The 115,343-nt window shown below is 73.0% G+C and carries 90 protein-coding genes and 2 pseudogenes (2 of these 92 running past the window's edge); 30 read left to right on the forward strand and 62 right to left on the reverse strand.

The genetic code is table 11. The annotated features are described in order from the left end of the window. The 4 genes in view from ACZ7FF_RS06320 to ACZ7FF_RS06335 are tightly spaced (at most 35 nt apart) and all read right to left on the reverse strand, a layout consistent with a single transcriptional unit that may run on beyond the window. Positions 1 to 237, reverse strand: partial view of a glycoside hydrolase 5 family protein gene (locus ACZ7FF_RS06320; RefSeq protein ID WP_470809950.1) — the 5' end (the start) only. The gene continues 1,020 nt to the left of window position 1, outside the view; only the first 237 of its 1,257 coding nucleotides appear in the window; it begins with the start codon at positions 235 to 237; its stop codon lies beyond the left edge, outside the window. Positions 238 to 272: 35 nt separating this feature from the next. Then, complete coding sequence (locus ACZ7FF_RS06325; RefSeq protein ID WP_470809952.1) at positions 273 to 1,181, reverse strand: carbohydrate ABC transporter permease; 909 nt, start codon at positions 1,179 to 1,181, stop codon at positions 273 to 275. Beyond that, complete coding sequence (locus ACZ7FF_RS06330; protein WP_470809954.1) at positions 1,178 to 2,074, reverse strand: carbohydrate ABC transporter permease; 897 nt, start codon at positions 2,072 to 2,074, stop codon at positions 1,178 to 1,180. The genes ACZ7FF_RS06325 and ACZ7FF_RS06330 overlap by 4 nt, the downstream gene beginning before the upstream one ends. Before the next feature lie 6 nt (positions 2,075 to 2,080). Further along, positions 2,081 to 3,367 (reverse strand): ABC transporter substrate-binding protein, encoded by a 1,287-nt coding sequence (locus ACZ7FF_RS06335; RefSeq protein ID WP_470809955.1) that lies wholly within the window; start codon positions 3,365 to 3,367, stop codon positions 2,081 to 2,083. 219 nt (positions 3,368 to 3,586) lie between these two features. Here ACZ7FF_RS06335 and ACZ7FF_RS06340 point away from each other — a divergent pair, with 219 nt between their 5' ends. Next, on the forward strand, positions 3,587 to 4,636 hold the full coding sequence (locus ACZ7FF_RS06340; RefSeq protein WP_470809957.1) for a LacI family DNA-binding transcriptional regulator: 1,050 nt from the start codon (positions 3,587 to 3,589) through the stop codon (positions 4,634 to 4,636). 120 nt (positions 4,637 to 4,756) lie between these two features. Further along, positions 4,757 to 6,109 (forward strand): amidase, encoded by a 1,353-nt coding sequence (locus ACZ7FF_RS06345; protein ID WP_470809962.1) that lies wholly within the window; start codon positions 4,757 to 4,759, stop codon positions 6,107 to 6,109. Positions 6,110 to 6,183: 74 nt separating this feature from the next. On the opposite strand, the gene ACZ7FF_RS06350 is transcribed toward ACZ7FF_RS06345, so the two are convergent. Both ACZ7FF_RS06350 and ACZ7FF_RS06355 read right to left on the reverse strand, forming a co-directional pair. Further along, positions 6,184 to 6,693 (reverse strand): GNAT family N-acetyltransferase, encoded by a 510-nt coding sequence (locus tag ACZ7FF_RS06350; protein ID WP_470809963.1) that lies wholly within the window; start codon positions 6,691 to 6,693, stop codon positions 6,184 to 6,186. Between the two features lie 62 nt (positions 6,694 to 6,755). Continuing rightward, a complete protein-coding gene (locus tag ACZ7FF_RS06355) occupies positions 6,756 to 6,929 on the reverse strand; it encodes a hypothetical protein (protein WP_470809964.1) in 174 nt (57 codons plus the stop codon). Between the two features lie 495 nt (positions 6,930 to 7,424). On the opposite strand from ACZ7FF_RS06355, the gene ACZ7FF_RS06360 reads away from it, so the two are divergent. Continuing rightward, a complete protein-coding gene (locus ACZ7FF_RS06360; RefSeq protein WP_470809966.1) occupies positions 7,425 to 7,820 on the forward strand; it encodes a hypothetical protein in 396 nt (131 codons plus the stop codon). Positions 7,821 to 7,876: 56 nt separating this feature from the next. Next, on the forward strand, positions 7,877 to 8,677 hold the full coding sequence (locus tag ACZ7FF_RS06365; protein ID WP_470809967.1) for an SDR family oxidoreductase: 801 nt from the start codon (positions 7,877 to 7,879) through the stop codon (positions 8,675 to 8,677). Between the two features lie 43 nt (positions 8,678 to 8,720). Here ACZ7FF_RS06365 and ACZ7FF_RS06370 read toward each other — a convergent pair whose 3' ends face one another. From ACZ7FF_RS06370 to ACZ7FF_RS06400, 7 genes are all read right to left on the reverse strand, one after another. Further along, the gene (locus tag ACZ7FF_RS06370; RefSeq protein ID WP_470809969.1) at positions 8,721 to 10,214 is read right to left on the reverse strand and encodes an SDR family NAD(P)-dependent oxidoreductase; all 1,494 of its coding nucleotides are present in this window, start codon (positions 10,212 to 10,214) and stop codon (positions 8,721 to 8,723) included. 193 nt (positions 10,215 to 10,407) lie between these two features. Further along, complete coding sequence (locus ACZ7FF_RS06375) at positions 10,408 to 11,739, reverse strand: wax ester/triacylglycerol synthase family O-acyltransferase (protein WP_470809971.1); 1,332 nt, start codon at positions 11,737 to 11,739, stop codon at positions 10,408 to 10,410. Positions 11,740 to 11,897: 158 nt separating this feature from the next. Continuing rightward, positions 11,898 to 14,219: a GH92 family glycosyl hydrolase gene (locus tag ACZ7FF_RS06380; protein WP_470809972.1), complete on the reverse strand. Its 2,322-nt coding sequence runs from the start codon at positions 14,217 to 14,219 to the stop codon at positions 11,898 to 11,900. A gap of 195 nt (positions 14,220 to 14,414) precedes the next feature. Then, positions 14,415 to 14,705, reverse strand: coding sequence for a hypothetical protein (locus tag ACZ7FF_RS06385; protein WP_470809974.1), 291 nt, complete (start codon positions 14,703 to 14,705; stop codon positions 14,415 to 14,417). 16 nt (positions 14,706 to 14,721) lie between these two features. After that, positions 14,722 to 15,942, reverse strand: coding sequence for a glucose-1-phosphate adenylyltransferase (gene glgC, locus ACZ7FF_RS06390; protein ID WP_470809976.1), 1,221 nt, complete (start codon positions 15,940 to 15,942; stop codon positions 14,722 to 14,724). A 49-nt stretch (positions 15,943 to 15,991) separates the two neighbouring features. Further along, positions 15,992 to 17,179, reverse strand: a complete 1,188-nt coding sequence (glgA, locus tag ACZ7FF_RS06395) for a glycogen synthase (RefSeq protein WP_470809977.1) — start codon at positions 17,177 to 17,179, stop codon at positions 15,992 to 15,994. 40 nt (positions 17,180 to 17,219) lie between these two features. Beyond that, complete coding sequence (locus ACZ7FF_RS06400) at positions 17,220 to 17,966, reverse strand: (2Fe-2S)-binding protein (RefSeq protein WP_470809978.1); 747 nt, start codon at positions 17,964 to 17,966, stop codon at positions 17,220 to 17,222. Between the two features lie 229 nt (positions 17,967 to 18,195). Between ACZ7FF_RS06400 and ACZ7FF_RS06405 the strand changes: the two genes are divergently transcribed. Further along, entirely contained in the window at positions 18,196 to 19,560 is a 1,365-nt protein-coding gene (locus ACZ7FF_RS06405) for a DMT family transporter (protein WP_470809980.1), read from the forward strand. Here ACZ7FF_RS06405 and ACZ7FF_RS06410 read toward each other — a convergent pair. Further along, a complete protein-coding gene (locus ACZ7FF_RS06410; RefSeq protein ID WP_470809981.1) occupies positions 19,550 to 20,725 on the reverse strand; it encodes a transglycosylase family protein in 1,176 nt (391 codons plus the stop codon). The genes ACZ7FF_RS06405 and ACZ7FF_RS06410 overlap by 11 nt on opposite strands. A gap of 271 nt (positions 20,726 to 20,996) precedes the next feature. On the opposite strand from ACZ7FF_RS06410, the gene gndA reads away from it, so the two are divergent. Continuing rightward, positions 20,997 to 22,436 (forward strand): NADP-dependent phosphogluconate dehydrogenase, encoded by a 1,440-nt coding sequence (gndA, locus tag ACZ7FF_RS06415; RefSeq protein ID WP_470809982.1) that lies wholly within the window; start codon positions 20,997 to 20,999, stop codon positions 22,434 to 22,436. Positions 22,437 to 23,181: 745 nt separating this feature from the next. Here the strand turns inward: gndA and panD are convergent. From panD to dnaK, 11 genes are all read right to left on the reverse strand, one after another. Continuing rightward, positions 23,182 to 23,601, reverse strand: a complete 420-nt coding sequence (gene panD, locus ACZ7FF_RS06420; RefSeq protein ID WP_470809983.1) for an aspartate 1-decarboxylase — start codon at positions 23,599 to 23,601, stop codon at positions 23,182 to 23,184. A 637-nt stretch (positions 23,602 to 24,238) separates the two neighbouring features. Beyond that, positions 24,239 to 24,373 (reverse strand): hypothetical protein, encoded by a 135-nt coding sequence (locus ACZ7FF_RS06425; RefSeq protein WP_470809985.1) that lies wholly within the window; start codon positions 24,371 to 24,373, stop codon positions 24,239 to 24,241. A 90-nt stretch (positions 24,374 to 24,463) separates the two neighbouring features. Beyond that, positions 24,464 to 24,964, reverse strand: a complete 501-nt coding sequence (locus ACZ7FF_RS06430; protein WP_470809987.1) for an Hsp20/alpha crystallin family protein — start codon at positions 24,962 to 24,964, stop codon at positions 24,464 to 24,466. Positions 24,965 to 25,012: 48 nt separating this feature from the next. Then, positions 25,013 to 26,827 carry an FAD-dependent oxidoreductase gene (locus ACZ7FF_RS06435; protein WP_470809988.1) on the reverse strand — a complete coding sequence of 605 codons (1,815 nt, stop codon included), beginning with the start codon at positions 26,825 to 26,827 and terminating at the stop codon, positions 25,013 to 25,015. Beyond that, positions 26,827 to 27,090 carry a UBP-type zinc finger domain-containing protein gene (locus ACZ7FF_RS06440; protein WP_470809990.1) on the reverse strand — a complete coding sequence of 88 codons (264 nt, stop codon included), beginning with the start codon at positions 27,088 to 27,090 and terminating at the stop codon, positions 26,827 to 26,829. The genes ACZ7FF_RS06435 and ACZ7FF_RS06440 overlap by 1 nt, the downstream gene beginning before the upstream one ends. Positions 27,091 to 27,095: 5 nt before the next feature. Further along, positions 27,096 to 27,542 carry a thioredoxin gene (trxA, locus tag ACZ7FF_RS06445; protein WP_470809992.1) on the reverse strand — a complete coding sequence of 149 codons (447 nt, stop codon included), beginning with the start codon at positions 27,540 to 27,542 and terminating at the stop codon, positions 27,096 to 27,098. Then, positions 27,539 to 30,178 carry an ATP-dependent chaperone ClpB gene (clpB, locus tag ACZ7FF_RS06450; RefSeq protein ID WP_470809994.1) on the reverse strand — a complete coding sequence of 880 codons (2,640 nt, stop codon included), beginning with the start codon at positions 30,176 to 30,178 and terminating at the stop codon, positions 27,539 to 27,541. Before clpB ends, trxA begins: the two co-directional genes overlap by 4 nt. After that, complete coding sequence (locus ACZ7FF_RS06455; RefSeq protein WP_470809995.1) at positions 30,169 to 30,576, reverse strand: chaperone modulator CbpM; 408 nt, start codon at positions 30,574 to 30,576, stop codon at positions 30,169 to 30,171. The genes clpB and ACZ7FF_RS06455 overlap by 10 nt, the downstream gene beginning before the upstream one ends. Beyond that, positions 30,573 to 31,526 (reverse strand): DnaJ C-terminal domain-containing protein, encoded by a 954-nt coding sequence (locus ACZ7FF_RS06460; RefSeq protein ID WP_397655744.1) that lies wholly within the window; start codon positions 31,524 to 31,526, stop codon positions 30,573 to 30,575. Before ACZ7FF_RS06460 ends, ACZ7FF_RS06455 begins: the two co-directional genes overlap by 4 nt. 6 nt (positions 31,527 to 31,532) lie before the next feature. Then, on the reverse strand, positions 31,533 to 32,135 hold the full coding sequence (locus ACZ7FF_RS06465) for a nucleotide exchange factor GrpE (RefSeq protein ID WP_470809997.1): 603 nt from the start codon (positions 32,133 to 32,135) through the stop codon (positions 31,533 to 31,535). Between the two features lie 8 nt (positions 32,136 to 32,143). Further along, a complete protein-coding gene (gene dnaK / locus ACZ7FF_RS06470; protein WP_470809998.1) occupies positions 32,144 to 34,042 on the reverse strand; it encodes a molecular chaperone DnaK in 1,899 nt (632 codons plus the stop codon). Positions 34,043 to 34,317: 275 nt separating this feature from the next. On the opposite strand from dnaK, the gene ACZ7FF_RS06475 reads away from it, so the two are divergent. Next, positions 34,318 to 36,099, forward strand: a complete 1,782-nt coding sequence (locus ACZ7FF_RS06475; RefSeq protein ID WP_470809999.1) for a PucR family transcriptional regulator — start codon at positions 34,318 to 34,320, stop codon at positions 36,097 to 36,099. 153 nt (positions 36,100 to 36,252) lie between these two features. Here the strand turns inward: ACZ7FF_RS06475 and ACZ7FF_RS06480 are convergent, their stop codons facing one another. Beyond that, positions 36,253 to 37,143, reverse strand: coding sequence for a LysR family transcriptional regulator (locus ACZ7FF_RS06480; protein ID WP_470810001.1), 891 nt, complete (start codon positions 37,141 to 37,143; stop codon positions 36,253 to 36,255). 134 nt (positions 37,144 to 37,277) lie between these two features. Between ACZ7FF_RS06480 and ACZ7FF_RS06485 the strand changes: the two genes are divergently transcribed. After that, the gene (locus ACZ7FF_RS06485) at positions 37,278 to 38,597 is read left to right on the forward strand and encodes an MFS transporter (RefSeq protein WP_470810582.1); all 1,320 of its coding nucleotides are present in this window, start codon (positions 37,278 to 37,280) and stop codon (positions 38,595 to 38,597) included. Between the two features lie 102 nt (positions 38,598 to 38,699). After that, entirely contained in the window at positions 38,700 to 39,545 is an 846-nt protein-coding gene (locus ACZ7FF_RS06490; protein WP_470810003.1) for an aldo/keto reductase, read from the forward strand. A 20-nt stretch (positions 39,546 to 39,565) separates the two neighbouring features. Here ACZ7FF_RS06490 and ACZ7FF_RS06495 read toward each other — a convergent pair. Next, positions 39,566 to 39,751 (reverse strand): annotated as a pseudogene (locus ACZ7FF_RS06495) (transposase); the annotation flags it as partial. A gap of 386 nt (positions 39,752 to 40,137) precedes the next feature. Here ACZ7FF_RS06495 and ACZ7FF_RS06500 point away from each other — a divergent pair. Both ACZ7FF_RS06500 and ACZ7FF_RS06505 read left to right on the forward strand, forming a co-directional pair. Then, entirely contained in the window at positions 40,138 to 40,587 is a 450-nt protein-coding gene (locus tag ACZ7FF_RS06500) for a DUF1931 family protein (protein WP_356356670.1), read from the forward strand. Between the two features lie 35 nt (positions 40,588 to 40,622). Beyond that, positions 40,623 to 41,021 (forward strand): annotated as a pseudogene (locus ACZ7FF_RS06505) (type 1 glutamine amidotransferase domain-containing protein); the annotation flags it as partial. 312 nt (positions 41,022 to 41,333) lie between these two features. Here the strand turns inward: ACZ7FF_RS06505 and uvrA are convergent. Further along, complete coding sequence (gene uvrA / locus ACZ7FF_RS06510) at positions 41,334 to 43,802, reverse strand: excinuclease ABC subunit UvrA (protein ID WP_470810004.1); 2,469 nt, start codon at positions 43,800 to 43,802, stop codon at positions 41,334 to 41,336. A 269-nt stretch (positions 43,803 to 44,071) separates the two neighbouring features. Here uvrA and ACZ7FF_RS06515 point away from each other — a divergent pair, with 269 nt between their 5' ends. The 3 genes from ACZ7FF_RS06515 (at position 44,072) to ACZ7FF_RS06525 (ending at position 49,155) form a co-directional block, all read left to right on the forward strand. Next, positions 44,072 to 45,193: a hypothetical protein gene (locus tag ACZ7FF_RS06515; protein ID WP_470810584.1), complete on the forward strand. Its 1,122-nt coding sequence runs from the start codon at positions 44,072 to 44,074 to the stop codon at positions 45,191 to 45,193. Positions 45,194 to 45,490: 297 nt separating this feature from the next. Further along, positions 45,491 to 46,666, forward strand: a complete 1,176-nt coding sequence (locus ACZ7FF_RS06520) for a glutathione-independent formaldehyde dehydrogenase (protein ID WP_470810006.1) — start codon at positions 45,491 to 45,493, stop codon at positions 46,664 to 46,666. A gap of 311 nt (positions 46,667 to 46,977) precedes the next feature. After that, on the forward strand, positions 46,978 to 49,155 hold the full coding sequence (locus ACZ7FF_RS06525) for an FUSC family protein (protein WP_470810008.1): 2,178 nt from the start codon (positions 46,978 to 46,980) through the stop codon (positions 49,153 to 49,155). Positions 49,156 to 49,649: 494 nt separating this feature from the next. Here ACZ7FF_RS06525 and ACZ7FF_RS06530 read toward each other — a convergent pair whose 3' ends face one another. Beyond that, on the reverse strand, positions 49,650 to 49,895 hold the full coding sequence (locus ACZ7FF_RS06530) for a hypothetical protein (protein ID WP_470810009.1): 246 nt from the start codon (positions 49,893 to 49,895) through the stop codon (positions 49,650 to 49,652). 85 nt (positions 49,896 to 49,980) lie between these two features. On the opposite strand from ACZ7FF_RS06530, the gene ACZ7FF_RS06535 reads away from it, so the two are divergent. After that, positions 49,981 to 50,520, forward strand: coding sequence for a manganese efflux pump MntP (locus ACZ7FF_RS06535; protein ID WP_470810010.1), 540 nt, complete (start codon positions 49,981 to 49,983; stop codon positions 50,518 to 50,520). A gap of 62 nt (positions 50,521 to 50,582) precedes the next feature. Here ACZ7FF_RS06535 and pqqE read toward each other — a convergent pair whose 3' ends face one another. The 13 genes from pqqE to ACZ7FF_RS06600 form a co-directional block, all read right to left on the reverse strand. Beyond that, positions 50,583 to 51,725 (reverse strand): pyrroloquinoline quinone biosynthesis protein PqqE, encoded by a 1,143-nt coding sequence (gene pqqE, locus ACZ7FF_RS06540; protein ID WP_470810012.1) that lies wholly within the window; start codon positions 51,723 to 51,725, stop codon positions 50,583 to 50,585. After that, positions 51,718 to 52,047: a pyrroloquinoline quinone biosynthesis peptide chaperone PqqD gene (gene pqqD, locus ACZ7FF_RS06545; protein WP_470810014.1), complete on the reverse strand. Its 330-nt coding sequence runs from the start codon at positions 52,045 to 52,047 to the stop codon at positions 51,718 to 51,720. Before pqqD ends, pqqE begins: the two co-directional genes overlap by 8 nt. 5 nt (positions 52,048 to 52,052) lie before the next feature. Continuing rightward, positions 52,053 to 52,751, reverse strand: a complete 699-nt coding sequence (gene pqqC / locus ACZ7FF_RS06550) for a pyrroloquinoline-quinone synthase PqqC (protein WP_470810015.1) — start codon at positions 52,749 to 52,751, stop codon at positions 52,053 to 52,055. Between the two features lie 4 nt (positions 52,752 to 52,755). Continuing rightward, positions 52,756 to 53,643, reverse strand: a complete 888-nt coding sequence (gene pqqB / locus ACZ7FF_RS06555) for a pyrroloquinoline quinone biosynthesis protein PqqB (RefSeq protein WP_470810017.1) — start codon at positions 53,641 to 53,643, stop codon at positions 52,756 to 52,758. A gap of 116 nt (positions 53,644 to 53,759) precedes the next feature. Then, positions 53,760 to 53,855: a pyrroloquinoline quinone precursor peptide PqqA gene (gene pqqA, locus ACZ7FF_RS06560; RefSeq protein ID WP_470810018.1), complete on the reverse strand. Its 96-nt coding sequence runs from the start codon at positions 53,853 to 53,855 to the stop codon at positions 53,760 to 53,762. Positions 53,856 to 53,902: 47 nt separating this feature from the next. Continuing rightward, the gene (locus ACZ7FF_RS06565) at positions 53,903 to 55,612 is read right to left on the reverse strand and encodes a PQQ-dependent dehydrogenase, methanol/ethanol family (RefSeq protein ID WP_470810019.1); all 1,710 of its coding nucleotides are present in this window, start codon (positions 55,610 to 55,612) and stop codon (positions 53,903 to 53,905) included. 22 nt (positions 55,613 to 55,634) lie between these two features. After that, the gene (locus ACZ7FF_RS06570; RefSeq protein WP_470810020.1) at positions 55,635 to 56,096 is read right to left on the reverse strand and encodes an MSMEG_3727 family PQQ-associated protein; all 462 of its coding nucleotides are present in this window, start codon (positions 56,094 to 56,096) and stop codon (positions 55,635 to 55,637) included. A gap of 202 nt (positions 56,097 to 56,298) precedes the next feature. Then, complete coding sequence (gene katG / locus ACZ7FF_RS06575) at positions 56,299 to 58,530, reverse strand: catalase/peroxidase HPI (protein ID WP_470810022.1); 2,232 nt, start codon at positions 58,528 to 58,530, stop codon at positions 56,299 to 56,301. Positions 58,531 to 58,570: 40 nt separating this feature from the next. After that, entirely contained in the window at positions 58,571 to 59,965 is a 1,395-nt protein-coding gene (locus ACZ7FF_RS06580; RefSeq protein WP_470810023.1) for a LytTR family transcriptional regulator DNA-binding domain-containing protein, read from the reverse strand. Between the two features lie 261 nt (positions 59,966 to 60,226). Beyond that, positions 60,227 to 61,132, reverse strand: a complete 906-nt coding sequence (locus ACZ7FF_RS06585) for a universal stress protein (RefSeq protein ID WP_470810024.1) — start codon at positions 61,130 to 61,132, stop codon at positions 60,227 to 60,229. Positions 61,133 to 61,232: 100 nt separating this feature from the next. Then, entirely contained in the window at positions 61,233 to 61,676 is a 444-nt protein-coding gene (locus tag ACZ7FF_RS06590; protein WP_470810026.1) for a universal stress protein, read from the reverse strand. 159 nt (positions 61,677 to 61,835) lie between these two features. Beyond that, the gene (locus ACZ7FF_RS06595) at positions 61,836 to 63,014 is read right to left on the reverse strand and encodes a PP2C family protein-serine/threonine phosphatase (protein WP_470810027.1); all 1,179 of its coding nucleotides are present in this window, start codon (positions 63,012 to 63,014) and stop codon (positions 61,836 to 61,838) included. Beyond that, positions 63,011 to 64,597: a sensor histidine kinase gene (locus ACZ7FF_RS06600; protein WP_470810029.1), complete on the reverse strand. Its 1,587-nt coding sequence runs from the start codon at positions 64,595 to 64,597 to the stop codon at positions 63,011 to 63,013. Before ACZ7FF_RS06600 ends, ACZ7FF_RS06595 begins: the two co-directional genes overlap by 4 nt. A gap of 106 nt (positions 64,598 to 64,703) precedes the next feature. On the opposite strand from ACZ7FF_RS06600, the gene ACZ7FF_RS06605 reads away from it, so the two are divergent. Continuing rightward, positions 64,704 to 65,069: a hypothetical protein gene (locus ACZ7FF_RS06605; protein ID WP_470810031.1), complete on the forward strand. Its 366-nt coding sequence runs from the start codon at positions 64,704 to 64,706 to the stop codon at positions 65,067 to 65,069. Continuing rightward, positions 65,069 to 65,500: a response regulator gene (locus ACZ7FF_RS06610; protein ID WP_470810033.1), complete on the forward strand. Its 432-nt coding sequence runs from the start codon at positions 65,069 to 65,071 to the stop codon at positions 65,498 to 65,500. Before ACZ7FF_RS06605 ends, ACZ7FF_RS06610 begins: the two co-directional genes overlap by 1 nt. A gap of 1 nt (position 65,501) precedes the next feature. Here the strand turns inward: ACZ7FF_RS06610 and ACZ7FF_RS06615 are convergent, their stop codons facing one another. After that, positions 65,502 to 66,344 (reverse strand): RNA polymerase sigma factor SigF, encoded by an 843-nt coding sequence (locus tag ACZ7FF_RS06615; protein WP_470810035.1) that lies wholly within the window; start codon positions 66,342 to 66,344, stop codon positions 65,502 to 65,504. A gap of 181 nt (positions 66,345 to 66,525) precedes the next feature. Then, positions 66,526 to 67,026, reverse strand: coding sequence for an ATP-binding protein (locus ACZ7FF_RS06620; protein WP_470810036.1), 501 nt, complete (start codon positions 67,024 to 67,026; stop codon positions 66,526 to 66,528). Positions 67,027 to 67,233: 207 nt separating this feature from the next. Between ACZ7FF_RS06620 and ACZ7FF_RS06625 the strand changes: the two genes are divergently transcribed. The 3 genes from ACZ7FF_RS06625 to ACZ7FF_RS06635 all read left to right on the forward strand — a co-directional run bounded on the left by ACZ7FF_RS06625 (position 67,234) and on the right by ACZ7FF_RS06635 (position 69,788). Continuing rightward, positions 67,234 to 67,797 (forward strand): Dps family protein, encoded by a 564-nt coding sequence (locus tag ACZ7FF_RS06625; protein ID WP_470810037.1) that lies wholly within the window; start codon positions 67,234 to 67,236, stop codon positions 67,795 to 67,797. A gap of 99 nt (positions 67,798 to 67,896) precedes the next feature. Further along, on the forward strand, positions 67,897 to 69,105 hold the full coding sequence (locus ACZ7FF_RS06630) for a phospholipase D-like domain-containing protein (RefSeq protein ID WP_470810038.1): 1,209 nt from the start codon (positions 67,897 to 67,899) through the stop codon (positions 69,103 to 69,105). Between the two features lie 182 nt (positions 69,106 to 69,287). Continuing rightward, positions 69,288 to 69,788, forward strand: coding sequence for a MarR family winged helix-turn-helix transcriptional regulator (locus tag ACZ7FF_RS06635; protein WP_470810039.1), 501 nt, complete (start codon positions 69,288 to 69,290; stop codon positions 69,786 to 69,788). Positions 69,789 to 69,798: 10 nt separating this feature from the next. On the opposite strand, the gene ACZ7FF_RS06640 is transcribed toward ACZ7FF_RS06635, so the two are convergent. Further along, positions 69,799 to 70,977, reverse strand: coding sequence for a PP2C family protein-serine/threonine phosphatase (locus tag ACZ7FF_RS06640; RefSeq protein WP_470810041.1), 1,179 nt, complete (start codon positions 70,975 to 70,977; stop codon positions 69,799 to 69,801). 138 nt (positions 70,978 to 71,115) lie between these two features. After that, complete coding sequence (locus ACZ7FF_RS06645) at positions 71,116 to 72,291, reverse strand: PP2C family protein-serine/threonine phosphatase (RefSeq protein ID WP_470810042.1); 1,176 nt, start codon at positions 72,289 to 72,291, stop codon at positions 71,116 to 71,118. Between the two features lie 197 nt (positions 72,292 to 72,488). Between ACZ7FF_RS06645 and ACZ7FF_RS06650 the strand changes: the two genes are divergently transcribed. From ACZ7FF_RS06650 to ACZ7FF_RS06660, 3 genes are all read left to right on the forward strand, one after another. Then, a complete protein-coding gene (locus ACZ7FF_RS06650; protein WP_470810586.1) occupies positions 72,489 to 72,923 on the forward strand; it encodes a MarR family transcriptional regulator in 435 nt (144 codons plus the stop codon). Between the two features lie 585 nt (positions 72,924 to 73,508). Next, positions 73,509 to 73,838, forward strand: a complete 330-nt coding sequence (locus ACZ7FF_RS06655; protein WP_470810043.1) for an STAS domain-containing protein — start codon at positions 73,509 to 73,511, stop codon at positions 73,836 to 73,838. A gap of 87 nt (positions 73,839 to 73,925) precedes the next feature. Then, on the forward strand, positions 73,926 to 74,375 hold the full coding sequence (locus ACZ7FF_RS06660) for an ATP-binding protein (protein WP_470810045.1): 450 nt from the start codon (positions 73,926 to 73,928) through the stop codon (positions 74,373 to 74,375). Positions 74,376 to 74,415: 40 nt separating this feature from the next. Here the strand turns inward: ACZ7FF_RS06660 and ACZ7FF_RS06665 are convergent, their stop codons facing one another. The 4 genes from ACZ7FF_RS06665 to ACZ7FF_RS06680 form a co-directional block, all read right to left on the reverse strand. Beyond that, positions 74,416 to 74,796 (reverse strand): STAS domain-containing protein, encoded by a 381-nt coding sequence (locus ACZ7FF_RS06665; RefSeq protein WP_470810047.1) that lies wholly within the window; start codon positions 74,794 to 74,796, stop codon positions 74,416 to 74,418. Next, entirely contained in the window at positions 74,793 to 75,875 is a 1,083-nt protein-coding gene (locus tag ACZ7FF_RS06670) for a cobalamin B12-binding domain-containing protein (protein ID WP_470810048.1), read from the reverse strand. Before ACZ7FF_RS06670 ends, ACZ7FF_RS06665 begins: the two co-directional genes overlap by 4 nt. Then, entirely contained in the window at positions 75,872 to 77,542 is a 1,671-nt protein-coding gene (locus tag ACZ7FF_RS06675) for a PP2C family protein-serine/threonine phosphatase (RefSeq protein ID WP_470810587.1), read from the reverse strand. Before ACZ7FF_RS06675 ends, ACZ7FF_RS06670 begins: the two co-directional genes overlap by 4 nt. Positions 77,543 to 77,697: 155 nt before the next feature. Beyond that, positions 77,698 to 79,161, reverse strand: a complete 1,464-nt coding sequence (locus tag ACZ7FF_RS06680) for an extracellular catalytic domain type 1 short-chain-length polyhydroxyalkanoate depolymerase (protein ID WP_470810050.1) — start codon at positions 79,159 to 79,161, stop codon at positions 77,698 to 77,700. A 425-nt stretch (positions 79,162 to 79,586) separates the two neighbouring features. On the opposite strand from ACZ7FF_RS06680, the gene ACZ7FF_RS06685 reads away from it, so the two are divergent. Continuing rightward, a complete protein-coding gene (locus tag ACZ7FF_RS06685) occupies positions 79,587 to 80,414 on the forward strand; it encodes a 3-hydroxybutyrate dehydrogenase (protein ID WP_470810051.1) in 828 nt (275 codons plus the stop codon). Positions 80,415 to 80,566: 152 nt separating this feature from the next. On the opposite strand, the gene ACZ7FF_RS06690 is transcribed toward ACZ7FF_RS06685, so the two are convergent. From ACZ7FF_RS06690 to ACZ7FF_RS06715, 6 genes are all read right to left on the reverse strand, one after another. Further along, positions 80,567 to 81,121, reverse strand: a complete 555-nt coding sequence (locus tag ACZ7FF_RS06690; RefSeq protein ID WP_470810052.1) for an HD domain-containing protein — start codon at positions 81,119 to 81,121, stop codon at positions 80,567 to 80,569. 159 nt (positions 81,122 to 81,280) lie between these two features. Then, entirely contained in the window at positions 81,281 to 83,569 is a 2,289-nt protein-coding gene (locus tag ACZ7FF_RS06695) for a lantibiotic dehydratase (RefSeq protein WP_470810053.1), read from the reverse strand. Positions 83,570 to 83,647: 78 nt separating this feature from the next. Continuing rightward, positions 83,648 to 83,911 (reverse strand): acyl carrier protein, encoded by a 264-nt coding sequence (locus tag ACZ7FF_RS06700; protein WP_470810054.1) that lies wholly within the window; start codon positions 83,909 to 83,911, stop codon positions 83,648 to 83,650. Positions 83,912 to 83,942: 31 nt separating this feature from the next. Continuing rightward, positions 83,943 to 85,058, reverse strand: coding sequence for a threonine ammonia-lyase (locus tag ACZ7FF_RS06705; protein ID WP_470810055.1), 1,116 nt, complete (start codon positions 85,056 to 85,058; stop codon positions 83,943 to 83,945). Beyond that, positions 85,055 to 86,542 carry an amino acid adenylation domain-containing protein gene (locus ACZ7FF_RS06710; RefSeq protein ID WP_470810056.1) on the reverse strand — a complete coding sequence of 496 codons (1,488 nt, stop codon included), beginning with the start codon at positions 86,540 to 86,542 and terminating at the stop codon, positions 85,055 to 85,057. Before ACZ7FF_RS06710 ends, ACZ7FF_RS06705 begins: the two co-directional genes overlap by 4 nt. Beyond that, positions 86,542 to 88,866 (reverse strand): lantibiotic dehydratase, encoded by a 2,325-nt coding sequence (locus ACZ7FF_RS06715; protein ID WP_470810058.1) that lies wholly within the window; start codon positions 88,864 to 88,866, stop codon positions 86,542 to 86,544. Before ACZ7FF_RS06715 ends, ACZ7FF_RS06710 begins: the two co-directional genes overlap by 1 nt. Before the next feature lie 258 nt (positions 88,867 to 89,124). Between ACZ7FF_RS06715 and ACZ7FF_RS06720 the strand changes: the two genes are divergently transcribed. The 3 genes from ACZ7FF_RS06720 (at position 89,125) to ACZ7FF_RS06730 (ending at position 91,025) form a co-directional block, all read left to right on the forward strand. Continuing rightward, positions 89,125 to 89,376: an MbtH family protein gene (locus tag ACZ7FF_RS06720; protein WP_470810059.1), complete on the forward strand. Its 252-nt coding sequence runs from the start codon at positions 89,125 to 89,127 to the stop codon at positions 89,374 to 89,376. Beyond that, positions 89,369 to 90,148 carry a 4'-phosphopantetheinyl transferase family protein gene (locus ACZ7FF_RS06725; RefSeq protein ID WP_470810061.1) on the forward strand — a complete coding sequence of 260 codons (780 nt, stop codon included), beginning with the start codon at positions 89,369 to 89,371 and terminating at the stop codon, positions 90,146 to 90,148. The genes ACZ7FF_RS06720 and ACZ7FF_RS06725 overlap by 8 nt, the downstream gene beginning before the upstream one ends. A gap of 136 nt (positions 90,149 to 90,284) precedes the next feature. Further along, positions 90,285 to 91,025: a Type 1 glutamine amidotransferase-like domain-containing protein gene (locus ACZ7FF_RS06730; RefSeq protein WP_470810063.1), complete on the forward strand. Its 741-nt coding sequence runs from the start codon at positions 90,285 to 90,287 to the stop codon at positions 91,023 to 91,025. Positions 91,026 to 91,116: 91 nt separating this feature from the next. Here ACZ7FF_RS06730 and ACZ7FF_RS06735 read toward each other — a convergent pair whose 3' ends face one another. Then, positions 91,117 to 91,854, reverse strand: a complete 738-nt coding sequence (locus ACZ7FF_RS06735; RefSeq protein ID WP_470810064.1) for a helix-turn-helix transcriptional regulator — start codon at positions 91,852 to 91,854, stop codon at positions 91,117 to 91,119. A gap of 122 nt (positions 91,855 to 91,976) precedes the next feature. Continuing rightward, a complete protein-coding gene (locus ACZ7FF_RS06740) occupies positions 91,977 to 92,585 on the reverse strand; it encodes a helix-turn-helix transcriptional regulator (protein ID WP_470810066.1) in 609 nt (202 codons plus the stop codon). A 598-nt stretch (positions 92,586 to 93,183) separates the two neighbouring features. On the opposite strand from ACZ7FF_RS06740, the gene ACZ7FF_RS06745 reads away from it, so the two are divergent. The 3 genes from ACZ7FF_RS06745 (at position 93,184) to ACZ7FF_RS06755 (ending at position 99,725) form a co-directional block, all read left to right on the forward strand. Then, the gene (locus ACZ7FF_RS06745; RefSeq protein WP_470810068.1) at positions 93,184 to 96,351 is read left to right on the forward strand and encodes a type 2 lanthipeptide synthetase LanM family protein; all 3,168 of its coding nucleotides are present in this window, start codon (positions 93,184 to 93,186) and stop codon (positions 96,349 to 96,351) included. A 100-nt stretch (positions 96,352 to 96,451) separates the two neighbouring features. Continuing rightward, positions 96,452 to 96,655, forward strand: a complete 204-nt coding sequence (locus tag ACZ7FF_RS06750; protein ID WP_470810070.1) for a hypothetical protein — start codon at positions 96,452 to 96,454, stop codon at positions 96,653 to 96,655. A 154-nt stretch (positions 96,656 to 96,809) separates the two neighbouring features. Next, the gene (locus tag ACZ7FF_RS06755; protein ID WP_470810072.1) at positions 96,810 to 99,725 is read left to right on the forward strand and encodes a helix-turn-helix transcriptional regulator; all 2,916 of its coding nucleotides are present in this window, start codon (positions 96,810 to 96,812) and stop codon (positions 99,723 to 99,725) included. A gap of 21 nt (positions 99,726 to 99,746) precedes the next feature. Here the strand turns inward: ACZ7FF_RS06755 and ACZ7FF_RS06760 are convergent, their stop codons facing one another. The 4 genes in view from ACZ7FF_RS06760 to ACZ7FF_RS06775 are tightly spaced (at most 59 nt apart) and all read right to left on the reverse strand, a layout consistent with a single transcriptional unit that may run on beyond the window. After that, a complete protein-coding gene (locus ACZ7FF_RS06760) occupies positions 99,747 to 101,003 on the reverse strand; it encodes an MFS transporter (RefSeq protein WP_470810074.1) in 1,257 nt (418 codons plus the stop codon). A gap of 38 nt (positions 101,004 to 101,041) precedes the next feature. Further along, a complete protein-coding gene (locus tag ACZ7FF_RS06765; RefSeq protein WP_470810075.1) occupies positions 101,042 to 102,277 on the reverse strand; it encodes a cytochrome P450 in 1,236 nt (411 codons plus the stop codon). After that, positions 102,274 to 109,545: an amino acid adenylation domain-containing protein gene (locus ACZ7FF_RS06770; protein WP_470810077.1), complete on the reverse strand. Its 7,272-nt coding sequence runs from the start codon at positions 109,543 to 109,545 to the stop codon at positions 102,274 to 102,276. Before ACZ7FF_RS06770 ends, ACZ7FF_RS06765 begins: the two co-directional genes overlap by 4 nt. A 59-nt stretch (positions 109,546 to 109,604) precedes the next feature. Next, positions 109,605 to 115,343, reverse strand: partial view of an amino acid adenylation domain-containing protein gene (locus tag ACZ7FF_RS06775; RefSeq protein ID WP_470810078.1) — the 3' portion only. Its footprint extends 555 nt past the window's final position; the window shows 5,739 of its 6,294 coding nt (coding positions 556-6,294); its start codon lies beyond the right edge, outside the window; it ends in the stop codon at positions 109,605 to 109,607.

A 115,343-nucleotide genomic window follows, 5' to 3' on the forward strand; every position in this document is an offset into this window, starting at 1 on the left:
GTCGCGTTCGGCGGCCGCGTCGGCGAGGGCCACGAGCTGCTCGACGGCGCGGGGGCGGATGAGCGTGCGGTTGGGCTGGAAGTACGGCCACAGCGGGAAGACGCGGATGTGGTCGAGGCCGAGCGCGGCGATCGCGTCGAGGTCGGCGCGCACGGAGTCGAGGTCGAAGTCGAGCCAGTGGTGGAACCACCCTTCGCTGGGGGTGTAGTTGACGCCGAGGCGCACGGCAGGAGACATGGCGATCCTGGTTCTGTCGTACCTGTGCGGGAGGGTCAGCCCTTGACCGCGCCCTCGCCGACGCCGCGGAAGAAGTACCGCTGGAGACAGGCGAAGAGGGCGATGAGCGGCGCGACGGCGATCACGGTGCCGGCGGCGACGAGGCGTTCGTCGTCGGCGAAGGTGCCGTGCAGGTAGTTGAGGCCGATGGTGAGGGTGAACCTGGACGGGTCGCTGAGCACGATCAGCGGCCACAGGAAGTCGTCCCAGGCGCCCATGAAGGCGAAGATCGCCACGACGGCGAGGGTGCCCCTGACGGAGGGCAGGGCGATGCGCAGGAACCGCTGCCAGACGTCGGCGCCGTCGACGTAGGCGGCCTCCTCGATCTCGTACGGCAGGTTGCGGAACGCGTTGCGCATCAGCAGGACGTTCATCGCGCCGATCGCGCCGGGCAGGACGACCCCGACGAGGGTGTTGTTCAGGCCGAGTTCGCGCATGGTGGTGAACTGGGCGATGACGATGCCCTCGACCGGCACCAGCATCGCCAGCACGAAGGCGAGCGTGGCCACGCGCCGGCCGCGGTAGCGCAGCCGGGCGAGCGCGTACCCGGCGAGCGCGGAACCGACGCAGTTCGTCACGACGTTGGCGGTGGCGACCTTCAGGGAGTTCAGCGCGTAGTCCCAGACGGGGATGGTGTCGGCGACCCGTGCGTAGTTGTGCAGGGTGGGACGGCCCGGCAGGAACGACGGCGGTGAGCCGTAGATGTCCTCGGTGGGTCCCTTGAGGGAGGTGGACAGCTGCCAGAGGAACGGACCGACGGTGAGGGCGAGTACGGCGAGGAGCAGCAGGTAGCGCCAGATCAGTTCGCCGGTCGGGATGCGGCGGCCGTGCTCGTCGGTGACGCGCGGCTCCCGGGCGGCGGCCACCACCGGGCGCTCGGGCCGCACCCTCTCCAGGACGCTCACGACTCCTCCCCGCGGTCGGCGCGCAGCACCAGCAGCATCAGCGCGACGGTGACGGCGAACACGACCACGGAGAGGGCGGAGGCGTAGCCGACGCGGCCGGTGAGACCGGTGCCGGTGCGCTGCACCAGCATGACGAGGGTGGTGTCCTCGCCGGCCGGTCCGCCGGTCGGGCCCGCCATCAGGTACACCTCGGAGAACACCTTGAAGGCGGCGACGGAGGAGAGCGCGGCGACCAGCACCATGGTGGAGCGCACGGCGGGCACGGTGACCGACAGGAACCGGCGCACCGGTCCCGCGCCGTCCACGGAGGCGGCCTCGTGCAGTTCGCGCGGTACGGTCGCCAGCGCCGCCAGATAGATGATCATGTAGTAGCCGAGGCCCTTCCACACCGTGACGGCCATCGCGCTCAGCAGGAGCAGCCACTGGTCGCTGAGGAACCCGATCCGGCCGATCCCCACCGCCTCCAGCAGGGAGTTGACCAGGCCGCGTTCGTCCAGCAGCCACACCCAGATCAGCCCGACGACCACGATCGAGGCGACGACCGGGGTGTAGAAGGCGGAGCGGAAGAAGGTGATGCCGGGGATGTTCTTCTGCACCAGCAGGGCGAGCAGCAGCGGCAGCACCACCAGGGCCGGTACGACACCCAGGATGTACAGCGTGCTGTTGCGCAGACCGGTCCAGAACATGTCGTCGTGCAGCAGCTCGCGGAAGTTGGCGAGGCCCACGAAGCGGCCCGGGAGCAGGGTGCGGCGGTCGGTGAAGGAGTTCACCAGCGTGGAGACGAACGGGTAGAGCACGAAGGCGCCGGTGACGAGCAGTCCGGGTGCCGCGAACAGCCAGGGGCTGGTCGGGAGCTGGCGCCGTATCCGGGTGGGGGCGGTGGGGGTGGCCATGGCAGGTCAGCTCTGCTTCAGGAGGTCGTCGGCGGCCCTGACAGCGTTGTCGAGGGCTGCCTTGGGGCTCTCCTTGCCCTGGAGCGCCTTGGCGACCTCGTTGCGCAGGGCGGTCTTCATCTGGTCGCTGAACAGGACGGGTGTGTAGTTGACCGCGCTCTTCAGGGACTTGGCGGCGGCGATGCGCACCCGGGTCTCGTCGGTGCCGTCCTCCTTGGTGAAGTACGGGTCGTCCAGGGAGCCGGCGGTGCTCGGGAAGATGGCGACCTTCTTGGCGAAGGCCATCTGGTTCCGCGCGTCGGTGACGAAGTGGGCGAAGGCGACCGCGGCCGGGGTGTGCCTGGTGCGCGAGTTGACCATCACGCCCATCACGTACATGTTGGCGTGCCCGGTGCTGGTGATCTGGTCGGTGATGCCGATGTTCCGGTACAGGCTCGGCGCGTTCTTCTTGAAGTTGTCGAGGTCGAGGGCGCTTCCGGGGTTCATGGCGACCGCGCCGGTGAGGAACTTCTTGCCGGAGGACTCCGGGGTCGCGGTCAGGGCCTGCGGGTCGAGCGCCTTGGCGTCGTACAACTGCTTGTACTTGGCGAGGAGTTCGACACCCCTGGCGTCGTTGAAGGCGAACGCGGTCCCTTCCTTGTTCATCAGCGGGACGCCGTAGCGGCCGAAGTCCTCGATGGTGGGCACGTTGGCGAGGGTGGCCACCTTGCCGCCGCTCCTGTCCGCCATCTGGAGTGCGTCGGCGAAGAGTTCGCCGTAGGTCGTCGGCGGCTTGTCGGGGTCGAGCCCGGCCTTGCGGAACAGGGCCTTGTCGTAGAAGAGCGGGCCGGTGTTCAGGTACCAGGGGAAGGCGTACGTGCCGTTCATGCCCGGCACCTGGTGGCCGGCCCAGGCGCCGGCCAGGTACTCGGGCCTGTACTGGGCGGCGCTCTTGCCGAGGTCGAGGGCGAGTCCGGCCCTGGCGAGCGGGGCGACCAGGTCCGGGGAGACGTTGACGACGTCGGGCAGGGTGCCGCCGGCCGCGTCGGCGCTGAGCTTGTCGGCATAGCCCTCGGCGGGCTGGTCGATCCACTTCACATGGGTGCCGGGGTACTTGTTCTCGAAGTCCGCGATCAGGCCGTCGAAGTACTGCTTGAAGTTGGCGCGCAGGTTCCACGTCTGGAAGGTGATGTCTCCCTCGACCTTGCCGGATGCGTCGGTGGAGCCGCCGCCGTCTCCGCCCGAACCGCAGGCGCTCAGCGGCAGGACGAGGGCGACGGCAGCGGCGGCGAGGGCTCTGCGGGACTTGGGCACGGGGACACGACTCCCTTGCTGGGTCTGGTGGTTGGGGGCGCCAGAGACCTTGCCCGGGGCCTTCCGGGAAAGTCAATGGATTCGTCCCAGCTAAAGAAATCACGCCTTCATCAGTGCAGGTCAGAAGGTTTTGGCCGAGACCTTGCCATCAATTGCTAATGCGCTTTAGGGTCTTGACACTCAAGCGCATTAGCGCGCACTGTCAGGAAGGGGACAGACGTGCCGACCAGACGGTCCCCCGCACGCCGGCCCACGATGAAGGACATCGCCCGCCGGGCCGGGGTCTCCGAGAGCGCCGTCTCCTTCGCGCTCAACGACCGCCCCGGTGTCTCCGAGGCCACCCGGGCGCGCGTCCGCCGGGTCGCCGAGCAGCTCGGCTGGCGGCCCAGCACGGCGGCCCGCGCCCTGTCCGGCGAGGGCGTGGCCACGGTCGGCTTCGTGCTGGCCCGCCCCGCGCACACCCTGGGCGTCGACTCGTTCTTCCTCCAGCTGGTCTCCGGCGTCCAGGAGGTGCTCGCCGAGCGCCATCTGGGCCTGCTCTTCCAGATGGCCGAGGACGTGGCCGACGAGTGCGCGGCGTACCGGCGCTGGTGGGCGGAGCACCGGGTGGACGGCGTCCTGGTGGCCGACCCCCGCGTCGGTGACCCGCGGCCCGGCCTGCTGGACGAACTCGGCCTGCCGGGCGTGGTGATCGGCGGGGCGCCCGAGGTGCGCCAGCCCGGCCTGTCCACGGTCTGGGCGGACGACGCCGGCGCGATGGCCTCGGTCGTGGACGAGCTGACGGCCCTCGGGCACCGGCGCATCGTCCACATCGCCGGCCTGCCCGAACTCGCCCACACCCAGCGGCGTGTGGCCACCCTGCGCGCGGAGGCGGAGCGGCGGGGGCTCACCGAGGTCCGGTCGGTGACCACGGACTACTCCGACGCCGAGGGCGCCGCGGTGACCCGCCGGGTGCTCGGTGCCTCGCCCGCCCCGACGGCACTCGTCTACGACAACGACGTGATGGCCGTGGCCGGCGTGGCCGCCGCCGGCGACCTCGGCTTCCGCGTCCCGCGGGACGTCTCGGTGGTCTCCTGGGAGGACTCGGCCCTGTGCCGGATGGTGACGCCCCGGCTGTCCGCTCTCTCCCGGGACAGCGCGGAGTTCGGGCGGACGGCGGCCCGTGAGCTGCTGGCGCTGCTGGACGGCGGGCAGGCGCGGGCCGTGGGGGTCCCGGTGCCCCGGCTGACCGGCCGGGGCAGCACGGTCCTCGCGCCGCACCGCCCCTGACCCTCGCGTCGTACGCCGCCTCGGCGCCCGCTCTCGACGTGCGATCGCCCCACGGTGCAGAGTTCTCCCTGCGCCTTGTTCCATACCGACGAGTAGCCGACGACTGACCGAGGAGTGCCCGTGGGCAACTGGGCCGGGCGGACCGCCGCCGAGATCGCCGCCGCCGTACGTGAGAAGCGGGTGACGCCACGGGAGGTGGCGGCCCAGCACCTGGCCCGCATCGAGCGGCTGGACCCACGGATCGGCGCGTTCCGCAGGGTCCGGTCCGAGGCGGCACTGGCCGAGGCGGACGCGGTGGCCGCCCGCTCGGATCTGGCCGGACTGCCGCTCGCGGGCGTCCCGGTGGCGGTGAAGGACAACCTGGCGGTACGCGGCGAGTCGCACCGCGACGGCTCCGCCGCGACCGCGGACGCGCCGGCCGGCGAGGACCATGTCACCGTGGCCCGGCTGCGGGCGGCCGGTGCCGTGGTCGTGGGCCTGACGAACGTGCCCGAGCTGTGCGTCTTCGGCACCACCGAGGGCGTCTACGGCACCGCGCGCAACCCGTGGGACACCTCGCGCACGGCGGGCGGCTCCTCCGGGGGCAGCGCGGCCGCGGTGGCCGCGGGGCTGGTGCCGATCGCGCTCGGCAACGACGGCATGGGGTCCCTGCGCATCCCGGCGGCGAACTGCGGCCTGGTCACGCTGAAGCCGGGGCACGGCGTGGTGCCGGCCGGGATCGGCAACGGGGACTGGTTCGGCATGTCGGAGAACGGCCCGCTCGCCACCACGCTGGAGGACCTGCGGCTGATGCTCGGCGTGCTGGCGGACACCGGCTTCGCCGGGGCGAAGGAGCCGGCGCGGCGCAGGATCGCCGTGGCCCTGCGCAGCCCGCTCGCCGGGGTGAGCGTGAGCAGGCCGTACACGACCGCGGTGCGGCAGGCGGCCGGTCTGCTGGCGCGGGCCGGGCACCAGGTGCGCCGGGCGGAGCCGCCGTATCCGCTCTCGCTGGGGGTGACCGCGCTGCGGCACTGGACGGCGGGGACGGCGGTGGACGCCGAGGGTCTCGACGCGGCGCGGCTGGCCCGGCGGACCCGGGTGCACGCGGCGGTGGGCCGGCGCTTCGTGCGCTCGGTGCGCACCGGTGCCGAGCGTGAGCGGCTGCGCGCCCGGCTGACGCCCTTCTTCGCCGAGCACGACGTGCTGCTCACCCCGGCCCTGGCGCGCCGCTCCCCCGCGGCCGGCCCGTGGCACGAGCGCGGCTGGCTGCGCAATGTCCTCGTGAACACCGCCTATTCGCCGTTCACACCGCCGTGGAACCTGACGGGCTGGCCCGCCATGTCCGTGCCCGTCGGCACTCTGCCCTCGGGCGCGCCCTGCGCCGTACAGCTCGTGGGCCGCCCGGGCACGGAGGCGGACCTGCTGGACCTGGCCGGGGAGTTGGAGCGGCTCAGCCCGTGGCGGCGCGCGGCGCCGGTGGCGCAGGAGGGCTAGAGCCGGTCGGATCAGGTCGGTTTGGCCCACGGTGTGTTGTCAGGCGCCGCGCGGCATGATCCAAACGACAGGACCTAGTGCTCGGACCGCGGCGCCGGTCGGTCCAGGGCCCGGTACATGATGTGCAGTCCGACCCGGCCGTACCGGGGGTGCTCGAAGGCCTCCGGCACGGTGCCGAGGACGGTGAAGCCGAGGGAGGTCCACAGCCCGACGGCGGGGTTCGTCTCGACCACGGCGTTGAAGACCATCGCGCGGTAGCCGTGGGCCCTGGCCTCGGCCACGACGTGTTCGGCGAGGGCGCGGCCGACACCGCGCCCGGAGTGGTCGGGGTCGACCATGAAACCGGCGTTGGCGACGCCGGAGGCGGGTCCGCCGTAGTTCGCGGTGAGGTAGGCGGAGCCGGTCACCGTGCCGTCGGGGTCCTCGGCCACGTAGACACGCCTGCCCGGGCCCATCCACAGCGCGCGGGCCGCCTCCTCGCTCGTGTCGGGGTCCCAGGCGTAGGTTTCGGCGGCGGCGACGATCCGGTGCCAGAACGGCCAGATCCGCGGCCAGTCGCCGGCCGCGGCTTCTCTGATCAGCATGGGCGTGAGTCTGTCAGGTCACGCCCATGCCTGCGGCGATCGCGAGTGGTCCGACCCGGAGGTCAGTCCACGCTGGGCAGGATATGGGGCTCGGCGAGGTCGTCCTCGTAGCCCGCGAGGCGGATCGGGGCGGACCGGGCCCAAACGTCGAGACTGCCGAGTTCTCCGGGCCTTCGGCCCGCGCGCTCCGAGTGTTCCTTGGGGCGCTGCTCGCGATTCGTCTTCTCCGGTGTCACCGCGCACTCCTTATGTGTCGGGTCACCCTCGGGGCATACCGGACGGTCTGCGCTCCGGCGACCGCCGCCCGCTCGGGTCTGGATGAAAGGCCAGTTCGGACGCGGTGGCGCCGGTACAGGTGTCAGAGCAGGCCGTTGTCCGCCGGCTCGCCCCGGGACGGACGATGGGTGTGGGTGGGACCCCTTACTGCTGTCCGTCCACTCCAGATTAACCAAATGAGCGGAGGTCCGCTCGATAGGGAGTGCAAACAAGGTGTAACTATCGCGCTTCGCTGCGCCATCCAATACCTCTCAATATGCCGCCATCCGCAACAAACCGCATGACTCGCAGGGGACCCGGATCACCCATACGGCTCAGCGATGCGAATGAATTTTCGACTGTCGGTACGAAGTCTCGTACCGCCACGCGGCTCAGTTCAGGTGCCGTTGGCCGGGTCGCAAGCTCGCCATGGTCTGCTGACGTGCGGCACGGCTGTCTCGCGGAAGGACTGACGCATGGAGCTGCGCAGCGTCGAGGAGCTGATGGATCTGCTGTACGCCGGCCGGCACCAGCACGCGCTGCGGACCGCCGCGCTGCTGCGCCGCAGCCGTCCCGCCGACAAGGAGCTCCAGGTGGCGGGGTTGATCCACGGGATCGGACCGGTCCTGTCCCCCGGCGACGGGAAGGGCCGGGCCCACAGCGCCGCGGAGGCGGTACGGGCGCTGCTCGGGGAGCGGGTGTTCCGGCTGGTCCGCGGGGACGCGGGCCCGGCGGACGACGATGTGCTGCGCCTGCGCCAGGCCGGCGAGGAGGGGCGGACGGCGGGCTTCGACGCCGGTGTCCTGGAGGACTGGCGCACGGTCCTGGAACTGGTGGCGGCCCGCAACTCCCGGCTCGGCGCGGTCGACTGACGCACGGGGCCGTCCGCTCCCTGGTTTCTGACGGGGCGTCATGAGACGGTACGGCGATGACGTCGTCGTACGGACTGGACGGCAGGGTGGCCGTCGTCACCGGTGCCACGCGCGGGATCGGGCGAGCCGTCGCCGGTGCGCTCGCCGAGGCGGGCGCGCGGGTGTGCGTGACGGCGCGGGACGCGGCCGAGGCGCACCGGACGGCGGCCGAGCTGGGCGGGCTCGCCGTCGCCGGGAGCGTGGCGGAGCCGGGGCATCCCGAGGCGGTGACCGACCTCGTGCTGCGCGAGTTCGGGCGGCTGGACGTTCTCGTCAACAACGCGGCGACGAACCGGCCGTACGGGCCGCTGATGGAGGCCGATCCGCACGCCTGGCGGGAGGCGTTCGCCGTGAACGTCGAGGCGCCGCTGCGGTTCGTGCGGTGCGCGTGGCGGGGCTGGATGCAGGCGCACGGCGGGGCCGTCGTCAACGTGTGCACCGAGGGCGCCGGGCATCCGGGGCCGCACGTGGGGGCGTACGGCACCAGCAAGGCGGCGCTGCTGCACCTCACCCGGCAGCTCGCGGGCGAGCTGGCGCCCCGGGTGCGGGTGAACTCGGTCTCCCCCGGGCTCGTGCGCACCGAGATGGCGCGCTTCGTGTGGGAGCCCGGCGAGCGGGAGGTGGCCGCCGGGCTGCCGCTGGGGCGGATCGGGGAGCCGGAGGACGTGGCGCGGGCGGTGGTGTGGCTGGTGTCCGACGCGGCCGGGTGGATCACCGGCGCCGATCTGCTGGTGGACGGCGGGACGCGGGTACGCGCGGCGTCCACCGCGGGGACGTACGCCGTGCACGACCGTCTGCGCGAGGGCCCCGGGACCTAGGGCGGCGGCCCGTGGGGCACGGGACGCCGCCGAACTCACCGGCTCACCACTTGCCCGGCACGTAGTCCTTCATGAAGACGCCGTACAGGTCCTCGCCCGCCTCGCCGCGCACGATCGGGTCGTAGACGCGGGCGGCGCCGTCGACCAGGTCGAGGGGCGCGTGGAAGCCGGCCTCGGCGAGGCGCAGCTTGTCGTAGTGCGGGCGCTCGTCGGTGATCCAGCCGGTGTCGACCGACGTCATGAGGATGCTGTCCGTCTCGAACATCTCGGGGGCACTGGTCCGCGTGACCATGTTCATGGCCGCCTTGGCCGCGTTGGTGTTGGGGTGCCCGGCACCCTTGTAGCCGCGGTTGAAGACGCCCTCCATCGCCGAGACGTTGACGACGTACGAGCGTCCCCGGGCCGCCTTCCGCGCGGCCTCGGCCATGGCCGGGCGCAGCTTGCTGATGAGGATGAACGGCGCGGTGTAGTTGCACAGCTGGGTCTCGAGCAGCTCCACCGGGGAGATCTGCTCGATGCTCTGCACCCAGGTGTTGGAGTCGACGACGTCGGGGACGAGGCCGCCGGCGTCGATGGCGGTGCCGTCCACGTGCCGGGCGATGCTGGCGTTGCCCGCGACGAGGGCGAGGTCGGCGACGCGCTGCGCGTCCAGGCCGCTGGTGCCGATGGGCAGCGCGGCGATGCCGTCGACGGCACCCGAGTTGAACGCGCCGATGACGTGGTGCGGGGGCAGCTCGCCGGCGGGCAGCGGGGCGCTCTCGCCGTCGACCAGGGCCGCGTACGCGGAGGGCAGCCGGCGCACGGTCTGCGTCGCGTTGTTGATCAGGATGTCGAGCGGGCCCGCGTCGGCGACCTGCTCCGCCAGGGCCACGGCCTGCGCGGGATCACGCAGGTCGATGCCGACGACCTCCAGCCGGTGCAGCCAGTCCGCCGAGTCCTCCATCGCCTTGAACCGGCGGATGGCGTCCTTGGGGAAGCGCGTGGTGATGGTCGTGTGCGCGCCGTCGCGCAGCAGGCGCAGCGCGATGTACATGCCGATCTTGGCCCGGCCGCCGGTGAGCAGGGCGCGCTTGCCGCCGAGGTCGGCGCGGGCGTCCCGCTTGGCGCGGTTCTGGGCGGCGCAGTCCGGGCAGAGCTGGTGGTAGAAGTAGTCGACCTCGACGTAGCGCTGCTTGCAGGTGTAGCAGGAGCGCGGGCGCTGGAGTATGCCCGCGATCCGGCCGGCCTCGACCTTGGAGGAGGGCAGGATGCCCTCGGTCTCGTCGTCGATGCGCTCGGCGGAGCCGGTGGCCGTGGCTTCCGTGACGGCCCGGTCGTGCGCGGTCTTGGCGGCCCGGCGCTCCTGGCGGCGGCGCTGCTTGACCGTCCGGTAGATGTGCGAGGTGGCCCGGCGCACCCGGATCGCGTCGGGGTGGTCCACGTCGATCTGGTCGAGCTCCTCGAGCACGCTCAGGCAGACGGCCAGGCGCTCGGGGTCGATACCCGGGCCGTAGACCACCTCTTCCGTGGCCATCGAGCCGTCTTCTGTCACCGTCATCGCGCTGCCGCTTCCCTGGTCACGCGCAGCGCTCCGACTCGCGCCCGCCTTCGAACGCGGAATTTTACGGAGCGCCGGGCCAGGAGCCAAACCCGTACGGATTCCCGTCCCCGCGGGGCCCGCCCCGCCCGGCGCCGGAGGCGTAACGGGTGGGGCGGGTGGGACTCCTGAGGCGGTCCGCGGGCCGGGACGCTCAGTAGTCGCAGGCCGCCAGCAGCGCCTCCACCTCGGCCGACACCGCGTGCGCGAGCCGGTCCAGGTCCGGCACGGCCTGTGCGTCGGCGACGAGCCCGTAGTGCACGTGGCCGCGGTACGTGGAGATCGCGACCGCCAGCGACTGGCCGGGGGCGAGCGGGGCCAGCGGATAGACCTCGGTCAGCTCGTGCCCGCCCAGCCGCAGCCCGAGCCCGGGCAGCGGCACGCTCGTCACCAGGATGTCGAACCACAGCCGCGCGGCCTGGCCGACCAGCGGCCCGCCGAGCCGGTGCCCGAGGGCCGGGACGTGGTCGGCGAGCAGCGCGACGGCACCGGCGCCCCGGTTGGGCCCCGCGTCCTTGTTGCGGACCATCGCGGTGCGCACGGTGGCGAGGCGGTCGAGCGGGTCCGCCTCGTCCACGGGAAGCCGTATCAGGTAGCCGGAGAGCCGGTTGCCCTGTGGCTGGGCGGTGCGCGGGCGGCGCCGGGAGACCGGGATGAGCGCGCGGGGCGCCACGCCCTCGCTGCCGTCGCCGCGCTCGTCCAGCCAGCGCCGCAGCGCGCCGGCGACCACGGCGATGAGCACGTCGTTCACGGTGCCGCCGACGGTCTTGCGGACCCGGTGCACGTCGTCGATGTCGAGGACGACGCCCGCGGTGCGGCGGGTGCCGCTGGGCGCGGAGGTCAGCGCGGAGGTCGGGCGCATGCGGAGGGTGGACAGGGCGAGGGAGGTGCCGATGTCCAGGGCCCGGCCGACGTCGGACAGCGCGTCCCGGACCAGTCCCGGGACCAGCGCGGGCAGCCTGCGCACGTCGGGCAGCAGCCCGCGCGGCGGCTCGACGGCGCGGGGCGCGCGCTCGGGCAGGTCCACCGGGTCGAGGACGCCGGCGGCGAGCTTCAGCGCGCGCAGCCCGTCGGCGAGCGCGTGGTGGAACTTGAAGAGCACGGCGAAGGAGACCCCGTCCTCGCCCGGCAGGACGTGCGCCTCCCACGGCGGCCGGCCGCGCTCCAGCGGCCGTTCCATCAGCCGTCCGGCGGCCGCGTGGAAGTCGGCGGTCGGGGCGTGCAGCCGTACGTGGTTCAGCGGATCGAAGTCCGGGTCGGCCTCGCGGGCGGCGCCGCCGAAGGCGAGCGGCTGCCAGACGTCGCGGATGCGCATGCGCAGCCCCGGCACGGCGGCGGCACGCGCGGCGAGCAGGTCGGCAGCGTGCGCGCCCGCGGTGGGCGAGTGCGCGCCGAAGACGCCGAGTGCGCCGAGGTGCATCGGGTGCCGGTCGGACTCCATGTTCCAGAAGGCCAGGTCGAGGGGAGCGAGCAGGTCGGAAGTCAAGGGCTTGCCTCGCGCGTCGACGAAGTATGGATCTGCAGTCAATCCCTGACTGACGATTACGGTCAAGTACGATCAGGCTACGCTCAGTTAACAGCAGATTAAGCTCCGCCCCATGTCCCACCCCTCTGAGAGGGGTGGGACACAAGAGGCGCCTGAGGTCACTTCAGCACCGGTGGTGCCGCGCCGGGTGACGTACCCCACTCCGACGGGCGCGGGCCGACCGTGAACGCGAGCGAGTGCAGCGAGCGCAGCGCACGCGTCGTCAGATAGGTCCGTCCGTGCGGTGCCCCGTCGGTGCGCACGCCCTGGACGTAGCGGTCGCGGGCCGAGGTGCCGGGCGCGGTGACGGTCAGCCGGCCGTTCGGCCAGTAGCGGCGGTCCAGGGCGAGGTCGACGCGGTCGAAGACCGGGGTGGACAGGCCCCAGGTGTCGTAGCCGGGCTGGATCGGGAAGAGCCCGATGGACGACAGCACGTTCCAGGCGGACATCGTGCCGAGGTCGTCGTTGCCCGTGATGCCGGTGGGACCGTCTGTGAACAGGGTCAGTGCGGCGTGCACGACGTCCGTGGTCTTCCAGGGCTGGCCGGTGGAGAGGTACGTGTACGGCGCGATGAGGTCGGGCTCGTTCATCGGGTTGTACACGGCGGCGTTGTAGTAGGCGTACGGGTCTCCGTGCACCCACACCTCGCGGGCCGTCCTCGCCGGGGCGGCGAGCAGCCGGTCGTAGGCGAAGAACGAGTCCAGCCGGGCGTTGGCCGCGCGCGTGCCGCCGATCAGGCGCACCATGCCCGGCAGGTCCTGCGGGACGAGCCACTGGTACTGCCAGGCGGTGCCCTCGTGGAAGCCGGTGCCGCGCGCCGGGTCGGGTGAGCCGGTGAAGGCGCCGGTGGCGTCGCGGGCCCGGAAGAAGCCGGTGGAGGGGTCGAAGATGTTCCGGTAGTTGCGCGACCGGGCCGCGTACCGGGCGGCGTCGGCCGGGTGCCCGAGGCCGCGGGCCATCTGGGCCAGCATGGCGTCGGCGAGGGCGTACTCCAGGGTCACCGAAGCGCCGTGGTGGTAGTCGGAGTCGCCCATCTTGGCGAGCGGGCGGTCCTTGACGAAGGGGGCGAAACCATGAGCGACGTACTCGGCGTTGGCCTCCCGGCCGATGCCCGGGTACGCGGCGGGCGGCACGCCGTCGGCGTTCTTGCGCAGCGCGCGGTAGGCCCGCTCCTCGAAGCCCTTCAGCAGGCCCATCCGGTAGGCGGTGGTCAGGAACGGGGTGACCGGGTCACCGCTCATGACGTTCGTCTCGACCGGGCCGTACCCCCACTTGGGCAGCCAGCCGCCGTCCGTGTCGATCGCGACCACCGACCGGGCCATGTCCCGTGACTCGCGCGGCGCGAGCAGGGCGAGCAGCTGGACCTGGGTGCGGTAGGTGTCCCACAGCGACCAGTTCTGGTAGTACGTGAACCCCTTCGCGCGGTGGACCCGGCGGTCCCAGCCGAAGTAGCGGCCGTCGGCGTCGCTGCCGATGTTGGGCGCGAGGAACGAGCGGTACAGCGAGGAGTAGAACGTACGGCGCAGCGTGTCGGTGCCGCCCTGGACGCGCACGTCGGCCAGCCTCGCCTCCCAGGCCCCGCGGGCCCGGCCGCGCACGGCGTCGAAGGACCGGCCACCCTCGGCGCGCAGGTTGCCGGCGGCGCCGGCCGCGTCGACGTACGACAGGGCGGTGGTCGCCTCGACGGTGCGGTCCCTGGTGGTGTCGAACCGGACGTAGGCGCCGCCGCGCCCGGTGCGGGCGCCGGGGGTGAGCACCGAGCCGCTCCAGGTGCCGTACGCGGTGAAGGGCCGGCTGAAGCGGGTGATCGTGTAGAGCGTGTACGGGCCGGTGTCACGGCAGAAGCCGTGCCCGGTGATCTCCGTGCGCACCGTGTGGTCGTCGAGGATCTCGACCGTGCTGCCGGCCGGCTTGTGCAGCGACTGGGCCGCGTTCAGCAGGACGTTGGCCTTGTCGGTGGCCGGGAAGGTGTAGCGCTGCACACCGGTGCGCCCGGTGGCGGTCAGCTCGGCGCGGATGCCGGAGGCGAGGCCGACGCGGTAGTAGCCGGGGCTCGCCTGCTCGTCCCGGTGGGAGAAGGCGACGGCGTACTGGGTGTCGTCCGTCCGGGTGACGTCGCCGGTGGTGGGGAGCACGGGCAGATCGCCGCCGATGCGGCAGCCGACCCCCGAGAGATGGACCAGCGAGAAGCCGCGGACCCGGTTCTGCGTGTAGTCGTAGCCGGTGCTGTGTCCGGTGTCGGGGGAGAGCTGCACCATGCCGAAGGGCACGGTCGCGCCGGGGAAGGTGTTGCCCTCGTCCTGGCTCCCGATGAAGGGGTTGACCAGGTCGGTGAGGTGGCCGTCGGTCCGCTCGGCGGCCTGTGCGGCGGGGTGGGCGATCAGCGCGGACGCTGCCATCACCCCTGCCAGACAGAGCCGGGTGCGCCGGGTCCCTCTCATGTCGGATGACCTCCGAAGGTTCGACATCGTTGCCTGCATCGTGAAGGGCGAACGACGCAAATCCGGGCATCCCAGGGGGATTACGCGAAACGCGTCGCACAAAGGCAAACGGGTGCCGAACGGCAAAGGACACTGGTCGGAGCGGGTCTGCGCGGTGCGGACACCAGTGCGGAGAGGGCTGACGCGCCGTCGGTGCTACGCGGCCGGCTCCGGCCGGTCGATGGCACCGGGGCCGGACGGCGCGTCATCCACGTCGGCCAGTTCGTCGGCGGTCGCGTCCAGCTCCCGCCGGTCGTACTCGTCGAGGAAGGGGATCAGGGCCCCGCAGTCCCGGCAGGCCCGCGCGAAGCCGGCCTCGAACGTCGGCCTGGGCTTGAGGAGACCCGGCCGGCGGAACTTCAGGCGCAGGCGCTCGAAGGCCCGTTCGCCCGAGGTGAGCTGCCCGACCGGACTCAGCCGGCCGGAGCCGCATATCCCGCAACGCATGCCGGGCAGCCTATCCCTACGGCACCCGCTGTCCCTTCCCCAGGGCTATGACCCCGCCCTTGGACACGGTGTACAGCTCGGCGTCCCGCTCGGGGTTGACGCCGATCGTGGCACCGGGCGGGACCTCGACGTTCTTGTCCAGCACGGCACCGCGGACGACGGCGCCCCGGCCGATGCGGACGTTGTCGTGCAGCACCGAGCCCTGGACCACCGCGCCCGGGTCGACCCGGACCCCCGGGGAGAGCACCGACCTGCTGACCTGACCGCGGATCAGGCAGCCCGCGCTGATGATGGACTCGCTCGCGATGCCGCCCGCGTTGAAACGGGCCGGGGAGAGCTGGCCCGAGTGGGTGTAGACCGGCCACTGGCGGTTGTAGAGGTTGAACGCGGGACGCTCGGCTATGAGGTCCATGTGGGCCTCGTAGTAGGCGTCCAGGGTGCCCACGTCCCGCCAGTAGCCCTGGTCGCGGGTGGTCTCGCCGGGCACGTGGTTGTCGCTGAAGTCGTACAGCCGGGCCTCGCCGCGGGCGGTGAGCTGGGGCAGGATCGAGCCGCCCATGTCGTGCACCGACTGGCTGTCCTCGGCATCCCGGTGCAGCGCCTCGACGAGGGCCTTGGTCGTGAAGACGTAGTTGCCCATCGAGGCGAAGACGCACTCCGGGTCGTCCGCCAGTCCGGGCGGCGCGGCCGGCTTCTCCAGGAAGCGTTCCACCGTAAGGCCGTCCGAGCCGGGGGTGATCACGCCGAACGAGGAGGACTCCGAACGCGGCACACGGATCCCGGCCACCGTCACGCCCGCGCCGCCCTCGATGTGCTGGCGCACCATCTGCCGGGGGTCCATGCGGTAGACGTGGTCGGCGCCGAACACGGCGACGTACTCGGGCTGTTCGTCGTGCACCAGGTTCAGGGACTGCAGGATCGCGTCGGCGCTGCCCAGGTACCAGCGCGGGCCGAGCCGCTGCTGGGCCGGGACCGGCGTGACGTAGTTGCCGAGCAGGCTGGACATCCGCCAGGTGGTGGTGATGTGCCGGTCCAGCGAGTGCGACTTGTACTGGGTCAGCACGCAGATGCGCAGGATGTCGCCGTTGACGAGGTTGGACAGCACGAAGTCGACGAGCCGGTAGGTGCCGCCGAAGGTGACCGCGGGTTTCGCCCGGTCGGCGGTCAGCGGCATCAGGCGTTTGCCCTCCCCGCCCGCCAGAACGATCCCGAGAACCGAAGGCCCACCACGACGCATGGCCGCTCCCCTCACCCTGGATAACCATGGATGCCCCGAGCGGGCCGGACTAAGCCTGCTTGAGGATCTCCTCGTACAGCGCGGCCGTACGGCGGGCCACCGCGTCCCAGCCGAACTCGCCCACCGCGCGCGCCCGTCCGGCCTCCCCCATCCTGCGGGCCCCCTCCGGGTCGCCGAGGACGCTGTCCAGCGCCCGCGCGAGGCCCGCCTCGAAGCCGCTCGGGTCGTCCGCGGCGTCCCCCGGGTCCCCCGTGTCCCCCACGTCGACCAGGAGCCCGGTGCTGCCGTCGGCCACGACCTCGGGGATCCCGCCCACCCGGGAGGCCACCACGGGCGTGCCGCAGGCCATCGCCTCGAGGTTGACGATGCCGAGCGGTTCGTACACCGACGGACAGACGAACACCGCTGCCCGGGTGAGGAGTTGGACCACTTCCGGGCGCGGCAGCATCTGCGGGATCCAGAACACGCCCGGCCGGACCCGGCTCAGCTCCTCGAACAGCTCCCGGAACTCCCGGTCGATCTCCGGGGTGTCGGGCGCGCCCGCACACAGCACGACCTGCGCGCCGGGGTCGATGTTCCGTACCGCGCGCAGCAGATGGGGAACGCCCTTCTGCCGGGTGATCCGGCCGACGAACAGGACGTACGGGCGTGCCGGGTCGATGCCGTGCCGGACGAGCGCGTCGGTGCCGTGGTCCGGCCGGTAGAGACGGGTGTCGATGCCGTTGTGGACCACGTGCACCCGGTCCGGGTCCAGCGCCGGATAGCAGCCGAGGATGTCGTCGCGCATCGCGGTGGAGACGGCGATCACCCCGTCGGCCGCCTCCACCGCCGAGCGCTCGGCCCAGCTCGACAGCGCGTATCCGCCGCCCAGTTGCTCGGCTTTCCAGGGGCGCAGCGGCTCCAGCGAGTGGGCGGTCACCACGTGCGGGACGCCGTACAGCATCTTGGCGAGATGGCCGGCGAGGCCCGCGTACCAGGTGTGGGAGTGGACGAGTTCGCGGCCCTGGAGGGCGGCGGCGATGGAGAGGTCCACGGAGAAGGTGCGCAGCGCGTCGTTGGAGCCGTCGAGCACGGACCAGGGCCGGTGGCGTACGACGCCCACCCCACGGCCCTCGCCCCAGCAGTGCACCTCCAGGTCCACCAGCGAGGCCAACTCGCGCGCCAGGAACTCCACATGGACACCGGCGCCGCCGTACACGTCCGGGGGGTACTCCCGGGTCAGCAGTCCCACTCGCACCCGACAACCCCCTGGGCTCGGCGGCAGATCCCCTTCATGGTCACCCAGATGGGGCGCTCGGGGAAGACCGCGGTGGCCGGACGAAGCAGCAGTCGCCGCAGACCCCGCCGCCGGGCACCCGGTAGTACAGGCAGCAGCTGCGGCGGCGGAAGGCCGTCCCGGTGCGGGTGCCGGTGGCGCGCAGCAGGGGGTGCGCGAGGAGTTCGCCGGTGAGGTCGCGGGCCCGCCGCGCCACGTCGGCACGGCCGTGTGCGCGGGCCCAGCGGTCCAGTTCCCGGGCCGCACCGGCGAGCGCGGAGCCGGCGTTGCCCCACAGCAGGCCCGCCGCGACGCCGTACCGCTCCCGCAGGGCCTCCCCCAGGGGTTCCAGATGACCGTGCAGCACGGCGTCGGCGAGGTCGGCCGCGTCCCCGGGCCGGGGGCGGGGGCGGACCTCGGTGAGCCACAGGTCGTCGGGGGCGGACGCGGTGGCGTCCCAGCGGAGCAGGCGCGGGTCCAGGTCGGGCAGCCGGCCGTACAGGACGGCGCAGCCGAGGGACACCGACCACAGCCGCGCGGCCAGCCCCTGCTGGCCGATCGAGGCGGCGACCCGCGGCTCGGGGGCGCGCAGGCGCTCCGCGACCGTCGTGACACGCGACGCCAGCGCGTCCTCGGGCGCCACCCCCTCGTAGGCCCCTGCGAGGGTCGGCAGCCGGGCGCGATCCGGTGCGCCTGCGGGCGGGGCCGTGCGCAGGACGAAGAATCCCCCTAGGGGACGGAGCGCGGCGAGTTCGGGGTCGAGGTCCACGAAAGACACTGGTACCAGGTGCGATCGGAGACCGGACCCCGAGGGTCTCCACCCCGCGTCACCCGTCCAGGGGATGATCGCACGACTGGTGTACTCCATCGGTAGTAGGACGCATTGCGTGCTCAGGGACGACGACGGGACGTTCGCGGGCGGGCAGAGTGTTGCTCATGCAAGCCGACCGTACGTCGCGCCGGGCCGAGCGCCCCCACCGTACGCAGAGGAGACGCCGATGAGCGCCCTCGCGCTGTCCGTGCTGCTGTCGTTCGTGTCCGCCCTCGCCTACGCGGGCGGCGCGATCGTGCAGGAGCGGGTCGCGGTGGCCTCCCCCGGCAGCGCGTACCTTCCGCTGCGCCGGCCGAGCTGGTGGGGCGCGCTGGCACTCAACGGTCTCGGCGGACTGCTGCACGTGGTGGCGCTGGCCTACGGCCCGCTCAGCATCGTCCAGCCGCTCGGCGCGCTGACCATCGTGTTCGCCCTACCCCTGGCGGCGCTGTGCTTCGGACGCAGGGCCGGGGCGACCGCCTGGCGGGGCGCCGTGATGGCCACGGTGGGCCTCGCCGGTCTGCTGTCCCTGGTCGGTTCGTCCGACGACCACGCGCTCGGTACGGCCCAGCGGGCGGGGGTCGCGCTGGTCACCGGCGGCGCGGTCGTGGCGCTGATGTGCGCGGGCCGGGCGGCCCACCGGCATCCGGCGGTGCGCAGCGTGCTGCTCGCCGCCGCCTGCGGCACGGCGTTCGGCATGTCCTCGGTGTTCACCAAGACCGTGGCCGTCGACTGGAGCGGCGGCCTCGGCGACCTGTCCTCGCTCGCGCTGATCGGCGTCTTCGGAGCCGCGGGCGTCCTGCTCTCCCAGGCCTCCTACCAGGGCGGCGGTCTCGCCGCACCGCTCGCCACCCTGACGGTGGTCAACCCGGTGCTGGCCGCCGCGGTCGGCATCCTGATGTTCGGCGAGACGTTCCGGTACGGCGCCACGGGCACCGCGCTGGCGCTGGGCTGCGGTGTGCTGGCGGCGGGCGGCCTGATCATGCTGACGACGGAACGGATCGAGCGCACGGCACCGCCCGCACCGGCACCGGACGCAGCGGAGGTCACCGCCGGGGAGACGCTCCTCGGGGTGCCGCAGCAGCGGGTGCCCGCGCTGGAGCCCGCCGCGCGCGACGCGCTCCTCGCCGAACCCGAGCCCGAGCCCGGGCCGCTGAGCCCGTGGGAAACAGGGCCGGGCGTGCGCGATCTGTTCGCCCCGGCACCGGGTGACGGCGCCCAGGACACCCGGCCCGGCCTGCGGGACCTGCTCGCCCCGGCGCCGGGGGACACCGCGCTCGCCCCGGCCCCGGAGGACCACGGCGCGGAGGATCCCGGAACAACGGACCTGCGGGACCTGCTCGCCCCGGCACCGGACGGCGGCATGCGGAAGGCCGAGCCCGGCCTGCGGGATCTGCTCGCCCCGGCGCCGGGCGGCGGCGCGGAGCGTGCCCGCGGGGCCGAGGCGTCCGGCGCCGGCATGCTTCCGGCGTCGTACACCGCGCTCCCCGCGAGCGCCGCCGTACCGCTGCCGGTACTGCTGGAACGGCGGCGAGCGCGCGTCAGATCGTGACGCCCACGGTCCGGAGATAGGCGATCGGGTCGATGTCCGTGCCGAAGCCGGGCCCCGTCCGCACCTCGAAGTGCAGATGCGGGCCCGTGACGTTTCCGGTGGCCCCGGAGCGGCCGATGCGCTGGCCCGTGCCGACGGTCTGGCCGACCCGCACGGAGATCGCCGACAGATGGCCGTACTGGGTGTAGCGGCCGCCGGCGTGCCGGATCACCACCTGGTAGCCGTAGGCGCCACCCCATCCGGCGGCCACCACCTGCCCGGCCCCCGCCGCCTTCACGGAGGTTCCGGTCGGCACCAGGAAGTCGATCCCCGTGTGGTAGCCCTTCGACCAGTGCGACCCGCCCACGTGGTAACCGGTGCCGATGGGCGCGTCGACCGGGGCGACGAAGGAGTGGCCGGTCGACGGGGACCCGTGCGGGGCCTTCTTGTGGGCGGTCTCCTTGTGCGGGGCCGCCTTGTGCGAGGTCTCCGAAGGCGCCTTCTTCCCCGGCGACTTGGTGCGGGTGCCGGGCGCGACGGTGGCGCCCAGGCCGAGCCGCTCGCCCGGCAGGATGAGATCGGGATCGGCGCCGACGGTGGCGCGGTTGTCCGCGTAGAGCTGCCGCCAGCCGCCCTGGACCTGGTGCGCGCGGGCGATGCCGGAGAGGGTGTCGCCGTGCACCACCGTGTACATCTTGGCCAGGCCCGCGCGGGACTGGGGGGTGGTCGTCGGCTGCACCTCCCGCACCGCGCCGGATCTCGCGGGCCGGGTCGTGGCGCTCTCGGTGTGCGGCTCGGAGCCGGGTCCGCCCCTGTTCAGCCCGGCCCGCACCGAGCACACCGGCCAGGCGCCGGGCCCCTGCGCGTCGAGCACCTTCTCGGCGACGGCCATCTGCTCGGCCCTGGTCGCCAGGTCGGCGCGCGGCGCGTACCGGGTGCCGCCGTACGCCTCCCAGGTGGACTGGGTGAACTGCAGCCCGCCGTAGTAGCCGTTGCCGGTGTTGATGCTCCAGTCGCCGCTGGACTCGCAGGCGGCGACCTTGTTCCAGGTGGACGCCTCGGCGGCGTCGGCGCTGCCGGCGGCGACCAGCGGGATCGCGAGGCCGGCGCCGCCCGCCGTGACGGTCAGTGAGGCACGGTTGATCCTGTTGGGCTGGTACCGGCGATGCCGGCCGCGTACGGCCATGTCCGATGTCCCCTCGGCATGCGTCAGGAGGGGCAAAAGTAAGCGCCGCGAACAGGCCATGACAAGACGGAAATCCGGCCTCCGACAGTCGTCAAGTGGCCGGTATCGGGCGTTCCTTGTCCTGATTCCCCGGGGACTGAGGCCGACGGCGCCCTCGCCGCGTACACATGCCTGGCGGGTCGGATGTGCGCTCGCCGGAACGGCACGTCAGGATGGGCGAGGGCCCGTACTGACGGAGCCGTAGTCACGAGGCAGCTAGGGAGCAGGCGGTATGAGCACTTCAGCGCAGATCGGTGTCACGGGCCTCGCGGTCATGGGGCGCAACCTCGCCCGCAACTTCGCGCGCAACGGCTACACGGTCGCGGTGCACAACCGTACGGTGGCGCGGACGCAGGCGCTGGTGGAGGAGTTCGGGGGCGAGGGGGACTTCGTCGCGACCGAGTCCGCCAAGGAGTTCGTGGCGGCGCTGGAGCGCCCACGCCGCCTGATGATCATGGTGAAGGCCGGCGATCCGACGGACGCGGTGATCCAGGAGTTCGCCCCGCTGCTGGAGCCCGGCGACGTGATCATCGACGGTGGCAACGCGCACTTCGCGGACACCCGGCGCCGGGAGCGGGAGCTGCGTGAGCGGGGCATCCACTTCGTGGGCACGGGCGTCTCCGGCGGCGAGGAGGGCGCGCTGCACGGGCCGAGCATCATGCCGGGCGGCTCGAAGGAGTCGTACGAGTCCCTGGGCCCGATGCTGGAGAAGATCTCCGCGAAGGCCGCGGACGGCGCCCCCTGCGTCACGCACTGCGGCCCCGACGGCGCCGGGCACTTCGTGAAGATGGTCCACAACGGCATCGAGTACGCCGACATGCAGCTGATCGGCGAGGCCTACCAGCTGCTGCGCGACGTCGCCGGGTACTCCCCCGCGCAGATCGCCGAGATCTTCCGCACCTGGAACACCGGGCGGCTCGACTCCTACCTGATCGAGATCACCGCCGAGGTGCTGTCCCACGTGGACGCGGCGACCGGCAAGCCGTTCGTGGACGTGGTGGTGGACCAGGCCGAGCAGAAGGGCACCGGGCGCTGGACGGTGCAGATCGCGCTCGACCTCGGCGTCCCGGTCTCCGGCATCGCGGAGGCGGTCTTCGCCCGCTCCCTGTCCGGGCACGCGGCCCTGCGGGAGGCCTCGCGCGGCCTGGCCGGGCCGACGGCGTCCCCGCTGGGGGAGGCGGAGGCGGCGGCCTTCGCGGACCGGGTGGAGCAGGCGCTGTACGCGTCCAAGATCGTGTCGTACACGCAGGGCTTCCACGAGATCGCGGCGGGGAGCGAGGAGTACGGCTGGGACATCGACCTGGGTGCGGTGTCCTCCATCTGGCGCGGCGGCTGCATCATCCGCGCGGCCTTCCTCGACCGCATCCGCGCCGCGTACGACGCCCGCGCCGACCTGCCGAGCCTGCTGTCGGACGAGACGTTCGCGCAGGAGATCGCGGCGGCGCAGGACGACTGGCGCGAGGTGCTGGTCGCCGCGACGCGGCAGGGGGTGCCGACGCCCGGGTTCTCGGCGGCGCTGGCGTACTACGACGCACTGCGCGCCGAGCGGCTGCCCGCGGCGCTCACGCAGGGGCAGCGGGACTTCTTCGGCGCGCACACGTACCGGAGGGTGGACCGGGACGGCTCGTTCCACACGCTGTGGGGCGGCGACCGGTCCGAGGTGTCGGCGTAGCTTTCCGTGTTGCTTCTGGGGGCGGGGCCGTGGCGTCCCGGCTGCGGGTAGGTCGTGGCCGGGCGCGCCTCACGGTGGCTTCACGTGCGGGGCGAAGGCCCTGGTGCCCAGGCTGCGGGTCCGTCGTGGCTGAGCGCGCAGTTCCCCGCGCCCCTTTGGCTGACGGTGGTTTCACGTGCGGGGCGGAGGCCCTGGCGTCCCGGCTGCGGGTCCGTCGTGGCTGAGCGCGCAGTTCCCCGCGCCCCTGTGGGGCGCGCCTTGGGCTGACGGTGGTTTCACGTGCGGGGCGGGGATCTTGGTGCCTCGGCTGCGGGTCCGTCGTGGCCGGGCGCGCAGTTCCCCGCGCCCCTGTGGGGCGCGCGTTGGGCTGATGGTGGTTTCAGGTCAGGGGTGGGCCCGGTTCCGGGGGCGGTACGGGTTCCGGGCCCGGGGGGATCGGGGACGGTGAGGGATCCGGCGGGGTCGGGCCGGGGCCCGGAGGGGGCGGTGTGGGGGTCGGGCGGGGGCCCGGTGGGGGTGGCGTGGGTGCGGGGCCGGGGCCCGGCTCCGGAGGCGGTACCGGGCTGGGGTACGGGTCCGGTGCCGGTCCCGGCGTGACGGGGTCGGGTTGCGGGTTCGTCATCGGGGCCTCCGCGCGGTCGCTGGACGTCGCCTCTGGACTACTCCCCCGCCTACCCGACCGCCGCTCGGCCACTCATCCGGCGGCGGCACCGGACCAGCGGCGACCGGTCCACCCCGGGTCCACTCAGGCCGGTACGGAGTGCGGGGCGCGCTCCTGGTCGGTGCCGGGCGCCGGCTCGGAGGGGTCGGCACCCAGGGTGACGATCCGGTTGTCGCCGTCGACGTGCACGACCCGCGGCCGCAGCGCACGCGCCTCCGCGTCGGAGACCTGGGCGTAGCTGATGATGATCACCAGGTCGCCGGGGTGCACGAGATGTGCCGCCGCCCCGTTGATGCCGATGACACCCGATCCGCGCTCGCCCTCGATGACGTACGTCTCCAGCCGGGCGCCGTTCGTGATGTCGACGATGTGCACGAGCTCGCCCGGCAGCAGGTCGGCGGCGTCGAGGAGGTCCGCGTCGATGGTCACCGATCCCACGTAGTGCAGGTCGGCCTGGGTGACGGTGGCACGGTGGATCTTGGACTTGAACAGAGTACGCAGCACTTTGGACTCCTGGAAGACGGCTCCCTGCCTGCTTTGTGCAGGTCAAGGGCGTTCTCCACCCTACACCGGCACGCAGGAGTCGATGTTTGTGAGGAACATCGCTTCACTCTGCGAGCAGGCTCCCTGCCTGGGCTTCCGTGCGAGCCAGGCCGTTGTGAACCCGCCGACCAGACGTCTGCCAGGAAGACCCTCTGGGGACTGATGCTGATCGAACGCTGACTAGCTTGACGATACGTCAGTTATGACGGTCAGGACGCCGATGCCCGCCGTGACCACGCATATCGCAGGCACGAGCAGGGGAACGCCAGGCCGGACGGGCCGAAAGCCGTCTTGCCGAGGATGAGCGACGCCACCAGCGTGACGGCGTGGGACTCGAATCCTCGGACGGCGTGGCATCCGGCGGGAACTGATCCACGACGCTCTTGCGGCATTGCGCCGGGTTGAGGTCCCCCACGGCCTCCAGCGCCTCCGGCAGTACTTCGGGCGCCTGGCGGCTGTTCGATCTCGTCGTCGAGGCGTTGTCCGGCCATGGCGGACGTACGTCTTGCCGTGCCCGCGGTGCCGGCCATCCTCGGCGAGTACAGGATGCTGCCCGGTCCGGTGCCCGGACGGTGACGGCGGGCTCCGCGCGCTCCTGCTACCGGCGGCGGGCGGCGGGTGCGGCAGTTTTCAGGACCTCGCTCACCGTCAGACGGGCCGAGTTCGCTCCCGCGTACGCCACGAATAAGGTCAGCGAGACCAGCAGGAAGAACCACCGACGGTGGGGAGCCACGTAGTGCGCCTCCACCGCCGTGAGGGGTGTCGAGCCTCGCCGGCCCGGCCGCAGTCCCGGATGGGTGCCCGGAACCGCGGCGCTCGCGTCTCAGCCGCTGCTCTCGGTACGTTCACTCGTGTCGGTGATCTCGACGTGTCGCGGCTTTGCGACGTCGGCCTTGGGGACGGTGATGCTGAGCACTCCGTCCTGCATCTCAGCCCTGATCTTGTGGGTGTCCAGTTCCCCGGGCAGCCGCAAACGGTACTCGAAGGCTCCGACGCGGCGGGTGCTGCGGCGCAGGACACCCTTGCGCTCCCGCTCCTTGATCTCTCCGGTGACCACGAGTTCGGGACCGTTGGCCTCCACGTCAATGTCCTTGCTCTTCACTCCGGGGAGTTCGATCTCTATGTGGAACGCGTCCTCGGACTCCGACACGTCCGCGAGAGGCGTCCACGCAACCGCGGGTGCCGCGCCCACCGTCGACTCCAGCAGGCCGCTCATCTGATTGAGCAGTTCGTCGAACTCGACCAGGGGATTGAGAGGGGTGGGTGCCCAGACGGGCCTTTCCTGCAGACCGCCACCGCGGTGGCGCCGGATGGGCATGGCCATCGCCATCGCCTCCCTCTTCCTTCTCGTGATCTCGTCGTCCGCCATTCGTCATGCGAGCCATGCGGACTCCTTGTGACGTATGCGTGGGGAGACGTCCGAGTGGCCCGCGACAGCTGACGTGTCCGTGGTGCCGGGTACGGCCGATTGCCCCAGGTGCCGGTGCACGAAGTGAATGGCCATCGCGCCCTCACCGGCCGCGGAGGCCACCCGCTTGACCGAGCCGCTACGGACGTCCCCTACCGCGAAAACCCCGGGCAGACTGGTCTCCAGGGTCATGCAGGAGCGCCCGCGGCCGTGCCACACCTCGGGGTGGGCGCAGGCTTCCTGGGCCTCCGGACCGGTGAGGACGAAGCCGCGGGAGTCGAGGGCGATGGTGCCGGCGAGCCACTCGGTGTGGGGGTCGGCGCCGGTGAAGACGAACAGGCTCCGTACGGCGAGCCGGCGGTGCCCGCCCGTGCGATTGTCGACCACGTCGAGCTCCTCCAGCACTTCCTGGCCGATGACCTCGGTGACCTCGGTGTGCAGCATGACCTCCACCCGTGGATGGCGCTCGATCTGGTCGATCAGGTAGCGGGACATGTTGGCCTCAAGGCTGGCTCCTCGGACCAGCAGGTGCACCTTCGGCGCGTACCCGGCGAGGAACAGCACCGCCTGCCCCGCCGAGTTGCCTCCGCCGACGACGGCCACCGGGTCGGTGCGGCACTGCTGGGCCTCGTATACGGTCGCCGAGTAGTGCACGCTCGTTCCCTCCAGGCGCTCGATGCCGGGCACCTGGAGCCGGCGGTATCGGGCACCCATGGCCAGGACGACGGCGCGGGCGGCGATCTCGCTGCCGTCGGCGAACGACACCACGTAGTGGTCCTCGTCCTTGGGGTGGAGTCCGGTCGCCTCCAGCGGAAGGCTGATCCTGGCGCCGAACTTGTCGGCCTGGAGCACGGCGCGTTCGGTGAGTTCGGCGCCGGAGATGCCGGAGGGGAAGCCGAGCAGATTCTCGATGCGGGACGACGTGCCGGCCTGGCCGCCGGTGGCCATCGCCTCCACCACGGTGGTGCTCAGGCCCTCGGAGGCGGCGTACACCGCGGCGGCGAGGCCGGCGGGCCCGGAGCCTATGATGAGGACGTCGCCGTGACGGTTTCCGGCGGGTAGTGACGGCAGGCCGATGAGCCGGGCCAGTTCCGCGTTGCTGGGGTTGCGCAACAGGGTGGTGTCCCGCCAGATGACGAGTGGTGTCTCCGCCGGGCCGACGCCGAAGCGGCGCAGCAGCTCCTCGGCCTCGTCGTCGGTCTCCAGGTCGATCCAGCGATGCGGCAGCCGGTTGCGGACGGCGAACTCGCGCAGCCGCCTGGTGTCGGGCGAATAGCGCGAGCCGACGATGCGGAAGCCGGCGCCCTGTCCGACGAGCAGCGCACGACGGCCCAGACAGGCGCGCAGCACGACGTCCCCGATGGTGGAGTCATGGGACACCAGGTGACGCAACTGGTCCAAGGAGACGACAAGGACCTCGCCCGGCTCCCTGGCGACTGCGGTGTAGAAGGCCACCTGTCCGTACAGCAGGCCGAGTTCACCGATAAAGCGACCGGGGCCGTGCACACGCAGCACGTGCTCCTCGGGAGTGCCGTAGCCCTCGACGACGGTGACGGTACCGCTGAGGACGACGAAGAACGTCTCGCAGCGCTCCCCCTCCCGGATCAGCACGTCGTTCGGAGCCATGGTCCGGCGTTGCCCGTGCTCCGCCAGACGTGCTGTCTGGTCCTCCGTGAGGCGTGGATACGCGCCGTAGATGTCCGGGGTCTCCCAGAAGGCGGCCTCGTCCGCTTCCTCCGGCACCGGTTCTCTGCCCGGCAGCGGCTGGTCGCCGGACATCAGACGAACGCCTCGTGAACGTAGCACCAGCGCCATTCCTCGCCGGGCTGGAACGACTGCACGATCGGATGGGCGACGGCAGCCGCGTGCTTGCGCGCGTGCTTGTTCGGCGAGGAGTCGCAGCAGCCGACGTGCCCGCAAGTCAGGCAGAGCCTCAGGTGGACCCACGGGGAGCCGAGCATCAGACACTCGTGACACCCTTCTGGGGTCAGCGGCTGGACCGGCCGGACAAGCGCGAGGTGGGGGTCTGCATGAAGGGTCATCCGGATCACCCTTTCCGGGCGGTGATCGACTGTTCCACCCACCGGCGAAGAGCGGGGGCGGGCGCCGCCCCCGCCTGCCGGGCGACTGTCTCGCCCTGGTCGAGGATCAGCAGTGTCGGTACGGCCTGGACCTCGAAACGCTGCGACAGTCGCGGGTTCTTGTCGACGTCGACCTTGACGAGTTTGATTCGGCCGGCGAGATCGGTGGCGACCTTCTCCAGTGCGGGACTGACCATGCGGCAGGGGCCGCACCAGGGGGCCCACAGGTCGACCACGACGGGGACATCGGCCCGCTCGGCGACCTCGGCGAAGTCGTCGTCGCCCGCGTCCACCATCCACGGAAGGGGCTGCTTGCAGTGGCCGCACTTGGGGCGGCCCTCCGCGGCCACGGGCACCCGGTTGGTGCGCCCGCAGTGGGGACAACTGACGGTCGTCGCCTGCATCGTGCTCATGCCGCCCGCGCTCCCTTCACGTCCTCGGGCTGGTCGTAGGTGACCACCAGCTCTCCATGTTCGGAGTCGACGCGGACCGTCGCGCCGTCCTGGACGTCACCGCGCAGCAGGGCGCGCCCGACCATCGTCTCGACCTCGTGGGAGATGTAGCGGCGCAGCGGCCGGGCACCGTACACCGGGTCATAGCCCTGGTGGGCGATCAACTCCCTGGCTGCTTCGGTGAGTTCGACGGTAATACGACGTTCGGCGAGTCGGCGGCGCAGCTCGTCGAACTGCAGCTCCACGATCCGCTCGATCTGCCGCTCGCCGAGCGGTTTGAACAGCACGATGTCGTCGACGCGGTTGAGGAACTCCGGGCGGAAGTGCCCGCGCAGCTCGCCCATCACCAGGGCGCGGGCGTCGGGCTTGATCTCACCTTCGGCGGTGGCGCCGTCGAGGAGGTGCTCGGAACCGATGTTGGAGGTCATGATGATCACGGTGTTGCGGAAGTCGACGGTGCGGCCCTGGGAGTCGGTGATGCGGCCGTCGTCGAGGACCTGCAGCAGGGTGTTGAAGACATCGGTGTGCGCCTTCTCGATCTCGTCGAACAGCACGACCGAGTACGGCTTGCGGCGTACGGCCTCGGTGAGCTGGCCGCCTTCCTCATAGCCGACGTATCCGGGTGGTGCGCCCATGAGCCGGCTGACGGTGTGCCGCTCCTGGTACTCACTCATGTCGAGGCGGACCATGTTCTCCTCGGAGTCGAACAGGGCCGCCGCGAGGGTCTTGGCCAGCTCGGTCTTCCCGACGCCGGTGGGACCGAGGAAGATGAACGAGCCGATGGGGCGGCGCGGGTCGCGGATGCCGGAGCGGGCGCGGATGATGGCGTCGGCGACGAGTTTGACGGCCTCGTCCTGGCCGATGACGCGCTCGCGCAGGATCTCGTCGAGGCGCAGCAGTTTCTCGCGTTCGCCCTCCTGGAGACGGGCGACGGGGATGCCGGTCCAGGCGGCGACGATCTCGGCGATCTCCTCCTCGGTGACAACCTCGCGCAGCAGCCGGTTCTGCCCCTGTTTGGCGGCCAGTTGCTCCTCTTCGGCCTTCAGCCGGCGCTCCAGGTCCTGGAGGCGGCCGTAGCGGAGTTCGGCGGCGCGGTTGAGGTCGTAGGCGCGTTCGGCCTCCTCCGCCTCGTGACGGACCTGCTCCAGTTCCTGGCGTAGTTCCTGCACGCGGCGGATGGCCTGCCGTTCGGCCTCCCACTGGGCGTGTTTGGCGTCGGCCTCGCCGCGTAGGTCGGCCAGTTCCCTGCGCAGCTCCTCAAGACGGGCTTTGCTGGCGGCGTCGGTCTCCTTGGACAGGGCCGCCTCCTCGATCTCCAGGCGGGTGACGCGGCGGGTGATCTCGTCGAGTTCGGCGGGCATCGAGTCGATCTCGGTACGCAGCCGGGCGCACGCCTCGTCGACGAGGTCGATGGCCTTGTCGGGCAGGAACCGGTCGGTGATGTAGCGGTGGCTGAGGGTGGCCGCGGAGACCAGTGCTGTGTCCTGGATCTTCACGCCGTGGAAGACCTCCAGACGTTCGCGCAGTCCGCGCAGGATGGAGATGGTGTCCTCCACGCTCGGCTCGTCGACCAGCACCTGCTGGAAGCGGCGTTCGAGGGCGGCGTCCTTCTCGATGTGCTTGCGGTACTCGTCGAGGGTGGTGGCGCCGATCATGTGGAGTTCGCCGCGGGCGAGCATCGGCTTGAGCATGTTGCCCGCGTCCATGGCCCCTTCGGCGGCACCCGCGCCTACGACGGTGTGGAGTTCGTCGACGAAGAGCAGGATGCGCCCCTGCGCGGCCTTCACCTCGGACAGCACGGCCTTGAGGCGTTCCTCGAACTCGCCCCGGTACTTGGCGCCGGCGACCAGTGAGCCCATGTCGAGAGCGAACACCGTCTTGTCGCGCAGGCCCTCGGGGACGTCGCCGCGAACGATGCGCTGGGCCAGGCCCTCGACGATGGCGGTCTTGCCGACGCCGGGTTCGCCGATGAGGACGGGGTTGTTCTTGGTCTTGCGGCTGAGGATCTGGGTGACGCGGCGGATCTCCGCATCACGGCCGATGACCGGGTCCAGCCGTCCGGACCGAGCCTCGAGGACCAGGTCGCGGCCGTACTTCTCCAGAGCCTCATAGGCCACTTCGGGGTTGGCGGAGGTGACCCGCTGGTTGCCGCGGACCTGGGTGAGCGCGCTCAGGAACGAATCCCGGGTCACACCGTGCTCCTTGAGCAGGCGTCCGGCGGCGGTCGCCGACCCCTCCTCGGCAAGGGCGAGCAGGAGGTGCTCCACGGACACGTACTCGTCCTTGAGGCGTTTGGCCTCCCGCTCGGCGGCATCGAGCAGGCGGGACAGGCGCTGAGTGACGAAGACCTGGCCGGGTGCCGCGCCGGGACCGGTGACCTTCGGGCGGCGGGAGAGTTCCTCGCGCACGGCCGCGCGCAGCTCCTTCGGCTCGGTGCCGGCCTGTTGCAGCAACCGCGGGATCAGACCGTCCTCCTGATCGAGAAGCGCGAGCAGCAGGTGTTCCGCGTCGACCTCGGTGTGCCCCATGCCGACGGCCGCGCTCTGGGCCTCCTGCAGGGCTTCCTGCGACTTCTGGGTGAGACGGTTCATGTCCATGGGGGTGTTTCACTCCTCGTGCCGCGGCCGCGCAGGGCGGCTTCGAGCAGGCTGATGCGGTCGAGCAGGTCGAGCACCAGACCGATGGATGCGTAATTGAGGCAGAGTCCGGTGCGCAGCCGCTGGATACGGGCGAGAACCGCCGGGGCCGTGGGGTCGAACACCAGTCGCCCGGCGGAGTCGCGTTCGGCGTCGATCAGGCCGAGGGCGACGAACCGGCGGATCAGATCGGGGTGGAGGCCCGAGCGAAGGGCCACGGCGGCCAGGGAGAGCCTGGGGACGGGCACGAGCGCGTACCGGACAGCCGTCGAGGCGGTGAGGTCGGCGCCCGTTCGTCCCGGACGGCCGCTCACGCCGGCTCGGCCGATGCCTCCCGCTCCCGCGGGTCGGTCGTTCATCGCGTCCTCCTGGGGTCGAACGAGGAAGTGGCGGCGAGCTCCTCGAACAGTTCGCGCTCCCGGTCGCCGAGGGCGGGAGGCACCATGACACGGAGTTCGGCGTACAGGTCGCCGTTCGCCCCCCGCGGGTTCGGCATGCCCTCGCCGCGCAACCGCAGCCGCCGGCCGCTGGACGAGCCCGCGGGCACCGTGACCTTCGCCGTGCCGCCGCCGGGCGTGGGCACCGGCACGGTCGCACCCAGGGCCGCCTCCCACGGGGCGACCGGGACCTGGACGTGCACGTCACGGCCGTCCAGCCGGAACCGGGGGTGGGGCTGGATACGCACCCGCAGGTACAGGTCGCCCGCGGCTGCGTCACCACTGCCCTGGCCACCCTCACCCGCCAGCCGGATGCGCTGCCCGTCGGTGACGCCCGGCGGCACGTCGACCTCGTACCGTCGCGGCTGCCCGGTGGGGCCGGCGAGTGTGACGGTGCGACGGCCGCCTCGGTACGCCTCCTCGACAGTGAGCGGCAGTTCGGCCTCCTGGTCCGCTCCGGGGACGCCGCCTCGGGCGGCGCCGGCTCCGAACATGGAGCCGAGCAGGTCCTCGATGTCGATGCCCTCCGCTCCGAAGTCATCGCCGAAGCCGGTGGTGTACCGGACGCGAGGGCCGCCCGCGCCTGCGGTCCTGCGACCGCGGAAGCCGCCGCCCGCTCCGGCCGCGACCCGTTCGTCGAAGTCCTCAGGGATCTTGCGGAAGTCCTCGCCGAAGCGGTCGTAGCGGGCCCGGGTCTTGGGATCGGACAGGACGCTGTATGCCTCGTTGAGGTCCTTGAAGCGTTCCTCCGCCCCGGGGTCCTTGTTGACGTCGGGGTGGTACTTACGGGCGAGTTTGCGATATGCCTGCTGGATCTCGTCCTGGCTCGCGGTCCGCGACACGCCCAGCACCTCGTAGAAGTCCCGTGCCATCGCCGGTCACTCCCGTTTGGCGACGGTCACGGCGGCCGGCCTGAGCTGCCGCTCGCCGTCCCCGAAGCCGGGGCGCAGCACCTCGACGACCGTGCCCGGTGGGGCGTCGGGGTCCTGGACGACACCGACCACCTCGTGCCGGGCCGGGTCGAAGGCGACACCGCTCTCCGCGTGCCGCGGGTAGCCGAGCAGTTCGAGGACGTTCACCGCCTGGTCGCGTACGGCCCGGACGCCCTCCACGATCGCGCCCGGATCGGCGCCGGCATGGGTCAGGGCGAGTTCGAGGTTGTCGAGGACGGGCAGGAAGGCGGCCGCCGTGCGGGACCGCTCGACCGCCCGTTCGCGCTCCAGCTCCCTGGCGTGACGCTTGCGAAGGTTGTCGAGGTCGGCGAGCGCGCGCCGCCAGCGGTCCTCGAGTTCCTGGATCGCGGTCGTGTACTCGTCCTCGGCAGGCGCGGGGCCGGCGGCATCGGGCCCCGGTTCGCCGTTCGCCGCTTCGGGCCGGGGCGGGCCCGGTTGGGGCAAATCCCCGCGAGGAGCAGGTCCGGCGCCTTCCGGTGCGCCCGGATCCGACGCGGCCCGGTCGGGTTCCTGGGGGTGGGTGGGCATGGCGCGCCTCAGCCCTTGTCGAACTCGGCGTCGATGACATCATCGTCACCGCCACCGTCGCTCGTGGGACCATCGGTGGCGGCGTCCTGGCCGGGACCGCCGCCCGTGACGGCGCCCTGATGGGCCGCCAGCCCGGCGAGCACCTGCTGGAGTTCGGAGGCCAGAGGCCGCACGCGCTCCACGCCCGCCTCCTCCTTGACCGCGGCCCGGGCGTCGGACACGAGCATCTCAGCGCGTGCCTTCTCGTGCGCGGGCGCCGCGTCGCCCAGTTCGGCGAGACGCTTCTCGACCTGGTACGCGACGGCATCGAGTTCGTTGCGGGCGTCGACGGCCTCGCGGAGTGCCTGGTCCTCGCCCCGGTTGCGCTCGGCCTCCTGGACCATGCGTTCGACCTCACTGCGGTCCAGGTTGGAGCTCTCGCTGATGGTGATGCCCTGTTCCTTGCCGGTGTCCCGGTCGCGGGCCTTGACGTTGAGGATGCCGTTGGCGTCGATGTCGAAGGTGACCTCGATCTGTGGTTCGCCCCGCGGCGCCGGCCGGATGTCGGTGAGCTGGAACCGGCCCAGCACCCGGTTGTCGGCGGCCCGCTCGCGCTCGCCCTGGAGGACCACCACATCGACGGCCGGCTGGTTGTCCTCGGCGGTGGAGAAGGTCTCGCTGCGGCGCACCGGGATGGTGGTGTTTCGCTCGATGATCTTCGTCATCACTCCGCCGCGCGTCTCCACGCCCAGCGACAAGGGTGTGACGTCGAGCAGCAGGACGTCCTTGACCTCGCCCTTGAGCACCCCGGCCTGGATCGCGGCGCCCAGGGCCACGACCTCGTCGGGGTTGACGCTCATGTTGGGGTCCTTGCCGCCGGTCAGCCGGCGGACCAGAGCCTGGACGGCGGGGATGCGGGTGGAACCGCCGACGAGGATGACCTCGTCGATGTCGTTCTCGCCGACCTTCGCGTCGGCCATCGCCTGCTGCACCGGTCCGAGGCAACGCTCCACCAGGTCGCCGGTGATCTGCTCGAAAGTGGACCGCATGATCGAGTCGGTGAGGTGCTTGGGGCCCGCGGCGTCGGCGGTGATGAACGGCAGGCTGACCTGCGTCTGCGTCACCGAACTGAGCTCGGTCTTGGCCTTCTCCGCCGCCTCGAACAGTCGTTGCAGCGCCTGCGGGTCCTTGCGCAGGTCGATGCCGTTCTCCTTCTGGAAGTCGTCCGCCAGGTAGTCCACCAGACGCCGGTCGAAGTCGTCGCCGCCCAGGTGGCTGTCACCGGCGGTGGAGCGCACCTCCACCACGCCGTCGCCGACGTCGAGGATGCTCACGTCGAAGGTGCCGCCGCCCAGGTCGAAGACGAGGACGGTCTCGTGCTCCTTCTTGTCCATGCCGTACGCGAGGGCGGCCGCCGTCGGCTCGTTGATGATCCGCAGCACCTCCAGTCCGGCGATTCGTCCGGCGTCCTTGGTGGCGGTGCGCTGAGCGTCGTTGAAGTAGGCGGGCACCGTGATGACCGCCTCCGTGACCCGCTCCCCCAGCTGCTTGGACGCGTCGTCGGCGAGTTTGCGCAGCACCTGTGCGCTGATCTCCTCAGGCGCGTACAGCTTGTCGCGCACCTTGAAACGGGCCGCCCCGCCGTCGCCCTCGACGACGTCGTACGCCACCGCCCTGGCCTCGTCGGAGATCTCGTCGAAGTGCCGGCCGATGAACCGCTTGGCCGAGTAGATGGTGCCCTTGGGGTTGAGGATCGCCTGGCGCCGGGCCAGCTGGCCCACCAGACGTTCCCCGGTGTCCGTGAAGGCCACCACGGACGGTGTCGTGCGGTTGCCCTCACTGTTGGGCACGACGGACGGCTCGCCGCCCTCCCACACGGCGATCACCGAGTTGGTGGTGCCCAGGTCGATGCCCACTGCCTTGGCCATGAGGAACTCCTCCCGGTGCAGCGCCTTCGTCGACTCTCCGGATCACGTTCGTTCAGATAGAGGTGGGCGGCCGGTTTCCCACCGGTGCGCACGGAGAGTCTCGAGCACTCCCCAGGGTGACGAACCGGGTGGCTCCACGCCTGCGCCTGAAGAGTCAGGAATGCACGGGTCCGGTCGCCCCACGAGTACGAGACAAGGAACCCACCCGTCTGCGGGTAGCCGGCCCGGGAGCGGGTACGCGAAAGCCGCTCTCCTCCGAGGGACGGAGTGATCCCATGGTCGGCATTCGGGCATACAGCCCGCACCACCGCTACTCCGACCGAAAGGGCAGCCTTCTGCGGGGCAGCGTCGGGCGACACCCCACGGCCACGCGCAGGGGTCCCCGCCCGCCCGTTCGCACCCCAGCCGACCATGCCCTCCACGAACTGGTCGTGCTCTCCCGCGCCCAGTCCGACGCTCCGGACGAAGGCGAGATCCTGCGCCTGGCCATGGATCACGTTGTCGCCGCGGGGCCATACAGCGCCGAGGCCGGATACCTCGAGGTGGGCGGCGACCTGGTCCCCAGCCCGTGGAACGGGCGAACGCATGCCTTGGCCGTGGGCCGGAGGGTGCGGGAGCTGGCCGGGCAGGACGGCAAGGTGACCGTACCCGGCAGGCCCTGGGGCCGGGCCCTGGGGCTACGCGGACCTGGGGTACTCCACGGCTACCTCGTGGTCACGTCCCGCTCCCGGCCCACCAAGGTCGAGCGATCCCTGCTCGCCCTGCTCATCCGGCACACCGCTGCTGCACTGTCAGTCGCCTTCGCACACCGCCGCCAACGCGAGGACGCGCTGGAGCTGCGTCGGCTCAGGGAGGAATGCACAGCCTTCCAGCGGCAGCTGATCTCTGTGGTGGCTGAGCTGGGCTACGAGCGAGCCGTTCACGCTCTCATGGCCGACGTCGCTGCCTCCGGCGGCGGCGACGAAGCTGTCACCCGCGCACTGCACGGGCTCACTGGACTTCCCGCGCTGGTCGAGGACCGCTTCGGTCGGCTGAGGTCCTGGACCGGCCCCAACCGCCCCATCCCCTATCCCGAACCGGACCCCGTGCGCCAGGACGAAATGCTGCACGCCGTCGCCAAAGAGACCGGGCCGGTGCGGATAAGGGACCGGCTGATCACCTTGATCCGTTCGCACGGCGAGATCCTGGGCGTGCTGGGCCTGGTCGATGCCCGGGACGAGGCCGACGAGCACACCGTACTCGCGCTTGGGTTCGCCGCCGCGTCGCTCGCCCTGGAGCTGACGCACCTGCGCAATCTGGCCGAAGTGGAGCTGAGGCTGCACCGCGAGCTGGCCGACGACCTCCTGGCAGGGACGGACGAGCCGAGCGCCTACGCCCGGTCCGAGGCAGTCGGACACGACCTCCACGGCAGCCACTACGTCGTCGTGGTGCAGTGGTCGAACCGGACCGCCGACGATTCTTTCGCGCAGACCGTGAGTCGGGCGGCCGTTACGATGGGCATGCGCTCGCTGCTGACCCGCCGCTCCGACCACGTCGTCCTCATCACCGGCGACAGGCCGCACGCCCGCGCGTTGTACGAGGAGCTCGCGCGGGCGACCGGAACACGGTCCGGGACGATCGGGGTGAGCGCCCCTTCCGACTCCCCGAACGACATCCCCCACCACTACCAGGAGGCGCAGCGCGCCCTGGACGTGCGCCGCCACTCCCGCGAGCGCTACGGCACGACGTTCTTCGACGAGCTCGGCCTCTACCGCATCCTGGGGCCCGGCAACGATTACCGGGAACTGGAGACGTTCGTCGACCAGTACCTCGGACAGCTCATCGACTACGACACCCGGCACCACGCGGCCATGGTGGAGACCCTGTCCCGGTACTTCGACTGCGGCGGCAACTACGACGAGACCGCCGACTCCCTCGCGATCCACCGCAGCACGCTGCGCTATCGGCTCCAGCGCATCCGCGACATCAGCGGCCACGACCTCGCGAACGTCGAGCACCGGCTGAACCTCCAGGTGGCGACCCGAGTGTGGAGGATCGTGCTGGGCGCACCGGGCTGATGGGTCACTGGAGATATTGCGCGAGCGGTGTCAGCAGCAGTTGGGCGGGCAGCGGGAGCGTCAGCGGATGCCGGCAGATGTCGCGGCGGGAGCGAGGCGCACGCAGGGGGCCGGACACCACCGACGGCTGACGTCCGGGCCGCGGCCCGGGCCTCACAGGGCGATGACGTGGAGGTCGACCAGGTCGAGCAGCGCACCCAGGGCCGAGCTGGGCCGCCGGGTCGACGACGTGCCGAGATGCATGCTCCAGCGGAGCCTGGTGTCGTGGACGTCCAGGACGTGCAGGCCGGGGGTGCGGGCAACGGCGAACGCGGGCAGGAAGGCGATGCCCAGACCGTGCCGGACCAGTGCCGCCCCCATGTCGATGTCCGGCACCTCCAGTGCCACCCGGCGTACGACGCCCGCCGCCGCGAACGCCCGGTCGACCACCTCGCGGTTGCCGTAACCGGGCGGGAAGTCCACGAAGGGCTCCTCCGCGAGATCCGCAAGTGCCACCTCCCCCCGCTGCGCGAGCGGATGAGCGGCGCCCACCACCAGGACGAGCGACACGGTGGCCAGCTCCCGCGCGTCGATCCCGGCGGGCTTGCGTTCGGGCAGCGACAGGAAGGCCACGTCCAGGTCGCCGCTGAGCAACGCGTGCGCCAGTCCCGCCGAGCCGGTCGTCGCCAGCCGCAGCCGGACGTCGATCGACGGATGCCGCGCGTGCAGCTGCCCGAGAAGCGCAGGCAGGTCCACCACCTCGACCGAGGCCATGGCGCCCACGTTCACCGTGCCGCGCAGCGTGCCCTGTGCCTCGCGCACGGCGTCCTGGGCCGCCTGGGCGGCTTGCAGGGTGGCCCGCGCCTCCGGCAGCAGCGCCGCGCCCGCCCCGGTGAGCCGGACCTGCTGCGACGTGCGCTCGAACAGCGCGCAGCCGAGCTCGCGCTCCAGGGAGCGGATCGCGGCGGACACCCCCGACTGCACCACGTGCAGCCGACGTGCGGCACGCGTGAAACTCAGCTCCTCGGCAACCGCGACGAAGTGCTCCAGCTGACGTAGCTCCACACGAGAAGTATCACTCGCACTGCTCGAGCTCAGCAAAAACATTCGTTGGCACTGATCCTGGCTGGTGAGGAGGATGGAAAGCACCATCCACTTCCGCCCGAGGAGGGGTACCCCTGCCTGCCGTTCCGACGCCGCTGAGCCGTCCCACAGCCGACGCTCCCGACGACCCGACCCACCGGATCCCAGCACCCGCTCCCGCCGGCCTGCCGCCCCGCGCCCCCGCCCGGCGCCGCGCCTCGCACACGACCGGCTTCTGGTTCGTCGCGGTGGCCTTCACCGTGCTGATGGCCTTCGGCACGGCGCCGACCCCGCTGTGGCCGCTGTACGAGGCCCGGGACCACTTCGGCGCGACCACGGTCACGGTGGCGTACGCCTCGATGGTCGTGGGCGCAGCGGCCGCCTTCCTCGGACTGGGCCACCTGTCGGACCGGCTCGGCCGGCGACGCATCATCGTCCCGGCGCTGCTGGTCGGCATCGTCGCGTCGGTCGTACTGATCGTGTGGCGGGACCTGCCGGGGCTGATCACGGGCAGGATCCTGAACGGTGTCGGACTGGGGCTGATGGCCTCGACCGCGACGACGTACCTGCACGACCTCCACCAAGAGGCCCGTCCGCAACCAAGGGGTTCGGTGCTGCCCGGCATCGTGGCCACCGCCGCCAACCTCGGCGGCCTGGCCTCAGGGCCCCTGGTCGCCGGAGCCGCCGCCGAATGGCTTCCCACGCCCCTGATCACCACCCAGGCGATCTTCACGCTCGCCATGGCAGTGTGCCTCGTGCTGGTCTTGTCCACCCCTGAGACCGTGGACCTGGAGCTGCCCGCGGCCGAACCGCCCAGCAGGTTCGTCCTGCGCCCCGGCGGCCAGCGGACGTTCTGCGCGGCCGGCGCGTTGGGCGCCTTCGCCTTCGCGATCCTCGGCCTGATCTCCTCCCTCGGGGCGAGCGTGCTCCACAGCACCCTGCACACCGACTCGCACCTCGTGGTCGGCCTGGCGGCCTTCCTCATGTTCGGCTCCGCGGCGGCCGCCCAGCTGGTGCTGGGCCGCCTCCCACTGCCCCGGCTCCTAACCGTGGGGGCAGTGGCCTTCCCGGTCGGCCTGGTCCTGTGCGCCGTCGCGCTCTACCACCCGGCGCTCTGGCTCTACCTGGTCGCCGTGTCCCTGTCGGGGGCCGGCTCCGGGCTGCTGTTCAAGGGAGGCGTCGAACGTGCCGTCTCCGTGGCCGAGCCCGCCTCACGCGCGGGGGTCCTCGCCGTGTTCTTCGTCGTCGCGTACCTGGGAATGGGCCTGCCCTCCGTCCTGTTCAGCATCGCCCTGCGGCACTTCGCCGTGCAGACCGCGATGATCGGCTTCGCGGCGGTCCTCTCCTGCGGCGCCGTCGTGTCGGTCGCCGTCGCGTTGCGCGACCGCGGACCCGGTCCCGGCAAGTCCTCGACGCAGTCCGCTCGCCCCTCCTGACCCCCCTGCGGCGCATGCGACACCGGTTGTCTGGGAGGCGCGGACCTGGGCACCCGGTGCGGGCACGCGTAACGCGGACCCGCGGCAGACGGGAGGCCCGAGATGTCTGCGGAATCGGCCAGAACGGTCGCGCTCCCCTCCGGTGAGGAGATCGCGGCGCTCGGGCAGGGCACCTGGTACCTGGGCGAGGACCCGGCCCGGCGTGAACAGGAGATCGCCGCGCTGCGGCTGGGCGTGGACCTGGGCATGACCGTCGTCGACACGGCGGAGATGTACGGCGACGGCGCAGCCGAGGAACTCGTCGGGGAGGCCCTCCGGGGACGCCGGGAAGAGGTCTTCCTCGTCAGCAAGGTGCTGCCCGGCCACGCCGACCGGAAGGGCACCGTCGCCGCCTGCGAGGGCAGCCTGCGGCGGCTCCGTACGGAACGGCTGGACCTGTACCTGCTGCACTGGCGGGGACAGTGGCCACTCGAGGAGACCCTTGCGGGATTCACCGACCTGATGGAGGCGGAGAAGATCCGTTACTGGGGCGTGAGCAATCTGGACGTCACCGACATGGCCGAACTGACCACCCTCCCCGATGGCGACGCCGTGGCCGTCGACCAGGTGCTGTACAACCTCTCCCGGCGCGGCATCGAGTGGGATCTGCTCCCCTGGTGCCGCGAGGCCGGGGTGACGGTCATGGCCTACTCCCCGATCGAGCAGGGACGGCTGCTGAAGGCCGACGCTTCAGGTGCCGTGGCCCGGGCCCTCGGAGCCACGCCGGCCCAGGTGGCACTCGCCTGGGTGCTGGAACAGGGGGTGGCCGCGATCCCGCGTTCCGGATCACCCGACCACGTTCGGGAGAACCGCGGCGCGGTTGACCTCCACCTTCCTACCGAGGCGCTCGACGCTCTCAACGAGGCGTTCCCGCCGCCCAACGGGCCCACGCCCCTGGAGATGCTCTGAAGGATTGCCAGGGTGGCGCGCCCCCTGCGACGCCTCTCCAGCAGCCAGGGCGGGAAGTAACTGCCCTGGCGCGGCTTGTGAATGGCCAGCTCGATCGTCCCGGCCCGTGCCCCACTCGAGCGGGCGATAGCCGTTGCGGTGGTTGACGTGTTCCTCGCTGACCTGCCCGCGTTCGGCTTGCAGAGGGCATCGGCCTCCGAGGACATGAGCGCGTGGCACCCTGCGCACCCCGGGGCCCGGGCGCACGAGGTCCGCACGCTCACGTCCGCAGGACACCGCCCGCCAGCCGTCCTCGAGCTTCGGACCCCAAGAGGCCGGCGCCATACTTTGCCTGCTCATGCGGGGAGTGGTTGGCCCAGCTTCGCGTATATAAACGCCGTGCGACCTCCTGCGGACGGACGGCCGCACGGCTGGCCGAGGGATGTCCGGGCGCTTCATGCTGCTCTGCCAGGGGAAGAGGGGGCGCCCTTTTTCGGCCTGGAGTGCGGAGGCGCTCAGCAGGGGGCTCTGCGAATCTCGACCGGGTAACAGCCGATGGCGGCGCGGGCGGGAGCGAACGGCGCCGTCCGTTCCCGGTGAGGAGGCGAGAGGCATGACCGTGATGGGTGTGTCGAAGTTCGAGAGGTTCTTCCGCGCCGCCGCAAGCCTCGACGTGGACAGGAACGACCTGAAGCGGTACGGCGATTTCGTCGACGCCAAGCTCTACGACCTCCTCGTCGTCGGCCAGGCGTCGGCCAAGGCCAACGGCAGGGACACCGTCGAACCGTGGGATCTGCCGATCACCAAGGGCCTCCAGGAGAGCATCCACCGGTTCCGGCGGCTCGACGAGGAGGTCGAGCTGAAGCCGATCCTTGAACAGCTCGCCGCGCACCCTCCCCTCGACAGGACACCCACTCAGGAGGCCGAAGAGCGCTACCCCGAGATCATCGGCGGCCTCAGCGTCGCTCTCGCCGAAACGTTCAAAATCATGTATCCGGATGTCAAGAACCCGCAGACCAGTCACTGGGAGGGCGTTACCGCGGTGTTCGACCGGCTGCTGTAGCTCGCGCCCCGGTGCATCTCGCCGGACTCGTCTCGGCCGGAACCTTCCCCGTAGACCGCATGGTCGCCGACGCCTCCGTCGACGACTACCACGCCCTGCTCCTGCCCGGCGGCACCATGAACCCGGACCAGCTACGCATGGACCGCGACGCGGTGCAGTTCGTCAAGGACTTCATGGCCAGCGGGAAACCGGTCGCATCGATCTGCCACGGCGCGTGGACCCTGGCGGAAGCCGACGCCGTGCGCGGTCGCCGCCTGACGTCCTGGCCCAGCATCCGCACCGACCTTCGCAACGCCGGCGCGGAGGTCGTCGCCGACCAGGAGGTGGTCGTCGACGGGCAGCTGGTCACCAGCCGCGGCCCGGCCGACCTGCCCGCCTTCTGCGTCGCCCTCGTGGAGCAGTTCGCCCGGGCGCACCACCCCATGCCCGGCTGACCCGGCGGCCTTGTCGCAGGCGGTGGGAGCAGGCGGTGCAAGGTGGAGGTGGGCACGCTCCCCACCCCCCACGGGCCGGTCAGCCGGGGTGGTGGCCTCCGTACGGCCGCTGTCCGTAGCATCGCGCCGCCGTCGAATGCCGGCACGCCCATGTGAATATCAAGATGCGCCACGTCGCCGAACTCATCGTGGCACGGGCCAGACGGGACACCTCGAGGGCAATATCCGCCACAAGCTGGAACGCGGCATCGCGACGCGCGCGACTTCGCGCCCCGAAGCCGGCTGACCGGTACTCAGCCGCTCGCGGTGTCGTCAGGAGCGCGCGAGCCGGGCCGCGAGATAGGGCGCGGTGACGCTGCGGCGGGCCCTCGCCACCTTGGCCGGCGGGCCCGTCGCGACCACCCGCCCGCCCGCGTCGCCGCCGCCCGGACCGAGGTCGATGACCCAGTCGGCGGTGGCGATCGTGTCCAGGTCGTGCTCGACGAGGACGACCGTGTTGCCGGCGTCGACGAGCCGGTGCAGCTGTCGCAGCAGCAGCGCGATGTCCGAGGGGTGCAGTCCCGCCGTCGGCTCGTCGAGCAGGTAGAGCGCGTGCCCGCGCCGGGCTCGCTGCAGTTCGGTGGCCAGTTTGATGCGCTGGGCCTCACCGCCGCTGAGTTCCGTCGCGGGCTGGCCCAGCCGCAGGTACCCCAGTCCCACCTCGCGCAACGTCTCCAGACTGCGGGAGGCCGCCGGGACGGCGGACAGGAACGTGGCGGCGGCGTCGACCGACAGCCCCAGTACTTCCGCGATGTTCTTGCCGCGGTAGGTGACTTCCAGCGTTTCGGCGTTGTACCGGGCGCCTTCGCAGGTCGGGCACGGCGCGTAGGTGCCGGGCAGGAACAGCAGTTCGACCGCGACGAATCCTTCGCCCTGGCAGGTCTCGCACCGCCCTTCGGGCACGTTGAAGGAGAACCGCCCGGCCGAATAGCCGCGCGCCCTGGCTTCGTCCGTCGCCGCGTACAGCTTGCGCACCGCGTCGAACATCCCGGTGTACGTGGCCAGGTTGGACCGGGGCGTTCGGCCGATGGGCCGCTGGTCGACCCGGACCAGCCGGTCGAACGACTCGACCCCCGACGCGTCCTGGACGTCGACCTCCAACTGCGCCTCGTCGGGCTCCTCGGGTGCGAGTCCGAGGTGGCCGCGGAGGACCTCGGCGAGCACCTGCGTCACCAGCGTCGACTTCCCGGAGCCGGACACGCCCGTCACCGCCGTCAGTACGCACAGCGGTACGTCGACGGACACGTCGTGCAGGTTGTGGCGGGAGACGCCGCGCAGGTGCAGCCAGCCGTGCGGGGTGCGCGGGCGGTGATCGAGCGGCTGGGCGCGCCCGAACAGGTACCGGCTCGTGGCCGACTCCCCGACCCGCTCAAGACCGGTGACCGGGCCGCTGTACAGCACGCGTCCGCCACCCTCGCCCGCACCGGGGCCGATGTCGACCACCCAGTCCGCCCGTCGTACGACGTCCATGTCGTGCTCCACGACGAACAGCGAGTTGCCCGCCGCCTTGAGGCGGTCCAGCACCTCCAGCAGTGGTTCCGCGTCAGCCGGGTGCAGGCCCGCGGAAGGCTCGTCGAGGACGTAGACGACGCCGAACAGCCCCGAGCGCAGCTGGGTGGCGATCCGCAGGCGCTGCGCCTCGCCCGGTGACAGGGTCGTCGAGCGGCGGCCGAGGCTGAGATATCCCAGGCCCAGGTCGAGCAGCACGTCGATCCGCGCGACCAGATCGCCGCAGATCCGGACCGCGACCTCGGTCGTCTCCCCGGATCGGGCGGTCGACGTGGTGGCATCGGCCTCGGACCGCCCCGCGACGGGCCGCAGCAGCGCCACGACCTCGGTGAGCGGCATCGCGTTGATCTCCGCGATGGAACGCCCGGCGAAGGTCACGGCGAGCGCCTCGGGCCGCAGTCCGCTGCCGTGACAGGCGGGGCAGGGCACACTCCTGACGAACCGGAGCGCCCGTTCGCGCATCTTCTCGCTCTTGGAGTCGGCGAGGACGTGCATGACGTGCTTGCGGGCGCTCCAGAACTTGCCCTGATAGCCGTAGTCGACGCGGTCCTCCTCCGGCTCGATGTACACCAAGGGCTGCTCGTCCGTGTACAGCAGCCAGTCCCGGTCCTTCTTCCTGAGCCGGCGCCACGGCCGGTCGATGTCGATCCCCAGGCCGCTCACGACACTGCGCAGGTTGGCGCCCTGCCAGGCGCCCGGCCACGCGGCGATCGCCCCCTCGCGGATGCTCAGCGAGGGGTCCGGCACGAGCAGGTCCTCGGCGACGTCGTGCACGACGCCCAGTCCATGGCACTCCGGGCAGGCGCCGGCCGCGGTGTTGGGGGAGAACGACTCGGCTTCCAGCCGTGCGGCCCGAGGCGGATAGGTGCCGGCGCGGGAGTACAGCATGCGCAGCAGATTGGACAGCGTGGTGAGGGTGCCGACCGTCGAGCGCGAGCCGGGCGACCCGCGTCGCTGCTGCAGGGCCACGGCCGGTGGCAGTCCGGTGATCTCCTGCACGTGCGGTGCGCCGACCTGTTGCAACAGCCTTCGGGCGTACGGCGCCACGGACTCGAAGTAGCGCCGCTGGGCCTCCGCGTAGAGCGTGCCGAACGCGAGCGAGGACTTGCCCGAACCCGAGACGCCGGTGAAGACGACCATCGCGTCCCGCGGAACGTCGACATCGACGTTCCGCAGGTTGTTCTCACCAGCGCCCCGGACATGCACGAAGGGGTCGGTCGCGTCCTTGTTCACCGTTCCTGATTACCTGATCACGCCGGGAACCGCGCGACAGGCGCCGTCACCGGGCCCCGCTCACACCAGCGTCCAGCGAATCGCGGCTTCGGCAACAACGGCCCCAGCACCGCCCACGGTGGAGCAACTCCCGCACGGAGAGGACGAGGAGATCTGACCGTACCGCCTGCACCTGCCGGCAGAGGCCAGCGTGTCACGCGGCGTCGGCGTTACCCCGGGGGCATCCTGTGGGCACGTGCGATCGCGGGAGCAGCCGACGAGAAGGAGTCATACGCGTGTCGTCTCAGGGCGTTACGGTCGTGACTCTCCTGGCCGATCCGGACGCGCCCACGGAGATCGCGCAGCGCATGGCCCTGACACTTCCTGATCGGCTCGCCGACAAGTCGGGCTCGGGACGACGGTTCGACGTCGAGGTGGTCAGTGAGCCCTTCACTGCAGGGACCGAGGACCTGTCCACATTGACGCGCCGGATCATGGACCGCGGAACTGAGGGGAACTGGGACATCGTCGTGGCCCTCACCGACCTTCCGCTGCACTCACATGGGCGCAAGCTCGTGGTGGATCTGAGTCACGAACACGGCTTGGCCCTGCTGTCTCTTCCCACGCTGGGGGGCTTCCGGCTGCAGACCAGGGCCCGGCAGGCCGTGGAAGAAGCCGTGCTCAGTCTGGTGGGCCCCCAGGCCACCGGACCTGAGGGGCCTTCGGGAAGCCAGCCGCTGCGGGGGCCCTTCACCGGTCGTCTCGCCCCCATCCATCCGAGCCAGGTGAGTGAGGAGGAGATCGCCGACCTGCGGTACGTCGTCACTGGGCCGCGCGGTTACTTGAGGGTGCTCCTCGGAATGGTCCGCGCCAACCGGCCGTGGCGTTTGGTGCCGGGCTTGTCGAAAGCCCTGGCGGCCGCACTCGCCACGGGAGCAGTCGCCACCGTGAACTCCACCATCTGGAACCTGGCCACCTCCCTGAGCACGCCACGCCTAGTGATCGCCATGGTCGGGTCTGTCGCTCTCATGATCGGCTGGCTGATCGTGGACGCGAGCCTGTGGCATCGAACGGATGAGATTTCGCCGGAGGCGAGGAAGAGGGCGGCTCTCTACAACGCCTCGACGATCGTGACCGTGGGTATCGGGGTGATCGTCTGCTACGTGGGTTTGGTGGTCATCAACCTGGTGTGGGCGCTGTTCATCCTCAACGACCGAGTGTTCGCCTCCATGGCACGAACCCCGCTGCATGCCACGCAGTACTGGACGTTGTCATGGTTCGTCGCTTCGGTCGCCACGGTGGGCGGCGCGCTGGGATCGGGCTTGGAGAGCGACGAGGCGATCCGGGCAGCCGCCTACTCCAAGCGCGAACAGGAGCGTCGCAGCGCGCTGCAGGACGACCACGGTGACTAGCTGGTGACCTCAGTCGGGGATGTGCCGTCGGTTGGTGGTCGTCACGGTCCGGAGATTCCGCTGATCGGTCGGTGCGTAACTGTTTCGCCTCGGCGTCCGACGGGGACCCGGACGCAACGCCGCCGGAGCGCCGAAGCTCCGCCGGGCGGACCGGCGGCAAATGACCGTTCCAGCTGATCCAGGTGAACGGCCCTCAGAGGCGTGCCGGAGCCCCGGACCCCGTCGCAGCACTTCCGAGAGCCAGGCTCTTTGCGCCCTTTCCATCACCACCATGCCGCGACATCAAGGAAAAGCACCATGAAAGCAGCGGTATACGAAGGACCGCGAACGGTCACAGTGAAGGACGTACCGGACGCGAAGATCGAACACCCCTGCGACATCATCGTCAAGATCACCGCCACCAACATCTGCGGTTCGGACCTGCACATGTACGAGGGCCGTACCTCGTTCGAGTCCGGCCGCACCCTGGGACACGAGAACATGGGCCAGGTGGTGGAGGTCGGCTCGGCCGTCCGCAAGGTCCAGGTGGGCGAGTACGTGGTCCTGCCCTTCAACATCGCCTGCGGCTTCTGCAAACAGTGCGAGCAGGGTCTGACCAACTACTGCCTGACCATGCAGCCGGAACCGGCCCTCGCCGGAGCCGCCTACGGATTCGCCGACATGGGCCCCTACCAGGGCGGCCAGGCGGAGCTGCTGCGCGTGCCCTACGGCGACTTCAACGCGCTGCGTCTGGGCGAGGACGCCGCCGAGCGGCAGACCGACTACGTGATGCTCGCCGACATCTTCCCGACCGGCTATCACGCCACCGAGATGGCCCATGTCAAACCGGGGGACCAGACCATCGTCTTCGGGGCCGGTCCCGTCGGGCTGATGGCGACCTACTCCGCCCTCCTCAAGGGCGCCGGGCGCGTCTGGACGGCCGACCACCAGCCCGACCGGCTGCGCAAGGCGGAGGAGATCGGGGCCATCCCGATCAACACCGCCGAGCAGAACCCGGCGGAGGTCGTCAAGGAGGCCACCCTCGGTCTGGGCGCCGACAACGGCTGCGAATGTGTCGGCTACCAGGCACACGACCCCCAGGGACACGAGGACGCCAGCCTCACGCTCAACGGTCTGATCGACTCGGTCAGGTTCACGGGCGACATCGGAGTGGTGGGCGTGTTCCTGCCCCAGGACCCCGGGGGCGCGGAGGCCCAGGGGGAGCTGGAAGCCCAGGGCAAGGTCCCGATCGACTTCGGCATGATGTGGTTCAAGGGCCAGCGCATGGGGACCGGGCAGGCGCCGGTGAAGAAGTACAACCGGGCGCTGCGGGACCTGATCGCCGGCGGGAAGGCGAAGCCGAGTTTCGTCGTCTCCCACGAGCTCAGCCTGGACGAGGCCCCCACCGCCTACGAGCACTTCGACGTCCGTGACGAGGGCTGGACCAAGGTGGTCCTGCATCCGAACGGACACAGGAACGGCCACAAGCGGTAGGAGACTCGGGGCCGCCGTGCCACCTGTTCCTCCGCACCGGCCCGGGGGACGGGTGGCGATCTGCCCGTCCGCCGGACGGGGCTGGGGGCTATCGCCGCGTACCAGCCGGCCCTGAACCAACAACGACTGCCCGCGCGCCGGCCCGGAGGACGGACGGCGGACGCTCAGCAGTGTCCGCAGTGGCGCCCCGCCCAGCGGCTGCGGCCGCCAGCCAGCCAGCGGGCCGTGTGGGAGGCTTCCTTGCCCGACGGTTGCCGCACCTCAACCAGGCCGACGCGCCCCGGCAGGGCGTTCCGGCCAGGCGGACACCCGTGACGTGGCTGCGGACCTTCGGGGAGGTCGTACGATCCGGGCTCACGATCGAGGAGACGCGGCTGGAGCCCCTGCTCGCGCTGCGCACGGCCGCTGGGGTGGCGATCGTCATCGGGCCGACGCTGTGGCTGGTCTCCCCCGCGTATGCCGCGTCCGCCGCCCTCGGCGCCTACTCCGCGGGTGGGGCCACCTTCCAGCGCAGCTGGCGTCCGCGCAAGGTGGTCGCGCTCGGCGCGGGCGCGGGTCTGGCGCTCAGCACCTTCGTGGGCTATCTGGCGGCGGGGCGACTCGTGACGTTCCTCCCGCTGCTGGCCGTGTGGGCCTTCGCCGCGGGAACGGCGTGGGCCGTCGGATCGACCGCTGGGATCGTCGCAGCGACGACCGTGGGCAGCATGCTCGTGACCATCACCCTGCCCACGAGCGTGGGGCGAGCCCTCGAGCACGCCGGGGTCATCGCGCTCGGAGGCGTGACCCAGGCCGTGCTGATCCTGCTGTTCCCGATCCGCCGTTGGGGAGCGCATCGTGACGCGCTCGCCGACGCCCTGGCCGCCGTGGCGGACTACGCCCGCCGGCTGCGGCACGACCCGACCGCCCCGTTCGACCCGGAGCCGCTGATGACGGCCCGGGACGCGGCCGCCGTGACGCCGTCACAGGCCCGCACCCGTCCCCCCGTCCTGCACGGCCCCCGGGGACTCGCCGAGCGCATTCGGCCGGTGGTCGCGGCGCTCGCCGACCCGGACGTGGGCGCCCCGGCGGAGGGACCCGGGCGGGACCGCGCGCGGGAGTTGCTCGACGCGGCCGCCGACGTCTTGGACGCGTCCGCCCGTACGATCCGCCGCGGCACTCCCGCAGAGGTGCGGCCCGAGAGCCTCGACGTCCTGTGCGTCGACGAGGAGCACGAGGTGCTGGAGGGCCCCGCCCGGCAGGCCGCCGAGCGGCTCGTGGAACTGCTCGGTGAGGCGTTGGAGATCGCCGGGAGCGGCTGCGTGCGCGGGAGGACGCCCACGCCGCCTAGCCTCGCCGACGCCCAGTTCCTGGTGCGCCCGACCATGCTGCAGCTGGTCCCGGTCGTCGTCCGGGCGGTGCGCCGTGAGATCCGCTGGGACTCGCCCGTGTTCCGGCACGCCGTCCGCCTGGCGGCGGTGGCCACACTGGGCTATCTGATCGCCGCCCGGCTACCCCTGGGCCACGGCTACTGGGCGCCCATCGCCTCGGTGATGGTGATGCGGCCGGACTTCCACCGGACGTACGCGCGTGCGGTGGCCCGTCTCGCCGGGACCCTGGCGGGAGTCGCGCTCGCCACCGGTATGGTGCGGGCCCTGGGCCCGGACGCCCATGTGTCCGGCGCGCTGGCGGTGGTCTCGGCGGGCCTGTCGTACACGCTGAACCGTACCGGCTACGCCTACTCCCAGTGCTTCACCGCCGCATACGTCGTCTTCCTGCTCGGCATGGGCGGCCAGGCGTGGGAACAGACAGTCCCGGAGCGGGTGGTACTCACCCTGCTCGGCGGGGCCCTGGCAATGCTGGCCTACGTGGTGTTCCCCGCATGGGAGACACCCCGACTGCCGGGCCGGCTCGCGGACTGGCTTGCCGCCAACGGCCGCTACGCGGCCGCGGTGCTCCGCAACTACGCCGAACCGACCCGGGAGCATCACGCCGACATGCGTCGGGCACTGCTGGAGAGCAGGGAGGCACGTGCCGCCTGGCAGGAGGCATACGACCGGGCAAGGCAGGAACCGGTCCGCCCCAGGGGTCTGACGTCGCACGAGGCGCAGGAGGCACAGGAGGCGCTCAAGGGGTTCGGCCGGGCGGCGATGCTCATGGAAAGCCACGTCCCGCGGGCCGACAGCCATTTCGTCCCCGAGGCCGAGCGATTCGCCGAGGCCCTGGAGACGGATACCTCGAAGGCAGCAGTCGCCGTGCGCGAGCACAGGAATCCGGACTGGGGACGCGTGGATGAGGCGCTCCACGCGTGGGAGGACGCCGCCGCCGGCAACGGGAGCCCGGTCGTGCGGCGCGAAGCGGAACTGCAAAGACGGGCCTTGGAAGACCTCGCGACAGCCGTGAGCCGCACACCGCTGGAACGGGACGTCGGCTCTGCTCGCGAGGAGCAGCGGGTGCGGGCCGCCGTGGCGGCGGAAGGTGACGGATCGGGGCCCGCGCACCGAGGTGGGTGACGGCGCCGGCGACGGGGCGCGCCGCGCCTCCTGGAGCGGGAAGTGGTCTCCCGGCCGCGTCGAGCGCCGCCACACGTACGCCGGTGTCGCCATCACGGCGATCAGACCCGCCAGGGCCAGCAGTTCTGAGCCCGCCCCTTCTCACATGGCCGACCGGCCGTGGCCTCTCGCCTTGGGGTCGCCAGCAGCTGGCCGGCAACCGCACTCCTTGAAAAAGGACCCCATCCCACGAGCAAGCTGTCGAGCCACGCACCAAGCCTCCGGAGCGGGCGCCGGGCGGCACGGCAGGCCCCTGGTAGCCGCAAGTCAGCAACGCGGGACACCGCCCGGTCCAATGCTGACCTTTTGCTGACTTGGACGCCGCGATCACGGCTCTGACCTGCGAAAATACCCAAACGCTAGATCTTGGACTTGAACATGGTACGAAACACGAAGAGACTCCCGATTCGTCTGCTCCCTGCCTGCCTTTGCAGGTCAAGGGCGTGCTCCGGAGGCTACATCGAATCGCGATGCCCGGTCAGCTCTCGCGAGGTGTTCCAGCACTCACACCGACCGGCTGCCGCGGCCTTCGAGGAGCTGAACGGCAGGCCCGGGGCCGCCCCTTCACCGCCGCGCAAGGAAGCGGTCGCGCGCATCGTCGACGGCCACGCGTTCGGCACGACATCGACCGACTGGGCCGCACCGTAGGAAGCCTTGAAATCTTTCGGGAATCGGCTTTCCAGGTTTATCAGATGCGTCATCTGAGATATTCTAGGGAATTGTGGTGGATGTTCGGTCGAGCAAAGCCGTTTCCGCCGTCACCGCTCACCATCGGGCAGCGTCGTCATGATCTGGGAAATACTGGCCCTGGGTTTTGTGCTCAGTCTCGACAATTTCCGGGTATCGATCGCGCTCGGCACGGTCCCATTCGGTTTGAAGCGCGCGTTGCAGGTCGCGCTGACCTTCGGGCTGTGGGACGCGGTCATGCCCTTGGTCGGGCTGTTGATCGGTCACCAGATCGGGGAGCTCGTCGGGGGCATCGCCGATGTGGTGGGCGCGGTCGCGCTCGGCGGGTACGGTCTCTACCTCGTCATCTCGTCCCTACGGAAACCCGAGCCGGACGAGTTGGACCAGCCGTGGGCGCTGTTCGGCATCCCGTTGACGCTGAGCCTGGACAACTTGTTCGCCGGGGCGAGCCTTGGGGTCCTCGGGCTCTCGCCGTGGCTCTCGGCCGCCGCCTTCGGCGTCACGACGGCGGTGATGTCGCTGGTCGGGCTGCGGCTCGGGCGGGCCGCGGCGCGCCTCATCCGGATCCGCCCGGACCTGCTGAGCGGGGTCACCCTGATCATCGCCGCCGCGGCGCTGCCGTTGTGGTTCGGCGACTGACCCGCTTCATCGGAAGGCAGGGAGAAGGCAGGGAGAGCGGCGGAAGATCGCCGGGCCTCGGGTCAGCCTCCGTTGCCTCGATCCCCCGGGCCACCCGGTCGTGACAGGGCGACAGATGGCACGCCGGATCGGTGCGGGCGTGGGACCAGCGGCACGCCGTCGTCCCGCGAGTCGGCGCTCGCGGCCTCGACCGCCCGGGCGACCAGGTCGTGGTCGGGCGACAGATGGCAGACCGGGTCGGTGCGGGCGGCGTCGCCGGTGAGCAGGAACGCCTGGCAGCGGCACCCGCCGAAGTCGACCTCCCGCCGGGGGCAGCTCCGGCAGGGTTCCGGCATCCAGTCGGTCCCGCGGAACGCGGTCATCACGGGGGCCTCGGCCCAGATCCGCGCCAGCGGGTCCTCCCGCACGCTGGCCCGCGGCAACGGCAGGGACTGGGCGGCCGGACAGGGCAGGACGTCGCCGTTCGGCGTCACGGTCAGCTGCCGGGAGGCCCAGCCGCCCATGCAGGGCTTCGGATAACGGCTGTAGTAGTCGGGGATGACGTAGATGATGTCCATGCGGTCCCGCAACCGCTCGCGCGCGGCCCGTACGACGGTCTCGGCCGCCTCGAGCTGGGCCCGGCTCGGCAGCAGCGCGGCACGGTTGCGCCAGGCCCAGCCGTAGTACTGGGTGTTGGCCAGCTCCAGCCGGTCCGCGCCCACCTCCTCGGCCAGAGCGAGCACGTCGGCGACGCGGTCGATGTTGTGCCGGTGCAGCACCACGTTCATGGTGAGCGGCCAGCCCAGCTCCTTGACCAGGCTCATCGCCTCGACCTTGCGCCGGAAGGACGGGATCCCGGCGATCCGGTCGGACACGGCCGGTTCGTCGGCCTGGATGCTGACCTGCACGTGATCCAGGCCGGCGGCCCGCAGCTGCTCGGCCCTCGGACGCGAGAACCCGAGGGCGCTGGTGATGAGGTTGGTGTAGAGGCCCAGGGCATGGGCGTGCGCCACGAGCTCCACCAGGTCGCGCCGCAGCAGCGGTTCCCCGCCGGACAGGTGACACTGCAGAACTCCCAGGTCCTCGGCCTCGGTCAGCACCCGCAGCCACTCGTCGGTGGTCAACTCGTCCCGGTAGTCGGCCAGGTTCAGCGGGTTGGAGCAGTACGGGCAGGCCAGCGGGCAGCGGTAGGTGAGCTCGGCGAGCAGCCCGAAGGGGCTATCCATCGGTGAGCTCCACCCAGCGCCGGGCGACGAGCCGGTCCAGGAACTGACGGACCTCGTCGTCGGGAACGGTCTCGTAGCGCGCGCCCAGTTCGGTCACGATCTCGTCCACGGTGTGCCGGCCGTCGCACAGTTCGAGGACGGCCGCGCCGCTGCCGTTCAGAACCACCACCGTCTCGGGGTGCAGCAGCACCTTGCGTTGCCTGGTCCGGCAGAAGTCGAGCCGGACGTGGGCCGCCAGCCGGGGCCGGTCCGAGCCGGACACCCCGGCGCCGGCCCGGGTCGTGCTGCTGGTACGGGTCGTTGCGGTACGGGTCGGGTCCATGGCGTTCACTCCGGATAGGCCTGGTCGATGGCGTCCATCAGGCTCCACAGGACGTCGCACTTGAACGACAGCGCGTCGACGGCGCGCGCCCGGGACTCGGCGGTGACGCAGTGCGCGGTGACCACCTCGAGCGCGTGTTCGCAGTCGCGGGGGGCCTGTTCGAGGCGGGCGCGGAAGTAGGCGAGGCCCTCGGGGGCGATCCACGGGTACCACCGCTCGAACGCGGCGAGCCGCGCCGCCATCAGGTCGGGCGCGAACAGCTCGGTGAGCGAGGACGCCACCGCTTCCACCCAGGGGCGGGTCCGGGCGAAGTTCACGTAGGCGTCGACGGCGAACCGCACCCCGGGTACGAGGTGCCGGTGATCCCGGACCTCCTCGCGGGTCAGCCCGGCGGCCTCGCCGAGGCGCAGCCACGCCTCGATGCCGCCCTCGCCCGCGGCAGTGCCGTCGTGGTCGGCGATCCGCCGGATCCAGCGGCGACGGACGTCGATGTCGGGGCAGTTGGAGAGGATCGCGGCGTCCTTGCGGGGGATGTTCTCCTGGTAGTAGAAGCGGTTGGCCACCCAGCCCCGGACCTGCCGGGGGCTCAGCCGACCGTCGTTCATCCGGACGTGGAACGGGTGCTGGTCGTGGTATCGCCGCGAGTGTGCCCGCAACGTCTCTACGAAGGCGTCGGCGCCGGTTGTGGTGGTTGTCGTCGTCACGGCTCTACACCTGGACCTCCAGGCCGTCCACGGCCACTTCCATGCCGCTCTCCTCCACGATGCGCCGCTCGGGCGTGTCCTTCAGGAGGATCGGGTTGGTGTTGTTCATGTGCACGAAGATCGTTCGCCCCACGCGCAGCGACGGGAGCTGCGCCAGGCTGCCGTCGGGGCCGTCGACGGGCAGGTGGCCCATCTCCCGTGACGTCCTGCCGGCCAGGCCGAGCCGTACGAGCTCGTCGTCGTGCCAGCAGGTCCCGTCGATCAGCAGGCACGCGCAGCCCTCGATCTCCGCGCGCAGGGCCGCCGTCAGCGACTGCACCCCTGGCAGGTACACCAGGCTTTCGCCGCTGCGCTCGTCGGTCAGCCGGTAGCCCACGACGCGGCCGTGGTCCACCCCGGTCGCGAACCGGTCGCGCTTGGTGGTGGGGACGTCGAACGCCCGGCAGGACAGTCCGTCCGCCAGGGCGAGGCCGGTACCGGGGATCACCGCCCGCCACTCGACCGGGCAGTAGCGCTCGAGCGTGCGCAGGATCCCCGAGCCGTCGGACATGGTCTTGCGCACCGCCGGTGTGGCGTACAGCCGCAGTGCGCGGGCCTCGCGCAACAGGAGCAGGCCGAGCGTGTGGTCCAGCTCGGCGTCGGTGAGCAGCACCGCCTCCAGCGGCGTCGTCCGGTCGTCGTGCGGGCGCAGGCCGGGGAAGTCCTCGATCTGGGCGAGCACGTCGGGCGAGGCGTTGACGAGGAACCACCGGCGGTGGTCGGCGCTGACCGCGACCGACGACTGGGTGCGCGCGGGTCCGGCGCCGGAGCGGACGGCGGCGCACACCGGGCAGCCGCAATTCCACTGCGGGGAGCCTCCCCCCGCCGCCGAGCCCAGGACGCGCAGCAACACCTCGGCACTTCCGTTCGTCGTTCCTCGAAGAACCGGGTCCGTCACCGGCCCGGTCTCCGCGGTCCTCCCGAGTCGTCGGGCGGCGCCGGACCGGGTCCGGCGCCGCCCCGTATCGGCTAGTCCTCCATGCGGTCGAGGTACATGGTCACCTCGGCCGCGACTGCGATCTCGTCGAACTCGGGCGTCTCCCACACAGCGAGCTGGGACTCCATGGATCCACCTCCTCTCTGCCGGGATCACGGCCGGCTCAGGCCACGCGCTACGACGGTTCGGGGAGGGCGAAGACCATCAGGGCGCTTCCGTGTCCCGCGCCGAGCATGCCGGGGAGGAACCCCTCGGCCCAGCCGCCCCAGCCGACCGGCACGGCCACGTACTGCCTGCCGTCGACCATGTACGTGGTCGGGCTGCTGTGGTGGCCGCTTCCGCACTGGAACTGCCACAGCAGTTCGCCGGTGCGGGCGTCGAGCGCGTTGAACTCGCCGGAGGCCTCGCCGGCGAACACCAGGTCACCGCCGGTGGCCAGCGTCGAGGCGCACATGGGGAGTTCGTTGCGCCAGCGCCACTTCTCCTCCCCGCCCGCGTCGAACGCGCTGATGGATCCCGCCATGTCCTCGATGTCCACCTGAACGCCCGCGCCCCAGTAGGGAATGCTTTCCTTGAACTCCCGGCGCCGCCGGGTGGCCGTGGCACCGGTGTCCTGGACCGGGACGTAGAAGAGTCCGGTCTTCGGGCTGTAGGACGCGTGGGTCCATTCCTTGGCGCCGGCCGGACCCGGGTAGAAGTGGACCGGTTCTCCCTCCTTGTCCGGGTACACCTTGGCCGTCACCTGTCCGTCCCTCGTGATCGCCCCCCAGGTGATGCGGTCGACGAAGGGGGTGATCCCGACCCGCGCGCCGTTCGTGCGGTCGAGGACGAAGAAATAGCCGTTCTTGTCGAAGTGGCCCAGCAGTTTGCGCCCGTCCTGCTCGAACAGGATGCACTCGCCGATGCTGTCGTAGTCCCACAGGTCGTGCGGGGTGCACTGGTAGTGCCAGCGGATCTGGCCGCTGTCCACGTCCACGGCGACGATGCTGTCGGTGAAGAGGTTGTCGCCCTCGCGGACCTCTCCGTCGAAGTCGGGCGCCGGGTTGCCGGTACCCACGTACAGCAGGTTGGTCTCCGGGTCGAAGGTGCCGGTGATCCAGCAGTTCGCCCCGCCCCGTGCCCAGGCCTCGCCGTCGGCGGGCCAGGTCTCCGAGCCGGGCTCCCCGGGCTTGGGCACCGTGTAGCAGCGCCACTGGTGCTCGCCGGTTTCGAGATCGAACGCGTCGAGGTGACCGCGTACGCCGAACTCGCCGCCGGAACTTCCGACGATGAGCATGTTCTTCACGACCAGCGGGGCGAGGGTGGCACTCTCCCCGGCCCGTACGTCTCCGTAGGTCTTGTCCCAGATCCGCTTGCCGGTGGTGGCGTCGAGCGCGAGCACACGAGCGTTCGCCGTGACGAAGAAGACCTTCCCCTGAGCGACGGCGACCCCACGGTTCACGTTCCCGCAGCACAGGGACACGTCGAAGGGGACCGCGTGCTTGTACCGCCAGATCTCCACACCCGTCTTCGCGTCGAGGGCCCAGACCCAGCCGTCCCAGCCGGAGAGGAACATGACCCCGTCGACGATGATGGGGGCGGCCTCGAACGAGTAGGTCGACGCGCCCGCGATCAGGCCCGTCGTGCCGGCCTGGAAGACCCATGCGGGGACGAGGCGTTTGACGGTCTCCGTGTTGATCTGGTCCAGCGGGCTGTAGCGTTGCCCGTCGTAGGCGCCGTAGTAGGTGAGCCAGTTCTGGGGTTCCTGGCGAGCGTTGAGTATGCGCTCGTAGTCGACGCCGGCGATCACCGGCGGCGCGACGTCCCCGCCCGCGACCTTGCCGCTCAGTGCTCCCTGGTCGACAGCCTCACCCGCGTCGACGTAGTCGGCGTAGTCGACGGTCATTTCCTCCACCTCCTGCTTCTGCCTACGGCCTCGGCTGTTCGGGGCGGTCGAGGCGGGCCTCCGCCGGAGCGTCCCCCAGGACCACGATGGACCCGGTCAGGCCGCGGCCCTCGTCATTGCCCGTGGGCGAGCTGTACCAGTAGTAGCCCGGACCGTCGAGGTTGAGGTGCGCGTGCCCGTGCGAATGGTTCACCAACCAGATGAACTTCCTGTCGCCGTTGCTCGGCAGAAGTGCGCAGTGCGTGTTCTTGTCGTCATTGACGAGTTCGAGCTCGATATCTCCTCCATGGGGCATGACCAGAATGGAGGGATCCCAGGTCAGCTCGTCCTGGTTGATTCGAATCGTGGCCTTCATACGGCCGTCCGGTCCCTCGGTTGCCTGCCCGATGGTTCCGGTCCCCAGCACTTGTCCCAGAGCGGCTTTGTTCTGTGCGGCCAACCCGAGCTTGTCCAGCAGGTCGGCTCGCTCCTGCGTGGTCGTCATAGGAGGTTCCACTCCTCGGAATCTGATTTTTCGCATCGCTCGATGCCCGGCTGCAATCGGTCGTCAAGGAGCGCACTACGCCGGATAAAACACACCGAATACGGTGCCGAATTCGCCACCGATAAAGAAACTACGCCGGATGGATCACACCGACAAGGTGCGCCCTGGTGCGGGCCGGTTCATGCCACTCGCCCGCGACGGGCTACCGTTCGCACCCGATGTGCCGCCGTTGGGAGGTGCCGGGCGGGGGCGCGCCGAGGTCGTACCGGTCGAGGTTCATGACCTTGGCCCACGCGGCGACGAAGTCCCGCACGAACTTCTCCCGGGCGTCGTCGCTCGCGTACACCTCCGCGACGGCACGCAGCTCGGCGTCCGAGCCGAAGACGAGGTCGACGCGGCTGCCGGTCCACTTGAGCTCGCCGGTGGCGCGGTCGCGCCCCTCGAAGGTCTCCGCGGCCGCCGACGCCGGTCTCCATTCCGTCTCCGTGTCGAGCAGGTTCACGAAGAAGTCGTTGGTCAGCGACCCGGGGGCCGAGGTGAAGACGCCCAGCGGCGACTGCCGGTGGTTGGCGCCCAGCACCCGCAGGCCCCCCACGAGGACGGTCATCTCGGGCGCGCTCAGGTCCAGCAGGTTCGCGCGGTCGACCAGCAGGTGCTCCGACGGCAGCCGGCCGCCCTTGCCGCGGTAGTTGCGGAACCCGTCCGCGGTCGGCTCCAGCGGGGCGAAGGACTCCACATCGGTCCACTCCTGCGTGGCGTCCGTGCGTCCCGGGCTGAAGGGGACCTGGACGTCGTGGCCGGCGGTCCTGGCGGCCTGCTCGACGGCGGCGGCCCCGCCGAGCACGATGAGGTCGGCCAGCGAGATCTTCTCCTCCCCGGTCCCGGAGTCGTTGAAGGACTCCTGGATCCCCTCCAGGGTGTGCAGCACCTGTGCCAGCGTGCCGGGGTCGTTGACCTCCCAGCTCCGCTGCGGTTCGAGGCGGATGCGCGCGCCGTTCGCCCCGCCCCGCCGGTCGCCGGCGCGGAACGTCGAGGCCGACGCCCACGCGGTCGAGACGAGCTGGGAGACGGACAGCCCCGAGGCGAGGATCCGGCTCTTGAGCGCGGCGACGTCCGCCGGCCCGACGAGCGCGTGGTCCACGGCGGGGACCCGGTCCTGCCAGAGGAGCGCCTCGCGGGGAACCAGCGGTCCGAGGTAGCGCTGGATCGGGCCCATGTCGAGGTGCGTCAGCTTGAACCAGGCCCGGGCGAACGCGTCCGCGAGCCGGTCCGGGTTCTCCAGGAAACGTCGCGAGACCGACTCGTAGACGGGGTCCGTCCGCAGCGCGAGGTCCGTCGTCAGGATCGTCGGGGCGTGTGTCGCCGACGGGTCGTGGGCGTCGGGCACGGTACCGGCCCCGGCGCCGTCTCTCGGGATCCACTGCCACAGGCCCGCGGGACTCAGCTCCAGGTCCCACTCGTAGCCGTACAGGGTCTCGAGGAAGCTGTTGTCCCATGTCGTCGGGGTGGGTGTCCACGTGCCCTCGAGCCCGCTGGAGACGGCGTCCGTCCCCTTTCCGGTGCCATGGCGGTTCTTCCAGCCCAGCCCCTGCTCCTCGAGGGGGGCGCCCTCGGGTTCGGGGCCGAGGCAGGCGTCCGGGTCGGCCGCGCCGTGGGTCTTGCCGAACGTGTGGCCGCCCGCGATCAGCGCGACGGTCTCCTCGTCGTTCATCCCCATGCGCTTGAACGTCTCGCGGATGTCCCGGGCCGCGGTGAGCGGGTCCGGGACGGTGTTCGGTCCCTCCGGGTTGACGTAGATGAGGCCCATCTGGTCGGCGGCCAGAGGGTTCTCCAGGTCCCGGACGCCGCCGTGGCGTTCGTCGCCGAGCCAGGCGTGCTCGGGACCCCAGTAGACGTCCTCGTCGGACTCCCAGACGTCCGCCCGGCCACCGGCGAAACCGAAGGTCGTCAGGCCCATCGTCTCCAGGGCGCGGTTGCCCGCGAAGACCATGAGGTCGGCCCAGGAGACCTTGCGCCCGTACTTCTTCTTCACCGGCCAGAGCAGCCGTCGTGCCTTGTCGAGGTTGCGATTGTCCGGCCAGCTGTTCAGCGGCGCGAAGCGCTGCATGCCTCCGCCCGCGCCGCCACGGCCGTCGCTGACGCGGTACGTGCCCGCGCCGTGCCACACCATCCGGATCATGAGGGGCCCGTAGTGGCCGAAGTCGGCCGGCCACCACTCCTGCGACGTCGTGAGCACCTCGTCGACGTCCCGCGCCAGGGCGTCGAGGTCGAGCGTCCGGAACTCGGCCGCGTAGTCGAAGTCCTCGCCCATGGGGTCGGCCATGGCGGGGTGCTTCCGGAGAACCGCCAGGTCGAGCCGGTCCGGCCACCAGTCGCGGTTGCGCGCGCCCCAGGCGTTCGTCTCGCCGGCAACGGCGTCCGGACTGTCAGACACGGGACCCTTCCTTCCAGGATCGGAGGTCGTGCCGGGGCACTCAGATGTCCAGCGCACGGCGCACGGCCGGCGCATGCCGCCGGGAGACCGGCACCATCTCGTCCCCCCGGCCGTCCATGACCAGAGACAGCTCGCCCTTGAGGCCGCGCTCTATCTCCCCGATGCGGCCGAGGTTGACCACGTACCGGCGGTGCACCCTGAGGAAGCCGACATCCGCCAGCTCGCCTTCGAGCTTGTCCAGACTCGGGGAGGAGGCTCGCAGCCGCCCCTTGTCGGTGGAGAGCCACACGTCGTTTCCCTGCGATTCGGCGAAGGAGACCTCCTGCAGCCGCAGCAGCACCATCCGGTTGTCGCGCATCGCGACCAGTCGGCGCGGCTGCGTCCCGAGGTGCGCGGCCCCGTCCGCCTGGGGCAACTGCGCCCCGTCGGAGGCGCCGAACGAGACCAGGTTCCCGATCAGGCGTCCGGACGAGAAGACGGGGCGGATGCTGATCGATGTCGGTTCGTCGGCGAGGTGGGCGAAGATCTGCGTCGTGCCGACCCAGTCGGGATTGTGGGCGGCCTGCCTGGTGGCGTACCTGGCGGCAGTGATCAGTTCGGGCAGCCCAGGGTTCCAGCGCAGCGTGGGGTCGACCGCGGGGGTGCATGCCGGGACACCCAGCAGCACGCTCGCCATCTCGTCGGCGATCACCACCTTGCCCGCGGTGTCCACCGCGGCGAGTGCCGCGCCGGAGTGTGCCCTGGCCTGGGTGTAGGCCGCGACCAGCTCGGCACCGCTGTCCCGGGCGCGCCTCTTCAGGGGGCACTGGGTCATGGTGGCCACGTTCGCCAGCCAGCTTTCCGTGGACGCGGGAAGCCGGCTGCGCCAGCGGCAGATGTTCAGCACCGCGATCGGGTCTCTGGTCACCACGTCGCGCACCGCGATGCCCGCGCACACCCAGTTGTGCAGCGCCTGGCACCAGTGCTCCGCACCCCTGATCCGTACCGGGCCGTGCGCCTCGAGCGCCGTGCCCATGCCGTTCGTGCCGACCGCGCACTCGGACCAGCAGAACCAGGGCGCCAGATTGGGGTCGCCGGCTCGGGCGAGCGTGGCCTGGTCACCCCACTCGGCCAGGATCCGCCCGGTGGCATCGGCGACGGTGACGACACCACCGGGGTTGCCCACCTCATGTGCCACGGAGGCGGCGCGAAAACCCAGCTCGGCGAAGACGACGTCGTGCTCGGGCGTGTGCTCGGACTCCGCGACGGCGACGGGGGCCCCGGTGAGGTGGGGATCTACCCGGTACTGCTCCCGGCAGCGATGCCAGGAGAACGCCACCAGGGGCCGGACGTCCGGTACCTGGTCCTCGCCCTGCACGAACCGCTCCCACGCCGCCAGCACGGACCCTCCGTCGAGGTCCGCCGAGCCGGGCTCAAGATGATGTACGTCCCTCATGGTTCAGAACCACCCTTGGTCCATCCCCAACGCCCGACGGCGTACGCCCCGTCCGCGCCGGTCGCCGCTGGCGGCGGCCGGCCCTGCGGCGGACCGGGTCCTGCGTCGCGCGTCTTGCTGCTTCGTCACTCGTCCCAGGCCGTGTCACAGACCTGCACTCCCCACCCTAGGTACCGTTGCCGGCCCGCGCACGTGCCCCAGCGGACCGCGTGCGCGCGGTGCCGCTTCCCGGCGACGGCGGGCATGCCCGACAGCGCCGGGTCAGCCGTGCGGCACGACCGCGACGGGGGCGGCGACGTGGTGCAGGGCGGAGTGGGCGACATGGCCGATGTGGGCGCCGAGGAGGCGGCTGCGGACGCGTCGGCCGACGACCGTGAGGGAGGCGTCGCGCGCATGGTCGACGAGGACCTGCGCGGCGCTCCCGGACCGGCTCACCTCGACGACCTCGACATCGGGGAACCGCTGCCGCCAGGGGTGCAGGACCTCGGTCAGGAGCGCGGCCCGGCCGCGTTCGAGGGAGTCTCGGAGTCCGGCGTCGCCGGAGAAGCGGTAGAAGGAGGTCGGCGGCTCGGGCCAGGCGTGCACGGCCCACAGCGCGACCCTGCGGCGGGCGGCGGCGTCGAAGGAGAACTCCAGTGGCGCGTCGTCCGGGTGGTCGACGTCGAGGCCGAGCACGACGGGCCGGGGGGACGTGCCGGCGGACGGGATGGCCGCCGGATTCGTCCTGGGCCCGTCGGCGGCCTGCTCCTGCGCACGCACCAGCACCACCGGCCGCTCGGCGCGTGCCACGACGGCCAGGCTGACCGAGCCGACCATGAAGCCCTCGACGGTGCCGAGGCGCCGTGAGCCGAGCACCAGAAGTTCCGCGGCACCCGCGGCCTCGCACAGGACGTCGGCCACGCTCCCCGTGACCTGCTCGGCGACCACGTCGATGCCCGGGTGGCGGAGCCGGGCGCCGTCCGCGGCCTCGCGTGTCAGCTGCTCCGCCCACCGGCGGTAGGTCCCGGGATCCAGCAGTGGGGTACGGGCCACGAACCTGGAGGCCGGCTCCGAGACGTACACGAGCCTGAGGGGCAGCCCGCGCAGCATCGCCTCGCCGGCCGCCCACTCCACCGCGGACCGGCTCTCGGGCGAGTCCTGCAGACCCGCGGTGACGGTTCGGGGCATGGTCCGCGCCTCCCGGAGTGGGCGTGTGCGTCCCAGCGTGGCGCCGCGGGCCCCAGAGGCCGGCTGCTGGGCGGAGATCCGGGTCGGTACCGGATTCGGGTCACTGCTTCCCGGAGCGCACGATCACGACCGGGCAGCTCGCGTGCTGAGACACGTGCTGGCTGACGGAGCCGAGCAGGGCGCGGGCGAAACCGCCCCTGCCCCGGCTGCCGACGACCAGTGCCTCGGCGCCTTCGGCGGCCCGCAGCAGCACGTCGGTGGGGTTGCCGTGCACGACGTGGGTCCGGACCGAGCCCGCGTCCTCGGCGCCGAGGACGTCGATCAGCTCCCGGCTCATCTTCTGCCGGGCCTCGTTCTCGTCGACGTCCATGTCCACGGCGGGCGCGGACCAGCCGTACAGGCCCGGCAGCTCCCACACCGCGACCGCGTCCACGGTGCCGCGGACCAGGCCGGCGTAGCGCACGGCCCAGCGCAGGGCCTCGTACGAGGGCTGGGAACCGTCGACGCCGACCACCACCCGGCGCTCGGAGGCATCCTCGTCCATGCGTCCACCTCTCTCCTCCGGTCTGTGCCCACCGGGGGCGGACCGCCGCTGCTCTCCACGCTGCGGGAGTCGCGGCCACATCGCCATAGATGGGCCTCCGGCGGAATGACGGACACCGCCGCCCGGGCGGCGGTGTGACGTGTGCCCGCGGGATCCGCGTCAGCTCGTCCCGGCGTTCCAGTCCAGGCGCAGGACCGCGAGGTCGTCGGTGTGGCGGTCGGCGTTGAGGGTGCGGGTGCCGGCTATGAGCCGGTCGAGGTGGGTGCCGGGGTCGGGGGTGCGGATGCCGTCGATGATGCGCAGCAGGCCGTCCACTCCGAGCCGGGCGCCGGTGCCGTCCGCGAAGCCCTCGATGAGGCCGTCGGTGTAGGCGACGAGCGCGCCGCGGGCGGGCAGCGCGAGGGTGGTGGCGGGCCAGTTGCCGAGGCCGGGCGCTATGCCGAGGGCGACGCCGTGGGCGGCGGTGACCTCCTGGGTGCCGTCGGGGGTGATGAGGAGGGGTTCGTGGTGGCCGGCCAGGTGCAGGGTGAGGGTGCGCGCGCCGGGATCGAGGGTGATGAGGCTGCAGGTGGCGAACAGGTCGCTGCCGGTGCGTTCGGCGATGTGGATCTGTTCGAGGAGATGGAGCAGGTGCTGGTCACGGTGGCCGCCGAGGGTCAGGGCGCGCCAGGCGATGCGGAGGCAGACGCCGAGGGCGGCGGCGTCGGGGCCGTGGCCGCTGACGTCCCCGATGACGGCGTGCACCTGGCCGTCGCCGGTCTGGACGACGTCGAGGAAGTCGCCGCCCAGCAGCGCCTGTGCCCGGCCCGGGTAGTACCTGCTGGAGGCGGTGACGGCGCCGGGTGCCAGGAGGGGTTCGGGCAGCAGGCCGCGTTCCAGGCGTGCGTTCTCCTCGGCGCGCAGCCGCCCGATCTGGAGGGCCGCGTTGGCGCGCTCGGCCTGCTTGCGCTGGACGGCGTAGCGGACGGCGCGTTGCATCAGGTCGGGTTCGACCTTGCCCTTGATGAGGTAGTCCTGCGCGCCGGCGGCGAGGGCGTCGACTCCCGCGCGGGGTTCGTCGAGTCCGGTCAGGACGATGATGGCGGCGTGGGTGTCGGCCTGGACGGCCTGCACGGTCTCCACCCCGGACGCGTCGGGCAGGTGCAGGTCGAGCAGGACGCAGTCGACGGGGCCCGACGCGAGTGCCGTGCGGGCGTCGGCCGCGGTACGGCAGCGCGAGAGCACGTGCGGCATGTCGGTGTCGTGGAGGAGTTCCTCGACCAGGAGGGCGTCCCCGTCGTCGTCCTCCACCAGGAGGATGCGGAACTCCTGTGCGCGGACCGTGGCTCGGTCGGTCACGACTGCGCCTCCCTGTCCGAGGCCGTGGGCGCGGGCCCGATGGCGGGGAGGCTGAGGACGACGCGGGTGCCCAGCTTGTAGTCGGCGTCGATCCTGATCGTGCCGCCGTGGAACTCGATCACCTTCTTGCACATCGCGAGGCCGATCCCCGTGCCGGGATAGGCGTCCTTGGTGTGCAGCCGCTGGAAGAGGACGAAGACCTTCTCCTGGAACTCCGGCGCGATGCCGATGCCGTTGTCGGTGACCGTGAACTCCCAGGCGCCCTCGTGGGCGACGGCTCCGATGTGGATGCGGGGCTGCCGGTCGGGGCTGTGGAACTTGATCGCGTTGGACAGCAGGTTCTGCCACAGGATGCCCAGTTGGGTGCTGTCCCCGACGACGGTGGGCAGCGGGTCGTGGGTGATCTCGGCCGCGCTCTCCTCGACGGCCACGCTCAGCGCGTCCAGGGTCCGGTTCAGCACTCCTTCGAGGTCGACGGTCTGGTGGTCGTTGTGGATCCGGCCGACCCGCGAGAAGGCCAGCAGGTCGTTGATCAGGGTCTGCATGCGGTTGGCGCCGTCGACGGCGAACGCGATGTACTGGTCCGCCTTCTCGTCCAGCCGGCCGCCGTAGCGCCGCTGCAGGAGCTGGGTGAAGCTGGACACCTTGCGCAGGGGTTCCTGCAGGTCGTGCGAGGCGACGTAGGCGAACTGCTCCAGTTCCGTGTTCGACCGCTTCAGTTCCTCCGCCTGCTCGTCCAGCAGTCGGCGGGCCGCCTCGCTGAACTTCAGCTCCTCCACCAGCCGGCGGCGCATCGACTCGACGTCCGTGGCCAGTCGGCGCAGGTCGGCGGGGCCGGTTCCGGTGAGGGAGCGGTCGAAGCGGCCCTGCGCGACATCGCGGGCGGCCGCGCCGAGCCGGGTGAGCGGGCCGGTGACGCCACGGCGCAGCCCCTCGAAGACGAGGGCGGCCACCAGGACGATGACGACGCCTATGACCGCGAACATCCAGTTCCGCAGCGTCACCGCCTGCCTCAGCTGACGGGTGGACGTCTCCCGTTCGCCCTGCAGGTGGGCCTGCTGGCGCGTCATCGTGCCGCGCAGGGAGTCGAACGCGGACTTGCCCTCGGCGGCCCGTCGCGTGGCGATCGCCATCGCGTCCTCGGCGGAGGCGGCCGAGACGGGCCGGGCGACGCGCCGCTGCCAGGTGTCGGCCAGTCGCTCGACGTCGGCCAGGTCGGCGGCGGCCCGGGGGTCGCCCTCGACCAGCGGGCGCAGCCGCCGCAGTGCGGCCTTCTCGTCGGTCACGCCCTGCGCGTACGGCTGCAGGAAGTCCGAGCGGCCCGACAGCCCGTACCCGCGGATTCCGGTCTCCTGGTTGACCAGTGCCTCCTCCACCCGCATGGCCTCGATCAGGGCGGGCGAGCGCCGGTCCACGAGTTCGGAGGTGATGTGCGACGTGCGCCACATGGCCCAGCCACCGAGCGACCCCAGTACGGCCAGGACGGCCAGGGTGGCGGCGACCCCCACCCGCAGCCAGCGCCGGGTGGTCCAGCCGGAGAACACACCCGTGGCGGGGGGCTCCATCTCTATCGCGGTCTGCATGGTTTCCTCGACGGTTCGGCCGCTGTTGTCGTGGGGCAAGCACACTGTACCCACGCACCGACAACACATGTTGTCCCGTACGGGACCGACGCCGTAGGGTGAGGCCATGTCCGGCCCAGCTTCCACTCCGCCCCTGCCCGGGGACACGGCCGCGCTGGTGACCCAGGTGGTGGACGAACTCGCCCGGCAACTGGCGCAGGACGACGCCCACTTCGCCGCGGGCCCGGCGGACGCGGCCGGCGACGCCCGAAGACGTGCCCTCGTACGCCTGCGGGTGCTGAGCGGCGTCAGACAGGCCCTCAGGCACCTGGAGGACCAGGCGGCCCGCGCCGCGGCCGCGAGCGGCGCCGGCTACCCCGAGATCGGCCGGGCCGTGAGCATGAGCCGCCAGGGGGCCCGTCGCCGCTGGCCCGGACTGATCACCAACCGCACACTCCCCCGACCTCTCCCGAACCCCGGAGCTCGTGACTGATGGCTGCCGCCGCAATCCGCCCCCACGACGTCCTGCTCGTCGAGGACGACGTCGCAGACGCCATGCTCATCCAGGACGCCCTCGCCGAGCGCGGTACCCGTAACCTCACCCAGGTCTCCGACGGCATCGCGGCTCTGGAGTACCTGCGCGACCCGGACAACGAGCGCCCGGACCTCATCGTGCTCGACCTGAACATGCCGCGCATGAACGGGCGCGAGTTCCTGGCCGTGGTCAAGGAGGACGCCGATCTGCGGACCATCCCGGTCGTCGTGCTGACCACGTCCGCCGCGCCCGACGACGTCACCGGCGCCTACCGCCACCACGCCAACGCGTACGTCACCAAGCCGGTGAACCTGGAGGACTTCGAGGCGGCCGTCCGCAGCATCGACACCTTCTACCTCGACATCGCCGTCAAGCCCCCCAGGGAGTAGGTCAGCCGGCGCCGAGCATGCCCTCGCGCAGACGGGCCAGGAGACGTGTGATCAGGCGGGAGACGTGCATCTGGGAGACGCCGAGGTGTTCGCCGATCTGGGCCTGGGTCAGTTCCTCGACGAACCGCATGTGGATGATCTGCCGGTCGCGCTCGTCGAGTCCGGCGATCAGGGGCGCGAGGGACTGGAAGTCCTCCACGAGTCCCAGGGCGGTGTCCTCGGCGCCGATGAAGTCCTGCAGCGCCGCCTCGCCGTCCTCGCTGCCGCCGATCGTGGCGTCCAGGGACGAGGAGTTGTAGCCGTTGGAGGCGAGCTGGGCCTCGACGACCTCGGCCTCGGGCAGGCTCATCAGCTCCGACAGTTCCTTGACCGTCGGGGTGCGGCCCAGGCGGCTGCGGAGTTCCTCGGTGGCGCGGGCCAGCTGGACGCGGGCCTCCTGCAGGCGGCGCGGCACGTGCACGGCCCAGGTGGTGTCACGGAAGAACCGCTTGATCTCGCCGACGATGTAGGGCACGGCGAAGGAGGTGAACTCGACCTCGCGGGACAGCTCGAAGCGGTCGATCGCCTTGATCAGGCCGATCATGCCGACCTGGACGATGTCCTCCATCTCCTCCGGCCCACGGCTGCGGAACCGGCCGGCCGCGAAGCGGACCAGGGACATGTTCATCTCGATCAGCGTGTTGCGCGCGTACTGGTACTCGGGCGTGCCCTCCTCCAGCACCGCCAGCCGGTCGAAGAAGAGCCTCGACAACTGCCGTGCGTCCTTGGGCTCGACCTGGGAGGGGTCGGCTATCTCGGGTATGCCCACGGCCACTTCAGTACTCTGCACGGTCGTCGTCGCCATCATCCGCCCCTACCAGTCGATCGGCCTCGTCACGGTCGGTCTCCCGCCGACGCTCCCCCGTATACCCCGGCTCCCCTCCAGCATGCCTGCGGGAACGGCGAGTTTTCCAGGTCCTGCGGCGGGACGGTCGGGGCGGCCGGTCCCGTCGGCTGCCGTGGAGGGCTCCCCGGGGCTCCCGGGCTCACTGCTGGACCGGGGCCGCGTCTCCCCTCGTGTTCCTCGCCGGCTCCGGTTCCAGGGGGATGGTGGCGGTGACGGTCTTGCCGACCGCCTCGCGCCGTACGACGAGTTCGGCGGTGACGGCCTTCACGATCTCCAGTCCGTGCTGGCCCACCCGCCGGGGGTCGGCCGCTCGTGCGGCGGGCAGCACGGGGTCGCTGTCCCACACCTGCACCTCGACCGCCTCACCGGTCAGGCGGAGCCGCAGCAGGAGCGGACCGGGCGCGTACTTGCAGGCGTTGGTGACGAGTTCGCTGACCACCAGCTGGATGAGATCCAGTCGTCGAGCCGGAACGGCCCGCCCGCGGCCGGAGGCGACCTCGGTGAGGAACGCGGCGGCCAGGTGGCGTGCCTCGGCTATGCACCCTTCGGCGCCGGACAGCGCCGCCGTCGTCGTCGACCCGTCGGCGTCCGGTCCGCCCCGCCACTCCCCTGCGCGCTCCTGGTCCATTCCCTCTGCCATGCCCCCTCATCCGCACGAGCCCCCGCCCGGGCGGGTGACGGGCCCGCGCCGCACGTACCGGTGACAGGGCCCTCCGGGTCCATAACGAGTACCACGTACGGGCGGTTCCGCGACGAGGAAGTACGCGATCCTCCAGGTCTGCCGTGGTCGAACCGGGGCAATCGAGCTGGTGCACAGCACACCCGATTTCACACACCGAGGTGAACCATGACGCAGGATCTGACCCCGAAGTACACGGTTCCGGGAATCGAGCGGCAGGCGGCGGGCCGGCTGATCGGGGTGCTCCGGCTGCGTCTGCACGCGCTCAACGACCTGCATCTGACGCTGAAGCACGTGCACTGGAACGTCGTCGGGCCGCACTTCATCGCCGTGCACGAGATGCTGGACCCGCAGGTGGACAGGGTCCGGGGCATGGCCGACGACGTCGCGGAGCGCATCGCGGCGCTGGGCGGTGTCGCACAGGGCACGCCCGGAGCGCTGGTCGCCGAGCGCCCCTGGGACGACTACTCGATCGGCCGGGCCGACGCGATCGCCCACCTCGGTGCGCTCGACCTCGTCTACACGGGCGTCGTCGAGGGGGTCCGTGCCGCGGTCAAGGAGGCCGGTGACATCGACCCGGCCACCGAGGACCTGCTCATCGGGCAGCTGCGCGACCTGGAGCAGTTCCAGTGGTTCGTACGCGCCCATCTCGAGAGCGCCGGGGGAACGCTCGCGACCGGCCGGGCGAAGACAGAGGTGGAGGCCGCCGAGAAGGGCGCCGAACTGAGCTGAGCGACAACGCATGCGGCTCCGCGCACCCGGAAGGGGCGGCCGCGTCCTGCGCCGCCGCCCCTTCCACCCCACCCGCAGACCACACGAACGGGACAGAGCGTGATCCTCGACGGCATACCAGCGCCTCCTGCCGGGAGCGCCGGACCGGACCTGGCCGCCCGCAAGCAGCGGCTGCGCCGGCGCCTGGAGCGGCTGATCGGCGTGGCCGCGACCGAAGGCAACGACCTGGTGCCCCTGCGCAACGGTGACGAGATCTTCCCCGCGATGCTCGGGGCGATCCGCTCGGCCGAGCACACGATCGACATGATGACGTTCGTCTACTGGCGTGGCCAGATCGCCCAGGAATTCGCCGGCGCCCTCGCCGACCGCGCCCGGGCGGGCGTGCGGGTGCGCCTGCTGCTCGACGGCTTCGGCGCCAAGGAGATCGAACAGCGGCTGCTGGACCTGATGGACGCGGCCGGTGTCGAGGTGGCCTGGTTCCGCAGACCCGCGTGGCTGTCTCCGTTCAAACAGAACCACCGCTGCCACCGAAAGGCCCTCATCGTCGACGAGCAGACCGCCTTCACGGGGGGTGTCGGCATCGCGGCGGAGTGGTGCGGCGACGCCCGTACTCCCGGCGAGTGGCGCGACACCCACGTCCAGGTGCGCGGGCCGGCCGTGGACGGCGTCGCGGCGGCGTTCGCACAGAACTGGGCGGAGTGCCACGAGGAACTCTTCGACGACCGCGACCGCTTCGTCGAGCACCCGCAGCCGGGCCGGTCGGTGGTCCAGGTCGTCCGCGGCTCCGCGAGCATCGGCTGGCAGGACATGCAGACCCTGATCAGGGTCATGCTCACCTCCGCCGAGGAACGCTTCCGCCTCGCCACCGCCTACTTCGCCCCGGACACCTTCTTCGTCGACCTGCTGTGCGCGACCGCCCGCCGCGGCGTGAGCGTGGAGATCCTGCTGCCCGGCCCCCACACCGACCAGCGCGCCTGCCAGCTCGCCGGCCAGCACCACTACACCCGGCTGCTGGAGGCGGGCGTACGGATCCGCCAGTACCAGCCGACCATGATGCACGCCAAGATCATCACCGTGGACTCCGTGGCCGCCCTCATCGGATCCACCAATTTCAACCGCCGCTCCATGGACCACGACGAAGAGGTCATGCTCGCGGTCCTGGACGAGGCGTTCACCGCGTCGCTCGACCGGGACTACGACGCGGACCTGGAACGCAGCGCGGACATCGACCTCGGCCGGTGGAGACGCAGGGCGCTGCTCCAGCGCGCCAGGGAGGTGGCCGTCGTCCCGATCCGGCGCTTCCTCTGACGTCGGGCGGGGACATACCTGTTCCATCCGTCCCGGGTTCCTACGATGTCAGGCGCGGTGGCCCTTGCCGGTGCGTACGGGAGTCGTCGGGCCGGGGGTGCTTGCCCGGCGGCTCTTCGGGTACCGCGTTTGAATAAGGGTGGTAACCGTATGGACGGGCGATTACGGAAAGCGATGCGTTCGTGACTGGCCTCAGTGGTTCCGGAGACGGCCGGGCGAGTGGCCCGGGCGGCGACCCCGTGTCCCTCGCATCGACGATCTCCGGAGCCGTGGACGGCCTGGTCGACCTGTGGTCGCTCGCCGCCCAGGGGGCGAGTCTGCGGCTGTCCCCGCATCAGTTGCGGGCCCTGCGCATCCTGGAGGCCGGGCCGGGGCTCAATCTCACCGCCCTGGCGGCGGGCATGGAGATCGGGCTGCCGACCGCGAGCCGGCTGTGCGACCGGCTGGAGGCGGCCGGTCTGCTGGACCGCGTGCTGCACCCGCAGCGGCGCCGTGAGGTGAAGCTCCACCTCACGGGGCACGGCCGGCAGGTGCTGGCCGAGGTGGCCGCGCGCAGGTCCGAAGCGCTGGCCGCCGTCCTCGCGGCCATGGAGCCGGCCGAGCGGGAGGACCTGAGGCGGGGCCTGCAGGGCTTCCTGACCGCCCGGGACGACGGCTCCCCGGACGGACCGGGCGCCGGCTGACCGGGACGCATCAGCCCTGGCGGCCCCGCCAGTCGAGGCAGACCACGGCGGCGTCGGAGACCAGGTCGCTGCTGCCGTAGTGCTCGATCAGCCCGGAGACGACCGCGCGTGCCGTCTCGTGCGGCGGTCCTGGCCGGGTGGCGCTGAGGATCTGGCGCAGCGCGGCCTCACCGAACAGATCGCCCGCCGCGGAGCGGGTGCCGTGCACTCCGGAACTGACGACGATGAGCCGGTCGCCGGATTCGATCCGGAAGTCCTGCTCCACGTAGTCGGTCTCCTCGAACATGCCGAGCGGAAGCTGCGCTTCCAACTCGATGCGTTCGGCGTGGCCGGACCGCAGGCGGAACAGCTGGGGTGAGCCCGCGTCCACGGCGGTCACCGTGCCGGTGGCCAGGTCGAACCGCAGCAGCAGCGTCGAGGCGTACGCCTTGCCGCCGTACTGGGCGTAGACGGCCTGGTCGGCGAGGCACGCCTGGTCGGCCAGGGAGAGCCCGGCCCGGCGGGCGTTGCGCAGGGCGCCCACCGTCAGGCTGGTCAGGAGGGCGGCCTCGATGCCCTTCCCCATGCCGTCGGTGACGGTGAGGGTGAGGTGGTCGGCGCCGGCCGACCAGTCGAAGTTGTCGCCGCCGACGGAGTAGGCGGGCTCCAGATGGGCGCCGATGACGTACTCCTCGCGCACGGAGCCCCGGCCGGGGAGGAGTTGCCACTGCATCTCGGCGGCGAGGGTCAGGCGGCGGGTGCGGCGGGCCTGGAGGTACAGGTCGGTCTCGTGGTCGGCGGTGGAGACCTCGTGGCCGAGCGCGGTGGCGAAGTTCCTGAGCGCGAGCACGGTGTCCGGGTCCGCGGTTCCCGTGGGCAGGCGTACGGAGAGGATCCCGAGGCGGTCCCCGCGCACCGTGATGGGGAGATGCACCAGGTGGCCGGCCGGCTCGTCGAGCACCTCGATCACCGGGCTCTGCTGCACGAAAGCGCTGCCGGCCGGGCCCTCGCGCGCGGGAACCGGGTCACCCGTGTGAGGGAGGTGGGAGACCGGCTGCAGGACGAACAGCCCGTAGTCGGCGAGGAGGAGGGTCACCTCCCGGGCGCCGACGCGCTCGGCGAGGACACGGCGCGCCGTCTCGACGAGGGCGTGCGGCGGGGCCGCGCGCAGCTGGGCTTCCACCGAAGGCAGCGGTTCAGAGGCGTTCACGGCATCGGCCCTCCCGGCTCGTGGCCTCCACGCTACCGCGACCGCGCGGTCCGGCGGGCGCGGTAGCGGCGACCACCGAGACGACTCTTCTCATGTGCGATCGCGAACGGACCGGGTGGCGCGAACGGCGCGCCGGCGTCACGGACCCGTGGGCCTGCCCCGCCAGTCCAGGCACACGACCAGCGCGTCGTCGTCCGCGAGGGCGGCGGCGCCGCGGTGGCTGGTCAGCTCCCGCAGGATGGCGCGCGGGACCTCGGCGGCGGGCAGCAGCCGGGTGGAGTGGATGGCCCGGACGAGCGCCGCCTCGCCGTACGCCTCGCCCTTGGGGGACGCGACCGCGTGGACGCCGTCGCTGACGAACACGAGCCGGTCGCCGGGCTCGACGTGGAACTCCTGGGGGACGTAGTCCGTCTCCTCGAACATGCCCAGCGGGAGCTGGGCGTCGAAGGCGACGCGCTCGACGTTGCCGTCCCGAAGCCGCAGCAGCTGCGGGGAACCGGCGTCCACGACGCTCGCCCGGCCGGTGGCCAGGTCGAACTCGAACATCAGCACGGACAGGTAGCAGCGTCCCCGGTAGTGGGCGTAGACGGCCTGGTCGGCCAGGCAGGCCTGGTCGGCGATGGAGATGCCGGCGCGCCTGGCGTTGCGCAGTGCGTTGATGGCGAGGTTCGTCAGCAGGGACGCCTCTATGCCCTCGCCCATGCCGTTGGTCACGTAGAGCATCAGGTGGTCGGCCGTGGCGGACCAGTCGAAGTTGTCGCCGAAGATGGCGTACGCCGGCTCCAGCTGGGCGCCGAGGTCGTACTCGGCGCGGGAGCAGGACCGGCCGGGCAGCAGCTGCCACTGCATCTCGGCGGCCAGGGTGAGCCGGTCCTTGCGGCGCGCCTGCAGGTACAGGTCCGTGTCGCGCTCGGCCACGATCACCTCGTGCCCCAGCACCTCGGCGATGGCGGCCAGCTCGGGCAGGCGCTCGCGCGCCGTGTCGGGCCCCGGCAGGGTCACCGACAGCACGCCGAGCCGGTCGCCGCGCACGCTCACCGGCAGGTGCACGCGCGTACGGCCGTCGCGCCCCTCCTCGCAGTACGGCTGCTGGGAGCCGAAGGCCCGGCCGGCCGGGCTGCCGTGCACCGGCACGGGCTCCAGGGTGTGCGGCAGCACCGACACCGGCTGAAGCACCGTCAGGCCGTAGTCGGCCATGAAGAGCTCGACGGACTCCGCGTCGTACCGCTCCGTCAGGGCGGCGCGGACGGCGTCGAGCAACTCGTGGGGAGCCGCTGTGCGCAGAGCGCGTTCAGCGGCTTCGAATCTGTTCACGATGGGAAATACACCAATCCTTCTCCGGGCCACGTACGGACTCGCTCACGAAGCCCGGCTCGGTGAGGAGCCGTGTCGGCCGTCCCGAGTCATCTGTTGCCGGTGCGGGCGCCTAGTACGCTGACAGGCACCCCAGTGCCTGCGAGAGTGTGACCGTGACTGCCTTCCGCCGCCCGGAGCCCGACGAAGTCGCCCGTGTGACCACCACGGCCGTCGAGTTGCTGGAGGTCGTGTGGGGCCGGGCCTCGACCGCACCCACCTCCGCGTCACAGCTGCGCGTGCTGCACATCCTGGAGCACCACGACGGCATCAACCTGCGCACCCTCGCCGAGTCCCTCGCGTCCACCCCGCCGTCCACCAGCCGGCTGTGCGACCGGCTGCAGGCCGCGGGGTTCGTCGAGCGGGCGGTGAGCCCGGAGGACCGGCGCGAGGTGCGGCTGCACCTCAGCGGCCGGGGCCGCGCCTTCCTCGCCGATCTGCGCGCCCGCAGGGAACGGGAGCTGCAGAAGGTCCTGGCGGGTATGCCCGCCGCCAAGCGCGTCGCGCTGCTGGAGGGGCTGGAGGCGTTCTGCGCCACCGCGGCCACGCAGATACACGACGACGCGCCGGACTCGGGCGACCGGACCGCCTGACAGGCCGTGCACCGCGCCGGCGTCACCACCGGCTTTCGGCGATCGTGACCAGCACACGGAGCGGTCTCCCACCGGAGCATTCCAGGTCCTTCCCCGCGTACATCCGACACGGCTACTCTGTTGCCTTGTGGCTATTGTTGTCAAACGACAACAGTGCTTCGGGCATCCCCTGTCACGAAGCCGAATATCCCGGAACAGGGTGATCTGTCGCGACTGTGCGCCATGTCTCCCGATGTCACGGGCCCGGACGCGAACCGTCACGGCCTGAGAGCTTCACCCGGCCCGCGCGGCCGCCGGAACGGTCACGCCGGGTCCGGGGCCGCGCCGCACCAAGGAGAGATGCAGAGCGGTGGCACACAGACACCAGGGCGCGTACGGCCGCCCTGCCGGCTCGCCCGGCGAGCGGTACGAGCCGCTGCCCGCGCCGGCCGTCCAGGCACCGCCACCGGCCGGACGAAAACGGTCACCGATGATTTTCATGACCTCCCCAATACCCGCTGGGGCCCGTCACATGGCAGCCGGTCCTTTGGATCTGCGCGGTGTGAGGTCGGCCCGATGCGCGCGGTTCCCGGCATGAAAGTGCACGTGACCCGCCATGAGCAGACCTTCGTCGTCACCGTGCGGGGCGAGGTGGACCACGACGACTCCGAGGACTTCGAGGCGGCCTGGGAGGCGGCCGACCGGGCGGCGCTGCCCGTGACGGCGGTCGACCTGTCCCAGGTGGGCTTCGCCGACAGCATGCTCCTCAACGCCCTCCTCGAGACCCGGCGCCGTCATCTGTCCGACGGCCGCGACCTCGTGCTGCTCGGACCCCTGCAACCGGCGGTCGTACGGCTCCTGACCATCAGCGGCACCCTCGACCACTTCACCGTCGTCGACGCCGGTCCCGGCGGCACGGACACCGTCACACCATGAACAGCACTACAGCGGGTAGGCGGACACCACACGGCACGAACACTGTGTGATCAAGAGACACGGACCAACCACGCATGGAGACCGTCCATGGTCGTCACACTCAGGAAGCAGGCAGCGGACGAACGACGCCGGGCGGCACCCCTGCGGCACAGCGCCACCTGGGACAGGGCCGGAACGTCCATCGCCGACGCCCGGCGCGCGGTCCGCGGCCTGCTGGCCCTGGCGGGACACCGTCCCGACCGGCGGCCGAGCCAGGACGCCCAGCTCGTCGTCAGCGAACTCGTCACCAACGCACTGAGGCACGCCCCCGGGCCGGGCGCCCTGCTGCTGGAACTGAGGCCCGGCACGGACGTGTTGTGGATCGCCGTCCAGGACAGCTCACCGAGCCCGCCCGAGGTGCGCACCCGGGACGCGGCAACCGCCGGCGGTCACGGCCTGCGGCTGGTCACGCGGCTGTGCGAGCAGGTGCACACCATCCCGTGGAAGCTCGGCAAGCAGGTCATGGCCCGTCTGGTGCTACAGCCGCAGACCGGCTGACCGCGGTCGTCCGCCGACGCCGCCTGCGCGGCGCGGCCGGTCACGTCACACCCGCTCCGGTCATGCCGTCGTCCGGCTCGGCCGCCGCCGGAGCGGTGAGGTGGTCGAGGACGTTGGTCAGGCGGAGCATGCGCTCCAGGACGTCCGGCCGGTTGTCCAGGTGCAGGGTGGCGCCGGCCGCGCTGGTACGGCGGTGGATCATCAGCAGGGCGGACAGGCCCGAGGAGTCGATCCAGGTCAACCCGCCGAAGTCCAGGCGCACATGGCGCCACGGCGGCGGCTCGGCCGTCAGCTGTCCGGTGACCGCGTCGAGCAGGTCCTCGCTGGTGTCGTAGTCGAGTTCTCCAAGGACACGCACGGTCAGCGTGCCGGGTGCACGCACGAAGTCGACGGCGAACTCGGTGGGGGGTGGATTGATCATGAGCGGGTGTGGGGGCCGGGGACAGGACGGTCGTGCAGGGCGGCGGTGCCCTCGTGGATCAGGTGCGTGGCGCGGGGGAAGTCGCGCAGTCGGCCCGCGAGGACGTCCAGGGCCGTCAGCAGGGAGTGGGCGGGGACGCGGCGGGCTTCGAGGATGCCGGCGGTCCAGGTGAGGAAGGTGGTGAACACCTCGGGGTCGTCGACGTAGAGGGCGGTGGCGAGGAAGTCGACGATGTGGGCGATGTCCTCGGCGGTCCGCTCGCGCTGGGCGTCGTCGTAGCCGCGCATCGCGGGGAAGCGGGATTCCAGCTCGGCCAGCGTCTGTTTGACGAGCTGGGGACGGGACTGGACGACCATCGTGTACTCCTGGTCGGCCAGGTGCGGCAGGTCGTCCACCGCGTGCCGGCTCGCCGACGCGTCCGGGCGTGCCATGCCCTCCTCCAGCACGGCGACGGCGCCGCGTGCGTCGGGCGCCCACCGGTCGGCGCCCAGGGCCTTGGCGTAGCGGCCCTCGGGGCCGAAGGCGCGCCCACCGGTGAGGACGGGGACGCCGACGGCCTGGCAGGCGGTGACGGCGGCGTGCGCGGTGGGCAGATGGGTCGGCAGCGAGCCCGACAGCAGGACGGCGTCGGGATCGGTGCGGTGGAGATGGGCCACCAGGTGCGGGGTCGGGGTCTGGGCGCCCAGGTAGTCGACCCGCCAGCCGCCCAGCGAGAGGACCTCGGCGACGAGCCTGGCCGGGAAGGCGTGCCATTCCCCGTCGACGCAGCTCACGGTGACGCGGCCCCGGCGCTGCGCGAGGTCCCCGTCCCGCTGGTGCCTGACGTGGGCCAGGGAGGCGACGACCCGCTCGTTGATGGCGGTGGCGGCGTGCTCCTGGGCGACGGTGATGCGGTCGGCGGCCCATTCGGTCCCGACCTTCTCCTGCACCGGCGCGATGACCTCCAGCAGCAGCGTCTCCTCCGCCACTCCGTCGGCCAGCGCCCGGTGCACGACCTCGGCGGCCGCGTGTTCCTCGCCCTCGGCCACCGCCTGCCACAGCCGCTCCACCAGCACGGCCGTCGCGGGGGGTTGTCTCACGTGTTCCTCCTGCCGTTCCGGCCGCCCGCAGTCCCGTTGACGACCGTGAGCGAGCCGGTTCTGGGGGCGCTGACGGCAACGGCGGCGATGTCGTCGTGCGGGCCCGCGCCGATCCACTGGGCGGCCAGCATCTGCACCCGCTCCACGACCGCCTCCGCCGGCATGCCCGCGCACTCGGCCAGGACCCGGCGCAGCCGGTGTTCGCCGAAGAGTTCGTCGCCCAGCGGCCCGCCGCGCGCCTCGGTGATGCCGTCGGTGTAGAGAAGGCAGGTCTCGCCGGGCGCGAGCGCCGTCTCCACCGTGTTCGTCGTGACCGTGGGCAGCGCGCCCACCAGGGTGCCGAAGGTGGCCACCTCCTCGACCGTGCCGTCTGCGCGGACGATCAGCGGCGGCAGGTGGCCGGCGCTGGTCAGGCGCAGCTGCGCCCGGCCGCCGCGGCGGCGCACCGAGGCCAGCACCAGGGTCGCGAAACGGGCGTGATGCGACGTCACCAGGGCGCCGTTGAGCAGGTCGAGCACCCGCTGGTGGTCGTCGGCCAGGGGCAGCAGGGCGTGCAGGGTGTTGCGGATCTTCCCGGTCAGCACCGCCGCGTCCAGGCCCTTGCCCGCCACGTCGCCCAGGACGACGAGGGTCTCCCGGGTGGGGTCGGAGCCCGGATGGATGTCGTAGAAGTCGCCGCCGACCCGTTCGTGGTCCCTGGCCGCGCGGTAGCCGCCCGCGTACTCCACGCCGTGCACACTGTGCAGCGCCGGGGGCAGCAGTTCCCGCATCAACGTCGAGGTGATGGTGGCCTGTTCGGCGTAGAGACGGGCCGCGGACAGGGCGGCGCCGGCCCGGGCGGCGAACAGGCGGGCGAAGACCTCCTCGCCCTCGGTGAACGCCCGCTCGGTACTGGAGCGCAGCAGCACGAGCGCTCCCGCGGGCATGCCGTGGCCGGGCAGCGGCGTGACGATCACCGAGCCGACCTCCCCCGCGAAGCCCTCCGGGATCACCCAGTCGGGGATGTCGGCGGGGTCGATCCAGCGGGCCGGCACGGGCGGGAAGCCCTGCAGCGCCTCCTTCAGCCCCGGCACGCCGGAGACGTCGACCTTGCGGCTGGTCTGGGTGACGGGTTCGCCGCGTCGCGCGTAGGTCAGCGGGTAGCGGCTGCCGTGGGGCGGGGCGACGAGGACGGCGGCCTCGGCGAAGTGTTCCGCGGCCATCGCGGCGGCCACCTCCATACAGCGCGGCACGTTCAGCGTGGACAGCAGCGCGCTGGACACCTGGGAGAGAACCTCGGTCCGCGCCTGTGCGTCGGTCAGCGCCGACTCGGCCAGGCGCCGGCCGGTCTCGTCGACCAGCCACCACACCACGTCACCGTGGTCGCCCGGAGTCGGGTGCGCCTCGAAGTAGCGGTCGTCGATGCGTCCGCCCAGCGGGCCGGCCGCGGTGTCGCGCGGCCCTGCGCCGATGCGCTCGTGCGCGTGCCAGAGCCAGGAGGGCACCCTCTCGTGCAGCGGGTCACCGGTCTCGGCGTCGGGCAGCAGCAGCCGGGCGGCCTCGTTGACCTTCACGAGACCACCGTGCCGGTCGACGACCAGCACCGGACAGGGAGCTTCGGCCCACGTCTCACCGACCCCGAGGTCGGTGTCGGGCGGGCGGGCGGCGGAACCCTGGGGAGCAGACACAATCAGAGGCACGCAGGGTGCGCACCTCACCACCTTCCTGCCATAGAAAAAAGATGCCTTATGGCAACAGTCTCGCACCCACCCCCCTGATCGCAACCTACCGGGACCGCCCGCGCCGGGCGGGTCGCCCCGACGCGGGCCTGGTGGCTGCCGCTTCAGCAGCCGGAGTCGGCGACGACGAAGTACCCGGGCGAGGTCTCCTCAAGCGTGTGGACGACGGCGACGTTGAACAGGCCCATGTTCTGTCCCGAACCGTTGGCGTAGGTGTAGCCACCGCTCTGGTGGGCGCGTCCGGCCTGCACCTGGTCGTAGTTGTTGCCGGTGTAGCACTGGGGCGCGGAGCCCGTGGTCGTCGCCGTGACCGGCGCGGACATCGCGCCGACGGCGCCCGACGGGTCGACCGCGGCAACGGTGTACCGGTAGGCGGCACCGGCGGACAGGCCGGTGTCGGTGTACGTGGTGCCCGTCACGGAGCCGGTCCTCGCGCCGTCGCGGTAGACGTCGTACGAGGCCGCGCCGCCGACCGCGTTCCACGACAGGGAGGCGCTGCTACCGGTGGTGCCGGTCACCGTGAGGCCTGACGGGGCGGGCAGCGAACCGGTGCCGCCCTGGCCGCCGCCGTCCAGGCCCCAGAACTTCGCGGTGTAGTAGCTGGAGCAGATGTGGTCCAGGTAGTAGGTCCCGGTGCTGCCGCACTGGTCGGCGCCCGAGCCGGGGTCCACGGCGAGGCCGTGCGCCATGCCGGAGACCGAGAACAGGGCGACGGCGGGGTTGCCGGTGCCGTCGTCGTAGATGCTCTCGGTGGTGGGGCCGGTCAGGTCCTGGGTGCTGGAGGCCGTCTGCCCGGTGCCCCGCACGTCGGTCCACTGGTCGCGCAGTTCGGTGCCGTTGACGGGGGCGACGGTGGTGTCGGAGGTGCCCTGCCAGACGGCGACCTTCGGCCAGGGCCCCGGGTAACCGGGGTAGGAACCGCGGACCTTGTCACCCCACTGCTTCGGGGTGAGGTTCTGGTTGCCGTACTGACAGCCGGAGGCGGCGGCCTGCGTGGTGGCGCACTGCGCGGGGATGCCGGAGTCGACGGCACCGCCGGCGAACACGTCCGGGTAGTCGGCGAGCAGGTCGGCGGCCATGCCGCCGCCCGCGGACAGGCCGGTGACGAAGACACGGCCGCGGTCCGAGCCGTACTGGGCCACGGCGGTGTCGACCATCTGCACGACCGAGGCGGCCTCGCCCTTGCCCCGGCCGTCCTTGGCCGGGTCGAACCAGCTGAAGCAGGACAGGCTGTTGTTGGCCGCGCTGGTCTGCGGGTAGACCACGGCGAAGCCCCACTGGTCGGCGAACTTCTGCCAGCCGGAGTGGGCGTGGTAGTCGCTCGCCGACTGGGTGCACCCGTGCAGGGCCACGACCAGGGGTGCGCCGGCGGGCAGGCCGGACGGCGCGTACTCGTACATCGCCAGGTTGCCGGGGTTCGAGCCGAAGCCGGCGACCTGCTGGAGGGTGCCCGCGGCCGCCGCGCCCGGGGCGAGGGGGGTGAGGGCGGTGAGGGCCGCGGCGAAGGCGGCGAGCGCGGCGCCCAGTGCGGTGCGCCGGAGGAATCCGCGCCAGGTGGAGTGAGGCATGGGGCGACTCCGATGAGTGGTGGGGGAAGGGACGGGGAGCGCGGACGCGGCGCGCCGCCCGGCAGTCCCACTCCGCCCGGCGCCGCCGCGCCCCCTCCCCGTGGCCGGCCGGTACGGCACGGTGCCGTACCGGCTTGCTGACAGCGGACCGTACGACGGCCCGGCCCGCCTCGACATGTGACGGGCAGCCAGGATCGGGGTGCCCGGCGTGGCTCGTGCACCCATGGTGCCGTCGGTGACGCCGTGACATGCGGCAGACCGCCCGGGCCCACGCGCCGGCGCTCGCCGGGTGGCCCGCCCGTGCGGAACCCGCCGGGGGCGGCCTCCGGCCGCCGGCACATGGCGGTGCGGACCACCCCATGTCCCGGAAATGTATCGGCGCTCCACATGTCTCACCTGCTGGTTCCTACCTAGCGTGTTCGGCCATGGACAGCGCCAAGAGCCCCGCCGAGGGCTCGCCCCAGCACCCCGGGCCCGGTGACGCCACCGCGTCCGGTCCCGCACCGACCCGATTCCTCACCGGCCGCAGGGTCCTGGTCACCGGGGCGGCCGGCGGGATCGGCCGGGCCTGCGCCGAGGGCTTCGCCGCGGCCGGTGCCGAGGTCTACGTGGTGGACCGGGCCGCCGAGGCCGCCAAGGAGGTGGCCGCGGCGATCGGCGGGACCGCCGTCGTGGCCGACCTCTCCGAGGCCGGGGCCGTGGACGCGTTGCCGGACGACGCCGACATCGTGGTCAACAACGCGGGGCTGCAGCACGTCGCGCCCGTGCACGAGTTCCCGCCGGAGCGCTTCACGCTGATCCAGCGGGTGATGGTGGAGGCGCCGTTCCGCATCCTGCGCCGCACCCTGCCCCACATGTACGCGCGGGGGTGGGGCCGGGTCGTCAACATCTCCTCCGTGCACGGCCTTCGGGCGAGCGCCTACAAGTCGGCGTACGTCACGGCCAAGCACGCGCTGGAGGGCCTGAGCAAGGTGGTCGCCCTGGAGGGCGCCGCGCACGGCGTGACGAGCAACTGCATCAACCCCGGCTACGTCCGCACACCGCTGGTGGAGGAGCAGATCGCCGACCAGGCGCTCGCCCACGGCATCCCGGCCGCCGAGGTCACGGACCGGGTGTTCCTGGAACGCACCGCGATCAAGCGCCTGATCGAGCCGGCCGAGGTCGCCGCGGCGGCGCTGTGGCTGTGCACCGAGCACAGCGGCTACGTGACCGGCAGCTCGATCCCCCTGGACGGCGGCTGGACGGCCCACTGACGGACCCGCCCCGGCCGCACCGCGTACGCGGAGGTCGCGCGGGGCAACCGCGCACCCTGCGGCCGCTGCGGCCGCTGCCCCCGGGCCCTGTCGGGTGCCGGGACCGGCACGGCTCTTCGCGCATCGGGCGGTGGCACGCCCGGGCTCGGTCGTCAGGGGCCGGTCCGGCGCACCGCGGCCGCCGCGGCCACCCGGGCCACCGCCGGCCGCCAGTGGTCGAGCCCCGGGACCCGCAGACCGACGACCTTGCCCGCGTCGTCGGCGCGCCGCAGGGCCACCGCCGCCGCGAAGTCGGGATCGGCCTCGAACGCGGCCGCCTCGTCCGGTGTCATGGCCCCGCCCTGGCAGTCGAGGGTGCGGGCGCTCTCCGCGGAGAGCGCGAGGTGCGGGTCGGTCGCCGCGAGATACCGCTTGGCCGGGATGTGGAGCGCGACGAGGCGCACGGTGCGCGGTCCGAGCAGGCCGGCGACGGCCTCGGCGGCGTGCTCTCCGTGCCCGGCCTCGTCTCCGGGCACCAGGTGGTGACCGATGTCGTGCACGAGCCCGGCGACCTGGAGCTCGTCGTCGTCCGGGTGCCGCTCGGCGAGCACCGCGGCCACCTGGAGGCCGTGGTCGAGGATGTCCACCGGATCTCCGGAGCGGTCGGGGGTGTCCCAGACGTCCTCGCAGTCGGCCAGCAGGGCCATGAGCCCGTCCACGGATTCCACGGGCCCGGCGGAGCCGGCAGACGATGTCGAATAGCTGTTCACCCCGGCAGGCTGCCGACCGGGAACGAACGGAAGGTGGACGCGAGGCGTCCCCGCGGCGATGGAGGGCCGGGTGACCGACGCCCGGTACGCGGCGCCGGGACCACCCGCTCCCCCTCTTCAGGCGCCGTCCTTCGTGTCGTGGGCGACGAATCTCAGCTCCGAGGTGTAGCGGCGGCCCTGGTCGTCGCTCAGCCAGGTCTGTTCGGGAGTCGGCAGCATCTCGGTGATCGTGACGACGGCCTCCGGGTCCCTGCGGGCCAGGCGGCGCAGCGCCTTGGCGAGGATCGTGACGTAGACGGGGCTGTCGAAGTCGACGTAGAAGGGGCGGGACTCGGTCGGGGAGACGACGAACACGTAGCGCGGCAGGCCCAGTTCGGTGCGCCAGCGGCGGGCCCGGACGAAGCGGCGGGCCTCGTCCCTCTCGTCGGCGAAGTGCGCGCCCGCCGCGGACGGCCGCCAGGTCTCCCGGGCGATGACCAGGCGGTCGACGGTGACCCGCGGGGTGTGGCCCGCCTCCGGCAGGACCCGGACGAGGTCCATCGCGAGGGTGGTGAGGACGTGGGAGAAGACGTCGACCGCCGGGAACCGCGAGCCGTCGGGGAGCCGTACGACAAGGTCCTGGCCGTGTTCCTCCACCGTCGCGTCGGCACTGCGCACGGCTCGGGGGCGAGCCGGGTCGGCGGTGAAGTCGGCCAGGGCGACCTGGTGGTCCTCGGGGCGGACGAGCGTGTGGCGGACCCGCGCCGACAGGCGCGCCCGGTGCTCCTTGGGGATCAGGGGCATCAGCCGCGGGCCCGGATGGTCGCGGTCGGTCAGCCGGAACAGCTCGGACACGTCGGGGTGCTGGTGGGTGAACAGTGAGGCGCCCAGGGTGTTGGAGGCGACGTGGAGTTCACCGAGCACCGCGGTGAAGTCGCCGCGCGCCACCGCCTCCGGTCCCTCGGCGGCGATCATCAGGTCCGGGCTCAGATAGCGGGCGGCCGTCCAGCCGCCGGCCGAGTCGCCGAACTCCGCGCGCACGGCCGCCTCGATGTCCGCGTACCGCACGGTCACCCGGCGGGCGTCGCCCGGGGCGGCGAGGATGCGCTGCCAGCGCGCGGCGAACTCCCGCTGCAGTTCGCGGGCGGTGGTACGGGCGGTGCCGTGCAGCACCGGCAGGCACTCGAACCAGAAGGACGCCAGATCGACCGGGCCGGCCCCGGCGAGCCGGTCATGAACGCGGCGGGTCTCGGCCGTCACCGCCGCGGCGAGCCGGGAGGTGAGCCAGCCCGCGCTGTCCATCAGCAGCCGCAGCGGGCGCAGCGCGTCGAGCACGGGCGGGCCGAGCCGGACGGTGGCGGACCGGCGGGTGTCGGAGTACACCAGCGCCCGGCAGGGCGCCGTCGACTCGGACTTCTCGCGCACGGCGGCGGTCGCGGTGAGGTCGGTGAACTCCCCCTCCAGCGCCGCCATCGCCTCGACCAGCGCGCCGACGCCGCGGGCCGCCGCCACCCGCGCGCGGCCCGCCTCCAGCCGGTCCAGCGCCGCCAGTCCCCGCAGGCGGGGCCCGGTCGCGCCGACGGACTCCAGCCAGGCCCGCAGCGCCCGGTCCGGGTGGGTGCCGGCGGGGATCTCCAGGCGCCACACCACCCAGCGGCGGGACACCAGGTCGGCCAGGACCGCGGGGACGTCGGTGCCGGGCAGTTCGCCGGCGATGGCCCGGGCCGGCCGGACGCCGTCACAGCGGGCGAGGACGGCCGCCGCCTCGGCGGAGACGGCCACCGGGCGCCGGCCCGGCATCCGGACCCGGTCCCCGTCGAGGGCGACGAAGGGCACGCGGCGCGGGGCGACCCACTCGTGCAGTTCCGGGTCGGCGTCCAGGGTCCGGGCCAGTGCGTCGATGCCCCAACTCGCCCAGTACACGGTCGAGGACTCGGTCAGTCCCCGGCCGGGGTCGACGTCGACGCCCCGCGCGGTCTGGTCCCAGCGGCCCCAGCCGACCGGGCCGAAGAAGCCGATGGTGTCGTTCTTGACGCAGAACCGCTGCCAGTAGTGCGCGACGAGTTCCTCGCGCTGGCGGGGCATGCTGCTGCGGCCCTCCGCGCTCGGCGTCCAGCGCAGGAACGGCGCGATCCCGGAGGCGAGCACCGGCCGGTTCTGCCAGGCCACGGCCTCCCGGAAGGCCGGTGTGCGGGCGATGTCCTGGAGGGTGTGCGCGCTCTCCACGGCGGCGTCCGCGAAGAGCCGGGCGAAGTCCTCCCAGCGCTCGCCGTCGAGAGCGTCCTCGGCGGTGAACTTGTCGGCCGCCTGGGCGAGTCCTGCGGGGGCCAGACGCAGCACGCCGTCGGCGGGGAAGCCCGGCCCGCGCAGCGCGAACTGCTCCCACAGCCGCCAGCGGCCGAGGGACGGCACGAGGTCTTCGGTCATGGCACGGCTCTCCTTGGGTAGCGCGGGTGGACGGTGCGGGCCGGTGCGGGGCCGCGGCGGTGCGGTGCGCGGGGCCGGTCAGGCGGTGCCGTAGTCCGCGTCGACGACCTCGGCCAGCTCCCGGGGCGTGGGGTAGGCGAAGACCAGCGAGACCGGGACGTCGGCGCCGAGGACTTCCTGGAGGCGGCCGGTGATCTGGAAGGCGGTGAGCGAGTCGCCGCCCGCCTCGTAGAAGTCGGTCTCGGGGGTGAGTTCGGGCAGGCGCAGCACGTCCCGGAAGATGCCGACGAGCAGGTCGACGGTGGCGGTGGCGACGGTGGCGGTGACGGTGTTCGGGGTCATGTCCGTACTCCTTCAGTGATGTGACGAGACGTCAGTGATGGGCGGGGGTGGTGATGTTGGCGAGCTCGGGGTGCAGGGCGTGCAGCCGGGCGGGGGTGTTGCCGCCGGAGACGACGGCCACGGCCCGTTCGCGGCGCCCGGCGCGCAGCGCTCCGGCCAGGGCGACCGCTCCGCTCGGTTCGGCGTCGACGCCATGGCGGTGCAACAGGGCGGCCGTGGCGAGGATTTCGGCGTCGCCGACGGTGATCAGCTCGTCGACGCGGTCGCGGATGATCGGATAGGGGACGGCTCCGGGGCGCTGGCCGCGCAGCCCGTCGGCGACGGTCGTGCTGGGCGGCAGCTCGACGGGCCGGCCGGCGGCCAGGGAGCGGGCGTAGCGCGCGGTGGCGGACGGCTCCACGCCGATCACCCGGACCGGGCGGTGCAGGGCGGCGAGGCAGACGCCCGCGAGGAGTCCGCCGCCGCCCGTGGGCACGTAGACGCTCTCGACGTCGGGTGCGTCGGCGAGCAGTTCGGTGCCGACCGTGCCCGCCCCGGCGACCACCAGTGGGTGGTCGGACGACGGGACGAGGACGGCGTCCCGTTCGGCCGCCAGAGCGCGGGCGCGCTCCTCGCGCTCGGCCACGCCGCCGCCCACCTGTACGGTCTCGGCGCCGAGGGCCCTGACGGCGGCGGCCTTCGCCGGCGCCGCCCCCGCCGCGAGGACGACGGTGAGCCGGATGCCGAGCGAGCGTGCCAGCCGGGCCAGCGCGATGGCGTGGTTCCCCGAGGAGCCGGTGACGACCCGGTCGGCGCCCAGGGCGAGGACGGCGTTGGCGGCGCCGCGCATCTTGAACGAGCCGCCGTGCTGGAGGTGTTCGGACTTCAGCAGCAGGCCGGGGCCGAGTGCGCCGGTCGCGGGGCCGCGGACCAGGGGGGTGCGGACGACGTACGGGGCGATGCGGGCGGCGGCGGCACGCAGGTCGGCGACGCCGGGGCCCCGGCCGGGAGCGCCCGGTGCCGGCTCGGCGGCGGTCCCGGTACCGGGGCCCGGGGCTGCGGGCCTCGGCTCGGGGCCGGTCCTGGGGCCGGGGGCCCTGAGGGGTCTCGGCCGGGCGGTGGCCGACCGCGGGTCCGCCGTGGTGCCCCGCAGGTCGAGGGCGGTCATGCGGTGCTCCCCGTGGCCAGGAGGCGGCGGTCGGCCTTGCCGCCGCGCGTGGTCGGCAGCGTGTCCAGGCGCAGGAACCTGCGCGGCATCAGGTGCGGTGGCAGGGACCGGGCGAGGTGGCCGCGCAGCTCGGCGTCCGTGCTGCCGGACAGGTCGCCGGTGAGGTGGGCGAGCAGGTACACGCGCCCCCGGTCGTCGGTGTGAGCCGTCACCACCGCACCGGTGACGCCCGGGTGGGCCAGCAGGGCCCCCTCGATCTCCGCCGGGTCCACGCGGTAGCCGCGGATCTTGACCTGACGGTCGGTGCGCCCGGCGTAGTGCAGTCCCCCGGGGCCCCACCAGCCGAGGTCGCCCGTGCGGTACAGGCGGGCGCCGGGCGGCCCGTAGGGGTCGGGTACGAAGCACTCGGCCGTGCGGGCCGGGCGCCCCCCGTAGCCGCGGGCCACGCCCACTCCCCCGATGTACACCTCGCCGACCGTGCCGTCGGCGACCCGCGCCAGGTCCGCGTCGAGCACGCGGACCACGGCACCGGCGCGGGGCGTGCCCACGAGGTCGGCGGAGGGGTCCGGCGGGGCGGGTACCGAGTGCCGGGTCGTGGTCATCGTGCACTCGGTCGGGCCGTACTGGTTGACGAGCCGGCCGGGGACGAGCGTGCGTCCGCTCGCGGCGAGGAACGGCCGCAGGGACTCGCCGCTGGAGGCGACCAGGGTGACACCGGCCAGCGGTTCGGTGAGCCCCGGCTGCGTCGCGAGGTGCGACAGGAAGAAGGGGGTCACGCTGAGGAGGGCCGTCACCCGGTGCTCGCGGACGGTACGGGCGAACTCCTCGGGGCGCAGCAGCCGGGCGCGCTCCACGATCACCAGTCGTGCGCCGGCGACGAGCGGTACGAAGGTGTCGCGGATGGAGGCGTCGTAGCCGAGCGGTGCCGTCTGCAGGGCGACGGTGTCCGGGCCGAGGCCGAACGCCTCGGCGGTGTCGCGCAGATAGGCGTCGAGGGCGTGGTGTTCGACCAGGACGGCGCTGGGCCGGCCGGTGCTGCCGGAGGTGTGGCTGACGTAGGCGAGCGCGCGTGGGTCGACCGGTTCCGGTGGCGGGCCCGGCGCGGTCCCGGGCCGGTCCAGCAGGACCGCCGCAACGCCCAGGTCCAGGGCCGGGGCGAGGGCCGCGTGGGTCAGCAGCAGGCGGGCGCCGGCGTCGCGGACGAAGGCGGCGAGGCGGTCGCGGGGCTGTCCGACGTCCAGGGTGAGGAAGGCCGCGCCGCAGCGCAGCACCGCGGCCATGGCCGCGACGGCGTCGGTGCCGTGCTCGACGGCCACGGCGCAGACCGTCTCCTGGCGGGCGCCGTGCGCCCGCAGCAGACGGGCGATCTCCTCGATCCGGGCGGCGAGCCGGCCGTACGTCACCTCGCCGTCGGGGGTGCTGAGCGCGACGCGGTCGGGGTGCCGGGCGGCGTGTGCGGCGATGGTGTCGGCGATCGTGCGCATCACGCGTCCTCCGCACCGGTGACGGTCTGGTCCACGGCGACGAAGCGGAGTTCGGAGGTGTAGCGGTGTCCCTCGTCGTCGGTGAGCCAGGCCTGCTCGGGGGTGGGCAGCATCTCGCTGACCTTGAGCCGGGCGTCCGGGTCCTTGCGGGCGAGCCGGCGGGCCGCCTTGGCGAGGATGGTGACGTACACGGGGCTGTCGAAGTCGACGTAGAAGGGCCGGGGTTCGGTCGGCGAGACCACGAACACGAAGCGGGGCAGCTCGTGTCGCTGCCGCCAGTGCCGGGCCCGGACGAAGCGGGCGGCCTCCGCCTTCTCGTCGGCGAAGTCGACCTCGGCGACGGGCAGGTGCCAGGTCTCACGGGCGAGGATCACGCGGTCCACGGTGATGCGTGGGGTGTGCGCGCCCTCGGGGCGGAGGGTGAAGCGGTCCATGACGCGCTGGGTCAGGGTGTTGGCGTACACGTCGAGCAGGTCGTGGCCGGTCCCGTCGGGCAGGACCGCGGTGAGCCGGCCGGCCCGGTCCTCGACGGTGACGTCGGCGCCGAGGTGGGTGCGCGGGCGGTGCGGGTCGCCGGTCTGGTCGACCAGGGCCACGTAGTGGTCCTCGGGCCGGTCCAGCGAGGGCCTGCTGCGGGTGGACCACTTCAGGGGCAGTTCCTTCGCCAGCATGGGGAGCAGGCGGGGGCCGGGGAAGTCGCGGGTGGTCTCGGCGAGCAGCTCGTCCCGGTCGGGATGCTGGTGCACGAACAGGGAGGCCCCCATCGTGTTCAGCGCGCAGTGCATCTCACCGAGGACGAGTTCCACCTCGCCCCGGGCGAGGGCGATCTCGTCGTCGGCGATCACCAGCAGGTCGGGGCTGAAGTACCGGGCCAGCGACCAGCCGTCGCCCGGTTCGTCGAACGCGCGGCGGACCCGTTCGGCCAGGTCGGCCGTGGTCAGCCGGACGCGGCGCACGCCCGCCGGGAGGTCCAGGACGCGGGCCCACTTGGCGCGTAGTTCCGCCTGTACGGCGTCGATCAGGTCGCCGGCGTCGGGGTGCGGCGACGGCAGGGTGTGCAGCCACAGCGTGCCCAGGTCCACGGGTTCCCCGGTGGCGCGCAGAAGGTCGTACACGGTACGCAGGCGGACGCGGATGGCGTCGGCGAACCGGTTCGTCATCCAGCGGGCCGCCGTCAGGCACAGCTGCAGGGGTTCCAGGTGGGCCAGCAGGCCGGCACCGGCCGTGGCGGTCGCCGCACGGCGGGCGTCGGAGTACACCAGGCCCCGGCAGGGCGCGGTGCGTTCGCCCTTGGCCCGCTGCGCGTCGCTGTCGGTCAGCGCGGCGAAGTCTGCCTCCAGGGCGCCGATCGCGGCGGTCAGTGCGCCGGCGTCGGTGCCGGCGGCGCGTACGGCGTCCCGGCCGCGTTCCAGCACGGCGAGCCGGTCCAGGGCCCGGGTGCGGGCACCGACGTCGGGGACGCGTTCGAGGATGCTGCGCAGGGCGCGGTCGGGATGGGTGGCGGCGGGCACCTCCAGGCGCCAGTGCACCCAGCGACGGGTCACCAACTCGCGTACGGCGGCGATGACTTCGTCCACGTCCACGCGCAGCTCGGCAGCGATCGCGCCCAGGTGCCGAGTGCCGTCGCAGCGGTGGAGCACGGCCAGCTCGACCGCGCCGATCCGCTGCGCGGGACGCCCGGGGACCCGGACCGTGCCGTCGGCGCAGCGCACGAAGGAGACCCGGCGCGGCGGGATCCAGCGCATCAGCGCGGGGTCCTCGGCGAGCACCTTCGCGAGGGCGTCGACGGCCCAGCCGGAGAAGTACACCTCCTGCGCGGCGAGGAAGCCCTGCCCTGCGTCCACGGCGACGGCACCCGGTGCGGTCTGGTCCCAGCGGCCCCAGCCGACCGGGCCGAAGAAGCCGATGGTGTCGTTCTTGACGCAGAACCGCTGCCAGTAGTGCGCGACGAGTTCCTCGCGCTGGCGGGGCATGCTGCTGCGGCCCTCCGCGCTCGGCGTCCAGCGCAGGAACGGCGCGATGCCGGTGCGCAGCACGGCGGGGTTCTGCCAGGCGAGGGCCGCCTGGAAGCGGGGCTGGGCGGCGATCTCCTGCAGGTGGTGGGCGGTGCGGACGGCGGCCGTGGCGAGGTCGGCGGCGAAGGCCTGCCACTCGGGTCCGGACAGCTCGGCGCCCGGGCCGAACTTGTCGGCGGCCTCGGCCAGTCCGGGTGGGGCGAGGCGCAGCACGCCGTCGGCGGGGAAGCCGGGGCCGCGCAGCGCGAACTGCTCCCACAGCCGCCAGCCTCCGCCCGGCAGCAGGACAGGTGCGTGCTGGTCCGACATCGCGTGCTCCTTCCGAAACAGGGGGTGCGCGGGGGTCGGGCGGCCGGCCCGTCGGCGGGCGCCGCCGGGTCGCCGGGTGCCCCGCGACCGGACAGCACGGTCCCGCGCCGCGGACCGGGCCCACCAGGGAAGAACCGGCAGCAACGCATACCCCGGGGTCGGCGCGTTCGTCCCTGACCCGGGCGGCCGGCGGCGGGCACGCTGACCTCGTCGGCCCCGACCCGTGGGCCGGCCGCCATCACCTGCGGGAGGTTCACCGTGACGCACACCGAGACCGCGACCGGCACGGGCGGCGAGGAGTTCCGCCCGGGCACCGACGAGGTGTACCTCGTGGTGCGCAACGACGAGGAGCAGTACTCGATCTGGCGGGCGGACCGCCGGATGCCGGCGGGCTGGCACCCGGAGGGCCTGCGCGGCTCCCGGCAGGAGTGCCTGGACCACATCGACGCGGTCTGGACGGACATGCGCCCGCTCAGCCTGCGCCGTCGGCAGGCCGGGGCCGATGTCTGACTCCCGCCCCGGTCCGCTGCTCGCCCGGTCGGCGCACGCCCCGCCGCAGGTGCCGCCCGGACCGCTGTGCCCCGCCGTGACGGACCTGTCCGGGCTGTGCTTCGGCGCCCCCGTCCCGGGCCCGCGGGCGCCGCGCCGGCCGGTGGAGCTGTACCTGGCCGAAGTGGGCCGGCAGGACCGGCTCGGCCTGCGGCGGGCGCAGGAGCTGCTGGACGCGGAGGAGCGGGCGCGGGCCGCCGCCTTCCACCGGGCTCGGGACCGCGACGCGTACGTGGTGGCGCACGCGGCCCTGCGGGGTGTGCTGAGCCTGCTGCTGGGCATCCCCGCCGGCGCGCTGCCGCTGGTCCGGGAGCCGTGCGCGGGATGCGGGGGCCCGCACGGCCGGCCCGCGCTGCGCACGTCCGGGGTGCACTTCTCGCTCTCGCACAGCGGGGACCTGGTGATGGTGGCGCTCGCTCCGACGCCCGTCGGTGTCGACGTGGAGGGACTGGCCACGGCTCAGGCGGTGCTCGGCGCGCAGTCCGCGCTGCACGCGGCGGAGGCGGCGGAGCTGGCGCGGCTGCCCGCGCACGAGCGCCCGGCGGCGTTCACCCGGACCTGGGTCCGCAAGGAGGCCTACCTCAAGGGACTGGGGACGGGGCTGGTGCGCGATCCGGCACTGGACTACGTCGGCACCGGGCCGCGGCCGGGCGCTCCGGCGCCGGAGTGGACCCTGCGGGACGTCCTGGTCCCGGCGGGCTACGCGGCGGCGGTGGCCCTGCGGACGGGGTGAGGCCGCCGGGAACGGGGAGCGGGGACCAGCCGGTGGGCCGGTCCCCGCTCCCCGTCGCCGGGGCACGTGCGGCGCACGCCTTCCTTCACGAATTCCCCACGCCTGTAACGGAGTTCGGCGCGATACGATCACGCACGTGACCGCTCCGGAACCGACCGTCCTCGCCACGTCCGGAGGCCACCGCGTCGGCACGCGCACCCGGGTCCTCCTCGATGCCCTGGTCCACCACGCGGTCGACCTCTCCGGCGTGCACGGCAGGCGTCCGCGCATCCTGTACGTCGGCACCGCGATCGGTGACACCGAGCACGTGACGGCGCGGATGGCGGAGGCGGCCCGGGTGGCGGGCTTCGACCTCACTCCCCTGTCCCTGTTCCCGATGCCGAACGTCGAGGACGTCGAGGGCACGGTCCTGGCCCACGACGTGGTCTGGGTGATGGGCGGTTCGGTGGCGAACCTGCTCGCCGTGTGGCGGGTGCACGGGCTGGACGCGATCATGCGGCGCGCCTGGCGGGCGGGCGTGGTCCTCGCCGGGGTCAGCGCCGGTTCCATCTGCTGGTTCGAGGGCGGCGCGACCGACTCCTTCGGGCCCGAACTGCGCCCGGTCACCGACGGGCTGGGCCTGCTGCCGTACGGCAACGGCGTGCACTACGACTCCGACGCGGGCCGGCGCCCGCTGATCCACCGGCTGGTCGCCGAGGGCACCTTCCGCACGGCCCACTGCACCGATGACGGGGTGGGCCTGGTGTACCGGGGCACCGAGCTGGTCGAGGCCGTGACGGAACTGCCGGGCAAGGGCGCCTACGTGGTCGAGCGCGCGGGCGCCGGGGCCGTGGAGGAGCGGATCGAACCGCGGTTGCTGCCGACGCCCCGGTACTGACGCGGCGCGGTACGGGCACCGCCGGGGGGACGGGCGGGGCCGCGCTCGCCGCCCGTGTCCCCCGTCCCCCGCGCCGCCGCCGTCCCGCGCGTCATACCAGGCCGTGGCGCACCGCTCGGGCGACCGCGTGCGCGCGGTTGCGGGCCTGGAGGCGCGCCATGACCTCGTAGACGACGTTCTTCACGGTGTGTTCGGAGCAGTCCAGCTGCCGTGCGATGTCCGCGTTGGCGTGGCCCTCGGCCATGAGGCGCAGCACCGAGGTCTGGCGCATCGTCAGGGCCGGCGGCCTGGCGTCGTGCGGGTCCCGCCCGCCGGCGGGCGGGCCGCCGGCCAGCAGGTGCGACAGTTCCGGGTAGGGGATGCTCGCGTGCGGGTGCGCGGCACGCCGGACGGCCGCCGTGAGGCTCTCCGGCGTGAGTTCGGTGCCGCGCAGGACGGCCGCCCCCGCGCGCAGGGCCCGCAGCAGTCCGGTCCGGCTGACGGTGTCGCACACGAGCAGCAGCGGCCCGGGGTCCCGCCGTGCGCGCAGGGCCTGTTCGGCGTCCTCCGCGACGACCACGGTGACGCTCCCGGCCTCCGCCCGCCCGTCGGCACAGCGCAGCCCCGCCCGACGGGCGAGCGCACGGACGCGCTCCGCACCGCGCGCGGGCAGCACGCACAGAACCACGGGAGGCTCGGCGGGCACGCCGGGAGGGGCGAGCGCGGCGGACACCCCAGGGCTGGGGAACACCGCAGGAACGGTGAGTACGCCGGACCCGACCGCTGGGGCGAGCGCGGCGGGCACGACGGGTGCCGCGGGCACGGCGGACACCCCAGGGCTGGGGGACACCGCAGGAACGGTGGGTACGCCGGACCCGACCGCTGGGGCGAGTGCGGCGGGCACGACGGGTGCCGCGGGCATGGCGGTGGGTACGGCGGGCGGGCGGGGCGCGGCCGGGAGGGCGGGGGCCGTCACAGCAGGCCCGCCCGGAGGGCGTAGGCGACCGCGTGCGCGCGGTTGCGCAGCCGGTACCGCTGGGTGATGTCGTGCACGACGGTCGTCACGGTGCGCGGCGAGTAGGCGAGGCGCTGGGCGATCTCCGCCGTCTCGTGCCCGTCCGCGACCAGGCGCAGCACCGAGCGCTCCCGGTCCGACAGGCTGCCCCCGGCCCAGCCTCCGTCGTGGCGGGCGTCGGCCGGGCGGTCCAGGACCTCTTCCAGCAGGTCCGTCGGCAGGGTGCAGTCGTCCTGCGCGGCGGCCAGCACCGCGTGGGCGAGATGCGGGCCGTCCGCGTCGCGGCGCAGCAGCAGGCCGCGGGCGCCGGCGGCGAGGGCGTGCAGGGCGTCGCCGGCGGCGAGGGCGCCGGCCACCAGGACGACGGCGGGACGGTGCGGGTAGGCACGGGCGATGCGCACCGTGTCGAGCTCGGCCGGTCCGAGCCGGTCCACGGTCAGCACGGCGACCCGGGCCTCTCCGGGCTCGCACAGGGTCAGCTCGGGGCAGGCGAGCAGGGTACTGCGGGTGCCGGCTTCCAGCACCGGGTCGAGGGCGACCACACCGACGGGTACGGGTGCTCCCATCTGCTGCTCCTTGGAAGGTCGTCCGCCCGGTGGTGAGCACGGGGCGGTCTGGGCGTTCTGTGCGACACCGTGCGCCCGCCGGGGTCGCGGCGGCATCGGTAGTCGGTCCCCACCTTTCTCGCCCCCTCCCGCGGGCCGGGCCCGTCGACGCCGGCCGCCCGGCGTGCGGGAACCCGTCCGGAGGGCGGCCGGGGCGGCGAACGCCCGTGCGGACGGGGCGCGTCGGCCGCGCATGCGGGCGGCGCGGCCCGGGCATGCGGGGGCGCGCCCCGGAGATGGGGGCACGGGGTCCGCGGAGGCATGGGGGCCGGGTCCCCATGGGGGCACGAAGCCCCGGTCATGGGGGCCAAGTAGCCGCGACGGGCCCGGCGTGCGGCTCTCACCGGGAGGGCCCGGGGGCGCGTACCGGGGTGGACGGCCGGTATGGGGGGCTGGCCCGTCCCCCGTACGGGAAACCTGGGTAGCCCCGCTGACCTGCGGTTCTCCCAGGTGCGGAGGGTTCAGGCGGCGGCCGCTCCCCATCGGTGGGGCGGGTCCGCAGGAATATGGGGGTCACTTACCCATGTAGGGGCCGTGGGGGTCTGACACCTTCTTCCTCGTGACTGAGACCGCCAGCCTCCCGACCTCCCGGAGCGCCGGCCTGCCGCTCGCCTGGTGGGCCCCCGCGCTGACCCTCGCGGAACGGCTCGCCGCCCCCGGACGCCCGGCGGCGTCCGCCGGCTCCGCGGCCACCGGGCGCGCGCCCTGGGCCGCCGGGGACGGCGAGGGCTTCGCCCTGCGGCTGGCCCACCTCGGAGTGGACGCGGCGACCGCGGCGGCCCTCGCCACGGAACCCGCCGGGCGGCTCGCCGCCCGCGCGGCCAAGCCCCGCTGGGCCGCGTACGCCGAGGCGGCGCTGGACGCCGCCCCCGAGGGCCTGGACGAGCTGACCGCGGACGGTACCGGTCCCGACGTCTTCGCCACCGTCGTACGACCGCTCGTCGCCCCGGCCGCGGACCGGCTCGGCCGCCTCCTGGCGGACGTTCCCGCCGCCGAACAGGCCGTGTGGCAGGCGGCGTTCGAGCGGCGCCTGACCGAGCAGCTGGTACGGCAGGCCGCCCGCACCCTGGTCCACGAACTCTCCCTCGCCCGGCGCGCCCGGCAGCTCGAAGGAGCGGGCCCGCGCGAGCGCTTCGCCTCGTTCGTCGCCGCCACCGGCAGCCGCCGGGGCCTTGCCGCGCTCTTCGCGGCCTACCCGGTGCTGGCCCGGATGCTCGCGCAGACCGCGCTGGACGCGGCGGACGCCGCGGCGGAACTGGTGGCGCGGTTCCAGGCCGACCGTGACGAGCTGGCCGGGCGCCTCCTCGACGGGCGTGGGCCCGGGGTGCTGGCCGGGGTCGAGCTCGGTCTCGGCGACGCCCACCAGGGCAACCGGGCGGTCGCGATCCTGCGCTTCGCCGGTGGGGACCGGCTCGTGTACAAGCCCCGCCCGCTCGACCAGCACGCCCTGCTCGACGGACTGGTGGCGTGGCTGGGCAGCAAGGTGCCGGGGCTGGCGCTGCGCACGCCGCGCAGTGTGCGCCGAGTGGGGTACGGCTGGCTGGAGTTCGTGGAGCACCGCTGGTGCCGGTCGGTGGCCGAGACCGACTCCTTCTACCGGCGCCAGGGTGCGCTGCTGGCCCTGCTGTACGCGGTGGACGGCGCCGACATGCACTACGAGAACGTCATCGCCTGCGGCGACCAGCCGGTCCTGGTGGACGCCGAGACCCTGCTGCACACCGGGCTGCCGGGGGCCATGACGGCCGGCGCCGATCCGGCCGCGGACGCCCTGCACGCCTCCGTGCACCGCACCTGCCTGCTGCCCCACCTGCTGATCGGCGAGCACGGCGCGCTGGACATCTCCGCGCTGGGCCGGTCCACCGACGGCACGTTCCCGAGCGAGGGGCTGCGCTGGGAGGACAGCGGCAGGGACACCATGCGGGCCGTACGGGCCCCCGTGCTCAGCCCCGCCGCGCAGAACCAGCCGCTGCCCGAGGTGGCGCCGCTGGAGCGGGCCGACCACCGGGCGGCCCTGCTGGAGGGATTCCGTACCGCCTACGCGGTGCTGGCCGCGCACGGCCGCGAACTGCTGGCCCCGAAAGGGCCGTTGGCGGTGTACGGGGGCAGTGCGGCCCGGCTGGTCGCGCGCTCCACCCGTCTGTACGTCACGCTGCTGGAGGAGTCCGCCCACCCCTCGCTACTCGGGGACGCTCTCGCCCGGGAGGGGGTGTTCGCGGTGCTGTGGACCGAGTCCGAGCACGACGAGGCGCGGCTGCGGCTCGTCGAGCACGAGATCGCGGACCTGTGGCGCGGCGACGTACCGCTGTTCGTGCATCGGCCGTCCGGTACAGGGGTCCGGACGGCCGACGGCACCTGGCTGCGGGAGGTGCTGCCGGTGGCGAGCCTGGACGCGGTCGGCGGGAAGCTCGCCCGGATGGACGAGGTCGACTGCCACGACCAAGAGTGGATCATCTCGGCCACGCTGGCGGCGCGGGAGGCCGGTTCGCCGCCGGCGCTGCGCTCCGAACTCGCCGTCGCCCCGCCGCCGGCGGTCGCGCCGGACGCCTCGCGGCTGCTGGCCGCCGTGTGCGGCATCGCCGACGAGATCTCCGCCCGCGCGATACGGGGTGGTGGCCGTACCAACTGGCTCGGTCTGGAGCAGGTCTCGGGGCCGCACTGGGCCGTGCTGCCGATGGGCGCGGGGCTGGGGCAGGGCTATTGCGGCGTCGCGCTGTTCCTGGCCCAGACGGCCGCGCTGACCGGGGCCGGGCGGTACGCCACGCCGGCCCGGGAGGCGGTCCGGGCGCTGCCCGCCCTGATGAGGGCGCTGGCCGCCGATCCGGAGCTGAGCGCGGCGGCGGGACCCGGCGCCTACGACGGGCTCGCCGGCATCGTCTACGCGATTCCGAGGCTGTCGGCGCTGCTGGGGGACGACCTGACGGGTTGTCTGCCGGACGCGCTCACCGCGCTCGGACACGCCGTCGCCGCCTGCTCCGACCCTGGGGTGGCCGCCGGTACGGCCGGGGCGCTGGCCGCCGCCGTCGCCGTCCACGAGGCGACCGGGGCGCCCATGGCCCTGCGGCTCGCGGACACCGTGGCGGACCTGCTGCTCGCGACGGCGGGCGGGCAGGGCCCGCGGGACCGGTCCCCGGCCGGGTCGGTACGCGACGACAGGGGACCCAACTTCCCTGAGCACAAAGGCCTTCGGGCACGCGGCGACGGCTCGGGCTTCGCCTTCGCGGACGGTGCGGCCGGCATCGGCTGGGCGCTGCGGCGCTACGCCGACCGCCGCCCGGAGCGCGCCGCCGCGCACGCGAGCGCCGCCGACGCCCTGCTCCGTGCCGCGGTCCGGGACGCGGGGGCCGCGTCCGCGGACGCCTCCTGGGTCTCCGGGTTCGCCGGGGTGGCCGCCGTGGCGCCGGCGGACGCGGCAGGCGCGCCGGCGGCCCGGCTGGCCGACGCCGAGGTGTGTCCCGGTCTGAGCCTCGGACAGGGCACCCTGGGCACGCTGGAGGCCCTTGCCGTGCTCGCCGGACAGGACGACGCGGCCGCCGCCGAAACATTGCACCGGCGTACCGGACAGGTGCTCGCGCTCGTCGAGGCGCGGAGCCACCGCTGTGCCACACCCGACCACGTGCCCTCGCCCGGGCTGCTGACCGGACTGTCCGGCATCGGCTACGGGCTCCTGCGTCTCGCCCACCCCGACACCGTGCCCTCCGTCCTGCTCCTGGGACAGCCCGGCCACTGACCGATCACGCGCCTCCGCTCCTCGGCACCACGGCACCACGGCACTTCAGCCGGCTTCACCCGTGCACGCCCGCTCGGACCACCAGAAGGGGACCACCGTCATGGACAAGCACCTCGCCTCCACCGCCACCGAGATCACGGCCGACACCACCGCCGCCGAGGAGCAGGACGCCGCCGGCGGGATCACGCTCAAGGGCCGCAACCGGGCCTGCGCCCGCGCCCGTGTGCTGGCCGGCATGGTGCTCACCAGCGGCATCGTCATCACGCTCAGCACGCTCGACACCTCGGTCTCCGCGCCGCGTTGACACCGGGCCGGTCGCGACGGACGTGATGGCGCGGGCCCGCTCGGCGGGCCCGCGCCGCCCGTGTGCGCACGGCGCTCCCCGGCGGCGGTGACGGAACGTCTGCGGGGCTGCGCGACCTGCCGCGAACCCCGCCGTCCGATTACTATCTGCGGTCATGCGTTCTCATACGCCTTCGCTGGTCGGACGGGACTCCCAACTGACCCTGCTCGAACGTGCCCTGGCCGATGCGCGCCAGGGCCGCGGCGGTGTCGTCTTCCTGGTGGGAGAGGCGGGCGTCGGCAAGTCACGGGTCGCGGCGGAGGCCGTCGGCGGGGCGCTGGGCGCCGGGATGCGGGTGCTCAGGGGCCGCAGCAGCACCACCGGTCCCGCCGTACCGTTCCGGCCGTTGACCGAGGCCCTGATGTCGCTGTTCCGCGGCGGCGAACCCATGGACGACCTGGCCCTCGGCCCCTACCGGCCGGTCCTCGGGCGGCTGATTCCCGACTGGGACACCGGGGAACGCGACAGCAGTTCCATGGTGATCCTGGGCGAGGCGGTGCTGCGCCTGCTGATCGCCGCCGGGCGCGGGCAGGGCCAGTTGCTGCTGCTGGAGGACCTGCACGACGCCGACCCCGAGACGCTCGGCGTCCTCGAGTACCTGGTGGACAACCTGGAGTACTCGCCCGTGCTGCTGCTGGCCACGGTGCGGACCGACTTCAGCGACGCCCTCGACCTCGCGCAGTCCGCCCGCCGGCGCGGCGCCGCCGCCCTGGTGGAACTGCCGCCGCTGACCCGGCCCCAGGCGCACGAGATGATCGCGGCGCAGCTCGGCGCCGGCGGCCCGGAGCAGGTGCCCGCGGCGGTGCTGGAGCGGCTGTGGGAGGACAGTTCGGGGAGCCCGTACCTGGTCGAGGAACTGCTGCAGTCGATGATCGGGGCCGGCACGCTGGTGCAGGGGCCGGAGGGCTGGCGGGCCGTCGGCGATTTACGCAGTGACGTTTCCTCGTCGCTGGCGCGCGGCATCCTGCGTCGCATCGACCGCCTCGGCGCGCAGGGCCTGACCCTGCTGTCGGCCGCCGCCGTGCTCGGCCGGCGCTTCCCGCTCACGGTCCTGCAGCGCATGACCGGCGTCGACGACCGTGCCCTGCTCAGCCATCTGCACGCGGGCGTGGCCGCGCGGCTGGTGATCGCGGACGAGCCGGCGCCCGACTGGTACTCCTTCAGGCACTCGCTCACCGTCGAGGCCCTCTTCACGCAGATGACCCCGGGCCAGCGCGCGGACCTGGCCCGGCGGGGCGCGGAGGCCGTCGAGGAGCTGCACCCGGACCTGGCCGGCGACTGGTGCCCGCTCGCGGCCGGGCTGCGCAGCGCGGCCGGCGACGACGTGGAGGCCGGGCTGCTGTTCGCGGACGCCGGCGGGCGGGCGCTCGCGGCCGGGGCGCTCGGCTCCGCCGTCACCCTGCTCGGCCGGGCCGAGAGCCTGCTGGCCGACGCGGGCGACCCCCAGGCGCGGGCCATGGTGCTGGAGAACCTGCTGCCGGCCCTCGCCGAGGCCGGTGACTTCGCCCGCGCCCTCGACCTGGCCGAGGACCTGCACGCGCTGGACGGCTCGGGCCTGAGCCCCGTCCGCCTGGCCACGCTGCACACCCGGCTGGCCAAGGTCGCCCACACGGCGGGCCGGTGGAGCGACGGCAACCGGCAGATAGCGCGGGCCCGGGCGGTGCTCGCGACCGCGCCGGACGAGTCGGCCACGGCGGCCGTCGACGTCACGGCCGCCTACCTGGCCCTCGACACCCCGGGACCCGACCGCACCCAGCAGGCGGAGAAGCTGGCCCGCTCCGCCGCCGACACCGCCGAACGGCACGGGCTGCCCGTCGTCGCCTGCCAGGCCCGGGAGCTCCTCGCGACGGTGGCCCGCGAACGGGACCCCGAGGAGTCGGCCGCGATGCTCGGGCAGGCGCTCGCCACGGCGGAGCGCCACCGTCTGCCGCTGCAGCGCATGTACGCGGCCACCCGGCTCGGCGGCAACGCCTGGCTGGCCGACGGCGACACCTCGGGCCTGCTGGCGGCCCGCGAGGAGGCGCTGCGGCTCGGCTCGGTGAACATCGTGCACACGGTGGACGGCATCCTCGTCCTGGACGCGGTGCTGCGCGGCCACTACGACACGGCCCGCTCGGCCGGCGCCGAGTGCCTGGCCGTCGTACGGCGCCTGCGCCTCGCGCCCGCCGTGCGGTACGTCCTGATGGCACAGGCCGTCCTGGAGGCCCACCACGCCGACCGGGCGGCGATGGAGCGCGCGCTGGCGGCGTTCGCCGAGTGGGACGGCTCCGGTTCGCAGGAGGAACCGCTCGGCCTCGGCCTGGCCCGGGCGTTCTGCGCCCTGCTGGAGGAGGACCGCGACCTCGCCCGCGACGAACTGCGGCGGGTGCTGGCGCTGGAGGCGGGCAACCCCTCCACCTACCATCTCGGCGGCGCCCACGGCCTGGTGCCGCTGCTGGACGTGCTCGCCGGGGACGCGGACCGGGCCCGGCACGAGGAGATCACCGCCACCGCCGTCGCCCGGATGCGCTGGAACCGTCAGTTCGTGCTGCTCACCGAGGCCGTACTGCTGGGCCGCGAGGGCCAGGGCGAACGGGCGGCGGCCACGGTGGAGTCCGCGCTCATGGCGGCCGAGCCCTACCCGCTGGCCCAGCACCTCGGGCTGCGGCTGATCGCTGACGCGGCGCACCAGGACGGCTGGGGCGATCCGGTGGGCTGGCTGCGGCGGGCGGAGCACTACTTCCACGAGCGGGACGTCCAGGCCGTCACGGGCGCCTGCCGGGCCGGGCTGCGCCGGCTCGGCGCGTCGGTGCACCAGCACCGCACCGGCACCAGCGGCATCCCCGACCTGCTGCGCGCCCAGGGCGTCACGGTGCGGGAGTTCGAGGTGTTCCGGCTGCTCGCGGAGCGGCTGAGCAACAAGGACATCGCCGACCGGCTGTTCATCTCACCGCGCACGGCCGAGAAGCACATCGCGAGCCTGATCACGAAGACGGGGGCGGCCAACCGCGCGGACCTGTGCGCGCGGTCGGCCGCCCTGCGGGACGCGTAGGGGTGCGGTCCGTACGGCGGTCTAGCGCATCTCGCGCACCTGGCGGGAGGCGAGCACGGCCAGCCCGGTGAGTGCGAGCACCGCGGCCACCACCCCGAACAGGGCGAGGGCGTCGACCCGGGCCAGCGCCCCGCACACGATCAGGGACAGCGGGGCGGCGGCGTACCCGAGGACCATGTCGACGGACACGACCCGGCTGAGCACGTCCTGGGGGATGTTCCGCTGGATCCAGCTGAGCCCGAACACCCCCTGGAAGCCGATGGCGAAGCCCATGGCGAGCACCGTCGCCACCACCGCCGCGGTGCTGTGGACCAGGCCGAGCACGGCCATTCCGGCGCCCAGCCAGCCCGCGAGGCCGGCCACCAGCAGGCCGACCCGGGGCCGGCCGCCGAGGGCGCCGCCCGCCAGCGTGCCGAGCATGGCGCCGCCGGCGAGGGAGCCGTTCAGCACGCCCAGGGTGGTGGAGCCCCCGCGCAGCACCTGCTCGGCGAGGGTGGCGAAGCCGACCGTGAAGGGCCCGGCGTAACAGAAGTTGACGGCGGTGTCGAGGGCGACGATCGTGCGCAGCCGCGGGTCGCGCAGGGTGAAGGTCACGCCCTCGCGGATCCGTGCGCCCAGGGACGCCTGCGGCTGCTTCCCCCCGGCCTCGCCCGCACCGCGGCCGGCCGGCCGGGATCCGGTGCGGATGCTCGCCACGCACCAGCCGCACAGCGCGAAGCAGACGGCGTCGACGAGGAAGGCGACCGGTGCCCGGGTCATGGCGATGACGAGGCCGCCGACGGCCGGTCCGATCACGGCCGCGGTCCGCGAGCCCGCGCCCAGCAGCGCGTTGGCCGGTGTCAGCAGGCTCTCGTCCACCACCGAGGGCAGGATGGACACGCGCGCCGGCTGGAAGAAGGCGTCGACGGCACCGAACGCGGCCGCCGCGGCGCACAGCATCCACACCGTCAGATGGCCGGTGAGTCCGGCCGTTCCGACCGCGGTCATCAGCCCGGCCCTGGTCCAGCTGGAGGCGATCATCAGGGTCCGGGTGGACAGCGAGTCGCCGAGGGAGCCGCCGACCAGGGTGAGCAGGGCGCGCGGTACGGCCTGGAAGGCGAGGACGTAGCCGAGGGTGAGGGTGGAGCCGGTCAGGCCGAGGGTGATCCAGGAGAAGGCGACGACGCTGAAGCCGTCGCCGAGCAGGGACAACGACTGTCCCAGCCACAGGAGTCGGAAGGGCCGGTGCCGGGCGGGTGCCCACAGCCGCGGACCGGCTCCGGCGAGGGTGGTGGCCATGGTGTGCCTTTCGTCGTGCGGAGTGCGCCGGGGTCCGGTCAGTAGTGGACGGGCAGGGCGGTGAGGCTGCGGTTGAGGAGCGAGGGCTGCCAGCTGAGCCGGCCGGGGTCGGCCAGGGCGAGGCCGGGATGGTCCTGGACCAGGGTTCGCACGGCGGCCACGGCGACCAGCCGGGCCAGTGCGGCGCCGATGCAGAAGTGGGCGCCGAAGCCGAAGCCGAGGTGGGTGGCGCCGGTGCGGCGCACGTCGAACCGGCCGGGGTCGGGGAAGCGGCCCGGGTCGCGGTTGGCGGCGGCCGTGACCAGGAAGACGCGGTCACCGGCGCGCAGGGTGCGGCCGTCCAGGTCGAGGTCGCGGGCCGCGGTGCGGATGGACATCTTCGAGGGGCCGTCCAGGCGCAGCGTCTCCTCCACGGCTCCCTGCGCCAGTTCGGGGTCCTCGCGGACGGCGGCGAGCGCGCCGGGGCGGGTGTGCAGGGCCAGCACGGTGTTCGCGATCAGGTTGCTGGTGGTCTCGCCGCCGGCGAACGCCATCTGGGTGAGCATGCCGACGAACTCCTCCTCGGTGACCGAGTCCCCCACCCGGCCCTCCCCCAGCACCTGGCTGATCAGGTCGTCGGCGGGCTCGGCCCGGCGCCGGACGACGAGGCCGGCGAGGTAGTCCTCCAGGCTCACCAGGGCCTGCAGGGAGGCCCGGTACTCGCTCTCCTCCTGGGCGGTGCCGAGGACGAGGTCGGCGACGCGGGCGTTCCAGTACCAGAAGGAGGGGGCGTCGGTGGGCGGGATGCCGAGCCAGCGGGCGAAGACCAGCGCGGGCAGGGGCTTGGCCACGTCGGCCATGAGGTCGCCGGTGCGGCCGGGGGCCGCCTTGCGGGCCAGGACGGCGCGGGTGGCCTTCTCGGTGAAGGTGCGGTAGCGGGCCACCGCCCGGGCGGCGAAGGCCTCCTGGAAGACCTGGCGCAGCCTGCGGTGGCGGGGCGCGTCGTTGAAGACCATCCAGCGGGACAGGATCCCGAAGGCCCGTTCGGCGTCCGCGCGGGCGCCCTGCGGTACGGCGTCCATCAGGGGCCGCACCCGGTCGGCGGAGACGGCGGGGTCGCGCAGGCAGCGCATCACCTGGTCGTAGCCGGTGACGAGCCACGCGTGGTGCATGGGGCTCCAGTGCACCGGTGCGTGCTCTCGCAGGGCGTCGAGGTGCCCGTAGGGGTCGGCGACCATCTGCGGGGAGAGCAGGTAGCGCTCGGTGAAGGCGGCGACGGGGGCTGCGGTGGTCATCGGATGTTCTCCGTCCCGAGGGCGGTGAGCAGTTCGGCGATGCCGGCGACCCGCGGCTCGGCCATCATCGACATGTGGTCGCCGTCGCTGATGTGCAGGGTGAGTCCGCCGCCGGCCACCTCGCGCCAGCGCTCGACGTAGGTGTCGTAGTCGACGTCCAGGCCGGGCATCGTGCGGCCGCGCGGGAGTCCGGCGGCCTCGCTGCCGACCACGAGGTGGATGTGCCCGGGGTAGGGGCGGACCTCGTAGGCGGCGAGCGCGGCCAGCAGCGAGTGCCACACCTCGATCGGCGCGTCCTCGACCAGGGCCGCCTCGGCGGGGCTCATCCCGGCGCCGAGCAGGGTGGCGGTCAGTTCGGCCGTGGCGTGGTCGCGCTGCGGGGAGGGCGGCGTCCCGCGCAGCCGGTCGCGCAGGCGCAGGGCCGTGCGCAGGTCCTGGGTGACGCCGTTCAGCCGGGCGCGGGCGGCGCCGTTGGGCAGGTACGGCTCGATCAGGACCAGCGGCGCGGTCGCGTGTCCCGCCCGGTGCAGCTGGGTGGCCATCTCCAGGGCGATGTTGGCGCCCATGGACCAGCCGAGCAGGGCGTGCGGGCCGCTGCCGCCGGGCCGGTCGGTGATCTCGGCGACGTAGTTGGCCGCTATGCCGGTCACAGTGCTCGGGTCCACCCCGCCGAGCAGCCCGCGCGCCTGGAAGGCGTGCACGGGCCTGCCGGGCGGCAGGGCGCGGGCGAGCGGCACGAACCAGGCGGCGCTGCCGCCGGTGGGGTGCACGCACCACAGGGGCTCTTCCTCGTCCTCCCCCTCGCCCGTGCCCTCGCGCAGCCGTACCTCGGAGGTGACGGCGGCGGGCAGCGCCGTTCCGGCGGTCCGGGTGGCGTGGGCGGCGAGCTGGGCGACGGTCGGGTGCTCGATGAGGTCGCCGACCGAGACGGCGAGCCCGCGTCCGGCGGCCATCAGGGAGACGCGGACGGTGGACAGCGAGCTGCCGCCGATGCGGAAGAAGTCGTCGTGGACGCCGATGCGGGAGAGCCCGAGGACCTCGCGCCAGATCTCGGCGAGGATTCTCTCCGCCGGGGTGGCCGGGGCGACGTACTCGGTGTCGCGCTGGGCGAGTTCGGCCGGCGGGAGCGGCAGGGCCCGCTTGTCGATCTTGCCGCTGCGGTTGACCGGCATCTCGTCGAGGACGACGAACCGGGCGGGCACCATGTAGGCGGGCAGCGTGGAGCGCAGGGCGCGGCGCAGTTCCCCGGGGGCGGGCCGGTCCGGGCCCGGTAGGACCAGGTAGGCGACGAGGGCCGGTTCGCCGGGCAGATCGGTGCGGTGCAGGACCACGGCCTGGCGGACCTCGGGGAGTTGCCGCAGCGCGTGCTCGATCTCGCCGAGCTCGATGCGGAAGCCGCGCAGCTTGACCTGGGAGTCGCGGCGCCCGAGCCATTCCACCGAGCCGTCGGGACGGTGGGTGCCGAGGTCGCCGGTGCGGCACAGCCGCTCGCCGGGCGCGCCGTAGGGGTCGGGCACGTAGGTGGCGGCGGTGAGGGCGGGCCGCCCGAGGTAGCCGCGGCCCACCGCGTCCCCGCCGAGGTGGATCTCACCGGGGACGCCGACCGGGACCGGCTGGAGGTCGTCGTCCAGGACGTGTATGCGGGTGTTGCGCATCGGTGTGCCGATGGGCGGGGTGCCCTGGCCCGGGGTGAGTTCGGCGGCGACGGACCAGACGGAGGTCTCGGTGAGGCCGTAGACGTTCTGGAAGCGCCGGCCGGCCGACCAGACGTCGGCGAGTTCGGCCGGGCAGGCCTCACCGGCGACCTGGAGCACCCGCAGCCCGGGGAAGTCGTCGCGGCCGAGGACGGCGAGGGCGCTGGGCGGCAGCATGGCGCAGGTGACGTGCCGCTCGCTCAGGGTGCGGGCGAGGTCGGGGCCGGGGCGCAGCTCGTCCCTGGGCGCGGTGACCAGCCGGCCGCCGTTGGCCAGGGACCAGGTCAGTTCCAGGATCGAGGCGTCGAAGCCGAAGGAGGCGAACTGCAGCACCCGGTCGTCCGGGGTGGGGCGCACCAGGTCTCGCTGTCCCTCGATCATGTTGGACAGGCCCCGGTGCGGGATGGCGACGCCCTTGGGGGTGCCGGTGGAGCCGGAGGTGTAGATGAGGTAGGCGAGGGTGTCGGCGTCGGGCTCCGGGCCGGGGACCGGGTCCACGGGTTCCGCGGGGGCGTCCAGGTGGATCACCGGTCCGCCGAAGGGTACGGTCCCGTCGAGCGCGCGCTGCGTCAGCAGGACCCGCATTCCGCTGTCCTGGGACATGAACGCAAGCCGCTCGGTGGGGTGTTGCGGGTCCAGCGGCACGAAGGCACCACCCGAGCGGAGCACGCCCAGGGCCGCGCGCACCAGGTCGGGGCCGCGTTCGGCGCAGATGCCCACGACGGTCTCCGGGCCCACTCCGAGCCGCCGCAGCCGGCGCGCCAACTGTTCGGCCTGCTCGCGCAGTTCACCGTAGGTCAGCCGCTCACCGCGGTGTTCGACGGCGATCGCGTGCGGGGTCCGGGTGGCGTGCGCGTCGACGTGCTGGTGGAACAGCAGGGGCGAGGAGGGGATCCGGGGCCCGGGCGCCCAGACGTCGAGGGCGGTGGCACGGGCCTCGCCGGTGAGCGCGGGGCGGGCGACCCGGGCGCCCGGGTCGGCGGTCATGGCCTCCAGCTGGGCGCAGTACACGTCGGCCAGTTGCTCGGCGGTGGCCGGTGCGACGAACGCGGGGTCGGCGTCCAGGGTGAACGCGTTGACGCTCGCGTTCACCAGCAGCGGGAACATGGTCCGGGCGATCTCCAGGGAGTCGTCCCAGGACTCGTGTGAGAGCCGGTGGAAGTTGACGTAGTTGAAGACCGCGTCGGTCAGCGAGGGCTCGGTGGGGCGCAGCCGGGCGATCCGCACCAGCGGCACCCGCCGGTGCGGGAGCATCTCCTGCTCGGCGGCGAAGACGTCCCGCAGGTAGTCGAGCCGGCTGCCGCGGGGGCGGGCCACGCCGAACGGCACGGTGTTCAGGAACAGTCCGCGCATCCGGTCGGCGCCGGGCACCTCCGGCCGGCCGTTGGTGACGAGGCCGATGCTGTGGCCGGACACGCTCTCGTCGCGGTCGGCGAACAGGCTCATGGTGTGGTGGAAGGCCGCGATCAGCACGGTACGGCGGGGCACGCCAGCCTCTTTGGCGAGTCGGCCGATGCGTTCGGCGAGATGGGCGTAGGAGCGGCGGGCCTCGTACACGGGCGGGCGGTCGCCGGCCTCGTCCGCGGGGCGCCTGCGGAAGGTCACGGGGCGCAGGTCGGCGAGCCGTTCGCGCCAGTAGTCCAGGGACTCCTCGCTGTTCAGGGCCGCGCGTTCCAGGGCGACGTACTCGGCGAAGGCCGGGGCCGCCGGCGGCCGCGGGGCCGTGCGGTGGGCGACGGCCTCGCGGTGCAGGGCGAGCAGGTCGGCGACGAGCGAGGTCAGGCTCCACCCGTCCAGGACGACATGGCAGTCGGTGAGGACGAGCCTGAGGTCGTGGTCGGTGACGTGGTGCAGGTGGATGCGGACCAGGGGGGCGGCGGCGAGGTCGAAGCGGCGCTCGAACTCCGCGTCGACGAACCGGCGTAGCCGTCCGCGCTGTTCCTCACGGGGCAGTGCGCGCAGGTCGGTGTAGCCGACGGGCAGGTGGGCGGTGCGGTGGACGAGCTGGAGGGGCTCGCGGTAGGTGACGAGGTCGACGGAGGTGCGCAGGATGGGGTGTCCGGCGACCACCGCGTCCACGGCGGCCTGGAAGGCGCCGAGGTCGAAGCCCTCGGGGACGGTGATCTTCAGGTCGGTGACGTTGTGGTACGCGCCGCGGCCGGGGTCGGCGAGCATCTCGTGCAGCATGCCCGCCTGGAGCATGGTGAGCGGGTAGGCGTCCGCGAGCCCGTCGGGCAGGCGGCCGGCGTCGGCGGGGTCGAGCTGGGAGAAGGGCGCGACCGGGGCCGGGGCGTCGGCCGCGTCGGTGACGAGGGCGGCGAGGTCGGCCAGGGTGCGGGCGCGGAACACGTCGGCGACGGTGAAGCCGAGCCCGGCCAGGCGGCCGAGGCCGACCAGGCGCAGGGCCAGGATGGAGTCGCCGCCGAGGTCGAAGAAGTTGTCGGTGCGGCTGACGTGTTCGGCCCCGAGCACCTGGCTCCACACCCCGGCCAGGGCCCCTTCCACCGCTCCCTCGGGCGGCACGTGCGTGCGCTGTCCCGTCGTGGCGGGGGCGACGGCGGTCAGCGCGGCCCGGTCCACCTTGCCGTTGGCGGTCAGCGGCAGCCGCTCGTGGCGGACGAACAGGGCCGGGACCATGTAGTCGGGCAGGGTCAGCCCGAGGCCCGCGCGCAGGGCGGCCGGGTCGAGGGGGCGGCCCTCGGGGGTGACGACGTGGGCGACCAGCCGGGCCGTGTCGCCCTCGCGGCGGGCCACGACGGCGACGTCGGCGACACCGGGAAGGGCGCGCAGGGCGGTCTCGATCTCTCCGGGCTCGATGCGGTAGCCGCGGATCTTCACCTGGTGGTCGGCGCGGCCGACGTAGGCCAGCTGCCCGTCCGGCAGCACCCGGACCAGGTCGCCGGTGCGGTACATGCGGGTGCCGGGCGCGCCGAAGGGGTCGTCGAGGAAGCGCTCGGCGGTCAGTTCGGGCCGGTTGCGGTAGCCGCGGGCCACGCCCAGGCCGGAGACGTACAGCTCGCCGGTGCTGCCGGGGGGTACCAGCCGGCCGCGGTCGTCGAGGACGTAGCCGTGCTGCCCGGCGAGCGGCCGGCCGATGGGCGAGCGGACCGTCCCGTCGACGTCCCCCTCGGTGATCGTGCGGATGGTGACGTGCACGGTGGTCTCGGTGATGCCGTACATGTTCACCAGGGCGGGCCGGTGCCCGGGAGCGGTGAACCAGTCGCGGTAGTCGCGGACGTCGAAGGCATCGCCGCCGAAGACGACCGTGCGCAGCGGGAGGTCCGCGAAGGAGGCGCCGGCATCCCTCAGATGGGCGCGCAGGCCCTTGAAGGCGGCCGGCGTCTGGTTGAGGACGGTGACGCGCTCCTCGCGCAGCGCCCGGTGCACGGCGCCCGGGTCGCGCACCTCGTCGCCGGTGAGCACGACGACGCGTCCGCCGCTGGTGAGCGGCGCCCACAGTTCCCACACGGAGAAGTCGAAGGCGGGCGAGTGCATCAGCGTCCACACGTCGGCGGGCCCGAAGCCGAAGTGCCGGTCGGCGGCGGCGAGCAGCCAGGCCAGGTTGGCGTGGGTGATCTCGACGCCCTTGGGGCGGCCCGTGGAGCCGGAGGTGTAGATGACGTAGGCGAGGTCGTCGGGGGCCGGGAGGACGTCGTCGCTGTCCGCGGGCTCCTCGGACGGCTCGGCGTCGAGGACGACGAGCCGGGCGGGCAGCGACTCGACGGCGGGACGGGTGGCGCTGTCGGTGACGATCCAGTCGATGCCGGAGTCGCTGACGGTGAAGGCCCGGCGCGCCGCCGGGTGGGAGGGGTCGAGCGGCAGGTAGGCGGCGCCGGCGCGCCACACGGCGAGCAGGGCGACGGCCAGGTCGGGGGTGCGGTCGAGGCAGACGCCGACGAGTGAGCCGGGCGTCACCCCGGCGGCGCGCAGCCGGCGCGCCAGGTCGCTCGCGGCGGCGTCGAGCCGGGCGTACGTCAGGGTGCGGCCCGATCCGCTGACGGCGGTGGCGTGCGGTGTGCGGCGGATGTGTTCGGCGACCCGGTCCGGGGCGGTGCGCGGGGCGGCCGCGAGCGGGTGGCCGGTGTTCGCGGGGCCCTCGGGACCGAGCAGGAGGGCGCGTTCGGCCGGGGTGAGCGGGTCGATGGCGCTGAGCGGGAGGTCGGGGGTGGCGCGGAAGGCCTCCAGCAGGGCGAGGGTGTGCCGGGCGAGGGCGGCGACGGAGGACTCGGAGAACAGGTCCGGCCGGTAGACGAAGACGAGGTCGGTGCGCCCGTCGCCCTCGCGCAGGTCGAGGGTGAGGTCGAACTTGGCGGTGGTGAGGTCGATCCGGTACGGCGTCCCGCTCGCCCCGCCGAGGGCGAGGGTGTCCGGCCCGGTGGTGTCGGTGTGGGTGTAGAGGACCTGCACGAGCGGGTTGCGGGCGAGTTCGCGCTGCGGGGCGAGCGCGTCGACGACCTGTTCGAACGGCAGCGACTGGTGGGAGAACGCCTCCAGGACACGGTCCCGGGTGCGCGCGAGCAGGGCGGCCGGGGTCGGGTCGTCGCGGAGGTCGCCGCGGAGCACGAGGGTGTTGACGAAGAAGCCGACGAGCTGCTCGGTCTCGGCCCGTTCGCGGTTGGCGACGACCGTTCCGACGGCGATGTCGCGCTGTCCGCTGTGGAAGGCCAGCGCGGCCTGGAAGGCGGCCAGCACCGTCATGTACGGCGTCGTGCCGGCCTGCCGGCCGAGGCCGGCGAGCGCGCCGGACAGGCCGGGCGGCAGGGTGAGGGTGTGGGTGGCGCCAAGGGTGGCGGTGGTGTCGGGGCGCGGGTGGTCGGTGGGCAGCTCCAGCGGGGTGAGGCCCGTCAGCCGGGCGCGCCAGTGGCCCAGGGCCGCGGACTGGTCGCGCTCGCGCTGCCAGATCGCGTAGTCGGTGTAGTCGAGGGGCAGTTCGGGCAGCCGGGCGGTGCGCCCCTCGGTACGGGCCCGGTACAGCTCGCTGAGGTCGCGGACGATCAGTCCGAGGGACCAGCCGTCGGACACGATGTGGTGCATGCCGAGGACGAGGACGTGGTCGTCGTCGGCGGCGCGGATCAGGGCGGCCCGGAAGGCGGGTTCGCGGGCGATGTCGAAGGGGCGGACGGCTGCGGCGTGCACGGCGGCGGCCAGCCGCCGCTCGCGCTCCTCACCGTCCGGTCCGGCCACCTCCACCAGGTCCAGGCCCGTGCCGCCGGCGGGCAGGACCCGCTGGTACGGGACTCCCTCGTGCTCGGGGAAGACGACCCGCAGCTGCTCGTGCCGGTCGGCGAGGTCCGCGACGGCGGCGCGCAGGGCCGCCACGTCCAGCGGGCCGGTGAACCGCCAGGCGGCCGGCAGCAGGTAGGTGGGCGCGCCAGGGTCGAGGCGGTCGAGGAAGTACAGGCGCTGCTGGGCGGCGGACAGCGGAATCCGGTCGGGGCGGGGGTGCACCCGGCGGGGCCCGTCGTCCCGTACGGCGCCGTGGCCGCGCAGCCGCTGCTCCAGCAGCCGTCGGGCGGCCGGGGACAGCGCGCCGGACGGGGCCGGGGACGCGGGTCGTACGTCGGACGTGGTCATGAGGGCACTCCGATCTGGGAACTGCGGGGAGGGGGCTGAGGGTCGGGGCGGTGTGGCCCTCAGAGGTCGGCGGTGAGCGACAGGCCGATCTCGTCGTCGCTCATCTGCGAGATCAGTTCCAGCAGCCTGCGTTCCACCTCGGCGGCCAGCCGCTCCACCGTGGGGTGCTCGAAGAGGTCGCGGACCGCCAGCGGGCAGTCGAAGGCCGTGCGCAGCCGGGAGGCGACGGCGACCGCGCGCAGGGAGTGACCGCCCAGGGCGAAGAAGTCGTCGTGGACGCCGACGCGGGGGAGGTCGAGCACCTCGCACCAGACCTGGGCGACGACCGTCTCCGCGGGGGTGCGCGCCGCCACGAAGGCGTGCGGTGCGGGGGCGGCGGGCTCGGGCAGGGCCGCGGTGTCCAGCTTGCCCTGCACGGTCAGCGGCAGGGTGTCGAGCAGCACGAACGCGGAGGGGACCAGGTAGTGCGGCAGGTGAGCCCGGCAGTGCGTGGCCAGGGACTCCTCCGACAGCCCGCTGCCCGCGGCGTACCCCACCAGGGCGGCCTCGCCGCGCGGGGTGCGGACGACGACGGCCGCGCCGCTGACGCCGGGGTGCCGGCGCAGCACCGCCTCGGCCTCCGCCGGTTCGACGCGGAAGCCCCGGATCTTGACCTGGTCGTCGTTGCGCCCGAGGAACTCCAGTTCTCCCGAGGGCAGTCGGCGTACGAGGTCGCCGGTGCGGTACAGGCGTCCGCCGGGCCGGCCGAAGGCGTCGGGCAGGAACCGCTCGGCGGTCAGCGCGGGCCTGCCCAGGTAACCCCGCGCCAACTCGGCGCCGCCGACCAGGAGTTCGCCGGGGAGGCCGTCGGGCACCGGCTCTCCCTGGGCGTCGACCACGTAGGTGCGGCGGCTGCCGAGGGCGCGTCCGATGGGCACCCGGCCGCGCGGCAGGGTGTCGACGGTGTGCGCGGTGGCGGAGATCACCGCCTCGGTGGGCCCGTAGGTGTTGATCACCGGGGTGGCGGGCAGGTGGGTGAACCAGCGCTCCAGGGGGTCGGCGGGCAGGGCCTCGCCTCCGGTGACCAGCAGCCGCAGCGAGGCGAGGCGGGGCGCCAACTCGTCCAGCTGGGAGACCAGTTCCGCCCAGTAGGACGGGGTGAGTTCCATGACGGTCACCCGCTCCCGGGCCACGCGGTCGGCGAGCTGTCCCGGGGTCCAGATCTCGTCCGGCCGGACGATCACCGTGGCCCCGGTGCTCAGCGCCGGGAGGATCTGCTCCAGGGAGGCGTCGAACGAGGTCGAGGCGAAGGTGAGCACCCGGTCCCGCTCGGTGAGCGCGAACTTCTCGCGGGCGGCGGCCACATGGGCGTCCAGCGCGTGGTGCTCGACGCCGACGGCCTTGGGCAGGCCGGTGGAGCCGGAGGTGAAGATGACGTAGGCCAGGTCGCCGGGGTCGGGGGTGTGGCGGGGGCCGCCGGGGTCCGGGCGGACGTCACGGACGTCGACGGCCCGCGCCCCGAGCGCCGTCACGGTGTCCAGGGTCTCCGCGCCGCACACCACGTGCCGTACCCCGGCCTCCTGGAGCATGTACCGCAGCCGCTCGGCGGGAAGCCGGGGGTCGAGCGGCACGTACACGCCGCCCGCCCGCCACACGGCGAGCATCGCGGCCACCGACCACACGCCCCGGCTCACGCACACCCCCACGGCGCCGCCCGCCGTCACGCCCGCGGCGGCCAGGTCCGCGGCGAGTCCGCCGGTCAGGGCGTCCAGGCCCGCGTGGTCGAGAGCGGTGTCCTCGCAGACGACGGCGGTGGCCTCCGGCCGGCCCGCGACCCGGAACCCGGGCGCCGGCGCGGCGTCCGTGCCGGCCGCGGACAGCAGCCGCTCGCGCTCGTCGGCGGCGAGCAGGGGCGCCTCGTCGACGCGGACACCGGGGTCGGCGAGGAACGCCTCCAACAGCCCTCCGACGTGCCGGGCGAACCGGGTGGCGGTGGCCGGGTCGAACAGGTCAGCGGCGTACTCGACGTTGAGGGCGAACCGGTCCGGGCGGACCACGAAGGTCGCGGTCAGGTCGAACTTGGCCGAGCCCCAGGGCAGGGCGAAGCCGGCCGTGTCCGCTCCCGGCGGGTTCGGGCCGCCGGTCGAGTCGTCCTGGACGTCCACCATCACCTGGAACAACGGGTTGCGGGACAGGTCGCGTTCGGGTCGCAGCCGCTCCACGACCCGCTCGAACGGCACCTCCTGGTGGTCGAAGGCGCCCAGGACGACGTCCCGCACCCGGTCCACGAGTCCGGCGAACGTCGGTCGCCCGGACAGGTCCGTGCGCAGCACCACGGTGTTGACGAAGAAGCCGACGAGCGGCTCCAGTTCGAGCCGGACACGCCCGGCGACGGGCGTGCCCACGGACACGTCCTGCTGGCCCGTCCAGCGGGCGAGCACCGCCTGGGCGGCGGCCAGCAGCACCATGAAGCGGCTGGCACCGCGTTCGCGGGCACAGGAGTCCACGCGCTCCACGAGGTGGGCGGGCAGCTCGACCTCGACGGCGCCGCCCCGGCCGGTGAACGCGGCCGGGCGCGGCCGGTCCGTGGGCAGCTCCAGCACGGGTGCGCCGTCCAGGGCGGCTTCCCAGTAGGCCAGTTGGGGTTCCAGGGCGCCACTGTCGGCGCGGTCGCGCTGCCAGACGGCGAAGTCGGCGTACTGCACGGGCAGCGGCGGCAGCTGAGCACTTCGGCCCGTTCGGCGGGCCGCGTAGTGCAGGCCGAGTTCGTCGAGCAGGACCCCCTTGGACCAGCCGTCGGTGACGGCGTGGTGCAGGGCGAGCAGGACGACGTGGTCGTCCTCGGCCAGCTCCCACACGCCGGCCCGCATCAGGGGCGGCCGGGCGAGGTCGAAGCGGCGTGTGGCGAGGGCCGCGGCGGCCCGGCGGACCGCCGCCAGACGTGACTCCTCGTCCGGGGCCTCGGGGGCCGGCTCCCAGTGGAGCGGGACGCCCATCGGGTCGCACACCTGCTGCAGGGGGCGGCCGTCGGACTCGACCAGCGCGGTGCGCAGCACCTCGTGCCGTGCCACCAGGTCGTCGAGGGCCTGCTGCCAGGCGGCGCGGTCCAGGCCGCCGCGCACCCGCCAGCAGTACCAGAGCAGGTAGGAGTCGCCGCGGTCGGAGGTGCGGTCCAGGAACCACAGGCGTTCCTGGGCGAAGGAGAGCGGCAGCGGCCGGTCGCGGTCGACCGGCACCACCTCGGCGGCCCCCGAGGCGCGCGCGGCGCTCACCCGGGGGGCGAAGCCGCGGACGGTGGGGTTCTCGAACACCGTGCGCAGTTCGATGTCGCGGCCGAGGCGCTGGGCGATCCTGGAGACCGCCATGGTGGCGAGGAGCGAGTGCCCGCCGAGGTCGAAGAAGCTGTCGTCGATGCCGATCCGGTCCAGGCCGAGGACGTCGGCCCAGACCTCGGCGACCACTCGCTCGGTCTCGTCGCGCGGCGCGCGGAAGCCTGGGTCGGCGGCGGAGCGCGTGTGGGCCGGATCCGGCAGCGCGGAGCGGTCGAGCTTCCCGGAGACGCCGACCGGCAGCGCGTCCAGGAGGACGTAGTCGGAGGGGATGGCGTAGTGCGGCAGGTGCCGCGCGCACCAGGCCCGCAGTTCCGCCCGCTCCGGCGCACGGGGCGCGTCCGGGGCCGGTACGACGTAGCCGACCAGGGCGCGTCCGGTGGCGCGGTCTGGCCGGGCGGCCGCCGCGGCGACGAGCGGGCAGGCGCGCAGCACGGCCTCGATCTCGCCGAGCTCGATCCGGAAGCCGCGGATCTTCACCTGGTCGTCGCGGCGGCCCACGAACTCCAGGTCGCCGCCGGGCTGCCAGCGCACGAGGTCGCCGGTCCGGTACAGCCGGGCGCCGGCCGGACCGTGGGGGTCGGGCACGAAGCGTTCGGCGGTGAGCGCGGGCCGGTTCAGATAGCCGCGGGCCACTTCGGTGCCGCCGACGAGGAGTTCGCCGCACACTCCGACGGGCACCGGTTCGCCGTCCGCGTCGACCACGTACACCCGCCGGTCGCCGAGGGGCCGGCCGATGGGCACGCTGCCCGCGGGCGGTTCGTCGGCGTCGTAGGTGGTGGCGGTGACGGTGGTCTCGGTCGGCCCGTAGGCGTTGCACACGCGTACCCAAGGGACGGCGGCGCGCCAGGCGGCGAGGGTGTCGGCCGGGACGGCTTCGCCGCCGAGGACGAGCAGCCGCAGGGAGGCGAGGGCCGCGGCCTGCGGGCGGTCGAGGGAGAGCGTCAGTTCCGACCAGTAGGTCGGCGGCACGTTGACCACGGTCAGTTCGTGCCGGCGGACGATCTCGGGGACCTGGCTGGGCAGCCAGGGTTCGTCGGGGCGCATGACGACAGTGGCACCGGTGCCGAGGGCGGGCAGCACCTGGTCCAACGAGGCGTCGAAGGAGAAGGAGGAGAAGGCCAGTACCCGGTCGGCGGCGGTGATGCCGAGGCGCTGCCGGACGGCGGCGACGTGGGAGGCGAGCGCCGTGTGCTCCACGCCCACCGCCTTGGGCCGGCCGGTGGACCCGGACGTGAAGATGACATGGGCGAGTTCGCGGGGGTGGGGCTCGTGGCGGGGGCCGTCCGCGGCCGGGGTGACATCGGTGACGTCGACCGTGGCGGGAGCGAGGCCGTCCCCGGTGCCCGCGGTCGCCGGGTCGGTGACCACGCAGGCGAGCCGGGCCTCCTGCGCCATGAACCGCAGCCGCTCGGCGGGGAGTTCGGGATCGAGCGGGACGTACGCCCCGCCCGCCCGCCAGATCCCCTCGATGGCGGCGACGGACCACGGCCCGCGGCGCAGCAGCACGCCCACGGGGCTGCCCGCGGTGACCCCGGCCGCCCGCAGCGCGACGGCGAGTCCGCCGGTCATGGCCTGGAGTTCCGCGTAGGTGACGCTGCGGTCGCCGCAGCGCAGGGCGGTCGCGTCGGGCCGCCCGTGGAAGCGGACCGGCGGCAGGGGGCCGGAGGGCCGGTCGGCCGCCCGGTGCCACTCGGGGCGGGGCCGGGCGGGCGCCCCGGGGCCGGTGGGCAGCGCGCGGACCAGGTCCCGCACGGGGGTGTCGGGGTCGGCGAGGACGGCACGCAGCAGTGCCGGGTAGGCCCGGGCGAACGCGCGCATCGTGCCGGCGTCGAACAGGGCGGTGGCGTACTGCAGGATGGCGGCGATGCCGCCGTCCGCGCGCAGGGTCAGGTCCAGGAAGACGTCCAGCGGGGTCTCGGTGAGCGGCGGCTCGACGAGGGTGACGTCCAGGCCGGGCATCCGTATCGGCCGGATCGGGCTGTTGAGCAGGGTGAACGACGCCTGGGCGAGCGGGTGGCGGGACAGGTCGCGGGCGCCGCCGAGCGCACCGACGACGAGGTCGAAGGGGGCCTCGGCGTGCGCGAGGTCGGCCGGGACCCGGCCCTTCACCCGGTCGAGCAGCGTGGCGAAGCCGGGTCCGCCGGACAGGTCCGTGCGCAGCACGACGGTGTTGACGAGGGGGCCGATCAGCGCGTCGGCGCCGCGCCGCCCGCGGTCGGCGAGCGTGCTGCACACGGCGACGTCGGTGCGGCCCGCCCAGTGCCCGAGGAGCGCCTGGTAGGCGGTGAGCAGCAGCATGTACCGGGTGGCGCGCCGGGAACGGGCGAGCGTGTCGACGGCGGCGACCAGGTCGGCGGGCAGGTCGAAGCGGACGACGTCACCGGAGCCGTCCCAGACACGGGGGCGCGGCCGGTCGGTGGGCAGGTCGAGCGGGCCGAGCCCGTCCAGCCGGTCGCGCCAGTGGGCGAGCAGGCGCTCCAGGCGCTC

Source organism: Streptomyces sp. NPDC037126 (assembly GCF_055605965.1).

Coding starts and splice junctions, on each gene's coding strand:
- ACZ7FF_RS06330 (WP_470809954.1), bottom strand. CDS start 2,074: ATGGCCACCCCCACCGCCCCCACCCGGATACGGCGCCAGCTCCCGACC.
- ACZ7FF_RS06350 (WP_470809963.1), bottom strand. CDS start 6,693: ATGCTGATCAGAGAAGCCGCGGCCGGCGACTGGCCGCGGATCTGGCCG.
- ACZ7FF_RS06360 (WP_470809966.1), top strand. CDS start 7,425: ATGGAGCTGCGCAGCGTCGAGGAGCTGATGGATCTGCTGTACGCCGGC.
- ACZ7FF_RS06365 (WP_470809967.1), top strand. CDS start 7,877: ATGACGTCGTCGTACGGACTGGACGGCAGGGTGGCCGTCGTCACCGGT.
- ACZ7FF_RS06370 (WP_470809969.1), bottom strand. CDS start 10,214: ATGACGGTGACAGAAGACGGCTCGATGGCCACGGAAGAGGTGGTCTAC.
- ACZ7FF_RS06380 (WP_470809972.1), bottom strand. CDS start 14,219: ATGAGAGGGACCCGGCGCACCCGGCTCTGTCTGGCAGGGGTGATGGCA.
- ACZ7FF_RS06385 (WP_470809974.1), bottom strand. CDS start 14,705: ATGCGTTGCGGGATATGCGGCTCCGGCCGGCTGAGTCCGGTCGGGCAG.
- glgC (WP_470809976.1), bottom strand. CDS start 15,942: ATGCGTCGTGGTGGGCCTTCGGTTCTCGGGATCGTTCTGGCGGGCGGG.
- ACZ7FF_RS06405 (WP_470809980.1), top strand. CDS start 18,196: ATGAGCGCCCTCGCGCTGTCCGTGCTGCTGTCGTTCGTGTCCGCCCTC.
- ACZ7FF_RS06410 (WP_470809981.1), bottom strand. CDS start 20,725: ATGGCCGTACGCGGCCGGCATCGCCGGTACCAGCCCAACAGGATCAAC.
- gndA (WP_470809982.1), top strand. CDS start 20,997: ATGAGCACTTCAGCGCAGATCGGTGTCACGGGCCTCGCGGTCATGGGG.
- ACZ7FF_RS06430 (WP_470809987.1), bottom strand. CDS start 24,964: ATGGCCATGCCCATCCGGCGCCACCGCGGTGGCGGTCTGCAGGAAAGG.
- ACZ7FF_RS06435 (WP_470809988.1), bottom strand. CDS start 26,827: ATGTCCGGCGACCAGCCGCTGCCGGGCAGAGAACCGGTGCCGGAGGAA.
- ACZ7FF_RS06440 (WP_470809990.1), bottom strand. CDS start 27,090: ATGACCCTTCATGCAGACCCCCACCTCGCGCTTGTCCGGCCGGTCCAG.
- trxA (WP_470809992.1), bottom strand. CDS start 27,542: ATGAGCACGATGCAGGCGACGACCGTCAGTTGTCCCCACTGCGGGCGC.
- clpB (WP_470809994.1), bottom strand. CDS start 30,178: ATGGACATGAACCGTCTCACCCAGAAGTCGCAGGAAGCCCTGCAGGAG.
- ACZ7FF_RS06455 (WP_470809995.1), bottom strand. CDS start 30,576: ATGAACGACCGACCCGCGGGAGCGGGAGGCATCGGCCGAGCCGGCGTG.
- ACZ7FF_RS06460 (WP_397655744.1), bottom strand. CDS start 31,526: ATGGCACGGGACTTCTACGAGGTGCTGGGCGTGTCGCGGACCGCGAGC.
- ACZ7FF_RS06465 (WP_470809997.1), bottom strand. CDS start 32,135: ATGCCCACCCACCCCCAGGAACCCGACCGGGCCGCGTCGGATCCGGGC.
- dnaK (WP_470809998.1), bottom strand. CDS start 34,042: ATGGCCAAGGCAGTGGGCATCGACCTGGGCACCACCAACTCGGTGATC.
- ACZ7FF_RS06475 (WP_470809999.1), top strand. CDS start 34,318: ATGGTCGGCATTCGGGCATACAGCCCGCACCACCGCTACTCCGACCGA.
- ACZ7FF_RS06490 (WP_470810003.1), top strand. CDS start 38,700: ATGTCTGCGGAATCGGCCAGAACGGTCGCGCTCCCCTCCGGTGAGGAG.
- ACZ7FF_RS06500 (WP_356356670.1), top strand. CDS start 40,138: ATGACCGTGATGGGTGTGTCGAAGTTCGAGAGGTTCTTCCGCGCCGCC.
- ACZ7FF_RS06520 (WP_470810006.1), top strand. CDS start 45,491: ATGAAAGCAGCGGTATACGAAGGACCGCGAACGGTCACAGTGAAGGAC.
- ACZ7FF_RS06530 (WP_470810009.1), bottom strand. CDS start 49,895: ATGACGCATCTGATAAACCTGGAAAGCCGATTCCCGAAAGATTTCAAG.
- ACZ7FF_RS06535 (WP_470810010.1), top strand. CDS start 49,981: ATGATCTGGGAAATACTGGCCCTGGGTTTTGTGCTCAGTCTCGACAAT.
- pqqE (WP_470810012.1), bottom strand. CDS start 51,725: ATGGATAGCCCCTTCGGGCTGCTCGCCGAGCTCACCTACCGCTGCCCG.
- pqqD (WP_470810014.1), bottom strand. CDS start 52,047: ATGGACCCGACCCGTACCGCAACGACCCGTACCAGCAGCACGACCCGG.
- pqqA (WP_470810018.1), bottom strand. CDS start 53,855: ATGGAGTCCCAGCTCGCTGTGTGGGAGACGCCCGAGTTCGACGAGATC.
- ACZ7FF_RS06565 (WP_470810019.1), bottom strand. CDS start 55,612: ATGACCGTCGACTACGCCGACTACGTCGACGCGGGTGAGGCTGTCGAC.
- ACZ7FF_RS06570 (WP_470810020.1), bottom strand. CDS start 56,096: ATGACGACCACGCAGGAGCGAGCCGACCTGCTGGACAAGCTCGGGTTG.
- ACZ7FF_RS06580 (WP_470810023.1), bottom strand. CDS start 59,965: ATGAGGGACGTACATCATCTTGAGCCCGGCTCGGCGGACCTCGACGGA.
- ACZ7FF_RS06585 (WP_470810024.1), bottom strand. CDS start 61,132: ATGCCCCGAACCGTCACCGCGGGTCTGCAGGACTCGCCCGAGAGCCGG.
- ACZ7FF_RS06590 (WP_470810026.1), bottom strand. CDS start 61,676: ATGGACGAGGATGCCTCCGAGCGCCGGGTGGTGGTCGGCGTCGACGGT.
- ACZ7FF_RS06600 (WP_470810029.1), bottom strand. CDS start 64,597: ATGCAGACCGCGATAGAGATGGAGCCCCCCGCCACGGGTGTGTTCTCC.
- ACZ7FF_RS06605 (WP_470810031.1), top strand. CDS start 64,704: ATGTCCGGCCCAGCTTCCACTCCGCCCCTGCCCGGGGACACGGCCGCG.
- ACZ7FF_RS06610 (WP_470810033.1), top strand. CDS start 65,069: ATGGCTGCCGCCGCAATCCGCCCCCACGACGTCCTGCTCGTCGAGGAC.
- ACZ7FF_RS06615 (WP_470810035.1), bottom strand. CDS start 66,344: ATGGCGACGACGACCGTGCAGAGTACTGAAGTGGCCGTGGGCATACCC.
- ACZ7FF_RS06620 (WP_470810036.1), bottom strand. CDS start 67,026: ATGGCAGAGGGAATGGACCAGGAGCGCGCAGGGGAGTGGCGGGGCGGA.
- ACZ7FF_RS06625 (WP_470810037.1), top strand. CDS start 67,234: ATGACGCAGGATCTGACCCCGAAGTACACGGTTCCGGGAATCGAGCGG.
- ACZ7FF_RS06660 (WP_470810045.1), top strand. CDS start 73,926: ATGGTCGTCACACTCAGGAAGCAGGCAGCGGACGAACGACGCCGGGCG.
- ACZ7FF_RS06665 (WP_470810047.1), bottom strand. CDS start 74,796: ATGATCAATCCACCCCCCACCGAGTTCGCCGTCGACTTCGTGCGTGCA.
- ACZ7FF_RS06680 (WP_470810050.1), bottom strand. CDS start 79,161: ATGCCTCACTCCACCTGGCGCGGATTCCTCCGGCGCACCGCACTGGGC.
- ACZ7FF_RS06685 (WP_470810051.1), top strand. CDS start 79,587: ATGGACAGCGCCAAGAGCCCCGCCGAGGGCTCGCCCCAGCACCCCGGG.
- ACZ7FF_RS06695 (WP_470810053.1), bottom strand. CDS start 83,569: ATGACCGAAGACCTCGTGCCGTCCCTCGGCCGCTGGCGGCTGTGGGAG.
- ACZ7FF_RS06700 (WP_470810054.1), bottom strand. CDS start 83,911: ATGACCCCGAACACCGTCACCGCCACCGTCGCCACCGCCACCGTCGAC.
- ACZ7FF_RS06705 (WP_470810055.1), bottom strand. CDS start 85,058: ATGACCGCCCTCGACCTGCGGGGCACCACGGCGGACCCGCGGTCGGCC.
- ACZ7FF_RS06710 (WP_470810056.1), bottom strand. CDS start 86,542: ATGCGCACGATCGCCGACACCATCGCCGCACACGCCGCCCGGCACCCC.
- ACZ7FF_RS06715 (WP_470810058.1), bottom strand. CDS start 88,866: ATGTCGGACCAGCACGCACCTGTCCTGCTGCCGGGCGGAGGCTGGCGG.
- ACZ7FF_RS06725 (WP_470810061.1), top strand. CDS start 89,369: ATGTCTGACTCCCGCCCCGGTCCGCTGCTCGCCCGGTCGGCGCACGCC.
- ACZ7FF_RS06740 (WP_470810066.1), bottom strand. CDS start 92,585: ATGGGAGCACCCGTACCCGTCGGTGTGGTCGCCCTCGACCCGGTGCTG.
- ACZ7FF_RS06750 (WP_470810070.1), top strand. CDS start 96,452: ATGGACAAGCACCTCGCCTCCACCGCCACCGAGATCACGGCCGACACC.
- ACZ7FF_RS06755 (WP_470810072.1), top strand. CDS start 96,810: ATGCGTTCTCATACGCCTTCGCTGGTCGGACGGGACTCCCAACTGACC.
- ACZ7FF_RS06760 (WP_470810074.1), bottom strand. CDS start 101,003: ATGGCCACCACCCTCGCCGGAGCCGGTCCGCGGCTGTGGGCACCCGCC.
- ACZ7FF_RS06765 (WP_470810075.1), bottom strand. CDS start 102,277: ATGACCACCGCAGCCCCCGTCGCCGCCTTCACCGAGCGCTACCTGCTC.
- ACZ7FF_RS06770 (WP_470810077.1), bottom strand. CDS start 109,545: ATGACCACGTCCGACGTACGACCCGCGTCCCCGGCCCCGTCCGGCGCG.